The organism is Cognatishimia coralii (assembly GCF_037478305.1).
Classification (GTDB): Bacteria; Pseudomonadota; Alphaproteobacteria; order Rhodobacterales; family Rhodobacteraceae; genus Cognatishimia; species Cognatishimia coralii.
Genome location: NZ_JBBGAZ010000001.1, coordinates 504,162 through 618,042 on the forward strand (window position 1 = coordinate 504,162; position 113,881 = coordinate 618,042).

Sequence of the window (113,881 nt, forward strand, 5' to 3'; positions counted from 1 at the left end):
TACCGCCATAAATGACCGGCCCAACAATCGGGATCACGATGTAGATGATCTCGAGGAAGTCGAGCACGAAGCCCAGCACAAAGAGCACCAGCATCACGATCAAGAAGACCGTCAGCTCGTTGTCAAAGCTCTTGAGGAACTGCTGGATATAGTGCTCGCCACCAAAGGAGATCACCACCAGGTTCAAAAGCTGCGAGCCGATGAGGATGGTAAAGACCATCGAGGTCACCTTGGCCGTTTCCCGCACGATGGGGCTCAGAACCTTACCACGCAGCAGCACGTAGCAGCTGTAGAGAATGCCGAACATCGAGAAGAGATAGGCACCATAGGCTGCAAAGAAGGCCACGTAGCTTTCAAAGGCCACCTCAGGCTGGTTGATGCGCAGATCAAAGTTGATGCCAATCAGGATCATCACAATGATCGAGAAGCTCGCCCAGATGATCAGCTTGCCGGATTTTTCCTCATCCGCCAGACGGCGATAGGCCGCCAGCAGCAATGCACCCCCTGCCCCAAGCGCCGCGGCAGGTGTTGGGTTGGTGATACCACCAAGGATGGACCCTAGCACCGCCACGATCAGAACCAGCGGTGGGAACACCACGCGCAAGAGTTCGTTCTTCGACAGAAGGCCACCTGCATAGGTCATGCCATAGCCCATGATTGCAAATGGGATCACCATCAGGATCACGGTGACGCCCGCACTGGTCGTTGGCGTGATCAAGAGAAGATCAACCAAGAACATCAGCGCGCCACCGGCCAGACCGATGTAAAGCCGACGTGGATCCGCACTTGGAGCAACACCGCGTGCGGTGGTCAGAACCAGAGCAAAGAGAACAACCAGCGTCGCGATACCCGAGCCAATCGGCGCGGCCGCTTCAACGCGTTCCGCAAAGATCGCCGCGCGTTCTTCGTCGGTCAGCTTGGTAGATTCTTCCAGACCGCCTTGAGCGTCAATCGCTGCCTGTTGAGCAACAGCTTCGTCCCATGCCAACTGACCATGCAGATCAATCATCGAGGCTTTACACTCGTCAGACACGGTAGTCCGCAGAGACGCCGCTTCACCACGATCTGAGAAGCTGTCCACAACGATGGTCTGGCTGCCGATCACATTGACGGATGACAAGAGGATCGCACCGCCGATCAGGGCCGCGGGCACACCAAGGAACCAGATCAGACCTTCATTGCGGGTGATGACTTCGTTGCCGTCGTTGTCAAAGGTGACGGCTGGCGCCTTGGATGGGTTCATCAGGGCGTAGCCAAAGGCATAGGCCGCATAGAGGAAGGCCAGCATGATGCCCGGAATGAGCGCTGATTGGAACAAAGTGCCGACCGAAAGAACAGCCGGTTCTCCGAGGAAGGTCAACGCGTCCGAGCAGCCAGCGACCTGAGCACGGGTTTCCTGCGCCGCGGAATAGAGATCCCCAGCCAGTGTGCCGAGCAGAACGATAACGATGGATGGCGGAATGATCTGACCCAGCGTACCCGAGGCCGCAATCACACCCGTCGCCAACTCAGGCGAATAGTTGTTGCGCAACATTGTCGGCAAGGACAGGAGGCCCATGGTCACAACCGTCGCGCCCACAATACCGGTGGAGGCTGCAAGGAATGCGCCCACAACCACCACCGACACCGCTAGGCCTCCAGGGAGCGGCCCAAACACACGCGCCATGGTCGTCAACAGGTCGTTGGCGATCTTGGAGCGTTCCAGCGTGATGCCCATCAGAACAAACATCAGCACTGCAAGCAGGGTTTCAATCGATTGACCGGCCAGAACGCGTTCGTTCATTCGGTTGACGATAAAGGAGATGTTGCGGTCCATCGCGGTTTCCCAACCGCTTGGGAAGACCGGCGTGTCATATCTGGGCAGATCCGGATATCTGAATATCGAGATCGTGTCCGATTTGATCCCCTGTGCAATCAGATCCGCATAAGCCGCCGATCCCGTATCAATCGCCTGGTGGATCAACAGACCCGCGCTGTCCAGCGCCGCGATGATCCCGAATGAAATCACCCCCGCACCGCCGATTGCAAAGGCCACCGGGAAGCCAGATAGAATGCCTCCAAAGAGGCAGAGGAAGACGATAATCAGGCCGATTTCGACCCCATCAAGTCCGAATAACATAGTCTTGGTTCCCTATACCTCAGTGCGTGCCTTCGTAGGCTTCTTCACCTTCGCCGAGGCTGTCTCGGTCAAGGTACTTGCCTTCGCTCTCGGGGCCTTCGACGTACTCAAGATATGAGCGGTAGAAGAAGGCGATCGCATGCAGGAACACGAGGCCTGCGAATGCAACGAGCAGGATTTTGAACAGGAAGTAGGCGTTAAACCCGTTGGGCGAGAAGCCGATGGTTTCTACGTTCCACTTCAGAATGCGCGACTTGCGCATCAATAGATCGATCTGATCGGATGCCGAGACCTTCGGGGTCACAAGGTGACGCCACATAAAGTACCAGCCATACATCCAAGTGATCACAGCGGCAGGCATCATGAAAATCAGAGAGCCGACCATGTCGATGATCTTCTTGGTGCGATAGCTGACCGCGGAGTAGACAAGGTCCACTCGCACGTGCCCGCCCTGGGCAAACGTATAGGTCGCACACATCGCAACGATCATCGCATTGTAAAGCTTCAGCTCTTCGGCCCACCAGCTCACGTCTTGGCTAAAGGTGCTGCCAAAGCCGAAAGAGATCTGCGCCGCGGTAAAGATCCGCTGCATGAAGACGATGACGATCTGCTGCAGCACCATCAAAAGGCCAGCCCAGGCAAAGAACCGCCCGATCCCGTTCGCAAGGCCCTCCAGAACGCGCACGGACCGCCACATAATGGCGCGGCGCCAGAGGCCTGCTGCTGTCAGAAAAATGAATGCCGTGAAGACGACAAAGAAAAACTCTTTAGATCCGCCATAATAGACAAAGCGCATCAAGGCCTGTTTGTCCTCGGTGGTTTCCAGCCCACCGGTCCAGCTCAGCCACAAAGCCGGTTGCGTTAACGCCGCGAAGAAATCCGTGAAAGCGGACCCTAGGCTTGCGAATAACCAGACGATCGCGTCCAGCATGATCCCCAATTCCCTCAGTTTAGTGTGATTAAGTGCTGTCGCGTAAAATGTTGGGGCCCACGGGCAACACCCGAAGGCCCCCTATTACGTCAGCCGTCAGGCCTTAGCCCAGAACGCGGTCACGTTGTGCGCGGTATGCGCCAACGGAGTCGGTCAGCCAGCCAGAGGACGCTTTCATGGATGCGGTGTAGTCGTCGTAGATCTTCTTGAAGATCTCGTCGCCCATGAACTCGTCATAAACCTGCTGGGACGCGGTGCCCATTGCATCCCAAACGCTGTCTGGGAATTCCAGAACCTTAACGCCACCGGCTTTCAGACGCTCAAGCGCTGCACCGTTGTTGTTCAGGTACTGAGACAGGTTCCATACGTTCGCGTGGCCAGCAGCAACTTCAACAGCTGCCTGCTGAGACGCGCTCAGGCTTTCGAACACTTCGCGGTTCATCGCAACGGACAGACCCGCCGCTGGCTCGTGGAAGCCCGCAGTGTAGTAGAACTTGGTGATTTCCTGGAAACCAGCCTTTTCGTCCGCCCAAGGGCCGATCCACTCGGTACCGTCGATCGCGCCGGATGCCAGCGCTTGGTACACTTCAGCACCTGGAAGGTTCTGAACGGATGCGCCCATGTAACCCAGCGCTTTACCGCCGAGGCCTGGCATACGGAACTTCAGACCGTTGAAGTCTTCTGGGCCAGTGATTTCCTTACGGAACCAGCCACCCGCCTGTGTACCGGTGTTACCCGCCAGGAAGGACTTCAGACCAAAGATTTCGCCCAGCTCGTCATGCAGAGCGTGGCCGTTGCCGTGGTAGTACCAGTTGTTGAGTTCAGTCGCGGTCATGCCGAAAGGCACGCCGGTGAAGAACGCAAAACCTGGGTGTTGGTTGACGAAGTAGTAGTCCGCCGCGTGATACATGTCAGCCTGACCTGCAGTCACCGCGTCAAATACTTCGAATGCGCCAACGAGTTCGCCCGCTGCTTTCACGTCGATGGTCAGCTGACCGTCGGTGATTGCTGTGACGTTTTCCGCAGTCTTAACAGCCGCGTCAAAAACACCTGCGAGGCCACGGCCCCAAGATGTTACCATGGTCAGGGTGCGTTTGCCCTGAGCATAGGCTGGTGCCGCCAGAGTGGACGCTGCTGCTGCAGAGCCACCGAGTGCAGATGTTCTCAGAAAAGAACGACGATCCATAGAATGTACCTCCCGATTTCTATTTAGCCACGCACATAACTCCGTGCGGTGGCGGATCTCAGTGTGCCGAGCCTAGACGCAGCGGGGGTCAAGATAAAATACCAACAACTACGTAGGGACAGCCGAAAACTGCGTAGAAAAGCTGCAAATGCCCGAAATTACGCACAAAAAATATATGGAATTGACGCCGCCTAAGGGTTTCAAGCTATGGTTCGAGCGCAATTCCACCCATCGAATCGTGATGTTTCGCTTACTAAATCTCTTCCGGCTGTCTTACGGCCAACAGCTTTTCTTGCTTGCGACACTGCCGTTGATCATGGCGGTGGCGGCGATTTCTATTCTGGTGACCATTCAATCACGCGCCTTGGCGGAACAAGAGATCAAGTCGCTTGAGGTGCAGTTGATCGAGGCCAAGAAGGCCGAGCTGAAAAACTACCTCTCTATTGCACGGACCGCTTTCGGCAATATCTACGGGCCCGCCCTACCCGACAACGAGGCAGCGATGCTTGAGGTGACGCAGGTGCTGTCGGCCATGATCTACGGACAGGACGGTTATTTCTTTGTCTTTGATTATGACGGCAACAACCTTGTGAGCCCTCGTCAAACAGAGCTGATCAACAAGAACTGGGCCGGTCTACGTGATCGCAATGGGATTGAGATCACCGACCGGCTTATCGAAATCGCCCGTACAGGCGGCGGCTATCACACCTTTGACTGGCCCAAACCCAGCACCGGAGAAACCGCGACGATGGTGTCCTATTCTGTAGGCTTGCAGGATTGGCGCTGGGTTGTCGGCACCGGCATTTTTATCGACGATGTTCAAGCGACTGTCGCCGCGGCCCGTGCTGGCGTGGAGCAACGGATCCGAACGACGTTCTTCTATATTCTCGGCATTGCCCTGGCCGCCGTTCTGTTGGTCTTTGCCTCTGGTCTCACGCTCAATATCCGCGAACGTCGCCTTGCAGATGTGAAGCTCAAAGCCCTCACCCAGCGGGTCTTTGACGCCCAAGAAGAAGAGCGCGGCCGCGTGGCGCGCGAGTTGCATGACGGTATTTCCCAGATCCTTGTTGGCGTCAGATACGCCTTGGACGCAGCCCGCCGCCGCCTCGCACGCGGCGATGAAAAGGCCGGAGACTCTTTGGATACAGGCATGGAGCACCTTTCTACAGCCATTCAAGAAGTTCGTCGTATTTCCAGAGACTTACGGCCCGGAGTTCTCGATGACCTTGGACTTGGCCCCGCACTTAAAGCTTTGACTGAAGAATTTGGCGAAAGAACCGGAATTAAAACAGAATTTCACACTGTACCGTTCCGCAATCGTCTGCATGCGGACGCGAAGTTCTCCCTCTATCGTATTGCACAAGAAGCACTAACCAATATCGAGCGCCATTCCGGCGCAACCGATGTTTCCATCGACGTGCGCAGCCACAAACGTGGCGCGACTTTGCGCATCAGCGACAACGGGCGCGGCTTTACCCAGTCGCGTGACCGGTCCAAACAATCCAGCGGCTTGGGGCTGCGCAACATGCAGGAACGCATCGAACAGCTGAACGGCACGCTTCGCATTCTGTCGAGCAAATCTGGTACAGTGATCGAAGCCGAAGTCCCCCTCGCCCAGGTCCTCAACGCGGATGCCGTGGATGAGACCACTGAAAGAAAGGCCAATTGATGAGTGCAACCAACGTAGTGATTGTCGATGACCACCCGATGGTCGCGCAGGGCATTCAAGCGATCCTCGAGAGCTATGACGACATCGAGGTCTCGGCCACGCTTTCGAATGGCCGAGAGGTCATTGAGCACCTCAAAACCCATGAGGCCGATGTGGTCCTGATGGACCTAAATATGCCCGACATCGGCGGGTTGGCGGCAACGGAAATGGTCCTCGAGACCGCGCCCGATACCCGCATCCTGATCCTCTCGATGCACGACAGTCCCGAATATATCGCGACCGCCCTGCAACATGGCGCTCGGGGCTATGTCCTAAAGGACGTGCCGACCGAGGAGATCAAAACCGCCATCGACACGGTGATGCGCGGGGAACGCTACCTCTGTACCGGTGCGAAATTCTCACTCGAGCCGCAGGATGACGAGGCACGCGAACAGCTCACCAGTCGAGAACAAACGGTGCTGCTGCAGCTCTCTCAGGGTAAATCCAACAAGGAAGTCGCACTCGAACTCAACATCTCGGTGCGCACGGTCGAGACCCACCGCAAGAATATCAAATCGAAACTCGGCATCAGTTCGACCGCCGGACTGACTCGTTATGCGATGGAACATGGGCTTTTGCAGGGTCCGGGGATCGGTTATTAGCCCGAAAACCCGCCCAAAACTCACATAAATTACCACGAACTACATCATTCTTTATCAAAGTTGCGCAAATTGGCGTCGCATTGGTAATTTAATGTCCATATTTTTGCGGAAATTTCCGTTTTCTTGGTTGACGCCCCTTATCCACAGCCATAATGTCGCCCGCGAACGCAAGAAGGACCCAACGGATGCGCGACCTAGTCGTCATTGTAGGAAATAGGCGCATGGACCGGTAACGGACACCATAATGGAAACCATGCGCCCCCGAGATCCTCGGGGGCTTTTTTGTACATAACGCACGCAAAACCGACAAACGGTGTGAACGGAGAAGAAAATGGCACGTCAGATGACCGGCGCGAAAATGGTAGTTCAAGCTCTGAAAGATCAGGGCGTGGACACAGTCTTCGGATATCCCGGTGGCGCCGTCCTACCGATCTATGACGAGATCTTTCAGCAGAATGACATCAAGCACATTCTGGTGCGCCACGAGCAAGGCGCGGTTCACGCAGCCGAAGGCTATGCGCGCTCAACCGGCAAGGTCGGCGTTGCGCTGGTAACTTCTGGCCCAGGCGCGACCAATGCGGTGACCGGTCTGACCGACGCGCTCTTGGACTCGATCCCGATTGTGGTTCTGTCTGGTCAGGTGCCGACCTTCATGATCGGCTCTGACGCTTTCCAAGAAGCAGACACCGTCGGCATCACCCGCCCCTGCACGAAACACAACTGGCTGGCCAAGGAAACCGACACGCTTGCGGAAACCCTGCATCAGGCGTTCCATGTGGCGCGCTCTGGTCGTCCGGGTCCGGTTTTGGTGGACATCCCAAAAGATACGCAATTCGCGTCGGGCACCTACACCACCCGTCAGGAAACCAATACCAGCCACTATGAGCCTCAGCTCAAGGGTGACATCACCGAGATCACGGCGCTTGTCGAACTGATGGAACAGGCTGAGCGCCCTGTGTTTTACACCGGCGGCGGCGTCATCAATTCTGGCCCTGCGGCCAGCCAATTGTTGCGCGAGCTTGTGGACACCACGGGTTTCCCGATCACCTCGACCCTGATGGGTCTGGGCGCCTATCCGGGCTCTGGCAAAAACTGGATCGGCATGCTCGGCATGCACGGCCTTTATGAAGCCAATATGGCGATGCACGACTGCGACCTGATGATCAACATCGGCGCGCGGTTTGATGACCGGATCACTGGTCTGATCTCGGCCTTCTCGCCGAACTCCAAGAAAGCGCATATCGACATCGACCCAAGCTCGATCAACAAAGTCATCCGCGTCGATATCCCGATTGTCGGCGATGTGGGTCACGTGCTGGAAGATATCCTCAAAGTCTGGAAGTCCCGTGGCCGCAAGACCAACAAAGAAGCGGTTGCGAAATGGCAGGCGCAGATCGATCAGTGGCGCGCGATCAAATGTCTGGACTTCAAGCAAGAAGGCAAAACCATCAAGCCGCAGCACGCGCTTGTGCGCCTTGAAGAGCTGACCAAGAAATACGACCGCTACATCACGACCGAGGTCGGCCAACACCAGATGTGGGCCGCACAATACCTGACCTTTGACGATCCAAATCGTTGGATGACGTCTGGCGGTCTGGGCACCATGGGCTATGGCTTCCCGGCCTCTATCGGCGTGCAACTGGCGCATCCTGACGCGCTGGTGATCAACGTCGCGGGCGAGGCCTCGTGGCTCATGAACATGCAGGAAATGGGCACCGCGGTGCAGTTCCGCCTGCCGGTGAAACAGTTCATCCTGAACAACGAACGCCTGGGCATGGTGCGCCAGTGGCAGGAACTGCTGCACGGTGAGCGCTACAGCCACAGCTGGTCCGAAGCCCTGCCCGATTTCGTCAAACTCGCCGAGGCCTTTGGCGCCAAGGGTATTCTCTGCTCAGACCCCGACGATCTGGATGACGCGATCATGGAGATGATTACGCATGACGGCCCGGTTATCTTCGACTGTCTGGTGGAAAAACACGAGAACTGCTTCCCGATGATCCCGTCGGGCAAGCCGCATAATGAAATGCTTCTGGGCGAAGCCGAAACCCAGGGCGTCATCCAATCCGGCGGCGCGGTTCTAGTTTAAGGAAATTCGATTATGGCTGCTCTAAAAATCAAAAAAGGCGCTTCAAGCCACTCCGCCTATAACCTCCGCCCGACCTTCTCGGATGTCGAAGAGGTGCACACGCTGGCGGTCCTCGTGACCAACGAGCCTGGCGTGCTGGCGCGAGTCATCGGCCTCTTCTCGGGCCGTGGCTACAACATCGAAAGCCTCACAGTGGCAGAGGTCGACCACACCGGTCACACCTCGCGCATCACCATTGTCACCAAAGGCAAACCGCAGATCATCGAACAGATCAAAACCCAGCTGGGCCGCATTGTGCCTGTTCATGAGGTGCATGACCTGACAGTCGAAGGTCCATCAGTGGAACGCGAGCTGGGCCTCTTCAAAGTCGCAGGCGAAGGCGACAAGCGCGTCGAAGCCATGCGTCTGGCCGACATCTTCCGCGCCAATGTGGTGGATACGACGCTAGAAAGCTTCGTTTTCGAGCTCACCGGCGCGCCAGAAAAGATCGACGCATTCGCAGATCTCATGCGCCCACTCGGCCTTGTCGAAGTCGCGCGAACAGGCGTTGCTGCGCTCGCCCGAGGCGCACATTAACTAAGCCAAATATCCAAACAAAAATGGGCGCCTAGGCGCCCTTTTTTATGCGATACCGCATCTTTTTCTCTTGCTGAAAGTATCCCGGGGTCTGGGGCAGAGCCCCAGGGAATTAATCCTCAGCCTGCGCATCCGCCCGAGACTTACCAGACACGTTCAACGCCAATGTCGCGGCCATAAACCCATCGAGATCCCCATCCAGAACCCCTTTGGTGTCCGAGGTCTCGTGGTTCGTGCGCAAATCCTTCACCATCTGATAAGGCTGCAGAACATACGACCGGATCTGGTTACCCCAGCCCGCGTCGCCTTTGCTCTCATGCGCCTCGTTGATGGCCGCATTCCGACGATCCAGCTCTTGCTGATAGAGCCGCGATTTCAGAGCCTTCATCGCGATATCGCGGTTCTGGTGCTGAGACTTCTCAGAGCTGGTCACAACGATCCCAGTGGGGATGTGTGTGATCCGCACGGCCGAGTCCGTCGTGTTCACGTGCTGACCACCGGCACCCGAGGAGCGATAGGTGTCGATACGAATATCGGCTGGGTTCACTTCGATCTCGATATTGTCGTCGACCACCGGATAAACCCAGACAGAACTAAAGGACGTATGCCGTTTGGCAGCACTATCAAAGGGCGAAATCCGCACCAGACGATGCACGCCGCTTTCGGACTTCAGCCAGCCATAGGCGTTGTGGCCCGAGATCTTATAGGCCGCCGACTTAATCCCAGCCTCTTCGCCCGAGGTCATGGACTGTAGCTCAACAGTATAGCCGCGCTTTTCAGCCCACCGCACATACATGCGCGCCAGCATCGAAGCCCAGTCGCAGCTCTCCGTGCCACCCGCGCCTGAGTTGATCTCAAGGAAGGTGTCGTTGCTATCCGCCTCGCCATCCAGCAGAGCCTCCAGCTCTTTTTCCGCCGCCGTGATCGCCAGCGCCGCAATGGCCGCCTCGGCCTCTGCGATGACCTCGTCGTCCTCTTCTATCTCGCCCAATTCAATAAGCTCGATGTTGTCCGACAGCTCCGTCTCCAGCTGTTTCACGCCATCAATGGCATCCACCAACAACTGACGCTCGCGCATCAGTTTCTGCGCGGCCTCGGCGTCATCCCAAAGGTTCGGATCCTCAACCCGCGCGTTGAATTCCTCAAGCCGGAATTCCGCGGTCTCCCAGTTCAGCCGCTGTTTCAGCAGATCCACGGATTTCTCGATCTCCGTGACGGTGTTTTGAACCTCGGCGCGCATGGGATTGTCCTGTCTATCATTCTTAATCTGCGTGATAGACCAGAGGCCAAAGAGGGGCAAGCGCCCCTGCCCCCAATCCACCGCTGTTATAGGTTAATAAAGGCCGCCCGAACTGAGCGTGCCGAAAGAGGCGCTTGGCGTCACAACCGTGCTTTCACCCGTCGAGGTGATGACTTCGGTCACGACCTCTGTGTCGACCTCGTCAAAGAGCGGCAGGTTTGAGCCCATCGCAAAGCCGCCGTCAAAGGCCACGCCAAAGACAGGCTCTTCGCCAAGCCGGAAGTATTCCGCCACAACATTGTCTCCAGAGGCCTCAGGCGAGAGCTGTGCACCAGAGAAGCGGTCAATATTGATGAACTGACCACCCGGTGGCACGCGGAAAGCACCGCCGCCGTATTTCTCGACCGCCGCTTGCATGAATTCGTTGAACACTGGCCCACAGGTATTGCCGCCAAAGGTATTGCGCCCCAAAGGTGTCGGCGTGTCATAGCCAATGTAGCAACCCGCCACCATCGTGTTAGTAAAGCCCACGAACCAGACGTCCTTCGCTTCGTTGGTGGTGCCGGTCTTGCCCGCTGCAGGCACATCCAGGTTGATCGCCCGAGAGGCCGAGCCCCGATCCACAACGCCACGCATCATAGAGGTCAGTTGATAGGCGGTGATCGCATCCATAACCCGCTCACGATTGCTGGTGATACGAGGGCTGCTGTCAGCCGCGAGCTCTGCAAAAGCACAGTCCTCGCACGAACGCTGGTCGTGGCGATAAATCGTCTGGCCCGCGCGGTCCTGAACACGGTCCACAAGCGTCGGCTCCACGCGCTCGCCGCCATTGGCAAACATCGCGTAGGCCGCAACCATCTTGTAGAGCGTGGTTTCCTCGGACCCCAATGAGTTCGCAAGGAAGGGGTTCATATCGTCATAGACGCCAAAGCGTTCGGCGTAATCAGCGACGGTTTCCATCCCGATCTCTTTCGCGAGGCGGATGGTCATCAAGTTCCGAGAGTACTCGATCCCTGTTCGCAAAGGCGTAGGGCCATAGAATTTGTCGGACGAGTTTTTCGGCCGCCACAATCCTTCAGGTGTATCGATCTCAATCGGCGCATCGATAACAATTGTGGCCGGAGAGTAGCCACTGTCCAGCGCTGCAGCATAAACGAAAGGTTTGAAACTCGAGCCAGGCTGTCGCCGCGCCTGAGTCGCGCGGTTGAAAACCGACTGCTCGTAGCTGAAGCCACCCTGCATCGCGAGTACGCGACCGTTGTTCACGTCCATGGCCATAAAGCCACCCTGAACCTCTGACACCTGCCGCAAAGACCAGCGTTCAAAGTTGCCGTCTTCGTCTTTCACTTCGCGCACAAGCACCACTTCACCTTCGCGCAAAAGGTCGCCGGCGACCTTGGCTTGCGGGCCGAGTTCATCGTCCTCAAGCTGCTTGCGCGCCCAGGTCACATCGGTTGGGTTGATGAAGTGCCCATCGGCGTCATCTGGCACGCCTTCGATGCCGATACGCGCGTCGCGATTGCCGACAAAAAGCACCACGGCAGGGTGCCATTTTCCGTCCAAATCAATGTCGCGCGGGACTTCGACGTCGCGGAGTGCTTCGCGCCATGCGGCCTCGTCATTCAGCAGATCGGTCGAGATGGTTTTGCCGGTTCCCCGCCAAACACCTTGGTCACGGTCATACTTCTCAAGCGCGTGTCGCAAGGCCGTCGCGGCCACGTTCTGAAGCTCTGGATCAAGCGTCGCGCGTACGGCCATGCCACCGGTAAAGAACTCTTCCTCACCAAAATCGCGGCTCAGCTGGCGGCGGATTTCATCGGTGAAATAGTCTCTGGAAGGCAGCGCAGAGCGGAAGCTGTCATAGTCACCATTTTGAACTGAAAGTAATGGTTGAGCTACTTCAATTTCATAAACGTCTTCAGTGATATAGCCATTTTCCTTCATCTCCTTCAGAACGAAGTCACGCCGACTTAGTAGTCTCTCTTTACGGCGTACAGGATGGAACTGAGATGGCGCTTTTGGCATGGACGCAAGCGTCGCTGCCTCATGCGGCGCAAGCTCTGACAGTGTCTTGTTGAAATAGGTCTGTGCCGCCGCAGCCACCCCATAAGAGTTCTGTCCAAGGAAGATCTCGTTCATGTAAAGTTCGAGGATACTTTCCTTATCCAGCGTCTCTTCGATGCGGGTCGCGAGGATGATTTCTTTTATCTTCCGCTCGATCTGACGGTCGCCAGACAAAAGGAAATTCTTCATCACCTGCTGGGTGATCGTCGACGCACCGCGCACGTTTTGACCGCGGGACCGAACGGCCTCGACAAAGGCCGCCGCAATGCCGCGCGCGTCGTAGCCCGCGTGCTGATAAAAGTTCTTATCCTCGGCCGAAATGAAGGCCTGTTTCACTAGATCCGGGATCTCTTCGGCCGGGACAAAAAGACGCCGCTCTTTGGCGAATTCGTCGATGATGCGCCCTTCGCGGGAATATATCCGGCTGATCGTAGGCGGCTGATACTGCGCCAGGGATTCATGGCTCGGAAGGTCATAGCTATAGATATAGAGCACCGCGCCAATGGACAGGGCGACCACAGCGATCCCCATCGTCACGAATGTGAAGATGCCCCCGAAGAAAGAGAGTATAAATCTAATCACTTTGAACCCTGGCTTGTTGCTGGTTTTGTATAGCTGTGGATGACAAAGGGGTCAAAACACAACAAGGGGAAAAATCTGCGGTTTTTCGCGTATATCAGTCAGTTGTTCGTGAGATTGCGCGCGGTTTCATCCGCTACCACCCAGGCCTGCAGCCCGTCGCGTATGCCATTGGCCAATGCCTGCCGCCACGCGGGGTCGGTGATGTTGGCGAGGTCACGTTCAGAGGACATGAAGCCGATCTCGATCAGAACCGAGGGGATGTCGGCGGCTTTCAGCACCGAAAACCCGCCCTGACGGTAAGGGTGTTTGTTCAATTCCCCAACCGCGCCCTGCATGCCCAGAACCATCGCTTTTGCGAGCCGTTCTGACCGTGGGGCCGTTTCGCGGCGGGCGATATCCAATAGGACTTCTGCCACCTGATCTTCTGTGCCCGTCAAATCAATGCCAGAGAGCACATCTGACCGGTTGTGACGCTCGGCCAGATACTGGGACGCAGCATCGCTGGCCTCGTCAGACAGGGTATAGACGGTCGCGCCTTGTGCGTAGCCTTCCAGCACTGTGTCTGCGTGGAGCGAAATGAATATGTCAGCCGCGACTTCATGGGCGATGGCGACACGACGTTCCAAAGACACAAAGGTATCTTCGCGCCGCGTCAGAATGATCTCAAAATTGCCAGCGCGGCGTAGAGTGTCGCGCAATTCACGCGCGAACTGCAGGGTGATCTGCTTTTCCGACCATTCCCCACGCTCGGCCCCCGGATCAATACCGCCATGGCCCGGGTCCAAGACAATCACCGTCGGTGCCCAGTCAGGTTTTGCCTCTCGGTCCTCACGCGTGATCGCGGCCTCGGGCAGATCCCAGCGCGGATCATTGGGCGCGCCGGCCTTCGCGGAGAAGTCCTCAGCACTAGCCGCCTCTAAGCGCACGGACAACACAACTGGCCCCTGCCCGTCGCCGAGCTTCATCTCCGCGGTCTTGAGTACCATGGGCACGCTCAGATCTGCGACCATACGACTCCACCCCGGACGAAAAGCCCCAACGCGCACGTCCGAGATATTCTTGGCTTGATCCAATGCATCAGCGTTGACGCCCGTCCAATCGACCTCTCTGAAATCGATCACCAAACGGCGTGGCTCATCCAGAGTGAATATCCTCCAAGGCAGGCCTTGGGACAAAGACAGATCGATCTGAACGCCGCCACGGCGAGCATCAGAAATGGCGCTATTGGCCACATCCACCCGCGCCAACGCCGTGAAATCCTGCGCAGACGCAGGCGCGGCAAGGCTAGCGAGGGCACAAAGCCCAAGACAAAAAGATCGAAGTCTGCTCATGGTCCAACTCTTTGGTTGTTTCCAAAGAGACTACATCAGACAGGCGGCGCTGAGAACTTAAAGATGGCTGCGTTCACGCATAAATGTCTCAAGCCGCAACAATCCCTCAGCAATATCGGCGCTTGAACGCGCATAAGAGAAGCGCAGCGTGCTATGGCCTCGCTCTGGATCGAAATCCAGACCCGGGGTGACGGCGACTTTCGCCTTCGCAAGGATCTCGGCCGCAAACGCGCGGCTGTCGTCGGTAAAGTCACTCACGTCGACATAGACGTAAAAGGCCCCATCGGGCGGCGCGAACTTGGTGAAGCCAGCCTTTGGCAGCCCTTCCAGCATCAAACGCCGATTTTCGCGATATACAGCCATATTGGCCTCAAGCTCATCGGTGGCATCCATCGCCGCCAGTGCTGCCACCTGAGACACATGCGGCGCGCAGATGAACATGTTCTGCGCCAGACGTTCGACCGAGCGTACATGATCCTCAGGAACGACCATCCAGCCGATCCTCCAGCCGGTCATCGAGAAATACTTCGAGAAGGAATTGATCACATAGCAATCATCAGTCAGCTCAAGCGCAGTGACGGCTTTGGCCTCATATTCAATACCGTGATAAATCTCGTCACTGATAAAACTCGCGCCCTTGGCATGGGTCGCATCAATCAGCGCTTGCATCGCGGGTTTATCTAGCATCGTCCCCGTCGGATTGGCCGGAGAGGCTACCATCAAACCAGCGATATCCAGATCCGCGAAATCATCCGGCACAGGCTGCAAACGGTTTTCCGGCGCAGAGCGTAAATCCAGTGGATTGAGCGATAAGGCTTTTAGGATCTGACGATAGCTCGGATACCCCGGCGCGCCAATCGCCACAGTATCCCCCGCATCAAAAAGCGCCGTAAAGGTCAAGAGAAACGCTGCCGAGCTCCCCGAAGTCACAACAATCCGCTCAGGGTTCAGATCGACGTTATACCAGTCGCCATAAAGCTGCGCGACCCGAGCGCGCAACGCGGGCAACCCCAAGGCCACCGTGTAGCCCATGGCATCTTTCCGCATGGTCTCGGCAAGAACGCGCTGAGCGGCCTGAGGCGCGGCTGTGCCGGGCTGGCCGACCTCCATATGGATGATATGCTCGCCTGCGGCCTCTGCCTTGCGGGCGGCCTCCATGACATCCATCACAATAAAGGGATCAACGGTGCTGCGACTGGACTTACGCATGAAATTCCTCTCTGGTACGCCCATGATCTTTGAGCCTTTTCTGACCAAAGCGTCAACACGCTTGACCATCTTCGCGAGCATTTTCCTTGCGGCCTTGACCTTTGTGATGGTGACAGCCCCTGCCCGCGCAGCCACGATCATTCGTGACCCTGATATCGAGTATTCTCTGGCCCAGCTTGCCAAACCCATTCTTGCGGCGGCAGGGCTTGGCAGCAACGTGCGCGTCTTGGTGATCGACGACAACAAACTGAATGCCTTCGTAGTGGATAACCGCCACATATTCTTGCACTCAGGCCTAATCTTAAAAACCGACAACGCTGCGATGTTGCAGGCCGTGATCGCGCATGAGGCCGCCCATATCGCCAATGGACATATCACCCGTCGGATGCAGAACTTTGGCTCTGCGAGGACAGCGGCGAGCCTTGGTGGCGTGCTCGCGGCCATCGCAGGTGCAGCGGCAGGTAATCCTGAGCTGGGTGTTGGCCTCGCGCTTGGCGTAAACTCTTCTGCACAAAGGAACTTTCTGGCCCATACCCGCGCTGAAGAAGCCTCGGCCGATAAATCCGCCCTGCGCTATATGAAGACCGCGCGGGTCAATACGCAGGGCACGATTGACGTACTTGAGCTGTTTGAAGGTCAGGAACTCCTGAACACATCGCGCCAAGACCCCTATGTGCGCAGCCACCCGTTGACCCGAGACCGGATCCGCGCCGCAAAAGCTGGCGCGCAAGCTCTGGTCCATGACGGGGATGAGGACGCCACTGCACAATATTGGTTTGGTCGCGCCAAGGGCAAGCTGTCTGCCTTTGAACGCCCGCCGAAATGGACAAAGCGCACGTTGAAAACTAGCCCAAGCAAAGACGTGCGCCTGATGCGCGAGGCGATCATGTATCATCGCCAGTCGCAGAAATCCAAAGCGATCGCCGCGCTGGACCAAGCGATTGCCATGCGGCCCCGAGATCCGTTCCTCTATGAACTCAAAGGTCAGATCCTGATTGAAAGCCGCGATCAGCAAGGGGCCTTGCGAGCTTATAAACGCGCTGCGGACCTTGCCCCGAACAATTCGCTTTGCCTGGGGGGCTATGGGCGCGCGCTCTTGTCCCTTAAGCGCTATAAAGAAGCGCGTGCTGTCCTTGAAAAAGCCCGTAGCATCGATTTCCGGGATTCCCGCGTGCTGCGCGATCTGGGCGCGGCCTATGCGGCGCTGGGCAATCGAGGCATGGCGGCGGTCGCGACAGCAGAACGCTATGCCTTGCAAGGCCGTATGAAAGACGCGGGCATCCATGCCAAACGCGCTGTCGGTCTTTTACCACAAGGTTCTGCTGGCTGGCGTCGAGCGGATGATATATTGCTGGCCGCAAAGCGCGCGGCGCGAAAGAAATAACGGAGAGATACGTGAAAAACGCCCTTCTGGCCGGCCTGGCCGTTGCCACTTTGCTCTTGGCCGCTGCGGTCTATTCCACACGCGAACAGGACGCGCCGAATTTCGATCTGGCAAGCCTGTCCGCAGACGAGAAAACCGCGCTCCGCGGCGAAATTCGTGCCTATCTCTTGGACAATCCCGAAGTGATCTTCGAAGCCGTCGACATCGCGGAATCCCGTCAAGCCGAAGCGCAAGCGCAACAGGACGTGACGCTGGTGTCTGTCAACGCCGAAGACATATTTAACGACGGCTACAGCTGGATCGGCGGCAACCCAGAGGGCGACATCACGCTGGTGGAGTTTGTCGATTACCGCTGCGGCTATTGCCGCCGCGCGCATGATGATGTGGCCGAACTGGTCAAGACAGATGGCAATATCCGCTTGATTATGAAGGAATTTCCAATCCTCGGCGAAGATTCCCTGCGCAGCTCGCAATTCGCGATTGCGGTGAAACAGATCGCCGGAGACGACTCTTACAAAGCCGCCCATGATGCTCTGATCACCATGCGGTCGGCCGCCAACGAAGTCACCCTGTCCCGTCTTGCCACCACGCTTGGCCTCGACGCCACCCAAATCCTTGCGCATATGAACAGCGACGCCGTGCGCGAAGAGATCGCCACAACCCGTGCGCTAGCGCAGCGTCTTCAGATCTCGGGCACGCCAAGTTTTGTGATGCAAGACGAGCTTCTGCGCGGCTATGTGCCTTTGGAAGGTATGCAGCAGATGGTCGCTGGGAAACGCGGCTGATTACGCGTCTTCTGCCTTGGCCGCCTCAAGTTCGGCGGCCTTGGTTTCGACCTGCTCGACGATGTGATCAATCATCTTGTCGTTGTCCACCTTGTGGCTTTGCTTGCCCGCCAGATAGACCATCCCTGATCCAGCCCCGCCTCCGGTAAAGCCGACATCAGTCATCAAGGCCTCACCCGGCCCATTCACCACACAGCCGATGATCGACAGGCTCATCGGCGTTTTCACGTGCTCCAGGCGTTTTTCCAGAGCCTCAACGGTTTTGATTACGTCAAAACCTTGCCGCGCGCAGCTTGGGCAAGAGATAATATTCACGCCGCGATGGCGCAGGCCCAGCGATTTGAGGATTTCAAAGCCGACTTTCACCTCTTCGACCGGATCTGCCGAGAGGCTCACGCGAAGCGTATCGCCGATGCCCATCCACAAGAGCTGCCCCAGACCAATCGCCGATTTGATCGTACCAGACACAAAGCCCCCCGCCTCGGTGATCCCAAGGTGGATCGGCGCGTCGGTGGCATCGGCCAGCATCTGGTAGGCCGCTGAGGACATGAAGACGTCAGAGGCTTTCACCGAAATCTTGAACTCGTGAAAATCGTTATCTTGCAGGATCTTAATGTGATCGAGGCCGGATTCCAGCATCGCATCAGGGCAAGGCTCGCCGTATTTATCCAGAAGGTGTTTTTCGAGTGACCCACCATTCACGCCAATACGGATCGAGCAGTTATGATCCCGCGCAGCCTTAATGACTTCTTTGACGCGTTTCTCATCGCCGATATTGCCCGGGTTGATCCGCAGACAAGCGGCACCTGCCTCAGCAGCCTCAATCCCGCGTTTGTAGTGGAAATGGATGTCGGCCACGATGGGCACCGGGCTCTCGCGGCAGATCTCTTTCAGCGCTTTGGAGCTGTCCACATCCGGCACCGAGACCCGCACGATATCGGCCCCTGCGTCAGCCGCCGCCAATACCTGTTTGATTGTGGCCGAGGCATCCGAGGTGATCGTGTTCGTCATGGTCTGAACCGCGATCGGAGCGTCTCCGCCGACAGGCACATTGCCCACCATGATCTTACGGGATTTTCGACGCTCAATCGTGCGCCAGGGACGGATGTGGTTCAGGGACATGGGTCAATCACTCAACGCTGTGCTCGTTGACGCATATGTAGTCTTGCGCGCACAAAGGAGCAATGCGCGCGAGTGTGAATTTACAAAGCTTGCGTGGATTTGTCCCGTTACTCGGAAACGGTCAGTTCGCCCGGAGGTGTGATCAGCGAGGCAACACGCGCCAGTTCAGGATCCGCTGTCAAATCGGCGATCTGATAGCTCTGCGTGATTGCGTCCACATCCAACGCCACATCACGTTCGACGGTCGAGCCCTGACCCACAGGACCATAGATCTCTCCGTCGACACGGATATAGACATAGCCCGACATCCCCGCGACCTTCAAAACCGGTGCGGTTTCAGACGCTGGCAAAAGCACTTCACCGCCAGAATTCAGTGTGTTTTCAAAGACAACCGAACCATCGGCGGCTTTGATGCTAAGCCAAGATGGGCGCACTGCAAAGAGCACCACCTCAGGCGGGGTGTCCTCGACAACCTGCGGGACGGCAGGCACTTCTGGCTGATAAAGGTCTGCAGTCGCCAAAACGGTCGCTTCTGGCGTGAACGCGCCGACCGATTGCGGATTCAGCGTGGAAATCGGCGCGTCGCGCGCGACCAAAACCGGCACATCCAAGGCTTGCGGACGATAGAGACGGTCCAGATCCTGCGCAGGTGGGTTAAACACGCCAGAGGCCTCTGCCATCGAGAAGCTTTCTTCTTCGCGCGCCGAGGTCAGTGGATCCAGATCGGACAGCACCACAGGTGTTTGCTCTACTGGAACAATGCGCACTTGTTGGATTTCATTCACAACACTCACGCCGCCATAGCCAACACCCGCGATCAAGGCGAGCAACACGAGGCTCGAGGCAATCGCACGCGGCTCAAGATTGGCCAACATACTTTCTTTTTCGGGCAGATACGGGCCTTTAGACCCTTTAAACGGATCAGGATTGGCCTGAGAGATCACGGTCGCCTCAGACTTTCGCATGGTCGAGGCCTCAGCCGCCATACCATGAGCTGTTTGGAAGCCGCTTTCCTGGCAGAATTTGTCGAAGGTCTCTTCCGGGTTCATACCCAGATACCGTGCGTAGGACCGCACATAACCTGCAATGAAGCCCGGCGTCTCGAACGCCGAGGGATCCGCATTTTCGATGGCTGATATATAGGATGCACGAATTCGCAATTCGCGCTGCACATCCAATAGCGACTTGCCCAAGGTCGCCCGTTCTCCGCGCATCAGATCCCCAAGACTGACGTCATAGTCGTCAAAGCCTTTTGGGCCTGTGTCTACTTCAACGGTTTTGCGCTTTTTGCGCCCGATCATACCCTTACGTGCCTCACTGCCAAAACGGGCTCGAATTTGTTACCCCGATTCGAGCTGCCCCCATTCATTGTGCCTAAGGTAACACAGTGCAACAATATTTGCGAGTTTTGTGAGTTTTAGCCCGCGAGCTCGGCACGATTCAGCGCACAATGCGACCAAAGTTCGTCCATTGCGTGTACAAGCGCGTTAATCTCGCCCGGACCATGTACCGGAGACGGCGTAAAGCGCAGGCGCTCGGTGCCGCGCGGAACAGTCGGGAAGTTGATCGGCTGAACGTAGATCCCATGATCCTCTAGCAGTTTGTCGCTGAGAACCTTTGTGTGGACCGGATTGCCGACCATCACAGGAACAATATGGGTGCCATGATCGATGATCGGCAGGCCCAATCCTTTAAGACGTAGCTTCAGAACTTTGGCAGCCGCTTGGTGACGGTCGCGCAGGTCTTGATCATTCTTCAGATGCGCAACCGAGGCCGCTGCGCCAGCGGCGACCACAGGTGGCAGGCTTGTCGTAAAGATAAAGCCCGGTGCATAAGAGCGCACAGCGTCACACATCTTGGCGCTGGCCGCGATATAACCGCCTTGCACACCGAAAGCTTTGCCCAAAGTGCCGTTAATGATGTCCAGACGATTGGTCAGTTGATCCCGCTCGCTGATACCGCCGCCACGCGGACCATAGAGTCCAACAGCGTGGACCTCATCCAGATAGGTCAGCGCACCGAATTCATCGGCCACATCACACAGCGCCTCAATCGGGCCGATGTCGCCGTCCATGGAATAGACCGACTCAAAGGCCACCAGTTTCGGCGCTTTGGGATCGTCCGCGGCCATCAGCTCGCGCAGATGCTCTGGGTCATTGTGACGGAACACACGCTTGGCGCCACCGTTGCGGCGGATGCCTTCAATCATAGAGGCGTGGTTCAGGTTGTCCGAATAAATAATCAGCCCTGGAAAGAGCTTAGGCAGCGTTGAAAGCGTCGCATCATTGGCGATATAGGCGCTGGTAAAGAGCAACGCGTCTTCTTTTTGGTGAAGATCCGCCAGCTCGGCCTCAAGCCGCTTATGGTAGACAGTCGTGCCGGAGATATTGCGTGTGCCACCAGAGCCCGCGCCTGTGGCATCCAGCGCCTCATGCATCGCCTCAAGCACAACCGGATGCTGCCCCATACCCAGATAGTCATTGCCACACCAAACAGTGATTTCCTGCTTGGTGCCATCTGGTTTGTTCCAGATCGCCTTAGGGAAATGACCCTTGGTACGTTCGATATCGATAAAGGTACGATACCGGCCTTCGTCATGAAGGTTTGTCAGGGCTTGGTCGAGCGCAGCGGAAAAATCCACGGGCTATCCTCCGATATGCTGGCTATGCAGCTTGCGTTTCCAAGGACTTCTACGCGAAACCCGAGGCATTTTAAATAGGCATTCGTTATATAGGTATATAACTTACCAATTAATTTATACGTTCCATGGGCTTTGTCTATGCGACACATTGTTATGCCACAGGCGTATTTGGCTAGACAGCAAGTCTTGCCTTGCTAGGGTGACGCAAACTCCAATTTTTCAAAGGTTTCGAGACATGGATCTTCAACCCGTCCTGAATAGAATTGATGCGGATATCGATGCTGCGACTGACCGCCTGCTCGATTTATTGCGCATTCCGTCAATTTCAACCGACCCGGCTTTTGCCCAGGACTGTCAAAATGCCGCGGATTGGTTGGTCAAAGATCTGACCTCTTTGGGAATCGATGCGACCAAACGGGACACCCCCGGTCACCCTATGGTCGTCGGCCATATCGACGGCGCGGGCCCGCATGTTCTGTTCTATGGACACTATGATGTTCAGCCGGTCGATCCATTAGAACTCTGGGATTCGCCACCCTTTGAGCCAGCCATCGAGGACGCGGATGGTGTGAAACTCATCCGCGGCCGTGGAGCGTCCGATGACAAAGGGCAGTTGATGACCTTTGTCGAGGCCTGCCGCGCGTGGAAGGCCGAGCATGGCGCCCTGCCCTGCAAGATCACCTTCTTCTTTGAGGGCGAAGAGGAAAGCGGATCGCCGTCGCTGGTGCCCTTCATCAAAGACAACGCCGAGGAGCTGAAGTCCGACATCGCTCTGATCTGCGATACGGGACTGTTCCAAAGCAAGACGCCTGCGATCATCACCACTTTGCGCGGTCTCTTGGGTGAAGAGCTGACCATCAAGGCGGCCGACAAGGACCTGCATTCCGGCATGTATGGCGGTCTCGCGCGCAACCCGATTGCAGTTCTTTCTAAAATCATCGCAGGCCTGCACGATGAGAACGGTCGCGTGACAGTGCCGGGCTTTTATGACGGGGTGCCGGAGCTGACCGACGAGATCAAAGCCCAATGGGAGGCCCTGAACTTTGATCACGGCGCTTTCCTGGGCGATGTGGATCTGTCTGAGCCCGCCGGCGAAGCTGGCCGCACGCCGCTTGAAAAACTCTGGTCGCAACCGACCTGTGAACCCAACGGCATTCTCGGCGGTTACACGGGCGATGGCTTTAAGACCGTCCTCCCCGCGCAAGCCTCCGCCAAAATTAGCTTCCGCCTTGTTGGCACTCAAGACCCGCTGAAAATCCGCGAGAACTTTCGTGCCTACGTGCAATCCATGCTACCAAGCGACTGCACCGTGGAGTTCACAGGTCATGGGGCATCCAAAGCGTCGGCCATGTCCACGGACCACCCGGCCTTTGAACAGGCCCGCGCAGCGCTCAGCGATGAATGGCCAGAGGCGGCGGCATTTGCCGGATGCGGCGGCTCTATCCCGATTGCCGGGCATTTCAAAACGATTCTGGGCACCGATGCGATGTTGATTGGCTTTGCAAAGGACGACGACCAAATCCACTCGCCCAACGAAAAATACGATGTCGAGAGCTTCCACAAAGGCATCCGCAGCTGGGCGCGCATCTTGCACGCCATGACCAAAGACGCCTAAGCCCTGATTTTTCAGGCGAATTCGCTGATCAAACCGCAGGGGCAAAAAACTTTTCATTCCGAGTGTTTTGCCCCTTGCACCCCCTGACCGCTTTTGGCTAAACAGCGCCTCACGGAGAGGTGGCCGAGTGGTCGAAGGCGCACGCCTGGAAAGTGTGTAGGCGGGAAACCGTCTCCAGGGTTCGAATCCCTGTCTCTCCGCCATTACCCCACAGATATAGTGAAGAAGCCTTCCGGCTCTCTGTGCTATTTCACCAGCACGATATCGGCCTTAAGCCCGCCAAGATCCTGACTGTCCCCCAGCATCAAACGCCCGCCGTGCGCACGGGCAACATCGGCTGAAATCGAAAGACCTAGACCGACACCACTGACTTTGTTCTGGTTGCGCGCCGCGTCCAGCCGGGCAAAGGGTTTCACGGCCTCTTCACGAAGATCCTCTGGAATGCCCGGGCCATCATCTTCGACACGGATCTTGATCTGTTTCTCGCCTTCAATCAGACTCACCCGCGCCCGCGTACCATAGCGTACAGCATTGTTGATTAGGTTCTCCACCGCGCGCTGGATCGCAACGCGTCTGATCGACAGCCGCATTTCATCTGAAACGGGCTCCAAAGACACATCAGCCCCGTGGGTCGCTGCGAGTTCGACGATGGTGCGCACGAACGGTCCCAAGTCGGTCGATTCCGCATCCCCTTCGGCTGCGTCTTTGGCAAAGGTTAGAAATTCATCCAACATCCGCTGCATGTCTTCAACGTCGCGCTCAAGCGGTTCGCGTTCATCGTCCTCCAGCATACTCAGCCCCAGGCGCAACCGCGTTAGCGGCGTGCGTAGGTCGTGACTGACGCCAGAAAGCATCAAGGTGCGCTGCTCTAGATGGCGTTCAATCCGCGCCCGCATATCGAGAAAAGTCTGTCCAGCCGCACGAATTTCAGAGGCACCTTCTGGTTTGTAGCTTAACTTTCGCCCTCGGCCGAAAGCCTCTGCTGCCGTCGCAAGCCGAGTGATCGGACGCAATTGATTTCTCAGATAGATAAATGAAATCAATGTCATAAGTCCGCCGAAGAAGACCATATTAACCAACAGCTGGTGCGGATTAGAGGCCGACACTCGTCCGCGTGCAAAGTCAAATCGAAGGATGCCCAGTGACGTTTCAATCAAAACCCTCACAAAGCGATCATCCGGCAACTGAACCGCATACACACCCGGAACTCGGTTCTTCAATTCACGCGTCACGATGATACCCGAGAAATCAAACCACCGCCGCAAAGACCCGCTGATAGCACCAGCATCAAAGGCAACATTCAGATCCAACCCCTGCGTGAGTTCTCGCGTCCCAACCAAGGCTGCTGTCGGCGTGTCATAGGCGTTCATCTCATCCAAAACGAGGTTCAATTCGCGCACCAGATTGCCGGTAAGCTGCTCCGTCACCCCTTCGAAGTGACGTTGGATAAACACAACCGAGACCACCAATTGCAGCGTCACCACGGGCAAAATCAGAATTAACGCTGCGCGCCCATAGATCCCGCGGGGCATGTATCGTTTGAGCCAATCGAAATTCATGTCTAGAACCATGCACATAGACGTGCCGAAAGGAAAGAGATGACTGACGCCAAAGCCCCGGAAGTCGGGATCGCCCAAGAGCTGGACCCCGGCCTGCGCAGAATTCTGGCGCCGAACCCCTCGCCGATGACATATTGGGGCACGAATACCTATCTTCTGGGACACTCAGAGATCACCATCATAGACCCCGGCCCTGCCGATCCTCGCCATTTGGATGCGATTTTGGCGGCATTGGAGGCTGGGCAGAAAGTCGCGAAGATTGTCGTGACCCACTCACATCTGGATCACTCGCCCCTGGCCTCGATGCTGTCAGATCGCACCGGTGCGCCGATCTATGCCTTTGGGGATCATCTGGCAGGCCGCAGCAAAATTATGCAGAAACTCTCGGCTCAGGGATTTCTGGGCGGCGGCGAAGGCGTCGATGCCGCGTTCAAGCCTGATGTGTTGGTCGCCAACGGCGATCAGATCGGCATCGAAGACGGCCAACTCGAGGTCCTCCATACCCCCGGCCATTTCGGCAATCACATCAGCCTTGCTTGGGGAGACATCTGTTTCACCGGAGACCACGTCATGGGCTGGGCCTCCTCACTGGTATCGCCCCCAGACGGAGACCTCACCGACTTTATGGCCTCCTGCGATCTCTTGGCCGCGCGCCAATGGCGCCGGTTTCACGCAGGCCATGGCGCGCCGATTGAGGATCCCAATGGACGCCTGACCTGGTTGATCACGCACCGACGGGGTCGTGAAAAAGAGATCCTGGACACCCTATCCAAAGCCTCCGACACCGCCGAAGGACTGGCGCTCAAGATCTATACCGATGTGAACCCGGCGCTCTTGTCAGCCGCCGCCCGAAATGTCTTTGCACACCTCGTTGACCTAACAGGACGTGGCTTGGCAAAACCGACCCAAGATATTGAATTTACGTCACCTTTCGAGATCATTTAAAAAATCTGAGGCAAAAACGAAAAAAATGTAACACCCCCTCTGGACGCCGGAAAATCTTATAGCTATACGGTCCCACATGTTCCGGCGTAGCTCAGCGGTAGAGCAGTTGACTGTTAATCAATTGGTCGTAGGTTCGATCCCTACCGCCGGAGCCAAAAATTCCTAGTTTGGCAAAGTAATCCAAGACTTTAATGGACCATGTTTTGCACTGGGTTCGTCAGTGTGAACTCAAGTTGGTAAAGGGGTCGCAGTCGACAACGACAGCGATCCACGGTCCTTTAAAATTTTAAGCGGTTCATTTCACTTGGTCGTATTCTACTAGTAGCCCCAAAGATGTTGGAGTGAGGTCGCTCCTTTAGAGTTCCATTGCAGCAAGTTTGCCGTGAAGTCGATTTCCGTAGACCTCACCCTCAATGCAGCAATATCGGACCCGAATTTGCTTTTCGAAAATTCAAAGCTCAGGCATTTCTTGTCGCTGACATCCAAATTCAAACTATCGATCTCGTCACCATGTCTGTCGAAAACATTGACGACGACTTGGCCATTCACGTTGCCAAAATTGGTCGGTTTCATAGCTTGAAGGTACAAGATCCCTTCGTCGAACAAATTAAAGTTCACAACACCAGTCAGCCTCGAACTCGGCTTCATGGCTTTGAAGTTGCCAAGCCAATGCGGAAAAACTTTACTTTCAAAGCCCTGATTACGCCAACAACTTTGAAACTCCGTAAAATCTTGATCGTTTGACGTCTTGTTTCTGCAGACCAGCATGGGCTGATTAAGGTCATAGGGATCCGAAGAGGTTTCCGGGTATTTTTGCCAGACAACCAAGTCATCGCCGTCGGTTGTCAGCTCATTTCTATAAACAACCTTGTCTTTCCCAGAGAGTTCCACCTCTTTGATTTCGGAGGTTTCATCCGCCACATAATTCAGAGCCACGCTGTCTGCGTGTGTCGGCCACCACAAACCAAACTCTACTTCGTCATTGTCACTGGGCAAAATAAAGGGGTTAAGAGTAATCCCTTCGGACTTGAATTTTTTTAGCTCTTTGAATTGTTTGCTCTTTAGTTTCTTGCCGGGCTTTTTTGCCGTAATTATGTGGTTCCCGGACAATTGGCCCGAGCTGTTCACTAAGAAGTTGAAGGCATTGCCATTTGTCAAATTAAACTGCTGACCCTCCGACTGCACTTCTTCAACGCCTCGGCACATGGCAATATTTGCAAAAGCTTCTGTGTCGGCGCTGCCTTCGACAACCAAAAGATCGCTGGTTTCGTCTTTGCCTTGCAGATCACAGTAGATATTTTGTGTCTGCCTCCATGAGTGGCAAGCGTGGTTGGTCACAGCAGTTGTGCCGTCAGCGTTGAAAATATCAAATTGCGCACGCCACCGAGAATGCCGCCCCCAGCAAAGCTTTGGGCCAAAGGTAAAATACGTCACAACTTGAGGACTGTCGGATTTGGAAAAGGTTGTTCTAAAAACTTCATAGTCCTTTAGAACTTTTGTGTGACGTTGCGGTGGGTTCTTCCCTACGGCATGGAACAAAAACATCGGAATTTTGTAATCAACCTGAAAATACTCTTTGAAATGATTGTACAAGTTGATGTCACAGTTCAAATCGCTAGGGACAGTCAGAGTCCCTCCGGCAAATTCCAATACGCTGGAGAGTCCTGCTTCTAGGTCATCAATCACCTTCTCTAATGACCCGCCAATCTCCTGTTTGTTTTCCAGAAGAAAATCCCAAATGAACGCGTTCTTTTTCAGTTCAGAAGCATCAAACTCGATGAGCTCCTTTGACTTCCGCTTTAATTTGAGTGCCTTTGCAAACGAGCCAAACATTTAGATCTCCTTAAAGATTAGGAAATGTGCGTTTAATCCACGGGTGTGTTCTATTGAACATTGGGGACACAGGGATCCTGAAAGTTCTAAGGATTTTAGATAGAACCTTTGCCATACGCGTGCGGAATTTTCCCTTTTGAGCCATATCAATCAAGTTTGAATAGAACTCACTGTTTTCGATGTCTGACCGAAATTTGGACTTGGAAATAATTAAGAAAGCCCTGTCAAAACAGTTGTAGGAACAGAGGCATTTCAAATGATGGATTTGATTTTCAACATCCATTTCCAAAACATCAGATAGATTTTTCACATACACGGCGTCGCCTGCATAGACTTGGGGCGTCCAGTTGGTGTTTTGAGCCGCTCCGGTGAACGTCTTCAAAAAGAAGTTTGGTGTTTTCCCGTCTGACATAAACGTCTTTGACAAATGCAAGTCTTGCAAATGGAAGCCAGCCTCAGTCAGGAAAGAATGAAGCTCAACAAAGGTTGGCTGATCCTTATAAACTTGGATGAACTCAACTTCTAGCTCCAGCACATTTACAGTATTAAGATACTCGCCCATCCCCTTCAAAGCACCCAACTCCGCTCCTTGAATGTCCATCTTGATGATGTCTGCGGGAGGAATTTTTTTGTTCTCAATCAAGTTGCTTAAAGTGGCCGTTTCAACCTGAACAATCTTGTCGAGAACATGATACTTTTCACTGTGTAGGTAACTGTAATCCTCGTTGAACTGAAAAATTGAGGATCCCGAATGCCGCACGGGAACATAAAAATTCGTGACACCTTCAGTGTCCGAAATGATTTTGTCAATTAGCGTCAAGTTTTCGCGCTTTTGATCTCCGGACAACTTAGTTTCGTCCAAATCAAAGGCGACGAGCTCTAATTCAGGGAAAAGCAATTTAAAATGCTTGGTGTCCCACCTTTTTGGAATCCCTCCCTCTGCACCGAGATCGTAGAGCACTGCCATTTACGTCAACTTTCCTATTCTTTCTTTTGAGGACACAAAAACGTGTGCCTTGCGAGCCGGTTTGTAGCTAAAAAACCTTCAATCAACAGACTGCTACGCGAATAGTAACAATGTGGCAACCCAAGTGTATGATTGTACTTCCTACCCCAATCGCTACCTTTCTTGAGCGAATGTTTTCGTGTCTTTTTGTGTTTTGAAAAAATCGTGGCTCGCTTAGGCGATGCATTACCGTCCTTTAAACAATCCCCCCAAAAGCCCGCGCACAATGCGTCGCCCCGTGGTGCCGGTCAGTTCCTTGACTACCATGCGTTTCATCTCATAACCAATGTCGATGTCTTTGCGGCTGCGTACCCGGCGCGAGGTGGAACGCCCGACGCGACCGCCGGAAAAACGTCGCGCAGTGGAAAACTCGCGTTCCGCAACTGACATGTCTTCTTCGCGCGCTTCCTCCGCTTCGGCAGCTTTTGCGGCGGTTTCGGCGCGAGCCTGAAGGATCTCATAGGCAGACTTGCGATCCAGCGTCGTTTGATATTTCGCGGCCAGATCAGAGCCAGCAATCAGCGCTTTGCGCGTCGCTTTGTCCAATGGACCCAATTTGGAAGACGGAGGCCGGATCAACGTCCGCTCCACCACGCCCGGCACGCCCTTTTTCATCAGCATCGAGGTCACGGCCTCGCCAACGCCCACTTCTTTAATAGCCTCTTCCGTCGAAAACCGAGGATTGTCCCGATAAGTCTCTGCCGCCAGTCGCAGGTTCTTGCGATCGCGCGCGGTAAAGGCACGCAGGGCGTGCTGCACGCGGTTGCCGAGCTGACCGAGGATGTCCTCAGGGACGTCCGCAGGGTTCTGGGTGATAAAATAGACGCCAACGCCTTTAGAGCGGATCAGCCGCGCCACCTGCTCGACCTTATCCACCAAGGCTTTGGGCGCGTCTTCAAAGAGCAAATGCGCCTCATCAAAGAAGAACACGAGCTTTGGTTTGTCCGGATCGCCCACCTCGGGCAGCTCTTCGAAGAGTTCAGACAACAGCCACAATAGGAAGGTCGCGTAGAGCCGCGGTGACGCCATAAGTTTGTCGGCAGCCAGAATGTTGATCATCCCTTTGCCGTCTGCATCCGTCCGCATGATGTCAGACAACTCAAGCGCAGGTTCGCCAAAGAACTGCGTCGCCCCCTGGTTTTCCAACACCATCAAGCGGCGCTGGATGGCTCCAATCGACTGAACCGAGATATTGCCGTAGCGCAGCGCTAAGTCTGCACGGTTTTCACCGACCCAGACCAGCAAGGCCTGCAGATCCTTTAGATCCAAAAGCGGCAGGCCCTCTTCATCTGCCAGACGGAAGGCAATGTTCAGGATACCTTCTTGCGCCTCAGAGAGTTCCAAAAGGCGACTAACCAACAAAGGGCCCATTTCAGCAACAGTTGTGCGGACAGGATGGCCCTGATCACCAAAGAGATCCCAGAACGTCACCGGACAGGCGTGGTAGCTGTAATCGTCAAACCCAATCGTCTCTGCCCGCGATGTAAAGGCCTCGTGCAACTTGAAGCCCTCACTGCCTGCTTGGGCCAATCCGGACAGATCGCCTTTTACATCCGACAGAAAGACAGGCACACCTGCGTTGGAGAATCCTTCGGCCAGGATCTGCAGTGTTACGGTCTTACCTGTCCCTGTGGCTCCGGCAATCAGGCCGTGTCTGTTGGCATATTTCAGGGTCAAAAACTGCTTTTCGCCATAGCCCTCGCCACCGCCGCCAATAAAGATACCTTTGTCCACGAAACACCCTCGCCAAATACCGCTTCTAAACCCTAGGCTATCTCCATAAAATCGCAACGCTCTGGCCAAATACATTGGGAATTTTTGTGCGAGCGCGGCAATTTACGATATATTCAGCTTAATGAATAAAGACCGTTCACTTTTTCCAGAGAGCCTGTTGACGTGCGAGAAAATACAACGTAGCGTCCAGCCCATAAATAAGTCGGCCAGTCCGACGGGGAGTGTACGAATTGAAGGGGGCTTGCGGGCCCCCTTCTTCTTTTTTACGCATTGTTTCAGCGAGTTAACCATTGGCAGGATGCCGCTTGGGATTGTTCTCAAACTGGAATTCAACCCTGACAGGAGACGCGCATCGTGCTATGCCCGCTGAAGACAAAACATCTTAGGATAATAACGTGAAAAAGCTATTCTCCTTAACGGCGAGCGCCCTTGTTGCCCTGTCAACTTCTGCGTTTGCACAGGAAACCACAGGTGATCAGGGGTTGAGCCTTGGCACACCGGCAGCCCCGACTGTCACGCAAGAGGTGATTGGGGATTGGACCCTCAACTGCCGCTCTAACGGCGAGCGCGAATCCTGCGAATTGTTCCAATTGCTGACACAGGCGGATGGTGCTCCGGCGGTTGCTGTGACGCTTTTCCCGGTCGCAGGACAGGGTCAGGCGGTGGCGGGTGCCAATATGATTGCGCCGTTGGAAACGCTTTTGACCGCGCAGCTCTCCATTGCTGTGGATGAGAACCTGCCCCGCGTTTACCCCTTCGCGTTTTGTAACGCGAATGGCTGCCTTTCACGGGTCGGCCTCACCCAAGAAGACGTCGACAGCTATAAAGCTGGCGGAGCAGCCACGATTTCTATCGTTCCCGCCGCCCAGCCTGACCGTTTGGTACAGGTGCAGATGTCTTTGAAAGGCTTCACGAAGGCCTTCGACACCGCAGCGTCAAAGCTGCAGTAAACTTAGACTGAACGCAGCGCCAAAACTGCGTTCAGACCGCCAAAAGCGAAGGCATTGGAAAGCGCCACATCGACCTTCGCCTCACGCGCCTCATTGGGCACGACATCCAACGCACATTCGGGATCTGGCTCTTCGTAGTTGATGGTGGGCGCAATGACGCCGTCTTTCAGAGCCATGATACAAGCCAATAGCTCGACCGCTCCGGTGCCGCCGATCAGGTGGCCATGCATGGATTTTGTCGAGCTGATCATCAGATTATTGGCGTGCTGGCCAAACACATCGGCCACAGCCGCGCATTCCGTTTTGTCGTTCGCCGCCGTACCGGTGCCATGAGCGTTAATATAACCCACGGTGTCCGGTGCAATCTTAGCGTCCGCCATCGCGCCCGAAATCGCCCGCGCCGCACCGCGTTTAGAGGGCATCACGATGTCGCTCGCGTCTGACGTCATGGCAAAACCGGCGACTTCGGCCAAGATCTCAGCCCCGCGCGCTTTGGCGTGCTCATATTCCTCGAATACGAAAATCCCCGCGCCCTCGCCCTGCACCATGCCATTGCGGTTGGCGGAAAACGGGCGACAGGCGTCTTTGGACATGACGCGCAGGCCTTCCCAGGCCTTGACGCCTCCGAAGCAGAGCATCGATTCCGAGCCTCCGGTGATCATCACAGGCGCAAGACCGCCGTGCACCATCTGAAAGGCCGTGCTCATCGCGTGGTTCGAGCTGGCACAAGCCGACGCGACGGTGAAACTTGGCCCCTTGAGGTTAAATTCCATGCTCACGTGGCTTGCCGCCGCATTGTTCATGAGCTTTGGCACGACGAACGGATGCACCCGGTTTTTACCATCCTCATAGACGGTGCGATAATTGTCATCGAGCGTGGTCATGCCGCCGCCCGAATTGCCCAGAACCACACCCGAGCGTGCCGAGAGTTCATCGCTAAACTCAAGCCCCGCTTGGGCAATCGCCTCACGCGCTGCAATCAGAGTGAACTGTGTGAAGCGGTCAAACAGGGACATCTGCTGACGATTGAACAGACCCTCAGGATCAAACCCTTTCACCTGAGCGCCGATCTTGACCGCCAGACGGTCCACGTCCCGCATCTCTAGCGCGCCAATCCCGCAGCGCCCTTCCCGCATCGCTTCCAGAGTTTGTGCAACATTGTGGCCAAGGGCGTTGATCGTCCCTGCCCCGGTAATAACGACGCGTTTCATTGTGGGTCTTTCACTTCGTTTCGTCGGCCTTAGGCCTGTTCTGACACCAGTTTTTCGATACCAGAAATAATAGAGGCGACGTTTGAAATATCAAAATCGCTCTCGCTTGGCTCATTCGCATTAAATGGGACCGAGATATCGAAAGCCTCTTCAATGGCAAAAATGCTCTCAACCAGGCCAAGGCTGTCGATGCCCAAATCCTCTAGCGTGCTGTCAGGCGTGACATCGGAAACCTCCAGAACCGCTTGTTCTGCGATGATTTCGATTACCTTGTCCTTGACGCTCATGCCAAATCCTCTCTCTTGCCTGAGCAGTGATCTAGTCACTGTCCGCAGGTTTTGAAACCGCTTTCTTCAAATTCGCGACGTCAGCAAACAGGCGTGGCAGGCGGCGGAGCCCCTTATAGGCTTCGACCTGGCTTTCCATTTTCATAGCGGGATATCCCAGCATAAAGCGCCCCTTTGGCACATTCGCCAGAACCATCGTCCCTGCCCCCGTGATCACTGCGTCTCCGATCGTCAGGTTATCCCCGACGCCTGTCTGACCTCCTAGGACCACATTGTTACCGATCTGTGACGATCCGGCGATTCCGACCATGCCACAGAGCAAACAATCGTCGCCAACGACCACATTATGGCCGACCTGCACGAGGTTATCGAGCTTGGTGCCACTGCCAATGACCGTGTCCCGAATGGTGCCGCGGTCGATACATGTGTTCGCGCCGACTTCGACATCATCGCCAATGGTGACCGACCCAATCGAATGGATACGCGCCCAGGACTGACTGCTTTCGACCGAGGATTGCCCCAAGACCTCGCGCGCATCTTCGACCTGATTTTTCTCGGGCGTGACAAAGGAGAAGCCGTCGCCACCGATCCGTGCGCCGGGTTGGCAGATGAAATTCGCGCCAATCTTTACCCGCGCCGCAATGGTCACGTGGTCTCGCAGGAAGGCATTCGCTCCAATCTGCGCATCCATACCGATATAGCACTGAGGCCCGATGACCGAGCCATCGCCGATCGCAGCACCGGCCTCGATAACCGTTAAAGGCCCAACAGAAACATCCGCACCGAGTTGCGCCTCAGGGCTGACCACCGCACTGGGGTGAATACCTTGATGAAAGCCATGCCCCAGATCATACATCTCGGTCACTGACGCCATGGCGAACCGTCCACGATCCGGCAGGATCGCAGCCTCAAGCCCAAGGGCCTGCCAATCCGCATTAGGCCAAAGCATTGCCACTTTGGCCGCTCCTTCGCTCAGGTTTTCCGCAAATTTCGGCTTCATCGCGAGCGCCAGATCTTGCGCGCCCGCGTCCTTAGGCTCAGCCACCCCGGTCACTACCAGATCAACAGCCCCAACCGCCTCTGCACCGATGGCAGCTGCAATGTCTTTCACGCTCAAAGATGTCATGAGGCCCCCAGATCTTCTGGGGCAGGTTTAGCCGCGAACCGCTGGCAAAGCCACCCCTTCATTGGCCAAAGCGCGCCAGATCTTAGCGTCTCGACCATAGATGTCGCGGCGGTACTGCATATGACCCTTCGCCTCGGTGAAGGCCGTACGGTACATGATATGTACAGGCACCTGCTTGATCAGATCAATCTGCGTTTCCTTGCCAGTATCCAGCGTGCTGTGGAACAGACCCTTTGGGTTCTCGCTCTGTTTGGCCAGCAGCGTATAGGCGAACTCAAACGGCTTCTGCAGACGGATACAACCATGGCTATAGGCGCGCACTTCGCGATAGAAGAGGCTTTTGGCCGGCGTGTCGTGCAGATAGATATTGTGGCGGTTCGGGAACATAAACTTGACTAGCCCCAGCGCGTTGCTGTTGCTTGGTGCCTGTTTGATGTCAAACGGGAAGGTCCGCGCAGAATATTGCGAGAAGTTCACGGCCCCCCTATTCACAACCTGCCCACGCGCATCATAGAGCGTCAGGTGGCTGACCGCATATGGGTTGGATTGCAGCATCGGCAGATACTCTTTGGTCGCAATCGAGCGCGGTACGTTCCAGGTCGGATTGATGACCATATGTTCCATAATATCTGAAAACTCAGGGCTTCGACGATCGCTATCGCGGTGTCCGACCACTGTAACCGTTTCAAATGTGATTTTCCCGTTGTCGATAATTTTGGCCGTGAAATCGGCCAAATTCACCATGACATGGCGCTCGCCCTTGGGCATATTTGTCCAGCGTTCACGTTCCATAGCAACCATGATCGATTTCAGACGTTCTTGTACGGGCACGTTAAGTTCTGCAATCGTCGACTGGCCGGCAACACCGTCTGGGGTTAGGCCATGCGCTTCTTGGAACTCCTGCACGGCTTTCTGCATTTCGGCATCAAACTTTGTTGACACTCGACGAGACAGATAGCCCATACGGATCAAACGGTCGCGCAGTTGAACAACAGCAGCCCCCTTATCGCCCGGTTCCAGCTTCTTCGCACGGATCGGCGCGCCCCAGCCACCACGGCCGAGTTGACGCTCAAGCAGGAGCTTTTCTTTGCGCAGACGGGCGTATTCCGGCGTTTTCGGCGCGAGGGCCTTCAGGAATTTTTCGGGATCGCTTTGCTCGAAATTCGCGAGATAGGCCTCACGGTTGCGATACGGGACTTTGCGCACCAGCCCGTCATCAATCCGAGAAGGGATGAGAATTCCGGTCTGAAGGTCGCGCGCATAGTCCAAAAACGTCTCTGAGATCTTAACTTCGACCAAGCCAAGGTCACGTTTTGTGCGCGCGCTGCGAATTTCCGCTTTCAGGCCGGAAATATCGTAATGCGCCGGGACCAGCCCGTGCTCGGCCGAGCGTTCCAACGCATCAAACAAAGCGCTGCGGCGTTGGCGGAACTCTTGACCCTTGCCCGTCCAGAGCGGTTGGAATTCGACGCTTCGATAATAGGCGGCCATGTCTTCATCCGCAGATGCTGCCTCGGCAACAGCCTGCATAAACGCCGTAACTTGTGTGTCACTTTTCGCGAAAACACTAGATGTGGACAAACCCCAGACCAAAACCACGGTCATCGTTTTTGACAGAAGACGTAAGAAAGACATCGCTACCCACCCAAAGACATACACATGTGTTGCCTAATTTTGTGAGACCGTCAGAGGGAATTGTCCATTCACATTTACCTCATCTTGACATTCTCAAAGTGATTTCGCCTCAAAGGGCACAATGTGTGACCCGAAAGCGGCAACTGTTAACCCAGCAGAAACAATAGCGCCTTATTGGGCAAATTTTCGCCCAACTCACGGGGATCACACTCTTTTTCCAAAATGAAACCTTGGTAAACGAATCAAGTTGTGTCATAACTACGGCGCATCTGGGGATAATTTTAATGATCGCGCGGCGGCGCGAGTTAAGAAAGCGACGGGACAGGCGCGAAATATGTTGACCGATAGCTCTCAGAGCATGACACGGCGCGGACTACTGCGCGCCTTCGCAGCGACGACGGTTGCAGCAGCACCGACTTTCACAAATGCATCCGGATTTCTGCGCGGCGCGGGCGATATCCGTAGATTGAAAATGTACTCCGGCCGCACCGGTGAAAGCATTGACACAATCTATTGGATCGAAGGCAAATACATCAAAGACGCCGTCGATGAGATCAACAAATTCATGCGCGACTGGCGCACGAATGGCGTGATCAAGATCGACACGCGCACCGTCGACATCATGGCAGCTTCCCTGCGCCTGACCGACACCAACGAACCCTTTATGTTGCTCTCGGGCTATCGCAGCCCTCAGACCAACGCCATGTTGCGCCGCAACTCGCGCGGCGTTGCTAAGAATTCTCTACACATGAAAGGCCAAGCCGCCGACCTGCGCCTTGCAGATCGCTCTGTAAGCCAATTGGCCCGAGCCGCAGCCGCTTGCCGCGCGGGTGGTGTTGGCCGGTATTCCGGGTCCAACTTTGTGCATGTGGATTGCGGACCGCTCCGCACATGGGGCCGCTAAGGTTTCAGACAAAGGTAAAGAAAAAGAAAACGCTCCCGAGGGAGCGTTTTTTTGTTGGGCGCTTAGCGTCCTGCGAAAATCGCCTCAGCAATCTCGCGACAGGGTGCAGCGGATTTCTGCGGGTCGAATAAATCATCCCAATCCAGATCCTGTTCACACAACTCAGGTAAAGACACGCGCAGAGGCTTACCCGTCTTTGACGCCGCCTTCACCAAAGCCTGCGCCTCGGGACGTGGCATATGCTCGGCCAACATAAAACTGATCTGCTCTGCCATCACGCCATCATTGGCCGCTAGGATCGCGTTAATCTGATCCTCATTCGCCGTCAGCGTCTCGGCCAACACCTGAGCATGCGCCAAGGACGCTCCAACTGCGATAAAGATCTGAGGCAAGAGCGCCCATTCGATCGGCCATTGTCCCCCATCGCGATCCTCGGCTGGATCGGCAGCATCAGCCAAACCCGCATGGGCCGCTTTCGCAAGACTCGCGAGGGTGCGAATGGTCTCGGGACCAACGGGGTTGGATTTCTGTGGCATCGTAGAGGACCCACCCCCAGCGCCTGCGCTGACTTCGCGGATCTCGGACCGCATATGCAAGATCAGGTCTCCGGCAAATTTCGACAGGGCAACCGAGATCTGCAACAGCCAGGACGCGAGGTTCACCAATCCCGTGCGATCCACATGCCATGGCGCAGCTGCGGACAGCCCAAGCGCCTTTGCCAAGCCTTCGCCAATCTGAGGCCCGTAAGGTGCCGTGGCCGTATTACCTCCAGAGGCGCCACCGAATTGCACCAAAAGGATACGCCCACGTATGTCCGCCAGAGATTTTTCTAGCGCGATCAAGGGCTGGGCCCATTTGGCGATCCGTAGTCCCAGAGTGATCGGCGTTGCGATCTGACCGCGCGTACGACCAGCAACCACCAAGGTTTCATAGGTCTCTGCCTTGGCGGCCAATGCATCAATCAACTGGCGCAACCGATCTTCGACCACATCCAGAGCCTCGGCAACGGCCAAAGTCATGGCCGTATCAACTACATCCTGACTGGTTGCGCCCCAGTGCAGATATTGCCCGTGTTCAGGGTCTAATTGGCCGCGCAATTCCGACACCAAAGCCGGAACCGCGACACCCGAGGACAGCACGCCTTTGGACAAAGCCGCCAGATCCACCGAAGCATCAGTCAGGCCATCAAAGATCGCCTGCCCCGAAGCATTAGGGATTACGCCCAGTTCACCTTCGACCTGCGCCAGCACCCGTTCGAACCGCACCATGCGCGCAGCCTCTGCGCGATCGCTGAAAATCTCGGACAGTTCGGCATCGCCAAACTGCGCCTCATAGATCGCGCTTTGAAAGAGTGAAACGGCCATGTGATCCCTGCCCTTTTGCGCCTTAGGCGGCGTGTTTCGCCAAGCCTAGCATCTCGCGCGCTTGTTCAAAAGTCGCTACAGGACGCTCGTATTTCTCGCAAAGCGCAACGGTCTTTTGAACCAAAGCCGCGTTGGAAGGTGCGAGGGTGTTTTTGTCCAGACGGATGTTGTCCTCAAGACCTGTGCGTGTGTGGCCACCCGCCGCGATGCACCACTCGTTCAGCGTGATCTGGTGACGCCCGATGCCGGCAGCGCACCACTCAGACTCTGGGCTCAGACGTTTGAGGGTCTGGACGTAAAAATCAAAGACCTCTTTGTCCACCGGCATCGCGTTTTTCACGCCCATGACGAATTGCACATAAGGGGTGCGCGGCAGACGACCGTCTTTATGCATCGCAACTGCCTGAAAGATGTGGCTGAGGTCGAAGGCTTCGATCTCTGGTACCACGTTGTAGGTTTTCATTTCAGACGCGAGCCAATCCACCAGATCCGGGCTGTTTTCATAAACGCGGGTCGGGAAGTTGTTGGAGCCCACGGTCAAGGACGCCATGTCAGGCGCCAGAGGCAGCATGCCACCCCGTTCGGTGCCTGCACCAGACCGACCACCGGTCGAGAACTGAACGATCATGCCGGGGCAATGTTTTTCCAGACCTTCTTTGAGGGCTGCGAATTTCTCTGGATCAGAAGACGTGGTTTCATCGGCATTGCGTACGTGGCAATGGGCGATGGTCGCGCCGGCCTCGAACGCTTCCTGAGTGCTTTCGACCTGTTCTGCGATGGAAATCGGAACGGCGGGGTTGTCGGCCTTTTTCGGCAAAGAGCCGGTGATGGCGACGCAGATAATGCAAGGTTTGGTCATCGGTGTTTTCCTGATGTGGGTAAAGGGGCGACTTAGGCCACCCCGTATTGACTTGGATTTAGCGACCTTAGATGTCGAAGAAGACGGTCTCGTCTTCGCCCTGAATTTTGACGTCAAAGCGATAAACCACCTGACCGTCGCGTTCCGAACGTTTCGCAATCAGCGTGGCGCGGCGTTTTTCCCATTCGATCAGATTGATCACCGGGTCATTCGCGTTGGCGTCAACTTCATCGTCGAAATAGATGCGCGTGTTCAGACCAATGTTGATCCCGCGCGCCACGATCCACAGGTTGATATGCGGTGCCATCATGCGGCCATTGCGGCCCATCGTGGCTCCCGGCTTCACGGTGTCAAAGCCCCATTCACCAGTTTCAAAATCGGTGATGACACGACCCCAGCCACGGAACCCCTCTTCGACGTCGCCTTCGCATTCGGGATGCGCATATACACCTTCGCTATTGGCCTGCCAGGCCTCAAGCAGCACGTCTTTGATCGGAGAGCCGATGCCGTCGACAACCACGCCCTCAACACGAATGCGCTCACCTTTGGCATTTGGGCCTGCGATGTCCCAACCTAGCTCTTGCTTATAGATATCAAAACCAGCGGCCCCCGGGGCCAGTCCGATATGAACGTAAGGACCCGCCGTTTGGGATGGGGTTTCCTTCAGATACTCAGGAGTGTTCGAGGTCATATCAATTGCCCTCCAGACGGTTTTCAAACAGGGTCGAGCGACGACCGCGCAGCACAATGTCAAAGCGATAACATTGCGTATCCAGCGGGATGGTCGCGTTTTCGTCAAGCTTCGCCACCAGCATATCGACCGCGCGCTCGTCAGGGATGGTTTTGACGATTGGGCAGCGGCTGATCCAAGGATCGCCTTCGAAATAACACTGGGTGATCAGGCGTTGTGCAAAGGCCGTGCCAAAGATCGAGAAGTGAATATGCGCCGGACGCCAGCCATTCACATAGTTGCGCCATGGGTAGGCACCGGGCTTCACCGTTCGGAAGAAATAATAACCGTCCTCATCTGTCAGCGTCCGACCACAGCCGCCAAAGTTCGGATCGATCGGCGCAAGATAGGTGTCCTTCTTGTGACGATAGCGCCCGCCTGCATTGGCCTGCCAAGCTTCGACCAGCGTGTTAGGCACACCACGGCCGTTTTCATCCACCACGCGACCATGCACGATCAGACGCGGGCCGATGGGGTTTTCACCGGGCTTGGCGTAGTTGTTCAGAAGGTCATTATCCAGCGGATCAATGTCATTGTGCCCAAAGACCGGACCTGTGATCTCGCTTGCGGAGTTCTGCAGGGAAATCAGCGAATACTGCGGCGAGCGCGACACAGACGTTTTATAATGCGGTGTCAGCGCGGGCGGATGCCATTCGCGGTCACGTTGGTAGAATTCGGCTGGTGTGTACATCTTGCTAAGTCTCCTCCTTTAGAGGGTAATTTCCGAACGCCTCTCGGTCTAGGCGTCGTTTTCCATTTCGGCATAGGTCGCTTTGGCCAGCTTCAGCGCATGGTTCGCACGCGGAACGCCTGCGTAGATGGCCACATGTTGAAAGGCCTCAAGCACGTCTTGCTTGCTTGCGCCGGTGCGCGCTGTGGCGCGAATATGCATCGGGATTTCTTCGAAATTCCCGGTCGCCGCCAAGAGCGCCAGAGTGATCATCGAGCGTTCTCGTTTGCTGATGCCATCAGAGGCCCAAACAGTGCCCCAGGCCCCTTCGGTGATCATATCCTGGAATGGCACGTCAAATGGCGTCTTTTGCGCCTCGGCGCGGTCGACATGGGCGTCACCCAGCACAGACCGGCGTACCTTCATGCCCTGTTCATAACGATCAGACAAAACCGCTCTCCTTTAGAAACTTTGTGATAAGTGCCGCATAGTCTTGCGGTTTCTCGACACAGGGCAGATGGCCCGTGCCGTCAATGATATGGAACTGAGATCCTTCGATCAGATCCAAGGTGGATTTCGTAAGCTCTGGCGGCGTCGCCCCATCGTCTGAACCGCAGATCCCATAGGTCGGTAGGGTCAGGCTCGCGGTCTCTTCGCGCAGATCCGCATCGGCGATGGCCGCGCAGCAGGAAACATACCCCTGCGTATGGGTTCGCTCGAGCATGTGCTTCCAAGCCAGACAGTCCGGCGTCGCGCGGAATTCTGGCGCGAACCAGCGTTCCATGGTTGGCTCTGAAATCACTTCGATGCCGCCCTTATTGATCGCATCAATGCGGGTGTTCCAAAGGTCCGGCGTGCCGATCTTGGCCGCCGTGTTGGACAACACCATTGAGTGACACAGATCCGGCCGCGTGTAGGCCAGCTTCTGCGCAATCAAACCGCCAATCGATAGACCAACAAAGAAAACATCTTTGACGTCCAACCGGTCCAGCAACTGCGCAACATCGCCCGCCAGATCGTCAATCGAATAAGGACCGTCAGGGACCGATGAGAGCCCATGACCGCGTTTGTCCATCCGGATATAGCGCAGTGATGTCGGCAGCAGCGGCAGCACCGCATCCCAAAGGCGAAAGTCGGTGCCAAGTGAGTTTGCGAATACCACCGGACGACCTTCGGGATTTCCATCTTGCTGCCAATTGAGTGCCAGGTTGTCAAATTGTGCGATCTGCATCGTCCATCCCTACCAATGCTGGCCCGTGAGCCTTGTGTTAAATGCAGATTGCACTTACAAAAACAGAAAGTAAAATGAGTTTTTCCGCAACTTACTTTCCAAAAAAAGAAACTATGATCGACCGACGCATCAAATTTCGCCACATCCAATGTTTTGTGGAAATCGCCCAATCCGGCAGCTTTAAACGCGCCGCGGAAACGCTGTTTCTGACGCAACCCGCGATATCCAAGACACTCAAAGAACTTGAAGACATACTGGGATGTAACCTGATGGAACGTAGCCGTGCCGGCGTCAGCCTTACCACCGACGGAGCGCGCTTCCTGCAATATGCACAAATGGCCCTGGCCAGTTTGCAACAGGGCCTTCAGGATCTTGGCAATGACAAAGACACGCAAACCGAGACCCTCGCTATAGGGGCGTTGCCTTCGGTGACGGCTAAACTCTTACCCGCGGTCTCTAAACGCCTGTCGCAGGACCCCCACCCTTTCACCCTGCGCATTCTGGATGGCCCGCATAAATTTCTTTTGGACAAGCTGGTGACGGGTGAAATCGACATGCTCTTGGGGCGCATGGGGGATCACCGCGATATGGTGGGGCTCAATTTCTCGCTGCTTTATCGAGAAAAGATCAGCTTCATCGTGCGAAAAGGACATCCGCTTTTAAAGGACGCGAGCCTGGAAGGCTTAAAAGACTGGCCCATCATCTATCCCGACCGCAACGCCGCGATCAGGCCTAGCGTGGACAGGTTCATGGTCGAACGCGGGATCTCGGATCTCTACCGCCGTGTGGAAACCGTATCCGGCGCGTTCGGGCGGCGTTATGTGGCGGAAAGCGATGCGATCTGGATTATTTCAGACGGCGTGGCCGCCAGCGAAGTGGACGCGGGCCGACTGGAACGCCTGCCCTTTGACACTGACACCACTTTGGGCCCCATCGGCATCGTGACCCGCGAAGATTGGGACCTCAGCCACCCTGCCCGCATCTTCAGACGCGCGCTGCGCGAAACAGTCGAGGATCTTGGATTGTAAGAAAATGGCGCACCCAAAAGGATTCGAACCTTTGACCTCTGCCTTCGGAGGGCAGCGCTCTATCCAGCTGAGCTATGGGTGCCTGAGGCTCGTTATACCGTGGTCGAAATCTTCTGCAAGCGGGAAAGCGGGGCGGATCGCAGTAAACCCACCCTTTTCAAAACCTTAAGCCAAGAGCTCGTTGGCCAGCTCCAGAGCATCAACCAGAGTGTCGACCTCGTCCTTGGTATTATACATGCCAAAGCTCGCGCGACAGGTCGCGGTCACACCCAGACGTTCCATCAAGGGGCCCGCGCAATGATGACCGGCCCGCACGGCCACGCCGCGTTTATCGAGGATGGTCGAGATATCATGCGCATGCGCCGCGCCATCCAGCGTCAGGCTGAAAATCGCGGCTTTGCCCGGCGCCTGACCCTGAACATTGAGCCAATTCAATGTCTTGAACCGTTCCAGCGCATAGTCGCGCAGGTCGTTCTCATGACGCGCGACATTCTCCATGCCGATCTCCATGAGGTACTCGAGCGCCACGCCCAGACCGATGGTCTGCACGATGCCCGGCGTGCCTGCCTCAAACTTCATCGGAGGATCGTTGTAGATCACGGCATCCTGCGTGACTTCTTTGATCATGTCGCCACCGCCTATGAATGGACGCATTTCCTTCATGCGGTCTCGTTTGATATAGATCGCGCCGGACCCCGAAGGCCCATAGAGCTTGTGCCCCGTGATCGCATAGAAATCACAGCCCAGATCTTCGACATCGACCGGCATATGGACCGCGCCCTGCGAGCCATCCACCAGCACTGGCACGCCACGCGCATGGGCCTCGGTCGTGATGGTTTTCACATCCACCACGGTACCAAGAACGTTGGAACACTGCGTGATCGCCACCAGCTTGGTCTTGTCCGAGATTACGTCGACCACGCGCTGCGGATCCAGACTGCCGTCATCGGCAATATCGACCCATTTCAACACAACGCCCATACGTTCACGCAGGAAATGCCAGGGCACGATATTGGCATGGTGCTCCATTACGGACAGAACGATCTCGTCGCCCGCGCTCAGATGCTCCATCGCCCAGCCATAGGCCACGAGGTTGATGCCCTCTGTGGTGCCAGAGTTCAGAACGATCTCGTCTGGGTCTTTGACATTGAGGAATTTGGCAATGGTGCCGCGCACGGCCTCATACTTTTCGGTCGCGAGGTTGGACAGATAGTGCAGCCCGCGGTGCACATTGGCGTATTCCTCGGCATAACCACGGGTGACCGCATCAATCACCACCTGCGGCTTCTGCGCAGAGGCGCCATTGTCCAGATAGGTCAGCGGTTTCCCGTTCACCTCGCGCGCGAGGATCGGAAAGTCTTGGCGGATTTTGTTGATGTCAAACATGCGTCTGTCCAGTTAAACGCTGATAAAGGGGGCCACGAGCAGTGAGATCACCATCACGAGGCCAACGAAGGTCAGAACAAGGCTGCCGAGGGCGCGACCAATTGAGTCAAACTCATGCGCGCCCTTTTGGAACTGAAGGATAATCCAGATCCCATAGAGCCCCGCCAGATTGATCGCCAAAACGGCGAGACTGAAAGAGGCGAAAGACACGATCAGCCCAGCCCCTTCGACGACGGCGCGCATGATCTGCAGCCAAGCGACATAAGTCAGCACAGTGGCAAATGTGCCCTGTCCGCCCAATTGCCGTCCCGCAAAGGTCAAAAGCGCCGCCGAGGTGGCCGCGACAATGGTCATGGTCACAAAAAGGCCGAAGGGTGTGACCACATCGAGGAACATGACACCGGGAAAGATCTCGACCGGGAAAATCAGAACCCGTGCGAAAATCGCGACCGTCGAGAGCATTACACCCAGAACGAGCAGCGCCCAAGACACGCGCACCGGCAGATGCATCGCTTTGATCTGCTCTATTGCCTCTGCGGGTCGCAGGACGGTCAGGATCACGAGGTCTCGGAATTGTTGCATCATGAGGGTGTCGCCATGTTGCTGCGCAGCCCTGACATCCAGAACCATGTGAACATCAGGATCGCAATCAGACCGACGCTGTCATAGACCACGCCCGGACCGATGAAGCCGCCGACAAGGCCGCGGAACAGCGAAATCGGTGCAATCGCCAACAGTGCCCAAAACAGCGCAAAGCGGCTGGTAAACCCGTCAACCTTGCGGCCGAAGATCCGCAAAACGGTCTGAACGAGGATGGCCAGCACATAAAAGGCCAGCGGCATGATGAAGATCCAGACCAAGAGCTGACCACCCAGAAGCATATTCAGCTCTAGCCCTTGCAAATGCGCCTCGCGCGCCAGACGCGGCCATTGCGCGATAAAGATCGTCACGCAAGCCGCCATCAGGATCGCAAGACCTCGGTCTTCACGTACCCCCATAGCGAGGCGGCGGGACACAACCTGCCCCGGCCCCCTATAGGTTGCCAGAATATCACGCGTGACAGACATTAGCCGCGACGACGCTCCAGCCAAAGTTCAAGACGCGCGAGGATTGACGTGCGCAGAGCTTCGTCTTCGATCTCATCAACTGCTTCGGCAAGGAAGGCCAATGTCATGAGGTCGGTTGCGATGTCCTTTGGAACGCCGCGTGCGCGCAGATAGAAAAGACCTTCTTCGTCAATCGCACCAGAGGTCGAGCCATGCGAGCAGGCCACATCATCGGCATAGATCTCGAGTTCCGGTTTCGCGAGGAACTGGCTGTCGTCATCCAGCAGCAGAGACTGGCTGATCTGATAACCATCAGTCTTTTGCGCGCCAGGCTGCACAAGGATCTTGCCTTGGAACACGCCTGTCGCACCATTGCGCAGAACCTTTTTGAACACCTGACGGCTTTCGCAATTCACCGCGTCATGGGTCACGAACACAGTGTCATCATGGTGGAAATCACCATCGCCCACGCAGGCTCCGGCAACATGGGCCACCGCGTCATCGCCGGTCAGCTCGATCACACATTCATTGCGCGTCAGGATACCATTCGCCGTAACGGTGAAGGATTTGAACACACTTTCCGTGCCAAGCCGCGCGAACGTATGCGTGACGGCACGACGCTCATGGTCGCGTCCTTGCGAACGGATGTGGTGGAATTCAGCCTTATCGGCCACATCGACTTCGATCATCTTGTTGAACCGCGCCGCCGCCGGGCCGTTTTCCAAAACGGTCAGCTTGGCCTCTGCGTCAAGTTTAATCACGTGGTGCAAAATCGCATCCGACGTGGTCGACTCGTGCTTATAGATCAAACTCACCGGCTTGCTGACCTGACCAGTTACATGGATCGCAACCCCATCCGTCGCCAGCGCTGTATTCAGCGCCGCCAGAGGGCGTTCGACCGGATCCTGACCTTTGATTTCGAGCGTACCGTAAAGATCCTTCGCCCAGTGGATATCGGCTTGCCCAATGTCCGCGAGGCGTTCAATCGTCAGGCCTTCGCCTGCGAAATCATCGGAGGCCTCTGCATCATAGACGCCATCCACAAAGACGATCTTAAGGCGGTCGATCTCGTGAAACATTGGCTCTTCGTCATTAACAAATAGCGCAGCTTCAACTGGTTCCGCGGAGGTCAAAGTGTCCGGGCGGGTGTACTTCCAATATTCATCACGGGCATGAGGCAGCCCCATGGCTTTCACGCGCGACAGAGCGTCTTCGCGTGCTGCCGACAACCACGCGCCGCTTTCTGGAAGGGCAACGTCCTCCAATTGGGCGGCGGTGGCCTCTTGTTTCAATTGAGCCAAACGCATCAGGCGACCTCCGCCAGAATGTCAGCGTAACCGTTCTCTTCGACCTCAAGCGCCAGCTCCGGGCCGCCGGTTTTCACGATGCGGCCGTCTGCCATAATGTGCACGACGTCTGGTTTGATGTGGTCGAGCAGACGCTGATAGTGGGTGATCACGAGGAAACCACGACCCTCAGAGCGCAGCGCGTTGACACCTTCGGACACCAGTTTCATCGCGTCCACGTCCAGACCAGAGTCAGTCTCATCAAGGATGCACATCTTTGGCTCGAGCATCGCCATCTGCAGGATCTCGTTGCGTTTTTTCTCACCGCCAGAGAAGCCCATGTTCACAGGACGCTTCAGCATATCCGCATCGATCTTGAGAGTCTTTGCCTTGGCACGAATGTCCTTCAGGAAGTCCGCCGCAGAGAGCTCTTCTTCATCACGCGCCTTGCGCTGAGCGTTCACCGCGGTGCGCAGGAAGGTCATGTTGCTGACACCCGGGATCTCGACCGGATATTGGAACGCCAGAAACAGGCCCTCGGCCGCGCGCTCTTCTGGTTCCATCTCAAGCAGGTCTTCGCCATCCAAAGACGCAGCGCCCTCGGTGACTTCATAGCCATCACGGCCAGACAGAACATAAGAGAGCGTCGATTTACCAGAGCCGTTGGGCCCCATGATCGCATGCACTTTGCCCGCTTCAACCGTCAGGTCTACACCCTTCAGGATCTGCTTGTCTTCGTCTTCCAGTTTGACCTTCAGGCCTTTGATTTCCAACATGTTCTTTTCCTCATCCGCCCGCACATCAGGCGGTTCATTTCCGTATTACAAAATGGGCCACCAAGGACCCGAAAAACCCGCTGACGAAACTCACCGCCAGCACTTGCGTGGCCCCAAGCATCGGCGCGATGCTGCTGACCACCAAAGCGAAAACCGCGCAGAATGCCCCTGTCGTGCAGGCCGGCAAAAGCGCGCTTCGCCACATTATTTCAGCACCACAGCGGTGCCCGAGGCCGAGACCATCAACATGGATTGCCCAATGACCTCATAATCCAGATCCACGCCCACGACCGCATTCGCGCCTTTGGCCATGGCCCGCTCTTCCAGCTCGCGCAGTGCCGTGTCCCGCGCATCCTGCAGCTTGCTTTCATAGGCACCAGACCGGCCACCCACGATATCAGTGATGCTCGCAAAGACATCGCGGACAACATTCGCGCCCATGATGGCCTCGCCCACGACGATGCCGCGATAGTCGACGATCTGATGACCCTCGATTGTATTGGTTGTGCTGACGATCATAGCGATCCTCCAATCCAAGTGATCAGCATCATGACAGCCAGACAGACAAAGCCGATGACGCCCGATGTGACGATGACAGAGCCGCCAATCAGCCCCTCGGTATTGCCGCGTTGTTTGCGGATCCCGAGGCCGATGAGGCTGCCGACCATCATGCCGACACCCACGCCGAGGCTCTGTTGCATAAGGGCCTGAATGGTTTCCATCAGCCCACGGACCCTTCAAGCGAAATCGCCACAAGCTGTTGAGCTTCCATGGCAAATTCCATTGGCAGCGCCTGCAGAACCTCTTTGGCAAAGCCGTTGACGATCAGCGCAACCGCCTCTTCTTCGTCCATGCCCCGCTGGCGGCAATAGAACATTTGCTCGTCGTCCACCTTGGATGTGGTCGCCTCGTGCTCAACACGCGATGAGTTGTTCTTCACCTCGATATACGGCACCGTATGGGCCCCGCATTTGTCGCCGATGAGCAGACTGTCACACTGCGTGTAGTTCCGCGAATTTTTGGCCTTCGGGTGCATCGAGACCTGACCGCGATAAGTGTTCTGCGCCACGCCCGCCGAGATGCCTTTGGACACGATCCGGGACTTGGTGTTCTTGCCCAGATGGATCATTTTTGTGCCGGTATCGGCCTGCTGGTGGTTGTTGGCAATCGCGATGGAATAGAACTCGCCCTGGCTCTCCTCGCCACGCAGGATGCAGGACGGGTATTTCCAGGTGACGGCCGAGCCGGTTTCCACCTGCGTCCACATCATCTTGGCCCGATCACCCCGGCAGTCCGCGCGTTTGGTCACAAAGTTATAGATGCCGCCCTTGCCGTTCTCATCCCCTGGGAACCAGTTCTGAACGGTGGAGTATTTCACCTCGGCGTCTTCTTCGATGATGATCTCAACCACAGCGGCGTGCAACTGCGCGGTGTCGCGTTGCGGCGCGGTACAGCCTTCGAGGTAGGACACATAGCTGCCCTTGTCGGCAATGATCAGCGTGCGTTCAAACTGACCGGTGTTTTCCGCATTGATGCGGAAATAGGTGGACAGTTCCATCGGGCAGCGCACGCCCGGTGGGATGTAAACGAAAGAGCCATCGGAAAACACCGCAGAGTTCAGCGTTGCATAGAAGTTGTCCTGCACAGGCACCACAGAGCCGAGGTATTTCTTAACCAGCTCAGGATGCTCTTTGATCGCCTCAGAGATCGAGCAGAAAATCACGCCCGCTTTCTTGAGTTCCGCCTGGAAGGTCGTGCCAACAGAGACCGAGTCAAAAACCGCATCGACCGCGACCTTACGGCCCTCGGCTGGCGCATCCTCAGCGCCTTCAACGCCTGCCAAAATCATCTGTTCTTTCAGAGGAATGCCGAGCTTTTGATATGTTTCCAATAGCTTAGGATCCACGTCATCCAAAGACTTCGGCTTTTCTTCCATGCTCTTTGGACGCGCGTAGTAGTATTGATCCTGAAAATCGATCTCTGGATAGCTGACCATCGCCCAGTCAGGCTCTTCGCGAGACAGCCAACGCTGATAGGCCTCAAGACGCCATTCGGTCATCCACTCTGGTTCGTCATTCTTTTCAGAAATCAGACGCACGATATCTTCGGAAAGGCCCTTCGGGGCGTATTCCATTTCGATTTCGGTTTCCCAACCGTATTTATAGGCGCCGCCGACCTCGCGTACCGCATCCACGGTCTCCTGATCGACACCTTCTTTTACGTCTTGGTCCAAAATGGCCATCTGCGTCTCCTTCAATCACGCCGCGCGGGCGCGGAATTTCTGCCATTGAGCCAGCCAAGCTTTGGCAAACCCCATGACCTCTTGTTCTGTTGTCTGCGGACCAAGGCTGACCCTGATCGCACTTGACGCTGTGGTTGCGTCATATCCCATGGCTTGCAGCACGGCGCTGGCCTTGACCTTGCCCGACGAACAGGCCGAGCCTGCCGAAATCGCATAGCCCGCCAGATCCATCTGCATCACCTGTGTCTCGCCCTTCCAGCCGGGCACGGCGAAACAACTTGTGTTGGGAAGGCGGTTCGCACCCTTCCCAACAAAAATTGTCTCATTTGCTGCGCTTTCAATGGTTTCTTCCAACAAATCGCGCAATTTTTCGATGTCAGACCAAATGCCGCGCTCAATATCGCGCTGTGCGGCCTCGGCTGCGGCGGCAAAACCCACCGCACCGATGATATTCTCGGTGCCTGCGCGGCGTCCCATCTCTTGACCGCCGCCTTTCAAGCGCGCCTCAAGGTCAATGCCCCGTTTCATCACCAATGCGCCGATACCTTTCGGGCCGCCCAGCTTATGCGCCGATACAATCGCCATATCCGCGCCCAGCCAGTTGAAGGCAACTGGCAGTTTGCCAAAGGCTTGCGTGGCGTCCGTAACCGACAGGCCCTGCGGTAATGACTGGATCACGCCGGTCTCGGAGTTCGCAAGTTGCAAGGTCGACGATCTCGGATCGATAACCGTGACGGCTCCGGTGCTATCCACTGCATGGGAATGCACATCCGCAACCCAGGCGCGCACTGCGTCATGTTCTACATCACAGCCCAGAATATCCCGCCCCTGCAGCGCCAAGGACGCCGCTTCTGTGGCACTCGAGGTAAAAACAACCTCCGCCCCATCCGCGCCAAAAGCCGAAGCCACCGTCTGCCGCGCCTTTTCCAAGGCGGATTTCGCCGCGCGACCTTCGGAATGGACCGAAGAGGGATTGCCGATGAGGGACATCGACCCAATCATAGCCTCCCGCGCCTCAGGACGCAGCGGCGTCGTCGCGTTATGGTCTAAATACGCGCGCATCAGTCCTCATCCACCACCGCAAACAAGGACGGCACAGCCGGACAGGGCGCAAGGCCGTTTTCAACGATATCAGAAAGCCGTGTTTGATGCAGGAACACATAAACATGGGCCGACAGCCCTTCCCACAAGCGGTTCGCCATAGACTGCGCCCGCGAGCCCGATTGCCCACCAGAGGCCCCCGCCCCCGTATGCAGCGCCGACACGGTCTCATCCACCGCCGCCAGCACATCCACGATCCGAATCTCAGCAGTTGGACGTGCCAAACGATAGCCACCGCCGGGCCCGCGCACAGAGTCCACCAATTCAGCACGGCGCAATTTGAGGAAAAGCTGCTCGAGATAGGCCAGTGAAATATCCTGACGTTCGGAAATCTCGGACAAAGTCACCAGTTTTTCAGTGGGTTGCAACGCAATATCCGCAAGGGCGACGACCGCGTAGCGTCCCTTCGTCGAGAGTTTCATAGCCCCAATTCCTCGCGCGAATTCGTTGACCTCCGTCGCCGCATTGCGTAGACCGCTTTAAACGCCAAACGAAGCAGGCCGCAGCGGCCTGTAGTTAGAATAGTTCTAAAGTGCCCGAGGGATTTCGTCAAGAAACCTTTACACTTTATTGAAGGAGGCAGGCAGACATATGCCCGAGGTCATTTTCCCTGGTCCAGAAGGACGTCTTGAAGGCCGCTATCACCCGCAAAAAGATCGCGACGCGCCGATTGCCATCGTGCTGCATCCGCATCCGCAATTCGGCGGGACGATGAACAACAAAGTGGTCTACAACCTGCATTACGCCTTTTACAACATGGGCTTCACCGTTCTGCGGTTTAACTTCCGTGGCGTGGGCCGCTCTCAGGGCGAATATGACCAAGGTGTTGGTGAACTGTCTGATGCGGCTTCGGCACTGGACTACCTGCAGTCCATGAACACCAATTCCAAGCACTGCTGGGTCGCTGGCTTTAGCTTCGGTGCCTGGATCGGTATGCAGCTTTTGATGCGTCGTCCAGAAATCACCGGTTTCATCAGCGTGTCGCCACCTGCAAATATGTATGATTTCAGCTTCTTGGCGCCATGCCCGTCCTCTGGCCTGATCATTAACGGCACTGGCGACCGGGTTGCACCTCCTGCGGACACCACCAATCTGGTGAACAAGCTGCACGAGCAAAAAGGCATCACGATCACACACACCGAAATCGAAGGCGCGGATCACTTCTTTAAAGAACCGCATATGGATCACATGATCGGTGACGTCACCGACTATGTGAAACGCCGCCTCACCGAGAACACGCGGTAATCCATGAGCTACGTTGAAAACCTGGGCGAAAAGCTCGCACGCGATGTTCTGAAGGCCCAAAAGGAAACGGGCGATCTGAATATGGTGCAGACCATCGGCCAGGTTCTTGAGGCCTCGTCCTCGACCCTACACGAAGCCTATATGACCGCCGTGCGCGTCTATGACGCCGAAGAACGCGCGCGCAAAACACTTGCCCAAATGCTCGGGAGCCAGCCGCCACGATGACCACGACGCTCGACCAACAGATTGATTTTCTGAATGAAATCGACAAGTTGAAGAGCGTCATCCGGTCAAGCTACATCGTGGATGGTTCGCGATTTGAGAATTCAGCCGAACATAGCTGGCATCTGGCGCTCTATGCTTTGATCTTTGCGCCTCATGCTGGCGAGGACGTCGACATCCTGCGCGTCATTCAGATGCTGTTGCTGCATGACATCGTCGAGATTGATGTGGGCGATCACCCGATTGATCTCCCCACCGATTGGGAGGCCGTTGCCGTCGCAGAGCAAGCCGCCGCAGCGCGCATTTTTGGTATGTTGCCGGCCGCTCAGAGCACGGTTTTGCGGGAGATCTGGCGAGAGTTTGAAGCCGCGCAAACCCCAAGCGCGCGGTTTGCCAAAGCGCTGGATGCCTGCCAACCGATCTTTCAAACCCTTAACAACGCAAGGGAAATCCCAGATCACGTCGAGATCGTTCAGGACAACCTCAAAACCGGACGCGCCCGTATGTTGGTCGACCGCTTCCCCGAAGCCCATGCCTATGCGTCTCAGGAACTTGGATGGACAAAGGAAAGCCCCTCACAGGACTTTTTGAAACGTCTCGCGTTCCTTATCGAAGTCGACCGCCTGAAAACCGTCACCCGCGCCACGAAACTCTGCGACAACTCGCGTCGTGAAACCAGTGGCGAACACTCGTGGCACATCGCCATGTATGCATGGGTCCTGGCTGAACATGCTCATGCCCGCATTGATATCGCTCGCGTGCTCAAAATGCTGCTGATCCACGATCTGGTGGAAATCGACGTCGGCGACGCCCCGATCCACGGCAATCACAATATCGCCGAGATAGAAGCCAAAGAAGCCGCCGCAGCAGGCCGCATCTTTGGCCTTTTGCCCGACGCACAGGGCCAAGAGCTGCGCGCCCTCTGGGACGAATTTGAATCCGCAGAAAGCGATGACGCGGTTTTTGCGAAATCCGTGGACCGCGTGCAGCCCGTCAACGCCAACCTCGAAACCGGCGGCGGCAGCTGGGTGGAATACAAGGTCTCTCGCCAGCAACTCGAAGACCGCGTCGGCTGGAAAGTCGCCAAAGGCGCGCCGGACCTATGGGATCACCTGCAGGTGCGCATTGGGGCTTGGTTTGAGGTCAATGCTGAAAAGCTAGAGGCCTAGGCCGCGACCTCGACACGGTTTGGATTAAAGTCCATTTCGCGAAGCCCCTCAGATGTAACCGAAATCATCTTCCCCGGAGCCAGCTCGATCCAACCGTCCTCATTGGTTTCCAACGGTTCTGACACCACCGCCCAGCCTCTACGCGTTTCGCTATAGCGATAGTAAACCGACGGCGCGATATGGTCGCTTGAATACCGCGCAGCATAGAGCGTTTGCCCATCTGAAAAAGCTGCCGAAAGCCGCATATGTGGCGACTCTCCGGTTTCGCGGCTCTGGTTTTCCAACCAGGCCACAGACTGCTCAAGCGCAGCGCAGGGGTCGCGATTCAACCCATATCCCAACGCCAAGAGAAACAGAACTTCGCTGTCCGTGCCACCCAAGCGTTTGCCATAGAGGTCGTCTGGAACAGCCATATCGGCGGCCTTGCGAAACTGCTCAAACCCGCCGACCTGACCGTTGTGCATGAAGGTCCAATTCCGCGCGGCAAAGGGGTGGCAATTGTTGCGCGAGGTGCTGGCGCCAGTCGACGCGCGCACATGGGACAGGAACAGCCGCGATTTCACCTGATGTGCCAAAGACCGCAGGTTTGGATCCGACCACGCGGGATAAACATCCCGATAAAGTCCCGGTTCTGGGCGCTCATTATACCAGGCAATCCCAAAGCCATCCGCATTTGTGGTCGTCTTGCATTCCGTCGCCTCAACACTCTGCGCCACTAGCGAATGGTCTGGGCGCGTGATGATATCTTCCAGGTAAATCGGTTCTCCGATATAGGCGGCCCAACGGCACATGATCTGACCCTCGCTTTGTGAATGGCCGAGGGTATAGCCACCGCAGCGCGCGCCCGTCTACGCCTCGGGATGCACAAGCGCGATGTCAGATCTGCACAGTCGCCATCACATAGCGCCTATGCACGCAAGAGGGCTGGTGTTTTCTGCACTGCCGCGTTAAGGGCTGCGCGAACATATCAAGGGCAGACTCATGGATCTCCGCAATATCGCGATCATCGCACACGTTGACCACGGCAAGACCACGCTGGTGGACGAGCTTCTCAAGCAATCTGGCGCGTTTCGCGAGAACCAGGAAGTGGCCGAACGCGCCATGGATTCCAACGAGTTGGAAAAGGAACGCGGCATCACCATCTTCGCGAAACCGACCTCGGTGGAGTGGAAAGGCACGCGGATCAATATCGTGGACACTCCGGGTCACGCGGACTTCGGCGGCGAGGTTGAGCGGATCCTGTCCATGGTCGACGGCGTTGTTCTGCTGGTCGATGCGGCCGAAGGCCCGATGCCTCAAACGAAATTCGTGACCTCCAAAGCCCTCGCGCTGGGTCTGCGCCCAATCGTGGTTCTGAACAAAGTCGACAAACCCGATGCCGAGCCTGACCGCGCGTTGGACGAGTGTTTTGACCTCTTCGCGTCTTTGGATGCAGACGAAGACCAGCTTGATTTCCCGCATCTCTACGCCTCTGGTCGTTCCGGCTGGGCGGATGCGGATCTGGATGGCCCACGCAAAGACCTGCACGCGTTGTTTAACCTTGTGGTCAACCACGTCCCTGCCCCGCGCCAGATCGCGAAACAGGACGATGATTTCCGCATGCTGGCCACCACGCTGGGTTCTGACCCCTTCGTGGGCCGTATCCTGACCGGCCGTGTTGAAAGCGGCAAACTTAAGGTCGGCGCAACCGTTCAGGCGATTTCCCGCATCGGTCAAAAGATCGAGCAATTCCGGGTCACCAAAATCCAAGCCTTCCGTGGTCTGGCCCAGCAAGACATCGAAGAAGCCACTGCAGGCGACATCGTCTCGCTCGCGGGCATGTCCAAAGCGACCGTGGCCGACACGATCTGTGCTTTGGCGGTCGATGAACCGCTAGAAGCGCAACCAATTGATCCACCCACCATCACCGTAACCTTCGGTATCAACGATAGCCCTCTGGCGGGTCGTGACGGCAAAAAGGTCCAATCACGCGTGATCCGTGACCGCCTGATGAAAGAGGCCGAGTCCAACGTCGCGATCAAAATCACCGACACGCCGGGTGGTGAAGCCTTTGAGGTTGCGGGACGCGGCGAACTCCAGATGGGCGTTCTGATTGAAAACATGCGCCGCGAAGGGTTCGAACTGTCAATCTCGCGCCCTCAGGTTCTGATGCGTGAAGAAGACGGTCAGAAAATGGAGCCGATCGAAGAAGTCACCATCGACGTTGATGACGAATATTCCGGTGCGGTGATTGAGAAACTGACCGGTGCGCGCAAGGGCGATCTGGCCGAGATGAAACCGGCTGGCGCAGGCAAAACCCGCATTATCGCGCATGTGCCGTCCCGCGGTCTGATTGGTTATCACGGAGAATTCCTGACCGACACCCGTGGCACAGGCGTTCTGAACCGTGTATTCCATTCCTGGGCCCCTTACAAAGGCGCGATCCCGGGCCGTCGCGCGGGCGTTCTGATCTCGATGGAAAACGGCGTGTCTGTGGCTTATGCTCTCTGGAACCTCGAAGAGCGCGGCAAGATGATGATCGGCGCGCAGGAACAGGTGTATCAGGGCATGATCATTGGTGAGCATAGCCGTGACAATGACCTCGAAGTGAACCCGCTGAAGGGTAAGAAACTGACCAACGTTCGGGCCTCTGGGTCTGATGACGCGGTGCGTTTGACCACGCCGATGAGCCTGTCTTTGGAAGAGGCGATTGCCTATATCAACGACGACGAGCTGGTCGAAGTGACACCGAATGAGGTGCGTCTGCGCAAACGTTATCTGGATCCGCATGAACGCAAGCGGATGTCCAAACAGGTTTAAAGATATGTGGGGGCCAGCCCCCACGCCCCCGGGATATTTCCAGCAAGAGAAAGACTTACGCGTCAGGTTTTCCAACGTGTTGGTCAAATAGGATGGTATTTCCATCGGGGTCGGTCAGCATGAAGCTGGCCGGTCCTGTACCGTTTGCATCAGCGGGCGTTGGGATGTCGATCCCTGCGGCTTGGAGGCGATTTTGAATGTCGCGCACGTCTTCGAAGGTGCCATCCACAGCAGTCGCGTCCTGCCTCCATCCCGGATTGATCGTTAGAATGTTGCCCGCAAACATGCCTTGAAACAGGCCGATCACTGCATCGCCGCTTTTGAGGATCGCATAGTTGTGCTCGCTGCCGTCATGAAAGCTTTCAAAACCGAGTGTTTCGTAGAATTTGATTGAGGCCGCGAGGTCTTTGACCGCGAGGCTGATGGAAAATGCGCCGAGTGACATATCACTGGTCCCCCTTAATTTTCATACTAAGGGGAGCCTATCAGGCGATTTCTGATCTCCTAAGGAGAAAGCGCTGCGTGAGGTTACTCAGACGTTTCCACGACCATGAGTTCGCGTTCAGACGCACCGCGCGCATGGCTCAATGCCTCTTGGTACTCTGGGCTGTGGTAACAGGCGACGGCCGTGTCGACGTCCGGGAATTTAGCGACCACATTGCGCGGGCGTTCTTTGCCCTCAAGCTGCACAAAACGACCCGCGCGGGCGATGAAATGGCCGCCATGTTTGGCAATTGCCGGACCTGCGAGCTCGGCGTATTTGCCGTAGGCCTCAGGGTCAGTAACGGTCACATGAGCAATCCAGAGCGCGGGCATTATTCGTATCCTTCTACAATTACAACGGTGCGGTTCGAGCTACGCAGAGCAATCGGCAGGATCGCCTGATATTCGTCAGATTGGTACCAGGTTTCAGCGACTTCGCGGCTAGGGAACTCGATGATCACATGGCGATCAGGTGCTGGACCTTCGACAACGGATTGAAGCCCGCCTTTGGCCAGAAACCTGCCGCCAACCTTCTTGGCGCTGGCGACAGTTTGTTCGGCGTAGGTCCGGTAATCCTCGCGGTTGGTGACCTCAATCCCTGCGATTACATATGCCACCATCCGAGAATTCCTTTTCGTTAAAGCAGCGCTTCGGCAGCTTTGATCGCGGCCTCAGCATTGCTGGTGTCTTTGGCGCCACCCTGGGCCATGTCCGGACGACCACCGCCGCCTTTGCCACCCAATTCAGCCACCGCAGCCCGTACGATGTCAACGGCGTTCAGATCTTCCGTTAGGTCCTTTGTGACACCTGCTGCAACGGCCGCTTTGCCGTCGGCATCCGCGATCAAAAGAACCGCACCGGATTCGATCCGCGCTTTGTGTTCGTCAATCAGCGCAGGCAGGTCACGACCCGAGACGCCTTGCAACACCTGAGCGATGAATTTCTTGCCATTGATCTCTTTGACCTCCGGACCAGAGCCCTGCCCAGCACCACCTGCCATCGCCAGTTCGCGACGCAGTTGCGCAACTTCGTTTTGCAGGGCCTTGCGTTCATCCATCAGAGATTTCACGCGATCCAAGGCATCTGTTGGCTGCGCCTTGAGCAGACCAAGAATGTCGCCAAGGCTGGCGGCTTCAGCCTGCGAATGCGCTACAGCCGCAGCGCCTGTCAGTGCCTCGATCCGACGGACGCCCGCAGAGGATGCGCTGTCGCCCAGGATCACCAATGCCCCTATGTCACCGGTCTGTTTGACGTGCGTGCCGCCGCAAAGCTCCAAGGAATATGTGTTTCCGTCCAGACCTTTACCCGTATCGGCGCGACCCATGGACACGACGCGCACTTCGTCGCCATACTTCTCACCAAAGAGCGCCTGTGCGCCAATTTCACGAGCGTCATCCGGGGTCATGATGCGGGTTTCAACTGGCGTGTTTTGGCGAATATAGGCATTCACTTCATCGGCCACTTGGGTCAGCTCAGCCGCGGACAGTGCCTTTGTATGGCTAAAGTCAAACCGCAGACGATCTTCGGCATTCAAGGAGCCACGCTGCGCCACATGTTCACCAAGCGCATTGCGCAGAGCCTCGTGCAACAGGTGCGTAGCCGAGTGGTTTGCGCGGATTGCGGTGCGGCGCGCGTGATCCACTTCAAGCTCAACTGGATCTCCTTTGGTCACAGTGCCTTTTTCAACCAAAACTTTGTGGGCATAGACCTTACCGTCCGCAAATTTGCGCGTGTCTTGCACCAAGGAAACATAATCGCGGTTGTCCAGACGACGGATCACACCAGTGTCACCAACCTGACCACCGGATTCCCCATAAAACGGCGTCTGGTTCACAATCACCCAGCCGATTTGATCCGCTTGCAGCGCATCAACGACATTGCCGTCTTGCACCAGAGCCACAACCTGCCCCTCGGCCTTTTCGGTATCATAGCCAAGGAAATCCGTCGCGCCTGCTGTATCCAGCACGTCAAACCAGACCGTATTGTCCGCAGCCTCGCCAGAACCTGCCCAAGCGGCACGGGCCTTGGCTTTCTGCTCTTCCATCGCGGCGTCAAAGCCATCGGTATCAACCTCACGACCCTTCTCGCGCAACGCATCCTGCGTCAGATCGAGCGGGAAGCCATAGGTGTCATAGAGCTTGAAAGCAGCGTCGCCGGACAGTGGCGCGCCCTCTTCCAGGCCATCCAACTCGTCATCAAGCAGCTTGAGGCCGCGATCCAAAGTCTGCTTGAAACGGGTTTCTTCCAGTTTCAGCGTTTCTTCGATCAGCGCTTGCGCCTGAGTGAGCTCGGGGTAAGCCGCGCCCATCTGCTGCACCAAAGCTGGCACCAAACGGTGCATCACAGGATCCTTTGCCCCGAGCAAATGCGCGTGGCGCATCGCGCGACGCATAATGCGGCGCAGGACATAGCCGCGACCATCGTTGGACGGCATCACACCGTCCGAAATCAGGAAGGACGTGGAGCGCAGGTGGTCTGCAATCACGCGGTGATGCACGTTCTTGTCGCCATATGGATCAACTGATGTGGCATCCGCCGACGCTTCGATCAACGACTTCATCAGATCGGTGTCATAGTTGTCATGGCTGCCCTGCAGCAGCGCGCCGATCCGTTCCAGCCCCATGCCGGTATCGATAGACTGCATGTCCAGCGCCTTCATCGAGCCGTCTTCGAACTGTTCGTTCTGCATGAAAACTACGTTCCAGATCTCGATGAAACGATCACCGTCCTCTTCCGGGCTACCGGGAGGGCCTCCCCAGATGTGATCCCCATGATCGTAGAAAATCTCAGTACACGGACCACACGGACCAGTCGGCCCCATCTGCCAGAAGTTATCCGAGGTCGCGATACGGATGATCCGATCCTCTGGCACGCCAACTTTCCTCCAGATTTCAAAGGCTTCGTCGTCGGTGTGGTAAATCGTGGTATAGAGTTTGTCCTTCGGGATATCGAACTCTTTGGTGATCAATTCCCAGGCAAACGGGATCGCGTCATCCTTGAAGTAATCACCGAAAGAGAAGTTCCCGAGCATCTCGAAAAACGTATGGTGCCGCGCGGTGTAGCCGACGTTGTCCAGATCGTTGTGCTTACCACCTGCGCGCACGCATTTCTGCGAGGTCGTCGCGCGTTGATAGTCGCGGGTTTCCACACCAGTAAACAGGTTCTTAAACTGAACCATGCCCGAATTTGTGAACATCAAAGTCGGGTCGTTTCTGGGCACCAATGGGCTTGAGGGCACGATCTCGTGGCCCTGTTTGGCGAAATAGTTCAGAAAGGTCGACCGGATGTCGTTCAAGCTTGGCATGGGTAGGCTCTTTTAAGGTGTTTCACACGTCAAAAGTGGGTTTATCCTTAGCCAAACAAGGTGTCCACAGGCGAGTGGACTGTTTTGCGCATCAAGTATTTATGCGGTGAGTTTTTTCACGATATCTCCGTTACGAATGACACCGTTGCTTTCAATCGAACAGAGAATGCCGCGAAGGCGATATTTCACGTTTTCAGGATCATTGATCCAATCAAAACTCTCGCGCCCATAGCGAACTTTCCACTTTGCGCAGCCGGTATTGAACTCCTCGGACACCTTAAGGACCACATCGCCGACCTGTAGACGTTGCCCGACAGGCAGGTTTTCATAACTTAGGTCCATATCCAGAATGAACGTATCGCCCGGATGCGCAACATTCTCGCGATCGCGCCACACGGCATCCAATACACGGCTGTTCAGAATGCAGACCTGAATCTGAGGGTCCGGACTACCATCTGGTAGCTTCAACCAAGGCTGCGTTGCCCAACGCTCGCCTGGAATGCCATTTTCTCTGGTGAATTTCATCTGTTCCGGAAAGGCACGTTGATTTCGACCAGGCCGGGAACACAACATAGAAACGGCCGCCCCATCTTTTGGAGCGGCCAAAATCTCAGGCAAGAGGTCATCAAGCTCTGATCGGGTGATATGCACTTGGGCTATCCTTCAAGCAACTCGTCGTCACCTTTTTCACCCTCAGGCATATCAAAATCAAGCCCATGTGCAGCTCGGATCTTATCTTCGATCTCAAGCGCGATCTTTGGGTTTTCCTTTAGGAAGGTCTTCGCGTTCTCGCGCCCCTGCCCGATCCGCTCGTCTCCATAGCTGAACCAACTGCCAGACTTCGCGACCACGCCAGCTTTGTTACCCAGATCTAGCAGCTCGCCCATCTTGGAAATGCCTTCGCCATACATGATGTCGAATTCTACCTGCTTGAACGGAGGCGCAACCTTGTTCTTCACAACTTTCACGCGCGTCGCGTTTCCGACGACCTCATCACGGTCTTTCAGGGCGCCGATGCGGCGGATGTCCAAACGCACCGAACTATAGAATTTCAGCGCGTTACCTCCGGTGGTCGTCTCTGGGCTGCCAAACATGACGCCAATCTTCATGCGGATCTGGTTAATAAAGATCACCATGCAGTTTGACCGCGCGATCGAACCCGTCAGCTTCCGCATCGCCTGGCTCATCAGACGCGCCTGGACACCCACGCTGCTGTCGCCCATGTCGCCCTCAAGCTCGGACTTAGGTGTCAGGGCCGCAACAGAGTCTACGACGACCATATTCACGGCACCAGACCGCACCAAAGTGTCTGTGATTTCAAGCGCCTGCTCACCGGTATCTGGCTGAGAAATCAGCAATTCATCGAGGTCCACACCCAGCTTGCGGGCATATTGTGGATCCAACGCGTGTTCGGCGTCCACAAAGGCACAAACGCCGCCTTTTTTCTGTTCCTCAGCAATACAATGCAGGGTTAGCGTCGTCTTACCCGAGCTTTCAGGACCATAGATCTCAATGATCCGACCCTTAGGCAGGCCGCCAATGCCCAAAGCGATATCAAGGCCCAAGGAACCGGTCGAGGTCGCCTCAATCTCTTGGATCGCATTGCCCTCGCCGAGCTTCATAATCGAGCCCTTGCCGAATTGGCGTTCAATCTGCGCCAAAGCGCTGTCCAGCGCCTTTTGCTTGTCGTTGGAAGTCTTGCTGCTCATGTTCAGTAAATCTGCCGTTGCCATTGGTTCACTTCCTTATTCCACACCCAGACTTGGGCGGCAATGATTGCCTGTGTTCTCTTCTTGTTCTCGCCTTTATGAGATCAAAACAAGAACATTTCAAGAAAATAATTTCAATTCTACTTTTTATGATCTGGGTTAAGGGTTAGTTTACAGGATAGATAAAACACTCGAAATCGAGGCATGAGACGAGTAAATGCTTGTTTTCTGGAAAGAAAAACTGGTGATCCTAGCGGTCCCCAAGACCGGCACGACGGCATTGGCCAAGGCTTTGGGGTCGTCTGCCGACATCATCATCAATGATCCTCCGGAACTCAAGCACGCGCCGCTCTATCGTTACAATCGGTTTTTCAGGCCGATGTTTGAGAAAGCATGCAAACAAGAGCACATGGATGTGATGGCGATCATGCGCGAGCCCGTCAGTTGGTTGGGAAGTTGGTATCGCTATCGGCAGAGAGATTTTCTGGACGGGAAACCCACCTCTACTCGTGGGATCAGTTTCGACGAATTTGTTCAGGCTTATCTTTCCGACGACCGCCCGCCTTTTGCCAACGTCGGAAGCCAAGCCAAGTTTCTGGAGCCTCGTCCCAATGGAACGCAAGTTTCCCATCTTTTTCGATATGAAGATCCCGCTCGGATGTTGGCTTTTCTCAGCGAGCGTTTAGGTCGCGAAATTTCTTTGGATCAGGTGAATGTGTCTTCACAGGCCGACCTGACGCTTTCGGCAGAGACACGAACCAGACTTCAAACCGTTCTTTCCGCAGATTTTTCGCTATACGAGTCCCTCAACGACCCGATTTAACTGTTTGTCAACAGTGGCCGTCAGCTGCGCCAGTGAAAACGGCTTTGGCAGAAAGGTCGAATTTTCGATACTCAGCCTGTTTTCACTGAATTTCCCATCTGCGTAGCCTGAGACAAAAATGACCGGCGTGTCTGACCGTTCGGCGCGCGCCTTTTTCACCCAGCTTGGACCGTCCAATCCAGGCATAATGACATCCGTCACGATAAGGTCGATCCTTAATTCCTTGTCTTCAAGAATCTTCAACGCCTCTGTCGCGGCCCCTGCTTCAAGAACAGTAAGCCCCTTGATCCGAAGTGCGCGCGCCGCAAAAGCCCGCACCGGTGCCTCGTCTTCGACCAAGAGAACGGTGCCCGCAACGGCAGGCGACAATGCGAGTGGTAGCTCTGTGGCCTCCTCGGTTGTGAGTTGCACCTCCGGGGATACGGCGGGGAACAAGAGCCTGAAAGTGGTTCCTTCGCCGACAACACTATCGACAAAAATAAATCCCCCGGACTGTTTTACGATTCCATAGACCGTTGAAAGGCCAAGGCCCGTGCCCTCACCAACTGGCTTCGAGGTGTAGAAGGGCTCAAACACCTGTTGAAGCTTGTGCTCTGGGATCCCTACACCTGTGTCACGCACCTCGACACTGACATATTCTCCGACTGGTACGGTTGCGCGATCCCGAACAAGTGCACTATCCAGATTGAGATTTTCGGTTTCGATAGTGATGACCCCGCCCCCTTCCATCGCATCGCGTGCGTTGACCACGAGGTTCATGATCACCTGTTCAAACTGCTGTCGATCCACACGGATAGCGTTCAAGCCATCGCCAATCACGACGTCCAGCCGATAGTTGTCCCCCACCAACCGGTTCAAAAGGTGGGTCAAATCGGCCAGAGTCTGTTCCAGATGGCTAACCTCAGGCTGCAATGTTTGTTTGCGCGAAAATGCCAGCAATTGACCAACGAGGCTGGCCGCCCGGTTCGCGTTCTGAGATATTTGTGTCAGATCCGCGAATGCCTCGTCACCCTTGTCGTGACGCAAAAGCAAAAGATCGCAATGCCCCGTTATGGCTGTCAAAAGATTATTGAAGTCATGCGCAACACCGCCCGCAAGCTGTCCAATTGCCTGCATTTTCTGACTTTGTACGAATTGCGCCTCAAGCGTCTTTAGTTCGGTCGCATCATTGAGAACAGCATAAAGAGCCCCTCCGTCGCTATCTGTCATTTGGCCAAGCGTAACCTGCAGGAAGGCTTCAAGCGTCTCTGTCTTTAAGCGTAAGAATTCGGTGGACGTATCCGACCTGCCTTCAGACACTTCTTTAAGCCAATCCTCGAGTGGCCGGCCCAAACCTTCAAACAGGTCCCGAATTCCTGTGCCCTCTAGGGTATCCACATTTATCAAACCACGGGCAGCGCGATTGGCCTGCAGGATCTCTCCGTCGCAGTTGAGTTTTAGCGTCGCGACCGGAAGATCTTCGAACGTCAACGAAATGTAGCCTTTGGCAGCTTCATGTGCGGGCAAGATGCAGATCTCTTTCCGCACGCGCGTGTCACCAATTGTCTGAAGAAAACACGGCAGAAGACCGCTCTTGGTTCGCAACGTGTTAATGCTGCCGAAATAGGGTGCGTCATCCACAAGTATCTCGGACAATTGCGCAAGCCGATCACCGAACAAACCTCGCGCGGCCGAGTTCATAAACAAAATCGATCCATTCCGCCCCACCGTGATTAGCGGCACAGAATGGTCCTCTGGGACAGCAGGAGTAGCGACGCTGCGTCCGGTCACTTCCCACAAAAAGAGGTTCTTTTCGATGTGCGTAACACAGAGATCGGTCATCCCCTTTCGCGTGACCAATGTTTCCGTGGCGTGTTGCTTTAAGCGTGCGGCGTCATGCAGCCGGCTCAGCGTGTCTTGCGCATCCACGATAAAGACGCTCAGCACCTTGATCAGATTGGATTCGATAAGGCCATCGACCCGTGCGGCGTCGTTGCGATAGAAAACCTCCCCATCCGAGGACACCAAAAATTTCTTTTCTGAATCTTTGGCGATGACCGCTTGCATGCGCTGCGCAAGCCCTTTCGCAGTGTTGCGCTTTAATCTGGCGTATCCCCATAGAACGACCGGCAAGGCCAAAAGACCGGCCGCGATGCTGACGGCGAAGACCTTCAAAACCAAGACCTCGACGAAAAAACTAGATAGTGCCGCGATGAGCGCAAGTGACAGTATCACTTTGGTCCACGGCTGCGACCGGTCAGCCCCCTGTCCCGGCGGTGCAATGTTTTGTAAAATCAATACGAAGCCCTGCATTCATCTGCTTTCTCATCATGAAATTGCCGCAGAAATTCTTTACGAAGCCTTAAGCGCCTCGATTAAAATCGATCAATTGCTACAGAAAAAGGTAAAGCTCTGAGAAATCAGAGTTTTTGTAATACAGCCGCAAAAAAACCGTCACAGTTTTGGAGCGGTGTCCACTGGGTCTGAGCTTGAATGCTCCATTCGGGATGTGTTCTCAAAAAGGCTGCTACCTGTTCTGTATTTTCTGAGTGGCACATAGAACACGTGGCATACACCAGCGTTCCATCAGACGTGACCAAGTGGCTCGCCTGATCCAGAATCTCAGCCTGGAGCTTTAAAAGCTCTTCAAAGTCTTGGCGCGTCATCCGCCATTTTCCATCCGGATCACGGCGCCAGGACCCGCTACCAGAACAGGGCACGTCGCAAAAAACAAGATCGAAGGGCTTTGCGGAATTTAGGTCATCAGAGGCTAATATATGCGCTTTATGCCCTGCACGTTTGGCGCGGACGGGCAGATCCTGCATCCGAAGCGGGATCGCATCATGGGCGCAAAACGTTCCTTCAACGCGCGCGGCCATCGCCAAGAGTTTACCCCCACCGCCGGCGCAATAATCAAGCACGCGCATACCATTGCGCAGAGGCAAAGCCTCGATGGCGGCCTGACTGGAGGCATCCTGCAATTCGACAAGTCCACTTTGGTAAGCAGCGGATTGTGCAATCTGGCGCGCGCCTTTTACGACGGTCAATGCAGTGTCGCTGGCCGGGTGGGGTTCTGTTTCGATGCTTTGTTGCCTTAGGGTCTCAATGGCCGTTGGGCGATCCGTTTTACGCAGGTTACAGCGCAAGATAACAGGTGCACGCTCTTTGAGTTTGGCCTCAACCAACTCAAAATCTTCGCCCAACGTTTGACGCAACTCTGGTATCGCCCACTCTGGAAGATCATTCCCCACGACAGCTTTGTCACTCGGTCGCTCTGCAGGTTGCAGCTTGTCAGGTCCATAGCCGTCGCCTGCAAAAAGCGCATCCAGATCCTGATCTTGCAACGTTAGTAGCCCGATCATCAGAGATCGCCCGGTCAGCCCTTTTCCGACCTGCGCACAGCTATTGCGACGGCGCAGAACATCATAGACATGATCCCGAATGGCCGCACGGTCCTTGGATCCGGCAAACCGAGATCGGCGCGCCCAAGCGGTTAAGGCGCGCTCGGCTGGCGCGCCCTCAAGGATCTCATCAAGGATCTCAATTGCTGCCTGAACGCGGGCCGCCGGACGCATCAGCCGATCCGGTAGTTCGGGCTCTCGCGGGTGATCTGCACGTCGTGCACGTGGCTTTCCTTGAGCCCCGCACCGGTGATCTTCACGAAGTTGCAGTTCTTGCGCATCTCTTCGACGGTCGCGTTGCCCGTATAGCCCATTGCTGCGCGCAAGCCACCCACGAGTTGGTGGATCACAGCACCTGCAGAGCCCTTATAGGGCACCTGCCCTTCGATGCCTTCCGGCACCAGCTTGTCGCTTGCGGCATCTTTCTGGAAATAGCGATCAGCCGAGCCGCGCGCCATGGCGCCGAGGCTGCCCATACCGCGATAGGATTTGAACGACCGCCCATTATAAAGGATCACTTCGCCCGGAGATTCATCCGTGCCCGCAATCATTGAGCCAACCATGGCACATGACGCCCCTGCCGCGATGGCTTTGGCGAAATCACCCGAGAATTTGATGCCGCCGTCAGCGATCACAGGCGTGTCGCCCGCCGCCCGGGCACAATCCATAACGGCTGAAAGCTGAGGCACACCCACGCCTGCCACCATCCGCGTGGTACAGATCGAGCCCGGTCCGATGCCAACTTTCACCGCATCAGCCCCCGCATCGATCAGTGCACGGGTCGCGTCATAGGTCGCGACATTACCTGCGATCACCTGCACTTGGTTGCTCTCGCGCTTGATGCGCTGCACAGCTTCGATCACGCCCGCAGAATGGCCATGCGCCGTATCCACGACCACAATGTCCACTCCGGCATCAATCAGCTGCTCAGACCGCGCGAAGCCACTGTCGCCAACCGACGAAGCAGCTGCCACGCGGAGACGTCCGAGATCGTCCTTACAGGCCGTTGGGTTCAGAACTGCCTGTTCTGTGTCTTTCAGTGTGAGCAAGCCGGTCAGCTTGCCAGCCCCATCTACCACCAAGAGTTTCTCGATCCGACGCGCCTTCATGAGGCTCTTGGCTTCTTCGAGATCCGCAGGTTCCTGCAACATCGCCAGATTGTCCGAGGTCATCATGACGGATACTGGCGTGTCATCCGAAGTTGCGAAACGCATATCGCGGTTGGTCACGATGCCGACCACCTTGCCCGCATCATCCACGACAGGGAACCCAGTAACACGATAGCGCTCTTGCAGGGCTTTCGCGTCCGCCAGCGTTTGATCGGCCTTTAGCGTGATCGGGTTATACACGATCCCCGATTCAAAGCGTTTCACCCGGCGGACCTGTTTGGATTGCTCTTCCACATCAAGGTTCTTGTGTATAACCCCCATGCCGCCTGCCTGCGCCATAGCAATCGCCATTTTCGCCTCGGTGACCGTGTCCATGGCAGAACTCAGCAGCGGGATATTCAGAGCGATGGATTTCGTCACCCAAGTGCGTGTGTCCGCCGTTGTCGGCAGCACCTCAGAGGCGCCGGGGACCAGCAAAACATCGTCAAAGGTAAGGGCCTCACGAATCTCCATCACACATCTCCTTGGGTGGGGTCGTTTGGCGCTTCTCTATTTCACTTATCGGTCAAAGAGGAAACCCCAAATCCGCCACTTATGCAGGGGTTTGACGCGATTTCAGCAGGGAATAAATTGGCTCAAGCGCCCCGGCGGCTGTGATCACCACGACACCGAGTGCTTCACGCAGGCCAAAAGGCTCTCCGGCCCAGATCGCGGCGGTGATCGCGCCAACGCTGACTTCGGTCATAAAGAGGATGCCAATGAGGCCCGGGCTGATCACGCTTGCCCCCCACATCAGCGCAAAGGCGGGTGGGATAATCAGGACGACGGCGACCGGGATCATCCAATAGAGCACCGAGACGATTGCGGTTATCGATGGCGCCGCGCCTGCGCCCTCCAGAGGCAGCAGTGTCATGGCCAAGGCCACAAAACTGCTCATCACAAAGAAGGTTAGCGCGAAATCCACGCCCTTTCCCCGCCCCGCAGCTTTAATGCGCACGGCCGCAAAGGCCCAGATGATACCCGACGCCAAGCCCATCCAATCGCCGACATTCATGCGGATCTGGAAGTTCTCTTCAAAGCGGATGATCAAACAGAGGCCCATCAACGCGAGCACAATCGTCAAAAGGCGCACCTTTGTGATCGGTTCGTTTTGGGTGAAACGCGCCAGCAACGTGCTCCAGAGCGGCGTCAGATAGAACAACAACAAAGCGCGCACCACATCGGTGAAGATCAGCGCGCCGGAGTAAAGCACCAAAGAGACCCCGGCCAAAGCGCCTCCGATCGCAAGAGACATGCCGCCGTTCAAGATCGAGCGCGCCCGGTAAAGAATAAGGGGCAGCAACAACGCCGTGGGCAAGACTTGGAACACAACCACCGCCCAAACACCCGAAATCCCAACGTGCTCAAGCGCACGCAGCGGGATCCAAAACACGCCCCACAACACACCCGAGATGGCGATTGCGATCATGGCAATGGTCTCGGCGCGATGTGAGGTCATGACGGGCGGCTCTAGACTGTTGTAGATTCGTTTCTCTGGAAACATCGCAAACCGGACAAATTTTGGGACTCACAATCCGCCCGAGATCCGTTTGGATGCGACATTAGCCGCAATTTCTACGTAGTTTCGCGCCTCCGCGCTAAAATTATGCATTTTATATGCCAATTAACGCCGCTCTATGTCGCGAAAATGGCGTTTGTCGCCTTTCCCTTTGCGACAATCCTCCTATTGTTGCCTCACGACTTAGACTGACAGGTATCCTCATGAGCTCTGACCCACTCGTCATCTTCACCCCTTCGGGTAAACGCGGCAACTTCCCTGTAGGCACTCCGGTCCTTACGGCAGCGCGCCAATTGGGCGTCGATCTGGACTCGGTCTGCGGCGGCCGCGGGATCTGTTCGAAATGTCAGGTGACGCCCTCGGTCGGAGAATTCCCGAAACACGGGGTGACCGTCTCTGAAGACGCGCTGAGCGAATGGAACGCGGTTGAAGAACGCTACAAGAGCAAACGCGGATTGATCGATGGCCGTCGCCTGGGCTGTCAGGCGACCGTGCAAGGCGACGTGGTCATCGATGTGCCGCCGGAAAGTCAGGTCCACAAACAGGTGGTGCGCAAACGTGCCGAGGCGCGGGATATCACCATGAACCCGTCGACCCGACTTTACTATGTCGAGGTTGAAGAACCCGACATGCACAAGCCCTCGGGAGATCTGCAACGCCTCTATGAAGCTCTGAAAAATCAATGGGATGTGGACGTTCAACGGGTTGAGATGAACATCCTGCAGGACGTGCAGAAAGTGCTGCGCCAAGGGCAATGGAAAGTGACCGTGGCCGTGCATCTGGGCGACCATCTACGCCGTCCCAAGATCATGCATGTCTGGCCCGGCTTCTATGAGGGCACGATCTATGGCCTCGCGGTCGACCTTGGCTCCACCACCATTGCCGCGCACCTCTGTGATCTGAAATCCGGCGAGGTCATCGCCTCCTCGGGCCTGATGAACCCGCAAATCCGCTTCGGCGAAGACCTCATGAGCCGCGTCAGCTATTCCATGATGAACGAAGGCGGAGATCTGGAAATGACCCGCGCGGTCCGCGAGGGAATGAACGCGCTGTTTGTTCAGCTGGCGGCAGAGGCTGGTGTCGACAAGGCGCTGATCGTGGATGCGGTCTTTGTTTGCAACCCGGTCATGCACCACCTCTTCCTCGGTATCGACCCGTTCGAGCTTGGCCAAGCGCCCTTTGCGCTGGCGACCAATGAGAGCATTTCCTTGTCTGCCCATGAGCTGGACCTGAATATTCACCCCTCGGCGCGTATTTACCTCTTGCCCTGTATCGCAGGTCACGTCGGCGCGGATGCGGCAGCGGTCGCCCTTTCTGAGGCCCCCGACAAGTCCGAAGAGCTGGTGCTTGTCGTCGACGTGGGCACCAACGCCGAAATCCTCTTGGGCAATACAGACAAGGTCCTCGCCTGCTCGTCCCCAACGGGCCCAGCTTTTGAAGGCGCGCAGATTTCCTCAGGCCAACGCGCGGCCCCCGGTGCCATCGAAAAGGTCGAAATCAACCCCGAGACCAAGGAACCCCGTTTCCGCGTCATCGGCTCTGAGATCTGGTCGGATGAAGACGGCTTCTCTGAGGCGATCGCGACCACCGGCATCACCGGCATCTGCGGCTCTGGCATCATCGAAGTCATCGCCGAAATGCGCATCGCGGGCATTTTGGATGCGTCAGGCCTCATCGGGTCGGCCGAACAAACCGGATCCGCCCGCTGCATCGCCGATGGGCGCACCAACGCTTACCTCCTGTGGGATGGCTCTGCTGACGGAGGCCCAACCATCACGGTCACCAACCCCGACATCCGCGCGATCCAGATGGCGAAGGCTGCGCTTTACTCCGGTGCGCGCCTCTTGATGGACAAATTCGGCGTCGACACCGTAGACCGCGTGACCCTCGCCGGGGCCTTCGGCGCCCATATCTCGGCCAAACACGCGATGGTTCTGGGCATGATCCCCGATTGCACCATCGACAAGGTCACAAGCGCCGGCAACGCCGCAGGCACAGGCGCACGCATCGCCTTGCTGAACACCGACGCGCGCCGCGAAATCGAAGAAACCGTCCGCAAGATCGAGAAGATCGAAACCGCTGTAGAGCCCCGTTTCCAAGAGCATTTTGTCAATGCTTCAGCGATCCCCAACAGCGTAGAGCCCTTCCCGATCCTTGAGAGCATCGTCGACCTGCCTGCCGTCAGCTTCAACACCGGTGGCGACAAAGAAGCCGCTGGCGGACGCCGTCGCCGTCGTCGCGGATAGCGCACCAGATCCGCTTGACGCCCCGCGCGTCAGGCGGTACCCCCGAAGATATCGAGCGGGTATGGTGAAAAGGTATCACACGAGCTTCCCAAGCTCTGGTTACGGGTTCGATTCCCGTTACCCGCTCCAAGCCTGCAGAAATCTGATCTCAGCGCGCAATTCCACCCACAGATGCCAATGGTTTGCGCTTACAAAAATCGTAGGTGGCGATATAGCTCTCGTTTCGACGACTATAGGCAATCCCTGCGTCGCACCCCATTGACCCGTCAAAGTAGCGTGTCACACCCGCAGCCCCCGCAATCGCACCAGTTTGTTTGGACGACAAGACTCGCAGGCTAAGACCTGCGCGCGATTGCGCGTCAGACGATCCTCCGGAACTTACCGGACCGATCACCCAGGACACACCTGCAAAGAACGTGGGATCGAAATCGTCCGCCAAGCGGAGCCCCTGGGCCTGCGACGTCCCTGCGGACAAAATAAGACAAGAAATGACAGCAAGTTTTCTCATGACAAACTCACGTAAAAAGATGCGCCCACACTGGCAAATCCTGCGCGAGATCATGGAACTTTCGAGTAACGTAGGGGCAATTGTTAAAGGTCTGTTGCCTGCCAGCACCTACGAAATCAACATTAAAAACATGGGATTAAGATTGTACAAACTTTGGCAACAATACTTGGGCGCATCACAGGAGATGAGACCCGTGTCACACGATAACTTGCCTTGTTTCAAACAACAGAGAGACCGTGCTAAAGGTATATTTCGATTTAATCGGGGGAAAAGTGGCGCGGTTGACGGGGCTCGAACCCGCGACCCCCGGCGTGACAGGCCGGTACTCTAACCAACTGAGCTACAACCGCGCGTGACCTTTCGGTCTATGTCGCCCTACCTGGGCCAGGTTTCAGAGTGGCGCGGTTGACGGGGCTCGAACCCGCGACCCCCGGCGTGACAGGCCGGTACTCTAACCAACTGAGCTACAACCGCTCTCTGAAAAACCGCTTGTGCCGTGGCCGTCGCGGTGAGCTGTGGTTTATGCGTCCGCGCTTGCAGCGTCAAGCGAATTAGATGCGCCTTTGACGATTTTTTTGCACGTTTTTCATTCCGTGTTTTGCGCCGGGTTTGAGGGCGCAAAAAAAATCAAAAAACATATTTTTTGCTCTTGTCCTCCCCCCAGATAACAGATTAGAACCCACGCCACGGCGGGTCGTTAGCTCAGTTGGTAGAGCGCTTCGTTTACACCGAAGATGTCGGGAGTTCGAGCCTCTCACGACCCACCATTTACCCCCTTAGCTCTATCGACACTTGCGCAGTTGCTGCCGCAATTGATCATGCTTTGCGCGCAGAGTCGGCGCAATGCTGCCCCATTATCTGATCATTAAGCCTCTTGTGACATACGGCATAAGAGGACCTCTGCCATGATGATGAACCCCAAGGCGTTTCTGCCCGCCTTTAAACAAACGCGCCACGGGCGGCTGTTCGAGCTGATCAAACAAGCCGAGTGGGTCAGTGCGACGCACCACCAAAAAGAGACCTCGCAAGAGGCCGAGATGCTGGCGTTTCGCGACATGGCGGCGGGGTCTTTGTTTCGCTAATTGATCACTCGGCTGGTTACTTTTCACCCTCACGAAAAGCCGCAGGATCAAGCCGCGCTTGCCAGTGATAATAGGTCTCGATGCCATGAGCATTGCCAAAGGCAATCAATTCAGTCCCGATCTTGCCCGGCTCGGCAAACCTCCCCACAATATAGACCATCGGTTTCAGCGGTGGGTCGTGAGGGATATTGCGTGACGCCACCCAAGCCTGCACAAAGCTGTCTCGAGAACTGGCTTTGTCCAATCCGAACTCAATCGCGTGAGTCGCTGTCACACAGTCGATGACGTTATAACTGTCTCCATAATCATAACGGATCTCTTGCTCGCCCCCAAGGGACGCACACAAAAGAGCTGATGCCATGGCTTCGCTGATATCCATGAAAACATGGTATCGTTAACCAAGGTTAACGCAATTGGGCCTGGAACCTCTTTGGGTTAGGAAACCCAGGTAATTTGCATAGGGTCAGCCGCGAAATCCGGTTGCCACAACGAATTTTTCCGACGAATCCGCGCGGGAACTCGGTGGTTTCATATTCACGACTTTGTTGAACTTCTGCTTGAGCAGTTTTTGCAACTCGCCTTCAGCCCCACCGGCGAGAACTTTAGCAACAAAGGTGCCGCCCTCGTCCAGAACATCAAAGGCCAGATAGGCCGCAGCCTCGCAAAGCGCGATGATCCGAAGGTGATCGGTCTGTTTATGCCCCGAGGATGAGGCGGCCATGTCAGACATCACAACGTCAGCTTTGCCGCCCAGCCAGTCTTTGACCTTTTCATCCGCGTCGTCTTCCATGAAATCGAGCTGATGGATCTCGGCCCCCGGCAAGGGATCGACCTCTTGCAGGTCAATGCCCAAAACCGTTCCGATTTTCTTGCCGGCTTTCTCACCCAAAGCGTTCACACGCGGCACGGCAACTTGCATCCAGCCTCCAGGCGCGCAGCCAAGGTCCACGACCCGTGCTCCGGGCACAAGAAATCGAAATTTATCGTCCAGCTCCAAAATCTTAAACGCCGCACGCCCGCGATAGCCTTCGGCCTGTGCGCGCTTCACGTAAGGGTCGTTCAATTGCCGCTGCAACCAACGGGTCGAGCTCAGGCTACGGCCGCGAGCAGTCTTCACCTTTACCGTCAGATCCCGTTGTCCACGACCGGATGTATTTTTCTTTTTGACCATAAGTCCGCCTCAGCAAAGAGCGCCCAAAGGGAGCGATGCGCGCCCTATAGCGCTAATAGACACCGTCTTCCAGCACCCCATCCGCGCTCATCTGCGCATAAAGCAGCCCTTCACGCAGGCCACGGTCCGCCACAGACAACCGATCCGTCGGCCAAGCGCGCAACAAAGCCTGCAAAATCGCCGACCCAGACATAATCAACGCATGCCGATCCTGCCCAATCCGAGGATCCGCCCGCCGACCGGCAGGCCCAAGGCGCAGGTAATCGTTAATGACCGCATCGATTTGCTCCGAGGACATCCGCAAACCATCCACCTTGGTACGGTCATACCGGCGCAATCCCAGATGACTCGCGGCCACCGTCGTCACAGTCCCTGAGGTGCCAACGATCTGAAACCCTTCGCGCGATTGTTCGTCCGCATAGGGTGCGAAATCCGCCAGCTTCTCTTCAAAGAACCAGCTCATCAACGCAAAGCGCGCGGAATCATCGTCCACGTCATTGAATTGATCCCTCAGCGTCGCGACGCCCAGAGGCACAGAGATCCAATCCACCACCCGCGCCGCTGGAAACGGCGTTTCAAGCTTATTGAACCCCGAATGCATCCGCATAATGGCCTTGGGCCGATCCACCGGCGCCACATTGCTCAGATCAATCCACACAAGTTCCGTAGAACCGCCGCCAATATCCACCACCAAGAGCTGTTCCGTCTTGGTGCTAACCAAAGGCGCGCAGCTGATCACCGCCAGACGCGCTTCTTCCTCGGGCTTGATGATTTCAAGCGTCAGCCCGGTCTCGCGGCGCACCTGTTTGACGAAATCTTTTGAATTGCGCGCGCGCCGACAGGCCTCGGTCGCCACCAAACGCATGCGCTTCACGCCATGACGCTTCAGTTTCTGCTGACAGATCCGCATCGCCTGAATCGTGCGCCGCATGGACCCGCGGGACAGACGGCCGGTGGTCTCTAGCCCTGCCCCAAGCTGCACGGATTTAGAAAAGCTGTCGACCACATGAAACTGACTGCCCTTAGGTTGAGCAATCAGCATGCGACAGCTGTTGGTTCCCAGATCCAAAGCGGCGTAAAGCTCGCTGGGATCGGGTCGGTTCGGCGCGGGGCTCTCTACCGGTTTTGGGAACGCGCCCGCACCTTTGGGACGCTTTGGCGCCATAGTTCACGCCTTCCATATCGAGTTAGTCTCAGCCTAGACCCGATATTGACTTCCCGCAATCCCGCAGATTTCCAATTCAAGAAGATCATTAAGATTTTTCATGGGCCTCACTGTGGAGCGACCGCAACAAACCGTCTATGACACAAGAGGTCGCAGCTTGCGTCCCATAAGTCGAAAACGAACATAGAGAACTCCCCCCCTGTGATTACCTATGGATCACCGTTTAGGAGGTAGAATCAGATCATGCATGATGTCACGATTGTTTATTGGCGCGATATCCCAGCCCAGGTGATTGTGGGCAAAGGGCGTCGTGGTGCGAAAAAACAGCTCGCAGAGCGGTTTGAGCAGGCAATCGACCGTGCGGCGATGAAAGTCGGCGCGGCGGACACTGATGCGTATCTGGCCGAATGGCGCAAAGCCGCGCCCTACCAAATGGACGGCACCCCAGCCGAAATCGTCGAGGCCGAAGCGGCTCGACTTGAGGCAGAGTTTGATCAGGAGAAAATCAAAGCCCTGATCGCGAATGAAGGATGGGAATGACCCGCGTGCGGGGCAATCAGCTTTGGGAGGCCGTCATGGCGCTTTTGAACTTTAAAAAGAAAACCGAGTCCGGCACCGTTGTGACGCCGGAGGTTGAGGCCTTTCTGGATGGCTATTCCATCGAGGTCATGCCGCGCACTGCAGAGAAGGTCGAGGATTTTCGCGATCTGCTGCCCCAAGGCACCCGTGTCTATATCGCCCATATCGAAGGCACGCCGATTGAGGACATGGTGAAGACCGCCGCGCGTATCGCGGGCGAAGGCTATAACGTCATGCCGCATTTCCCAGCGCGCATCATCAAGGACAAAGCCACACTGGAAAACTGGATCGCCATGTATCAAGGCGAAGCCGGCGTGAAACAGGCGCTTTTGCTGGCCGGTGGTGTGACCACGCCGCATGGCGAATTTGACAGCTCTATGCAGCTTTTGGAGACCGGTCTCTTTGATAAAGCGGGTTTCACCAATCTGCATGTTGCAGGCCACCCAGAGGGCAACAAAGACATCGACCCAGATGGGTCCACCAAGAACGTCGACGACGCGCTGCGCTGGAAAAACAAATTCAACGAGACCACCGATGCCTCTATGGCGCTGGCAACCCAGTTCGCCTTTGACGCAAAGCCGATCATTGCCTGGGCCGATGGTCTGAAAGAAGCCGGTATCGACCTGCCGATCCACATCGGCATCGCCGGCCCTGCGAAACTGCAGACCCTGATCAAATTCGCCATCGCCTGCGGCGTCGGTCCTTCTCTGAAGGTTCTGCAGAAACGCGCGATGGATGTGACGAAACTCTTGCTGCCCTATGAGCCAACCGATGTGATCGCCGAGCTCGCCGCCCACAAAGCTGCGAACCCGGATTTCAACATCGAGAAGGTGCACTTCTTCCCACTGGGCGGCATTAAAACAAACGCAAAATGGGCCATCGAAAACGGCGGTTCCTCTACGAAACCTGTGAACGGATAAGGAAAAAGAATGACCCGTACCGTTGTAGAATCCGGCTCTCAGACCGCCATTATCGGTTTTGATCAGCCTTTCGCCGTGATTGGCGAGCGCATCAACCCGACAGGCCGTAAGATCCTGAATGCCGAGCTGGAAGCAGGCAATTTTGAGCGCGTCAAAGCCGACGCGATTGCTCAGGTCGAGGCTGGCGCGACCATTCTGGACATCAACTCTGGTGCTGTGTTCAGCAATAAGATGGCCGAAGACGTGCGCTATGCGGACAACAACTTTGTCGAGCCAGAGCTGATGCGCCAACTGGTCGAAGTTGTGCAAAGCGTCACCGACATCCCGCTTTGTATCGACAGCTCTGTGCCCGGTGCTCTGGAAGCTGGTCTTGAAGCCGCAAAAGGCCGTCCCCTGCTGAACTCTGTGACTGGCGAAGAAGAGCGTCTGGAACTCGTGCTTCCTCTGGTCAAAAAATACAACGTGCCTGTGGTTGCGATTTCCAACGACGACACCGGGATCTCTGAGGATCCAGAAGTGCGCTTTGCGGTTGCGAAAAAGATCGTGGAGCGTGCGGCGGATTTCGGCATTCCAGCCCATGACATCGTGGTCGACCCTCTCGTGATGCCAATCGGCGCGATGGGCACCGCTGGCCTGCAGGTGTTTGAACTGAACCGCCGTCTGCGCAATGAGCTGGGTGTGAACACCACCTGTGGCGCGTCCAACATCTCCTTCGGTCTGCCAAACCGCCACGGCATCAACAACGCCTTCCTGCCAATGGCAATGGCGACAGGCATGACCTCTGCGATTATGAACCCAGTGGCGCTGCCTGTGGGTCCAAAGAAGATCGCTGAAAAGAAAGCAGAGCTGGAAACAGCGGGTATCGTGATCCCTGCAGATATGGATGATGAGACCTTTGTGACCATGTTCGGGATGGGCTCGACTAAGCCACGTCCTGGGAAAGAAATGGAAGCGATCCGCGCGGCCAACTTCCTGACCAACAATGACGATGGGGGTGCCGCTTGGATCAAGTTCAACGCTGCCCCTGCGAAAGAAGGCGGCCGCGGTCGCCGTGGCGGTGGACGTCGTCGTCGCGCCTAAGCGCCAAGTCAAAACAACAAAAGCCCCGCCAATGCGGGGCTTTTTTGTGTCCGATTTCTTTTAAAGAAATCGAAATCGGAAACCTTAAAAGTATCCGCATCACTTTTAAAGTTCAACGCAGAGCATTGATTTTACTGATGATTGCAGATGTCGCCGGATGCACTTCACTTAGGTCAGCGTCTACTTCTACAGCAGGCAGCAATTTGTTTGCCAGTTCCTTGCCAAGCTCGACACCCCATTGGTCATAAGAGTTGATCCCGAGGATCACCCCCTCGACAAAGACCCGATGCTCATACAGCGCCACGATCTGTCCCAAAACAAAGGGCGTCAGCTTCTGATACACCAAAGTCGTCGACGGTCGATTGCCTGCAAAGACCCGCTGCATCGCATGGGCCTCCAGAGCCTCGCCTTCATGACCCGCAGCCGCCATCCGCTCTTTGGCAACCTCATAGCTGCGCCCCAAGAGCAAGGCCTCTGACTGCGCTAAGCAATTGGCAAGAATGGCTTTGTGGTGGTGCGCAAGCTCAGGTTCATGCCCCTCAGCCCCCACCATAAACTCGCATGGCACAACTTGTTTGCCCTGATGGATCAGCTGATAAAAGGCGTGCTGGCCGTTCGTGCCGGGCTCTCCCCAGACGATTGGACCAACAGTCTGAGAAACCTCTTTGCCATCGCGGGTCACGCTTTTGCCGTTACTCTCCATCTCCATCTGTTGCAGATAGGCCGGAAAGCGCAGAAGGCGCTGCTCATAGGGCAAGACCGCACGGGTCGCATGCCCATGGATCTGATGATGCCAAATCCCAACCAATGCCAAGGCAATCGGCATGTTTTGCGACAGATCAGCCGTCACAAAATGCTGATCCATTGCTTGAGCACCACGCAGGAAGTCATTGAAATCATTTGTGCCAATAGCCAACATGATCGACAGACCAATCGGGCCCCACATGGAGTAGCGCCCTCCGACCCAATCCTCGAACCCAAAGACCCGTTCCGCCGGAATACCAAATGCCGCCGTGGCCTCAAGGTTCGTTGAGATCGCCGCAAACTGCGCCGCCGGATCAGACACAGACTTTGCCATCCAATCCCGCACAGAGGTTGCATTCATCATGGTTTCCTGCGTCGTAAATGTCTTGGACGCCACCAGAACCAAGGTCGTCGCAGGGTCCAAACCATCGAGCGTATCAGCCAGATCCGCGCCATCCACGTTCGAGATGAAATGCGTGCGTGGCCCGTCGGCGTAAGGTTTTAAAGCAATCGTCGCCATCACGGGCCCAAGATCAGACCCGCCGATCCCGATATTCACGACATCGGTGATCTTGCCGCCCTGCCCTTTGAATTCACCAGACCGCACGGCCTCGGCAAAATCACCCATCTTGGCCAAAACCTCTTTGACTCCCGGCATGACGTCTTCGCCGTCGACCTCAACAGGTCCACCGTCCAGATTGCGCAGCGCGGTGTGCAGAACCGCGCGATCCTCGGTGACGTTGATCTTTTCGCCCGCAAACATAGAATCGCGCCATTTCGCGACCTCGGCTTGCTCTGCCAACCTAACCAGATCTTCCCAGCAGGCTTCTGTTATGTCCGTCTTTGCGTAGTCAAAATAGAGACCATCTGCGGTGATCGAAAACGCCTCAGACCGTCCCCCATCTTCAAATAAATCAACAATACGAGGCGCCTGCGCCTGATGAGCTTTCAACACGTCCCACATAGGGTTACTCCGTCCAATGAACTGTTGCGCCGTCCAAAACGGCGGCGATGGGGGCCTCGACATGCGGCAAAGTCCGCGCCTTTTGCAGCGCGTCCATCTTGTCCTGCCCTTTGAAAACAACGTGTTTGGCCAGCGCGCCATTGAGAGCCCGCGCTGACAGCGTGATCCGCGCCTCGGGCTGACTTTCAGGCCGTACCGGCAACAAAATCGGCGCGTGCGCGTCCAAAGCCGCCGCGATGTAGGGGCTATCGGGGAACAAAGACGCCGTATGCATATCCGCTCCCATGCCCAAGACCGCCACGGCGATGGGCAGATCGGCCTCGATGGCCTCCATTAGCCCCGCGAGTGACTCCTCTGGTTCCGGCGTTTCCGCGTAAAGCGGCACCATCCGCGCCGAAGCCGCGCGATTGACCAAGAGCCGCTCGCGCACCAACCGTGTATTTGAGCGCGGATGATCCCCCGGCACCCAACGTTCGTCGGTCAGCACCACATCAACACGCGACCAATCCAAGTCCGCCGCACACAAATCGTCAAAAATCGGCCCCGGCGTGGTCCCCCCCGGCACCGCGAGCATCGCGCGATCCGCGTTGTGCAGCGCAACCGTCAAATCCCCCGCGATTCTTTGCGCGACCTCAATCGCCATCATGTCAAAATCGCTGTATTTCTCGATCTTCATCGACCAATTTCCCGCCAATTGCGCCCGTCGCGTTCGATCAGCAAATCCGCGTCAGTTGGGCCGTTAGAAAAGCTCTCATAGGGCTTTGGGACATCGTGACGCGCCTCCCAGCCCTGAATGATCGGGTCGGTCCAAGCCCAGGCGGCCTCGACCTCGTCGTCACGCATGAACAGCGTCTGATTGCCCCGGATCACGTCCATAATCAGCCGCTCATAGGCGTCAGGTGTGTCGGCGTCCTCGCCCAAAGCCTCAGCAAAGCTCATGTCCAGAGGCACATCCATCAGACGCATCCCCCCGGGGCCCGGCTCTTTGATGGTCACGCGCAGGTTAATGCCTTCGTCGGGCTGCAGCTGAATGCGCAGTTCGTTGTGGTGTTCGCCCGCCTCGGGGCCAAAAATCGAATGCGGGGTCTGCTTAAAGACCACATTGATCTCGCTATCGCGCGCCTTCAGCCGTTTGCCCGTACGCAGATAAAACGGCGTGCCCGCCCACCGCCAATTGCTGACGTGACACTTCAAAGCAATGTAGCTTTCCGTCCGCGACCGCGGATCGCCCACGTCCTCGCGATAGGTCACCTCGTCAGAACTGTCGGTATATTGGCCTCGCACAATGTGATGCGGCTCAACCGGAGTCAGCGCGCGAATGACCTTGAGTTTTTCGTCCCGCACGGCGTCGGGTTCAAAGAAAGACGGCGGCTCCATGGCGGTCAGACACAAGAGCTGCATCAGGTGGTTCTGCACCATATCCCGCATGGCACCCGACTTGTCGTAATAGGCACCACGCCCCCCAACGCCCACGTCCTCGGCGACAGAAATCTGTATGTGATCAATGTATTGGCTGTTCCAGAGCGGCTCAAAGAGCATATTGCCGAAGCGTACCGCCATCAGGTTCTGTACTGTTTCTTTGCCGAGGTAATGATCGATCCGGTAAATCTGGCTCTCGTCAAAATGGCGTCGCAGAGTGGCGTTCAGGGCCTTAGCACTCTCTTGATCGCGGCCAAATGGTTTTTCGACGACGATCCGCGTTTCCGTATCCACCAACCCATGTTTGTGAAGCCGCTCGGCGAGCGCTTCAAACAAGCTCGGGCCAACCGAGAAGTAAAACGCGCGGACCTTATCAAAGGCAGGCAGTTTTGCTGCCAAATCCGCCCAGCCCTCTTCGCCCAAAGCGTCGATGGTCACATAGTCCAGCGTGTCGACAAAGCCCGAGATCTGATCGGCATCCGGCGTGCCAAGCGCATCCTCGACCGCCTCAACCACGAAATCCTGAAACCCAGACAGATCCAACTCGGACCGCGCTGCAGCGATAATTCGCGACCCAACCGGCATCTGCCCATCGCAAAACCGTTTAAACAACCCCGGCAGGATTTTGCGGCGCGCCAGATCGCCTGTGCCCCCAAAAATCACCAGATCGAATGTTTCAACCGGAATAATACGCGAAACCATGCTACCCTCTGCTCTCTCACCCAACTGCCCGAGCGACTGTTAGCGCAAACACCGCTTAACAATTGACCGTCCGTTAAGCAAGTCTACTTCACATCTCTGTCAGTATATCTGTAACGACTTTCCCTCATAGGCATATTTTCATAAGCAAGATCGACCAAAAGAAAGACAGGCATATGAAAGACGCGGTAAATTTCGGCAAGTTTCAGGATCCCTTTGTGACCGCAAAGGGTGATACCCGCGCGCAAGTGCCACTAAGCGATCCGCAGACGCTGTGGTTCAACACGGGCACGCTGTGCAATATCGAATGCGAAAACTGCTATATTCTGAGCTCTCCGACCAATGACGCGCTGGTCTATCTGACGGCGGATGAGATCACCGACTATCTGGATCAGCTTGAAGACCGCAATTGGGGCGTACGCGAAATCGCCTTTACGGGCGGTGAGCCTTACATGAACCCCGAGATGAACGAGATGACCCGCCGTTGTCTGGAACGCGGTTATGACGTCTTGGTTCTGACCAACGCCATGATGCCGATGCAGCGCAAGAAGGTGAAAGAAGGCCTTTTGGAGCTGAACGCCGCCTACCCCGGCAAGCTGACCATGCGCATTTCGGTCGACCATTGGTCCGAAGAGCTGCACGACAAAGAGCGTGGCAAAGGCAGTTTTGACAAAACCATCACTGGCATGGAATGGCTGAGCGAAAATGGGTTCACTATGGCCGTCGCTGGGCGCACCGTTTGGGGCGAGACCGATGCGGACTCCCGTCAGGGCTATGCGGATCTTTATGCAAAACACGGCTTTGACATTGACGCGAACAATCCGGGCATGACCGTGCTTTTCCCTGAAATGGACGAAACCGTCGAAGTCCCCGAGATCACCACCGACTGCTGGGGCATTCTGAACAAACAACCAACCGAGGTCATGTGTTCAAACTCTCGCATGGTGGTCAAACACAAGGGGGCCGACGCCCCCAGCGTAATTGCCTGCACATTGCTGCCCTATGAGAAAGAATTCGACATGGGCCGCACGTTGGAAGAGGCCGAGAAATCGGTGCAACTTAACCACCCACATTGCGCGAAATTCTGCGTTTTGGGCGGGGCGAGCTGCTCGGCGTAAACCACCCCTAATTTCGGCGAATTCTCCACAATGGCGATGCAGCCATTGCACCCCATATGCTGCCTCTGTTATAAAAGCTTCAACTAAATATTGAGCCCAAGACAGAAGCGAGCTAAGACTTGAGCGACACGCCTGAAACCCCTGAAAACGAAGAAGAAAACATCGTAGAGCGCATGCATCACGATGGTCCAACTGTGACCATCGAAGAAGAGATGCAGACCTCATATCTCGATTACGCGATGAGTGTAATCGTGAGTCGTGCGATTCCTGACCTTCGGGACGGTCTGAAACCGGTCCACCGCCGCATTCTTTATGCGATGCACGAGACCGGAAACAGCCACGAGAAAGCCTATCGTAAATCGGCCCGTCCGGTTGGCGATGTCATGGGTAAATACCACCCGCATGGCGACGGCGCGATCTATGACGCGCTGGTTCGGATGGCGCAGGATTTCTCGATGTCACTGCCGCTTTTGGACGGTCAGGGCAACTTTGGCTCCATGGACGGCGATAACCCCGCCGCCATGCGCTACACCGAGGTGCGCATGGACAAGCCGGCGGCCTTCATGCTGGCGGATATCGAAAAAGACACGGTCGATTTTCAAGACAACTACGACGGCAAAGACCAAGAGCCGACGGTTTTGCCCAGCCGTTTCCCCAATATGCTGGTCAATGGCGCGGGCGGTATTGCGGTGGGTATGGCCACAAACATCCCGCCCCATAACCTGGGCGAGGTCTGCGATGCCACTTTGGCCCTGATCGAGAACCCGGATCTCAGCTCCGAAGACCTGATCGAATATGTCCCCGGCCCTGATTTCCCAACAGGCGGCATTATGCTGGGCCGTTCTGGTGCGCGCAAAGCCTATCTTGAGGGCCGTGGCTCGGTCATCATCCGTGCCAAGACTCGCGTCGAAGAGATCCGCAAGGACCGCTACGCCATCGTCATCGACGAGATCCCCTATCAAGTCAACAAAGCGTCGATGATCGAGAAGATCGCAGAACAGGTCCGCGAGAAGAAGATCGAAGGCGTGGCCCATGTGCAGGATGAATCAGACCGCAACGGCGTCCGCGTCGTGGTCGAACTGAAACGCGACGCGACGGCTGAGGTCGTGCTGAACCAGCTCTTCCGCTTCACGCCGATGCAGACCTCCTTTGGCTGTAACATGCTGGCGCTGAATGGTGGACGTCCTGAACAGCTGACGCTGCGGGCGTTTTTGACCTCTTTCATCGACTTCCGCGAAGAAGTCGTCGCGCGCCGCACCGCGTATGAGCTGCGCAAAGCACGCGAACGCAGCCATATCCTCTGTGGTTTGGCTGTGGCTGTTTCCAATGTCGACGAAATTGTCGCCACGATCCGCGCGTCTGCCGATGCGGCGGAAGCGCGTGAGAAACTGATGACCCGTCGTTGGCCTGCCGCTGACATTGCGGGCTATATCCAGCTGATCGACGATCCGACCCATACGATGAATGACGACGGTACCTACAACCTGTCTGAAACTCAGGCCCGTGCGATCCTTGAGTTGCGCCTGCAACGCCTGACCCAGATCGGCGTCAAAGAGGTCACCGACGAGCTCGAAGAGCTGGCAGGCAAGATCAAGGAATACCTCGAGATCCTCAGCTCTCGTGAACGCATCATGGGTCTGATTTCCACCGAACTCGTGGAAGTCAAAGAGAAATTCGCCGTCGACCGCCGCACCGAAATCGTGGATTGGTCGGGCGACATGGACGACGAAGACCTGATTGAGCGCGAAGATATGGTCGTGACGGTGACGTCTGGCGGCTACATCAAACGCACCGCTCTGGCCGACTTCCGCGCGCAGAAACGCGGCGGTAAGGGTATTTCGGGCATGCAGACCAAAGAAGAGGATGTGGTCACGACCCTCTTTGTGGCCAATACGCACACGCAGCTCTTGTTCTTTACGACCGACGGTATGGTTTACAAGCTGAAAACCTGGCGTCTGCCGCTGGGCGGACGGACCGCCAAAGGCAAAGCGATTGTGAACATCCTGCCGATCCCGACGGGCGTCTCGATCGCGGCGATCATGCCGGTCGACCGCGACGAGAAGGAATGGGACGACCTGCAGGTGGTCTTTGCCACCGACCGCGGCACTGTTCGGCGCAACAAGCTGTCTGACTTCACGAATGTGAAGTCCAACGGCAAAATTGCGATGAAATTTGAAGGCGATAGCGAAGATTGGTCAATGATCGACGCGCGCATTGCGTCTAACGATGACGACGTGATGCTGGTCACAAAATCCGGCCGCGCCATTCGCTTTCCGGCTACCGATGTGCGAGTCTTTAACTCGCGCGCGTCAACCGGTGTGCGGGGCGTGAAACTGGGCGACGATGACCGCGTGGTCTCGATGTCGATCATCCGCCACTTTGACGCGACATCGGACGAACGTGCCGCCTACCTCAAAATGCGCCGCGCTGTTGCGGGCGCTGTCGATGATGAGGCCGCAAGCGACGAAGAGGCCAATGAAAACGCGACCATCAGCCAGGAACGCTATGCAGAGATGTCGGCGGCCGAGAACCTGATCCTGACGATCACAACGGGTGGCGCGGGCAAACTGTCCAGTTCCCATGATTATCCGGTGCGTGGACGTGGCGGCATGGGCGTCGCGGCCATGGACAAAGCCATGCGCGGCGGCGCGCTGGTCGCCTCCTTCCCGGTTGAGATGGGCGATCAGATCATGCTCGCGACCTCTAAAGGTCAGTCGATCCGTGTGCCCGTGGATGGGATCTCTTTCCGGTCACGGTCCGCTGGAGGCGTGCGCGTGTTTAACACTGGTAAAGGTGAAGAAGTCGTATCCGTCGCTTGGATCGCAGAACAGAATGAGGAGGAAGAGGGTTCCGAGGAATAACCCCTCTCTACGTCACGAAAAACAAAAGCCCCGAGGATCTCCCCGGGGCTTTTTCAATTCTATATCAGCGCATTACAGGCCGTATATCTCACCGAACTTAAACTCAAGATAGTCAAGTAATGGCTCAGGCGACACCTCTGATCCGGTTGCATGCATGATCGTATCAACGGGTTTGCGCAATCCACCATGCCGCTGCAGGTTCTCACCCAGCCACCCTGTTGCAGCCGAGGTATCCCCCCGCGCCAACTGCTGATCCAGATCCGGCACGGCAGCCCGCATCGCCGCATTCAAACAGCCCGCGTAGACATTGCCCAGGGAATAGGTCGGGAAATACCCAAAGAGCCCCACCGACCAATGCACATCCTGCAACACACCGTTAGACGGCGTATCGACCGCATAGCCAAAGTCGCTCTCAAAGCGATCATTCCAAGCAGCCTCTAGATCAGCCACCTGCAGATCCCCCGCCATCAACGCGCGCTCCAGCCCAAAGCGCAACATGACATGCAGGTTATACTGCACCTCATCCGCCTCGGTCCGAATATAACCCTGCTTCACACGGTTGACCGAGCGATAGAACTCCTCGGCCGAGGTAATCCCAAAGTCTCCAAACGCGGCTTGCATCTGCTCAAATAGCCACCCGGTAAAGGCGCGCCCTCGCCCGATCTGGTTCTCATAAATCCGGCTCTGGCTTTCGTGCACTCCCATCGACACGCCACGCCCCAATGGCGTCAGCAGATAGTCCTGAGAGATATTTTGTTCATAACAGGCATGCCCGACTTCGTGAATTGTCGAGTAAAAACAATTGAATGGGTCGGCCTCATCCACCCTCGTTGTGATCCGCACATCAATGCCCGATCCCGAGCTGAACGGATGCACGGCTTTGTCGATACGCCCTTTGTCAAACCTATAGCCAAAGGCCGCCGCCAACTCGTGGCTCAGTTTCAACTGCGCGGCTTCGGGGAAATGTCCAGTCAAGGCCGCAGGTGCTTCAGCCTCTAAACACGCGCCTCGCAAAGCTACCAGTCGCGGTCGCATCGCGTCAAAGATCGCAGCGATTTCTGAAGCCTGAGTATAGGGCTCATAGTCTTCCAAAAGCGCATCATAGGGATCACCACCCGCTGCCAGTGCCTCGGCTTCTTGACGACGCAAATTCACCACTTCCTCAAGGATCGGCAGGAAGGCTGCCACATCCTCGTCCGCCCGCGCCTGTGCCCAGATACCTTGCGCCTTAGACGTCACCCGCGCGAGCTGGCTTGCCAGCTCCACGGGCACTTTCTGCGTCCGCTCATAGCTGCGCGTCACTTCGCGCAACTGAGCTTGCCCTGTTTCGTCCAGGTCTGATGCATCAATCGAGGAAATCCACTCCGCCACCCGAGGATCGATCCGGCGCGCATGTAAAACCGTCTCCATCGCGGCCATTTCCTCAGCCCGTTGCGGCGCAGACCCACGGGGCATCATGGTTTCCTGATCCCAACCCAAACGCCCAGCCACTTGACCCAGTGCTTGAGTTTCGCGCTGGAACGCCATCAAATCATTGTAAGAACTCATTTACGCCTCACGAATAGAAGTAGAGATCGGATAGAAAGATAGGAAGCGCGCCCGCAGGATCAGCACCCAGACCAGAACCGCCATCAACTGATGCACAATCGCCAACTGCCAAGGCGCGACATAGAGAACCGTCGCGATGCCCAACACGATCTGCACCGCCAATGCCGCCATCACCGCATTAAACGCAAACCGCGTCGCCCCATGCGCAGATCCTCGCGCGCGACGCCAGACAACAACCGCAAAGATCACCAAGAGGTAGCCCCACATGCGGTGAATGAACTGCACAAGCCCGGGGTTCTCAAAGAAGTTGCTCCACCATGGCGTCAAACCAAAGGCGTCCGGCGGAAAGACCCCGCCCGCCATCAGCGGCCAATCGGTGAACGTACGCCCCGCATCAATGCCCGCAACCAACGCGCCCAAAAGGATCTGCACAAAGCATGCATGCAAGAGCCCGGTGGACAGAGAATAGAGCTTGGCTTCCTTGCCGCGTCGCGCCTGCATCAAGTCTTTCTCAGGCCGCGACAGCAACAGAATGTACCACGCCAACACGCCCAAAATCACAAAGGCCAGCCCCAGATGGGTCGCCAGCCGATAGGAGGCCACATCCAAGCGGTCTCCAGACAGGCCCGAGGACACCATCCACCAGCCAATCGCACCTTGTAGACCGCCCAGGAGCCCCACAGTCCACAAACGACGCGCCCAACCCGTCGGAATGTTGCGCGTCACTGCGAAACCCAGGAAACCCAGAGCCCAAACAAGCCCCACAGTACGCCCAAGCTGCCGGTGTCCCCATTCCCACCAGTAGATAACTTTGAACTCGGCCAGGCTCATGCCCTTGTTTTGCAACTGATATTCGGGGATCTCGCGATATTTGTCGAATTCGACCTGCCAGGCTTCAGCCGACATGGGAGGCACAGCCCCGGTCACAGGCTTCCACTCGGTAATCGACAGACCGGAATCCGTCAGCCGTGTCAGCCCCCCCACGGCGATCATCATGACCACCATCACAAACAGAATGCCCAGCCAAATCCGGATCCCGCGCCGCGCGCCTTTTGGCGCCTGATCGATCACGCCCCCTGCCGGCACCGCCACATCGGCCTTTTCGCCAACCTCTTCAAAGATGCTGCGCTTCTCGCTCATCGCTGGATCCTCAACTGATCTTATTTCGCCAGAGAGTAGGTCGCTGAGCGTAGGGCTTCAAGTGCGCTCAATCGTCTTTGCGGTCTTTCCAGCGCACCATTTGCCGCATCATCCCATGCAGCATCTGGATATCGGCGCGGGTCATGGGAAAGCGCGACCACATATTGCGCAGATTGATCTTCATACCTTCGGCTTTGGGTTCCGGGAAAAAGAACCCCGCCTCGTCCAACCGATCCTCAAAATGCCGTGCCAAAGCGTCCACGTCGCCCTGACTGGCCCAATCGCTGCCGGCCATCGACATGCGTTCCGGCGCAACGTCCGCCGCACCACGCATCCACTCATAGGCCGTCAACAAAACGCATTGCGCGAGGTTCAGCGAGGCATATTCCGGGTTCACAGGCACATTGATGACCGCATTTGCCAAAGCGATATCGTCATTCTCAAGCCCCGCCCGTTCTGGCCCATAAAGAACCGCAACCTTCTGACCTGCCGCGATTTTCTCGCGCGCGACAGTCATCGCGTGCTCTGGTGTCATCACCGGCACCGTCAAATCCCGAGACCGCGCCGTCGTGGCAAAGACATAGGTGCAATCCGCAACCGCCTCAGCCGTCGAGGCACAGATCTGCGCCTCATCCAGCAACCGCCCAGCCCCCGAGGACATGGCAATCGCCTTCTGGTTCGGCCACCCGTCGCGCGGATTGACGATCCGCATCCGGTCCAACCCGAAATTCCACATCGCCCGCGCGGCCCCGCCGATGTTTTCCCCCATCTGCGGGCGCACCAAAACCATGACCGGTTGCGGGGTTTCACTTGGCATCAGGCTCTCCTGTCAAAATCCGCTCGCTCTTAGCGTGGCCAAAGGGTGCAAACAACCCACGCCCTTTTCATCTTGCCAAAAATACTCAAAACTCAGGCTTAGCCATAGGCGCAGACAAAGGAGATATCATGGCAGTCGATGAAGGCCTCGTAGAGATTCTGCGCGAAGATCTGGCCCACACGGTCAATATCTCCGAAAAGCGCATGTTTGGCGGGCTTTGCTTTATGCTGAACGGCAATATGCTCTGCGGCGTTCACAAAAACGGTGGCATGTTCCGAGTCGGCAAAGAGCTGGAGGCCGAGGCGCTCGCCATCGAAGGCGCGCGGCCTATGGATTTCACAGGCCGTCCCATGGCGGGATTTATCGATGTCGAAGACGACCTTCTTGGCGACGATGCGCGCCGCCACAAGATGCTTGCGCTCGCGCAGGCCTACGTCGGGGCCATGCCCGCGAAATAGTGCTGGATAGCCAAGCCGCAAAATCCGCGCTATAGAGCGCGAAACAGAACGGAAAGACGCGTCATGGCCGAGCAAGACCTCCCGCAGATCTATGTGATCACCCCGCCAGAGTTTGAACTGAGCACTTACCCCAATCAACTCGCCAAAGTCTTGGATTCCCACGAGATTGCTTGCGTGCGCGTCGCACTGGCCACCCGAGACGAAGACCGCCTCAGCCGCGCTGCCGATGCAATCCGCGAGGTCTGTTATCCCCGCGATATCGCTCTGGTCATGAGCGAGCACGTATTGCTGGCTCAACGTCTTGGCCTGGACGGCGTGCATTTGTTGGACGGCGCGCGCAGCATTCGCAAAATCCGCAAGGATCTGGGCGATGACGCGATTGTCGGATCCTTCTGCGGGGCCTCACGCCACGACGGTATGTCCGCCGGAGAAAGCGGCGCGGACTACGTTGCCTTCGGACCTGTGGGGTCGGCCCCTCTGGGCGATGGCAGCATCGCCGAGCCAGAGTTATTCGCATGGTGGTCAGAGATGATCGAAGTGCCGGTTGTGGCCGAAGGCGACCTTAATTCCGAGATCATTCGCACGCTCGCACCGATCACGGACTTCTTCGGGATCGGAGAAGAAATCTGGCGCGCCGAGGATCCGGCGGCGCAGTTGCAGGCCTTTATCGAGCGCATGAAGTAAGGGAGTTTATCCCCTTACTTCAAACTCTTACAACTAGACTTGAAAGTCGCACTCAAAGCAGAGTGCGTTCAATCACCCAATAGATCCCGATCGCCGAAATTACCATGGAGGCAGGCACTGCGATCATGGTGCGGTACCATGATTTTTGGCCAAACCAGAGCCCCACAGCTAGGAACGCCAGAGCGATCACGGTCAGCTGACCGACTTCTACGCCGATATTGAACCCGATCAAGGCGGGGATGAACTGTCCTGCTGGTAAGCCAAACTCGCCCAGCACCGAGGCAAACCCCAGCCCGTGCAGCAGGCCAAAGACAAAGATCACAATCGGCCGCCATTTGGTCAGTTCTGTGGTCCTCACATTCTCGATCCCCACATAGACAATCGAGGCCGCAATGATCGGCTCGACAATACTGCCGGGCACAACCACCCAGCCCAACGCCCCAAGCGCCAGTGTGACGGTATGCGCAGCCGTAAAGGCCGTGACCTGCCACAGCAGCGGCCCCATACGCAGGCTAAAGAAGAACAGACCCAAGACGAACAGAATATGATCGAGCCCCTTTGGCAGAATGTGATCAAACCCAACGGGAATATAGGCGACAAAAGTCTGCCACCCGCTCAGCTCTTGGCCGCCTCCAATCTGGATCGGCTCGGAGGTCTGCCCGCCTTCGAGTAGCCCCGTGAAGGGGGCTTCAACGCCTTGTTGGCGCAGAACGAGGTCTCCGTAGGTTTCGCCCCAAGTCACTGTGATCGCTTGGGTATTCGCAGGGATTGCGCCACTCAGAACAGCAAGCCCCAACCGAGCGACCTCAGGAACGGCCTCGGCGCTGACTTGGATGTCACTCAAACTTAAAGCAACAGGTGCACCGTCAGCCGCAACCGTGACGCCAGACAGAAACGCAGCGCTTCCGGCGCGAAACATCTCCGCGATCTCAGAACCTGGCAAGGCTTGCAATGCGTCATAATCCGCAGCCTGTGCCGCCTCATCTGTGTCTGACACAGAGGACAAATCGATCCCCGCCAAAAACGCCTCGGCATTCAGGCGCAGCTCTAGGGTCAAAGCAGTTCCCTCCACCGAAAGATCCGCAATCGTTGGATTGGTTTCATGCGCTTGCGCAAAGGTGATCGCCATCAGCATTGACAATACCGCCAATAGCTTCAGCTTAATTAGAGAAGTAAAAGAGTTAGATTTCATGCGTATTGCTGCCCTGTTGATCTGTCAGTCTGTGTTGTTCGCCGCCCCGGCGGCCTTTGCACATGAGTTTTGGATTGCTCCGGAAAAATATCAAGTAGAAGTTGGGGAAAATATCCAAGCGGATTTTGTAAATGGGCAGGAATTTCGTGGCGGCACGCTCGCGTGGTTTGACAAACGCGTCGACCGCGCCGAAGCGAAGATCAGCGATATGATTTTTCCCATCGAGGGTCGACTGGGCGATGTCCCGGCGATCACGCAAACTGCGGTCGAGGACGGGCTGATGGTTTTGATCACCGAGGCCGCGCCCTCTACTGTCAATTATCGGGAACCTGAAAAGTTCGCGGATTTCGTGAACCACAAGGATCTGCCTGTGGATCTTGCCACGATGGAATACCCGTTCAAAGAAGCCTACAGCCGCCACGCGAAGGCTCTGGTCGCGATTGGATCGGGAGCGGGGCAGGATCAACCCATGGGAATGGCGACCGAATTTGTGGCGCTTGAGAACCCCTATACCGATGACGTCTCGGATGGTTTGAACGTCCAGTTGCTCTATCAGGGCGGGCCGCGAGCGGATGCTCAGATAGAGGTCTTTCAAATGGACCCTGAAGGCCAGGTGACGATAACGCTTTTGCGCAGTGATCAAGACGGCAAGGTCACAATCCCAGTTCTTGCAGGTCACCGCTATCTCATTGATTCCGTTGTGCTTCGTGCGCCTGCTCAGAAAACGCTCGACCGCGTCGCCGCGCCTAAGACGGTCAAATGGGAAACGCTTTGGGCCGCTTTGACATTCGCAGTGCCGCAGTAGGCTCTTGCACCGGCTCGCGTTTCTCGCGACAAGCAGCATATGAACAGTTCACACGACATTCTTTGTATCGGCTCGGTCCTTTGGGACATCATTGGCCGCGCGCCCGTGCATATGCGTCAAGGCTCTGACGTGGCCGGCCGCATCACCCGCCTGCCCGGAGGCGTTGCGATGAATATCGCCATGACCCTCAGCCGTTTTGGCATGAGACCGGCCCTGCTGACCTCTATTGGCCGCGACGCTGAGGGTGAGGAACTTTTGCAGGCCTGTAAGGAGCTCGGTACCGGCACGGATTATGTTTATCTCTCAGATGACCTGCCGACCGACAGCTATATGGCGGTCGAAGGCGCGAATGGCTTGATCGCAGCCATTGCAGACGCGCATTCTTTAGAAGCGGCGGGAGATAAGATTCTTCGCCCGCTGATGGACGGCACCCTTGGCAGCGATGAAGCGCCCTATGACGGCTACATCGCGCTGGATGGCAACCTGACCCAACGCCTGCTTGAAAACATCGCCGTCAGCCCTGCTTTTGCCAAAGCCGACCTGCGTGTCGCCCCCGCAAGCCCCGGCAAGGCCGAGCGCCTTGTGCCTTTCCTCAACCACACCCGCGCAACGCTTTATGTGAACCTCGAAGAAGCCGGGCTGCTCTGTCAGCAAGAGTTCGAGTCCAGTCGCGACGCCGCCGCAGCGCTCCTGTCGCGCGGTGCGAAACGCGCACTTGTAACCGATGGCGGCAAGGATTGCAGCGACGGCACCGCCGACGGCATCCTCAGCCAAACCCCGCCCGAAGTCCTTGTGACTCGTGTCACCGGCGCAGGCGATACCTTTATGGCGGCGCATATTGCTGCCGAAAAAACCGGAGCGTCCCGCGAAGACGCCCTGTCTCGCGCGCTTCAATCCGCGGCGATTTATGTCTCTGGAGGCAACCCCTAAATGACCCTATTCACCCTGTCTGAGGACGTCGCAGCCGCCAAGGCCGCGGGCCAACCGATTGTGGCGCTTGAAAGCACGATCATCACCCACGGCATGCCTTATCCGCAAAACGTCGAGGTCGCGCGGAAGGTCGAGGCAACCGTGCGTGCCGAGGGGGCTATCCCTGCGACCATCGCAATTTTGGACGGAGAGCTCTTGATTGGCCTCACAGACGCCCAACTGGAACAATTGGCGCAAGCCAAAGACGTCATGAAGGTCTCTCGCGCGGATATGCCCGTCTGTATGGCCGCTGGCCACAATGGCGCGACAACCGTTGCCGCGACCATGATCGCAGCACATCTTGCGGGCATTTCCGTTTTCGCAACAGGCGGCATCGGCGGCGTCCACAAAGGCGCAGACCAGAGCTTTGATATATCGGCCGACCTCATGGAACTCGCGCAAACACCTGTTTCTGTGGTGGCGGCAGGGGCGAAAGCCATTCTCGACATTCCCAAAACGCTGGAAGTTCTGGAAACCCAGGGGGTGCCGGTCATCGCTATTGGCCAAGACGACTTTCCCGCCTTCTGGTCGCGCTCATCCGGCCTTCCAGCCCCTCTTCGCTTGGATTCGCCTGCCGAGATCGCCAAAGCCTATGTGATGCGCGCAGAAATGGGCCTGCCCGGAGGCCAGTTGATTGCGAACCCCATCCCCGCGGCCGACGAAATCGCCGCAGACGCCCTCGCCCCAATCATCAAAGAGGCCACCGAGGCCGCAGACGCGCAGGGCATCGCAGGCAAGGATGTCACGCCTTTCCTTTTGTCACGAATCTTTGACACGACCGAGGGTAAATCCCTGACCGCCAATATCGCGCTTGTCCTGAACAACGCCCGCATCGCGGCCCAGATCGCCACCGAAATCAGCAGCCTATCGGCGGAATAAGCACGATCCGGGACCAAGTGACCCAGCGTTATTGAAGCCCCTTAAGATTCTGCCTATTTAGCGCTAAAGCTTAAGAAAGCCCCACGAGCGATCCGCATGACCACGCCTTTTGACGACCCAAACCAACCTAAGCGCCCCGGCTTGATCGGCGGCTTGCGGTCGTCGTTCCTGACGGGCCTAGTTGTGATCATGCCTGTCGGCTTTACGATCTGGCTCTTTTGGACGTTCATAGGCTGGGTCGACAGTTTTGTTCTGCCCTTTGTGCCGGATTTCTACCAACCAGATAACCTCGTGCGCTGGGTCATTGGCGATGAGATGTATAATCGCTGGATCGGCGAAGATGTCCGCATCAATATTCGCGGTGTCGGTGTGGTTATTTTCCTGCTGTTCACCGTTCTGGTGGGCTGGATCGCCAAGGGCCTGATTGGCCGCTCGCTGATCAGCTATGCGGAAAATCTGGTTCTGCGGATGCCGGTGGTGCGCTCGATCTATTCGGGCGTCAAACAGATCGCCGAAACCGTTTTCGCGCAGTCAGACCGCAGCTTTGAAGAGGCCTGCCTCATCGAATACCCGCGAAAAGGCATCTGGGCGATTGGTTTTGTCTCGACGTCGGCCAAAGGCGAAATCAACAAGCGCGCCGCGGGCGAAGACGACCAGCTCTTGTCCGTCTTTGTGCCCACAACGCCGAACCCGACCTCAGGCTTTCTGCTGTTTTTCCCAGAAAAAGACGTGATCAAACTGGATATGTCGGTTGAAGATGCGGCGAAACTCGTGATCTCGGCAGGCCTCGTCTATCCCAACGGCGCAGACCCAACCCAGCTGCCGTCAGATCAGCCGTAAATAGCCCGCAGATCGACCGAGCTGGTTTTGCCCAGCTTGTCGAAATTCTCATCCAAAAACGCAATCGCCGCGCGCTGACCGGCCTCTTTCAACCGCGAAAGGATCGACGGGATCGGCACCATCTTGGTCGCGGCACTCAGATCGTTCATCAGTTCATCATCCGCGATCATATGGACATTCACGTCCTTCATCTGCCCGTGTTGCAGCGTACCCTCGGAGAGCATCCGTTTCACAAAGGCAATCGCGCGCAACTCGGCCAAAAGCGAACTGTTAAAGCTGATCTCATTCATCCGCGATTGGATCTGAGCGGGTGTTTTCGGGGTCTCACCCCGTTCAATCGGATTGATATTCACGATCACGATGTCGTCCGGCAGATCCTTGCGAAACAAAGGCCACAGCGCCGGATTGCCGGTATAGCCCCCATCCCAATAGGCATCCGTGACGCCACTCTCAGGATCTGTGATCTCAACCGCTTGAAACGCGGTCGGCAAACAAGCCGAGGCGAGGATCGCGTCAATCGACACATCGCCGCCCGTGAAAACCTTTGCCTTCCCAGTGCGCACATTTGTGGCGCAGACAAACAGATCCGGGCCTGCCTCGCCACAAATCCGGTCATAGTGAAAGGACTCAATCAACGGCTTCAACGGATGGCTGTAAAACGGCCCATAGGCATAGGGCGAGAAAAACCGCGAGGCCAGATCGCTCATCACATAGCCCGGTGAATACTCCAGACCCTGCGCAATCGTATCCGCCTCAAAGCCCGCCAACCAATCCGTGAACCCGCCGCCTGACAAAGCGCCCATCTTGGACCAGAGCCACTCCAGATTGTCCAAAGCCGCCGCGCGGCTGCCAAGCGCCAACCCAGATTTCAGCGCAGCACCATTCAGCGCCCCTGCAGACGTGCCACTAACCGAAGCAATTTCTACCTCAGGCACCTGCAACAGCACATCCAGCACGCCCCAGCTAAAGGCGCCATGTGCCCCGCCACCTTGCAATGCCAGATTTATGCGCACCACGGCCCAGTCTTTCTCTTGCCAAAAATATCCAAAAACCGCGCTTTAAAGCGCGGTCCAGCCACCATCCACAGAGATCGTCGTGCCCGTAATCTGTGCTGCGGCGTCAGAACAGAGGAAAACCGTCGTGCCACCCAACTGCTCCACCGTCGCAAACTCTTTGGACGGCTGACGCGTAAGCATGACGTTCTTCACCACATCCTCGCGGCTCATATTGTATTCCTTCATCGTGTCAGGAATCTGCGCCTCTACCAGCGGGGTCAGCACATAGCCCGGGCAGATCGCATTACAGGTGATCGGCTCCTGCGCGGTTTCAAGCGCCACGGTTTTGGACATGCCCACCACGCCGTGCTTGGCCGCAATATAGGCCGCTTTAAACGGCGAGGCCGTCAAACCATGGGCCGAGGCAATATTCACAATCCGGCCCCAGCCTGCCGCGCGCATCAAAGGCAAAGCCGCGGCCGTTGTGTGAAAGGCAGAGTTCATATTGATCGCAATAATCGCGTCCCATTTTTCTACCGGAAATTGATCAATCGGCGCGACGTGCTGGATGCCAGCGTTGTTCACAAGGATATCGCATTTGCCTGCATCGGCGATCAGCTGGCGGCATTCATCGCCCTTGGACATATCGGCCTTGATGTAGCGCGCAGTCACGCCGAACTCTTTGCCAATCTCTGCTGCAAGCGCATGATCTTCGTCGCGGTCGGTGAAAGAGTTTAGCACCACATCTGCACCCGCCCGCGCCAGCTCTCGTGCAACGCCCAAGCCGATGCCTGAATTGGACCCTGTAATTACAGCCGTTTTTCCGTTCAAGCTCATGGCAGCTCTCCTCATACCCAAGTCATTCACGATTTCGCAGATGCAACATAGCACTTTGCACGCGCAACATAAGTCGCAATTTCGCGACCGGGTAGTCCTACGGGAAAATGACGCTGCCAGACCTCAAGACCAAAAAAAACGCCCGCACGAAGCGGGCGTAAAGTTATTGAGGCAGGTTTCATACAGGCAAGAAACCTATCGAGCAGTGCCCTCTTTATAAGCAATCTCTGGCTGAGAGTCCAAGCTAAAAGTTTGATATGACTGGAATCCCATGTAGGCTGGCATCAATCATAAAAGGCAAACAGGGATTGTTTAACCAATGCGACCAGTGAAAATCAGCGCGTTCCTTAAGAAAGCAACGGCGATCGCCTTTGTTTTAATGGCTCCGAGCGCATTTGCAGAGCCAAAACATGGGATTGCCATGTATGGCGAGCCTGCAATGGGTCCGGACTTCGTCTCACTCCCCTATGTGAACCCCGATGCGCCCAAAGGTGGCCGAATCGTCACAGCCAATACCGGGGGATTCGATTCGCTTAATCCGTACATTCGCAAAGGCTCAGTCCCGTGGCAGTTGCGTTTCTTTGCGGTCGAAAGCCTGATGGGCCGCAACCGCGACGAGCCATTTGCGCTTTATGGCCTGCTTGCCGAGACCATCGAAACCGGCCCGAACCGCGAATGGGTCGAATTCACTCTGCGCCCTGAGGCCAAGTTCTCAGACGGCAGCCCTGTGACAGTCGAGGACGTCATCTGGTCTTTTGAAACGCTGGGCACCGTCGGCCACCCACGCTATCGCGGGTTTTGGGGCAAGATTGGCTCCATCGAGCAAACCGGAGACCGCTCTGTCCGTCTCACCTTCAACGTGGACGACCGAGAGCTTGCCCTGATCGCCGGCCTGCGCCCGATCCTGCAAAAGGCACAATGGGACGGCCGCGACATCAATGACTCCACGCTTGAAGATATTCCCATCACAAGTTCTCCATATGTGGTGACAGATTTCGAGGCGGGCCGCTATGTGACCCTGACCCGCAATCCAGATTACTGGGGCAAGGATCTGCCCCTGCGGCGCGGCACAAACAACTTCGACACGATCCAGATCGAACACTACGGCGATGGCGACGTGCTGTTTGAGGCCTTCAAGGCAGGCGAAGTTTCCTTTGTGCGCGAGTTCAACGCCGAGAACTGGGCGAGCCGCTACAATTTCCCCCGTGCTGAGGCGGGCGATGTGGTGAAATCTGAAATCACTCATGAAAAGCCATCCGGGATTACTGGCTTCGTCATGAACACCCGCCGCGCACCCTTTGACGATATCCGCGTGCGCGATGCCTTGATGCATGCGTTCAACTTTGAATTCGTCAACGACGCGATGACCAAAAGCCGCCAGCCGCGCATCACCAGCTACTTCAGCAACTCGGTCCTGTCCAAACAGGACGGAGCAGCCACCGGCCGCGTCGCCGACTACCTCGCGCCCTATGCCGATAGTGTGCCAGCAGGCACCATCGAGGGCTACACCCTGCCCGTCTCTGACGGCTCCGAGCGCAACCGCGCCAATGTGGCCAAAGCGATGGATCTCTTGATGTCCGCAGGCTTCACCGTCGAAAACGGCGTCATGACCCAGCCAAACGGCGAGCCGTTTGAATTTGAAATCCTGATGAAGCAATCGGGCAGCGGTTTCCAGGACGCAGGCGCAGTCGCAGACATCTACGCCAAAGCTCTGGAACGTCTGGGTATCAAAGCCACCGTCGTCACCGTCGACAACGCGCAATACAAAGAGCGCGAGACCGCTTTTGACTTTGACATGACCTACTACCGCCGGTCCCTATCCCTGTCGCCAGGCAACGAACAAAACCTCTACTGGGGCTCAGCCGCCGCGGACACCGAAGGGTCGCGCAACTGGATGGGTGTGAAATCCGAAGCCATCGATGGTCTGATCAACGAGATGCTGACAGCCCGCACGCAAGACGACTTCGTCGCCGCCACGCGCGCGCTGGATCGCGTGCTCACCGCAGGCCGCTATGTGATCCCCTTCTGGAACTTCACCGTGGGCCGCATTGCGCATGACAAGACAATGAAGTTCTCCACCGACTTCCCGATCTATGGCGATGGCGTCGACTGGATGCCCGTCACTTGGTGGTACGAAGAGTAAACCAATCCAGCGCGGCTCTTAACGGGGCCGCGCTTTTCTCTTGCCCAAGTATCCTGGGTGAATTTGCCAAAGGCAAAGAGTGCAAAGCCCTCAGCGTGGCTGCAGCTTTAGCCAAATCCCATCCTTACTCCGCACCGTCAGATGCGCCACAGGCTCTGGATCACGCCCTTCAACCCGCGTAATCCGAAAATGCTTGAGGATCATCGACAGCATCAAGACCCCTTCAACCATGGCAAAACCAGCCCCCGTGCAGACACGCGGCCCGCTGGAAAACGGCATATAAGCCTCGCGCATGCATTGCTTGCCATTTTCCGTGCCCCAACGGGTCGGATCAAACCCATCAGAGTTCTCCCACAGCCTTTCATGGCGATGCAGGTGCCAGGGGCTAAGAACCATCTGACTGCCGCGCTTGATGTCCCGCTCTCGGAAGGTCTCAAGGCAGGTATTCTGTCGCACCATCATCGGCACGGGTGGATAGAGCCTGAGGGACTCACGGAAGACATCACGTGACAGCTTCAGCCTACTGATCTGGCCGAACTCCGTCCCGTCCAAAGCCTGCGCTTCCCCAGCCACTTTCTCCTGCCACTCCGGATACAGCGCCATCAGATAGAGCGTCCAGGCCAGCGCAGACGCTGACGTCTCATGCCCCGCCAGAAAAAAGATCGCGACCTGATCGACCATTTCTTGCGGGCTGAATGTCTCGCCCGTCTCAGGATCCATGGTGGTCATAATCTTGGTTGCAAGATCATCCGGTGCGGTGCCTCGTTCGATCTCTACCGATCTCTCCTCGGTTAACTGCGTGATCAAGCGACGGATTTCGCGCGCCGTGGATTTGGTCGAGCGCCCAAAGAACCGCGGCATCCAACGCGGCAAGGGCACAAAGGCCGCAATGTTAAGGATCGGTTGGCTGCGTTGATAGTCGCGAAATTGGGTGAAGACCTGCGTCGCAATGTCGTTTTCAATCGGGATCGAAAACAGCGTGCGAAAAATGATGTCCGCCGCCGCGTGGCTAGTCTCTTCTTCGATCTCAATCGGCTCTCCGACCCGCGCTTTAAGCCGCGCAACCGAAGCCTCAGCAGCGTCGTACATCGCCGGATATATCTCGCGCAGTCGCCCGCCTTCAAAGGCCGGATCAATAATGCGGCGCTGGCGCTTCCATGTCTCGCCATTGGTCAGAAACACAGAGTCCCCGAGCAAAGGCCGCAGCCCTTCGGCAACACGGCCAGACTTGGGAAAGTCATCCGGCCGGTCTTTGAGGACGGTTTTCACCAGATCGGGCTGGTTCAACAGGTAGGACCGAAAGAACGGCGTACGAAACTCGGCCATCCATGCCCGATAGAGCCGCGCGGGTTGGGCCGACAAAAGATCCTTTTTAAACAGCCGCATATACTGGATCAAAGACACGCGATCAGGCCGCGCCGGAGGTTTGGGAGGCAGTTCCATCACCCCATCTCCGTGAATTTATTGACCGGGTCTTCGATGCGAGACCGCGAGGCTTTGCGCCCCTCAAACCGCCCGCGCAGGCTCTTGGGGCCTGCCGTGATCTGAAAATAATCATAGTCTTTGGGCCGATCAAAAGCGCAGAGATACTGGAAATGCAGCCGAAAAAACCGCCACCGCAGCGCCTTCCAGCGCGCGGGGCTGAGCGTTTGGGTGAAAGCCGCCGAAATCACAATCGGCCAGCGTTTGCCTTCGGGGGCAACGCCAGTCACCGACACCGGATCGCAAAGCGCAAAGGCGCAGCCATCACCGGGGGCCGTGACATCCAGCCAAAAGACTTCCTCACGCGCCGCCAGATAGTTTAAATCCATACGCAGGCGTTTGGCATCTGGCAGAAAACTCACCATCGGCACGACCTGCCCCAGCGAGAGAAAAGACAATACGGGACCGTCTGGTTTGACCTGCCCTGCCCGCAAAAGATCCGAAATCACCGAGACCGCCAGATGTGCGCCGGAGCTGTGGCCGATGACCAGAACCTCATCCACATCGCCTGCCAAAGCCTCAGCGATATGATCCACAAACTCCGCCATGCGCGCCTCAAGCTCGGGCGGATTGCTGCCTTTCGTCGAGGCCGAATAGGCATAGTCATGCATGAGGTAATAGGCAAAAAACTTATTGTCCCGCGCTTTGAACCAGTTGAGCAAAAGCGGCACGATGGCAAACCCCGCGAGCCCCACCCACCACGGCGCGAACATCCCGATCAGACGAAACAGCCCATAGCCTGCCAGTAGCGCGAGCTGTAGTTGCACAAGCAAAAACACCACCGGATAAAGCGCAGCAATCACCGGCCCCTTGCGCAGTCGCATCAGGCGAAACAGGGCTCCGGTCGCGATATAGGTCCAGGCCGTGCGGATCAGCAGCCCATAGGTCGCCAGAATCCCCTGATCCATGCTGACCCGCACGATGTCGGACCAGACCAGCACTTCGAAATCCGTCTGTGTTTCAACGTCGTCAATCTGGCTGTCCACCCGCCACCCATAAGGCCCATCGGTGGTTTTCGGCGCAAGCGCGACCGTATACCCAGATATCTCGCCCTGCGCTTTACTCTCTTTTCGATAAAGCTCGCGGTAGCGACGCGGGTGAATAGGATCATAGCCCGGGATGTAAAACACCCGGCGCGTTTTGATCGGTTCAGAGGTCTGATCACCCATTTTCTGCTCTCTTGCGCCTATTTGGCTGCGCCTTGAGATCAGACTACATGCTTAGCCCACAAGCGCCAAGGCCGGGAATGCTTCGAGCAACCAATAGGAGAAGGCCGAGAAGCCACCCGTCAGCATCAAAAGGCCGATGGTCCAAAGCAAGAGCCCCATGACGCGCTCGATCTGCTCCATATGGCGTTTCATCCAGCTCATAAGACCCGTCAGGCGTGGCAAATACGCGGCGACCAGCAGAAACGGAATGCCCAGCCCCATCGCATAGACCGCAAGCAGCAGCGTGCCGCGCGTCACCGAGGCTTCGGACGCGGCAATTGAAAGGATCGCGCCCAGTTGCGGGCCGATACACGGCGTCCAGCCGAAGGCAAAAGCGAGGCCGAGGATATAGGCGCCGAATGAACTGCCTCCACGGTCGCCCACATCAATACGCGCTTCGCGGTCAAGGAAACCGATGCGATAGATGCCAATGAAATGCGCGCCAAAGATCATCACGAGGATGCCCGCCAGCGTGTTGAACCAGCCCTGATATTGCAAAAACAGCGAGCCAATGGCCGAGGCTGTGAACCCAAGGAACAAAAACACCGTCGACAGCCCCATCACAAAGAAAAGCGCTGGCATGAGTGCCGTGTTCTTGGCCTTTCCCTCTGACAGATCCGTCACCGAAACCCCGCTCATATAGGCCAGATAGGGCGGCACAATGGGCAGCACGCAGGGGCTTAGGAAAGACATGACGCCGGCCAAAAGCGCGACGATCATGGCGGGCAGCAGGGCTGCGTCTATGATTTCGATTCCGAACATAGTCCCGACATAGGCGATCTATGCGCCAAGGTCACCTGACAAGCTGTCACAAGCCTGTGGACGCTTTGAAACATCTGAGCTAAGGCGGTGTCATGTCTGACGATATTTTTGAAATCGATGCCATTGGGCTGTTGTGTCCCCTGCCCGTTCTACGCCTGCGCAAACGGATGCAGCCGCTAGCGGTTGGCACGCGCATTCGCCTATTGGCGGATGATCCGGCCGCAATCGTCGATGTGCCGCACTTCTGTAGTGAAAACGGACATGAGCTGGCGGCGCAATCAGAAGCCGACGGCGTTCTAAGTTTTGACGTCATCAAACGCTAGCACAGCTTGCAAGACATACGCCTACTGAGGCACAGTTCGCTCTGATCCGCCACGCGGAAGGGAGCCCTAAGATGCTTGATCTCATCGCATTTCGACATGACTTGCACCGTCACCCGGAAACGGGGTTCGATCTGACGCGCACGCCGGAAAAGATCGCAGAACAACTGGAAAAGGCCGGGTTAGAGGTCGCTCGAGGCGTCGGCAAATCCGGTCTTGTTGCAACCTTGCGACGCGGCCCTGACGAGACCGCCATCGGCTTTCGCGCTGACATGGACGCTCTGCCCATTCATGAAGCGACGAACCTTTCCTATCGCTCTGAAACGCAAGGGAAGTTCCACGGTTGTGGTCATGACGGCCATAGCACGATGCTTTTGGGCGCAGCGCTGGAACTGGCGCAGGATCCAGCCCTCAACCGCACGGTCCATTTCATCTTTCAACCGGATGAAGAGAACGGCAATGGCGCCGCCGCGATGATCGCAGATGGCCTGTTTGACCGATTTCCCATGGCCGAGATCTATGGGCTCCACAATATGCCCGGCATGGCGCTTGGGCATTTCGCCACGCAACCTGGTCCTTTCTGCGCCTTTGAAGACAACTTCGAGATCCGCATTCAAGGCCAAGGCGGCCATGCATCTATGCCGGAAAAAGGTGTGGATCCCATCGTGGTTGGCGCAGCGATCGTGCAGCAACTTCAAACCATAGTGTCGCGCGCGATTTCGGCCAAAGACCATGGCGTTGTTTCAGTCACCGAGTTCATCACCGACGGCGCGCGCAATATCCTAGCGAGCAACGTTTCGCTGCGAGGAGATTGCCGCGGGTTCCACCAAGAGGTGTCAGACCTTATTGAGTCCCGCATGCGCGCCATCGCGACCGGTGTGAGCGTCGCCTATGGGGCCTCTGCAGAGGTCGACTATTCCACGTCATTCCGTCCTTTGGTGAATGACGCTCAGGCTACTGAAACCCTGTCAGCCGCCGCCCGCAAGACCGGCGCGCTAAATGACGCCTATGGGCGGGTCGGATTTTCAGAGGATTTCGCGGAATTCCTCACCCATCGCCCCGGCGCTTTTGTGTTGATGGGCAATGGCACAGAGGGCGCGAATGCGATGCCGCTCCACAATCCATCCTACGATTTCAACGATGCGGCGATCCCGCATGGCATCGCATTCTGGTGTCGGCTGGCACGGCAATGCATGTAACAAAAACGCCGGGTGCGATACCCGGCGTTTCTGAATTTCCTTAGCGGCCCATCGACCACCAGCCGCGCCGTTTCGGCTTGGCGGGTTCATCTGGTGCGGGCTCTGCCGCTGGGGCCTCAGCCACCTCTGCGACTGGCTCTGGTTCAGCAACCGGCACAGGCTCTTCGGCAACAGGCTCTTCCGCAACCACGTCTTCCGCGGGCGCTTCGACTTCTGCTTGGACAACCGGTTCACTCGGTTCCTCGGCAGGAGCTTCCACCTCTGTTTCGGCAGATGCTTCCGCAGTATTTTCCGCAGCAGCAGGTTCTTCTTTCTTCTTACGGCTGCGCGAGCTGCGCCGTTTCGGCTTAGGCGCTTCTTCGTCCTTTGCCTCTTCCGCGGGTGCTGCATCGTCGCCTCCAGCCGGCGTCTCGTCGCTAGCCTCAGTCGCCTCATCTGCGCCATTTTCGTCAGATCCGTTTTCGTCTGACGCACCATCAGAGCCCTCGCCTTTAGGCTTCCGGCGACGACGACGACGGCGGCGCTTCTTAGGCTTGGCCTCTTCGTCCTCTTGGGTCTCTTCGACGATTTCCGCGTCTTCGATATCCTCGTCGATCGCATCCATCAAAGACGCATCGGCAGAGACCACGGACTCCGTCGGCTCTGGCACCACCCGGGTGGCGGTTTTCAGCTTCTCCAGCGTGAAATCAGGTGAAATCAGTGCAGGATCCGCTTCAATCCGCACCGACAGCCCATAGCGCGCTTCGATCTGCGCCACATGCTCGCGCTTCTGGTTCATGATGTAGTTCACGATACCAACCGGCGCTTTGACCAGAACCTCACGAGAGCGACGACGGGTACCTTCCTCTTCGATCTGACGCAGGATGGTCAGCGCAAGGTTGTCATCCGAGCGAATAAGACCCGTGCCATGACAATGCGGACAAGGCTGAGTGGTCGCTTCGATCATGCCCGGACGCAGGCGCTGACGCGACATTTCCAAGAGGCCAAAGCCCGAAATCCGGCCCACCTGAATGCGCGCGCGATCCGTTTTCAGCTTATCTTTCAGACGCTTCTCAACCGCGTTGTTGTTCTTGCGTTCGTCCATATCGATGAAATCGATGACGATCAGACCAGCCAAGTCGCGCAGTCGCAGCTGGCGGGCGACCTCTTCGGCGGCCTCAAGGTTGGTCTTAAGCGCGGTTTCTTCAATCGAGCCTTCTTTGGTGGCGCGACCCGAGTTCACGTCGACCGCAACAAGCGCCTCAGTCACACCGATCACGATATAGCCGCCAGATTTCAGCTGAACCGTCGGGTTGAACATGCCCGACAGGTAGCTTTCCACCTGATAGCGCGCGAAAAGCGGCAGGCTGTCCTGGTATTGCTTCACGTTTTTCGCATGCGACGGCATGATCATTTTCATGAAGTCCTTGGCGATGCGATAGCCGCGTTCGCCCTCGACCATGACTTCATCGATCTCTCGGCTATACAGATCGCGGATCGAGCGTTTGATCAGATCGCCCTCTTCATAGATCTTGGCTGGCGCGATGGATTTCAGCGTCAGCTCGCGGATCTGCTCCCACATGCGCTGCAGGTATTCATAGTCACGCTTGACCTCGGACTTGGTGCGCTGCGCGCCAGCGGTCCGAATGATCAGCCCCGCACCCTGAGGCACGTCGATCTCTTGCGCGATTTCCTTGAGTTTCTTGCGATCCGCCACATTTGTGATCTTGCGGCTGATCCCGCCGCCACGCGCGGTGTTTGGCATCAAAACGCAATAGCGACCCGCAAGGCTTAGGTATGTGGTCAGAGCCGCGCCTTTGTTGCCGCGCTCTTCTTTGACCACCTGCACTAGCAGGATCTGACGGACCTTGATGACTTCTTGGATTTTATAGCGACGCGGGCGCGGTTTGCGCGGGGGACGAATGTCGTCCTGATCGTCGTCATCTGCCACATCCTCGATTGAGGAGTCCTTTTCCGAGGCTTTCGCCCGCTTGCGACGGCTGCGCGACCGAGAGCTGCGTTTCTTGCCGCCTTCTTCTTCCTCTTCATCAGAAGAGTCATCCTGAGCGTCAGTTTCTTCGGCTTCTTTGTCCTCAGAAACATCGTCAGAGGCGTCCGAAGTGTCCGGTTCCGCAGTGTCTTCTTCGGTCTCTTCGCCGGTTTCGACGTCTTTGGTCGCAACCGCATCGCCATCATTGTCTGCCGACATCGCCATGGTCTTGTCTTCACCATCGCTGTCGTCGGATTTCACGTCCTCGGCAGGTGCTTCGGCCACGTCTTGAACAGGCGCCTCTGTAGCGTCTGCGCTCGCCTCTTCAGAAGCGGGCGCATCACCTTCAGCCGGTGCCTCGGCAGCTTCTTCAGCCTTCACATCCTCTTTTTTCTTACGAGGACGACGGGCGCGCGTTTTCTTTGGCTTTGGAGCCTCTTCTTCAACAACCTCGGGGGACTCTTCGGCTTCAACCGTGTCGTCACCCAGATCGATAGTCTCCATACCAGAGATCTCGTCAGTCGCGACCGCGTCACTCTCGGCCGCCTCTTCCGCAGGCTTATCCGCAGCTTTCGCCTTGGACCGGCGGCTTCGTTTTGGCTTGGGCTTTTCGTCTTCTTCGTCACGCGCGCGCATCGCTTCGGCATAGGCGCGCTCTTCTTCCATCAGAGCCTCGCGATCGGCCACCGGGATCTGATAATAATCCGGGTGGATTTCCGAGAAGGCCAAAAACCCGTGGCGATTGCCACCGTAATCCACAAAGGCCGCCTGCAAAGACGGCTCAACCCGTGTTACTTTTGCGAGATAGATGTTGCCAGCAAGCTGGCGTTTATTTTCGGATTCAAAGTCGAACTCCTCGACCTTGTTTCCGTCGACCACCACGACGCGGGTTTCCTCCGCGTGGGTGGCATCGATGAGCATTTTCTTAGCCATGTTTTCCGTGTGCACCCGGGATCACGCAAACCTGCGCCCGGATTTATTCCAGGCGGCGCAGAGCGTGTTGCGGGGTGTCTTGTAATGGCGATGGGTCTCGCGTCGCGCAGCACATCACCAAGGGGGCCGCGTGCGGCCACTGCTCGGGATCTCATATCTGTCGCGCGCTTCATCGCGGTTCTTCTCCGACACCAACATTGCGTCGGTGCCAATTACAGGCCCAGAGCTTTTGATCATCCGGGCAGTTCTTTTGCCCCAAAGGGCATATTCAAACTGAAGGAAAACGCGGCGTATCTGTCGCCCCTGCGTTTTCGGTCAGAGAAACTCTCAGTCGACCTCGCCAAAAAACGGAGGCCACCACGTCTACTTAAGACGAGGGTTCGCGGAATTACAATGCCAAATGCGACAAATGGCCCGTTAAACCGTGGTTTCGGCAATCAACCCTAGGTCTTTCAGCGCCGCGCGCAGGTTTGGCCGCACCTTTTGGCCCAAGTCAGGCAGCGCTTTGCCAGCGGGTCGCAGATCAGGAATTTGAAAGGTAAGGCACCCCGCAGCCACCGCCGCCTGCGTCCCAAGATCGCTATCCTCAAAGGCCACACAGTCTTTGGGATCCACACCCAGAGCCTCAGCCGCCTCACGATAGGGCGCAGGGTCCGGCTTGTTGGCAGAGACCTCATCCCCGGCTTTCACCTGCTCAAAATACTCAAAAATCCCCGCGTGCTGCAGGTGATGCCGTGCCGGTTCTCCGTAGGTCGACGTCACAACGGCCATACGCGCCTTTTGATCAGCAAGACTGTCCAGTACATTTTTGACATAGGGTTTTAAAGGCGCACCTTTAGAAACATTTTGGGCATGCATGTCGCGCCACTTGGTCTCAAAGGCACGCGGTTCAACGCTCTGGGGCAACAGTTCAGCCAACCGAATTGACGTCGTTTTAGAACTGGTGCCAACCAGCGTCATAAAGAACGGCTCAGCAACTGTGTTCGGGATGCCAATTTGCGCCGTCAATTTCAGAAACGACTGCAGGAACAACCGCTCGGTATCCAAGAGCAACCCATCCATATCAAACAAAAAAGCGGCGGGTTTAGTCATCGGATCGTCCTGTCTGCCTTTGAGAGATGCGCCTTGCCAGACTTATGTAACAGCGCAAAGACAGTCTTCACGGTTCTTGTGGATTTTTACAGGTAATCCGCCCGCGCCAAGCCGTATTTCGCCATCTTTTCGTTCAACGTCCGGCGCGGCAGGCAAAGCTCTTCCATGACAGAGGCGATCGAGCCGCGATGACGCCGCATGGTGTTGTCGATCAACATGCGTTCAAAGGCCTCGACATATTCCTTCAACGGTTTGCCCTCGGTGGTCATCACCGGCTGCATTTCCTCGTGGTCGTTCATCAACAGAGAGGCAATAGTGCCCCCTCCCCGACGCGATTGCAGCACCGCGCGTTCCGCCAGATTGATCAGTTGGCGCACATTGCCGGGCCAAGGCGCTTGCAACAGTTGCGCGGCCTCTTGTGCGGATACTTTCGGCGTCTCACAGCCGTATTCTTCGGCAAATTGCTCGGACTGGCGTGTGAAGAGCGTCAGGATATCTTCGCCCCGCTGCCTAAGTGGAGGCACCGTGATCCGCAGAGCCGCCAACCGATAGAAAAGATCCCGACGAAGCGCGTCCTCACAGGTGCGGTTTTGCTCCTGTAGGTTGCAGATCGCAATGATCCGCGTCTCCGCCGGGGTCCCCTGCTCGTTGATCGCGCTCAGTAAGCGCGCCTGCAGCGTGTCCGACAGCGCTTCGATATCTTCCAAAACCAGCGTCCCGCCCCGCGCTTCCTCGATCGCGGGCAGTTGGCTATCCTCAGGCAACATAGGTCCAAAAAGGCGTTTGGTCAGCGCGTCTTCTTCCAGCGCGGAACAGCTCACCAAAACGAATTTCTTACCGGCGCGCGACCCAACCGCATGCAACGCATGCGCCACCAGCGTTTTACCCGTGCCGGTCTCGCCATCAATCAGCACATGCCCATCAGCCTGACCCAGATCGAGGATATCTTCCTTAAGCCGTGTCATCACTGGCGAGGAGCCAACGAGCTTTTTGATCAGTTGCGCGCCGTCAGAGAGTTCCTTGCGCAAGGCACGGTTGTCCAGCACCAGCCGCCGGGCATTCGACGCCTTTTTCGCAAGCTGGCTCATACGATCCGGATTGAAGGGCTTTTCCAGAAAATCAAACGCGCCCACGCGCATCGCTTCAACCGCCATAGGCACATCGCCATGCCCCGTGATCATAATCACTGGCAAAGCACTGTCCGACCCCATCAGCTTTTTCAGGAACTGCATGCCGTCCATACCCGGCATCTTGATGTCAGAAATCACAATCCCTGGATATTCCGGCCCCAGCGTTTTCAGCGCGTCCTCGGCACTCGCAAAGGTCTCGGTGTCATAGCCCGACAGCGCCAACCATTGGCTGATGGACTGACGCATATCCCGTTCGTCATCCACAATCGCGATCTTCATTGCCTGAGCCATATTTCGTCTAAGCCTATTCTGCTGCTTCGATGTCTTGGTTTAAGATAGGGATCTGCATTTCAAATACAGCCCCCCCGTCTTGGCCGTTTCTTGCCATCAACCGTCCCCCAAGGTCGTTCACGATGCCCGAGGAAATGGCAAGACCCAGCCCAACACCGTCACCGGGCTTCTTGGTGGTGTAGAAGGGTTCAAACAGATCGTTGAGGTTCTCAATTCCCGGCCCGTTGTCGCGCACCATGAGGCTCGCGGTTTCACCCTTGGCCAGGATCACCTCGATCTCGGGATCATCGCTGGATTGGGTCGCGTCCAGAGCATTCCTCAAAAGGTTGATCATCACCTGCTCAATCCGCATCCGATCCCCCAGCACATTGACCGGCTCATCAGGCAGCACACGGCGAATTTTTATTTGTCTTTGGCGCAGTTGCGGCTCCATCAGGGCCAGCGCAGAAGCCAGTGCTTCGCCCAATTCCACTGGGGTAAACTCGTCGCCAGCCTTGCGCGCATAGCTCTTGAGCTGCTTAGTGATTGCCCCCATGCGTTCGATCAAATCATCGATGCGTTTGAAACTGGACAGCGCCTCTTCGGGGCGGTTCCGATTAACCAACAATCGCGCCCCCGCCAGATAGGTTTTCATCGCCGCCAATGGCTGGTTCAACTCGTGCGATACGGCCGCTGACATCTCGCCCAAGGCGGCCAGTTTCGAGCTCTGCGCCAGCGATTGTTCGGCCACTTCAAGGCTCTGTTGCATGCGTTCACGCTCGGCGATTTCCCGCTGCAGGCGGTGGTTCAATGCGCGAAGGCTCGCCGATTCACGCTGGAACAGGGCGACTTTCTGAAACGAGCGCCGGCTCAGCAAATAGAAGGCCGCCGCCATCAGGATCGCGAATCCCATGATCTCAAGCGCCAGAACGCCGTTAACCCGCTCGCGCACGCCGGCATAGGTGGTGAAGCTGGCAATCTGCCAGCCGCGGAATGGAATGCGCGCGTCCTTGCGCAACACGGCCTCACCCTGAACGTAAGCGTCCGCAGGCAAAGCCGTCCAATCCGAGGTTGCCTGAATGGCGCGCTGAATCGCGCCTTGTGGCGGCTGACGCTGCAACGCCGCCTCTTCCGTCAAACCGCGCCAGCGCGGCTCGGTTGCCAGCAAGATCGTGCCTTCGGAATCTGTGACCAAAACCGCATCCGAAATCCCCGCCCAAGCGCGCTCGAATTTCTGCAGATCGACCTCAACGACGATGACGCCAAGCACCGCATTCTGCATCTCGACGCGCCGTGAATAGGCAAAATAATAGCCAGCCGCCTCGCGAGGCTCGACTGTAAACACCGTCACATTGCTGCGCATCGCGTCCACATAGGTCTGCGTCGGCTTGAGGTTCTCGCCCAGCCGATTGCGATCCGTGGCTGCCACGATCCGCCCATCCGCATCCAGCATCAGCAAAGACGCGGCCCCAATCTCCTCGACAAAGGAAATCAGCCGCGCGGTGGTCTGGGAATAGTCATCACCCTGTAGTGCCGAAATCAACGCCGGATCGCGCGCCAGCAACTGAGGCACAATGGCGCTGCGGCGCAACTCGGCCAAAAGGTTGCCCGAATAAAGCGCCAGCCGCACCTCAGCGCGGTTGCGTGTGGTTTCCGTAAAACGGTCCGTAAGATAGGCGTTTGTCACCCAAATGGTCGTAATCGCCACAGTCGCTAGGGCCAAAAGCAAAACACGCACACGCCAACTCAGCGTGCGCATGCCGCGCATTTTACCCAAGGCTGTCTCACTCCCGCTCATGGCTGCCAAGCTACGCCGCAGCCACGCCAAGCTCAAGTCAAGCAGAGACCACTTGCTCCATCAATGCGCTGAACATTGCCGATCCGTCGGTGCCGCCATGGCCCGCATCTGCGGCACGTTCCGGGTGCGGCATCATGCCAAGCACGCGTTTATTGGCCGAAAGCACGCCTGCGATATCGGCAACAGAGCCGTTCGGATTGTCGGTATAGGTAAAGGCCACACGACCCTCGCCCTGCAGACGCGCCAGCGTTTCATCGTCGGCAAAGTAATTGCCGTCATGGTGCGCGATTGGGATCTGGATCTCGTCGCCCTCGGTATAACCCGCGGTGAACGCCGTATCAGACGTCTCGACCTTCAGGCCCACCGTGCGGCAGATGTACTTAAGCCCCGCATTGCGACGCAGAGCGCCCGGCAAAAGGCCCGTCTCGGTCAGGATCTGAAACCCATTACAGACACCGAACACAAAGCCACCGGCCTCAGCATGTTTCACAACCGCCTGACAGATCGGCGAATTCGCGGCAATCGCACCGCAGCGCAGATAGTCGCCATAGGAAAACCCGCCCGGCACACCGACAAAATCGAGCCCCTCAGGCAAGGCCGTTTCCTTGTGCCAAACCATCGAGACATCCGCTCCCGCGCGCTCCAAAGCCACCGCCAGATCGCGGTCACAGTTAGAGCCAGGGAAAACCAGAACCGCCGCTTTCATCAGAGGATCTCCACGCGGTAGCTTTCGATAACCGTGTTCGCCAAGAGCTTTTCACACATCTCGTTGATCGTGTCCTCGGTGCTGCCGTCAGCCAGATCCAGCTCGATGACTTTGCCCTGACGCACGCCTTCAACGCCATCAAAGCCCAAAGACCCCAGCGCGTGTTTCACGGCCTCACCCTGCGGGTCCAAAACGCCGTTCTTCAGCATCACATAGACACGTGCTTTCATCTTTTTGGTCTCCAGCTCTTTCATCTTGCCAAAAATACTCAAAAGCCCCGGTCTCGCCGGGGCCTTCGCTTAGTTGATCAGGGTCGGCTTGCTCACAGGTGCCGATTTCGGCAGCACACCCAAACGGCGCGCGACCTCGGTATAGGCATCGGTCAGATTGCCCAGATCCTGACGGAACACATCCTTGTCCAGCTTCTGCCCGCTCTCGATATCCCAGAGGCGGCAGCTGTCAGGGCTGATCTCATCGGCCACAACCAGACGCTGGAAGTCGCCCTCATAGACCCGGCCGATCTCGATTTTAAAATCGATCAGCTTGATGCCAACGCCATACATAACACCCGAGAGGAAATCATTCACCCGCAGAGCGATGCTGACGATGTCGTCCATATCTTGCTGGCTCGCCCAGCCAAAGGCCGCGATATATTCTTCGGGCACAAGCGGATCGCCAAGGCTGTCGTCTTTGTAGCTATACTCGACAATAGGTCGCGGCAGTTGGGTGCCCTCTTCGATCCCCATGCGTTTGGACATGGAGCCAGCCGCAAAATTGCGCACGATCACCTCAAGCGGCACGATCTCGCAAGAGCGCACCAGTTGCTCGCGCATGTTCAGACGCTTCAGGAAATGGGTCGGCACGCCGATCTGACCCAGACCCACCATGAAATACTCGCTCAGGCGGTTGTTCAGCACGCCTTTGCCGTCAATCACGTCTTTCTTTTCGGCATTAAACGCGGTCGCATCGTCCTTGAAATATTGCACGATGGTGCCTGGCTCTGGGCCTTCATAAAGAACCTTCGCCTTGCCTTCATAGATCTTCTTGCCACGTGCCATTGAACGACTTTCCCGGGAATAGAAATGAATATGGGGCGCGCGAGTCCCCAAACTTGCGGCCCTCTTAAGCCATGGGCGAAAATCTCGCAAGCAGATGCGCCCATCTGTTGCGTGATTGCGTTTTTCGCCTATCTAATAGGCACAGGACAATTTTAACGAGGAGACCCTGAATGAGCACTTTTGACGATCGCGAAACCGCCTTTGAAGCCAAATTCGCCCATGACGAAGAAATGCAGTTCAAAGCCGAAGCGCGCGCCAACAAGCTGCTTGGTCTCTGGGCTGCGGACCTGCTTGGCAAGTCCGGCGATGAGGCTGAGGCCTATGCCAAAACCGTCGTGGTTGCTGATTTCGAAGAGGCTGGCAATGAGGACGTGATCCGAAAAGTCGCCGGAGATCTGGGCGATAAATCCAGCGCTGACGAAGTGCGCGCCAAGCTCGCCGAGACGCTCAAAGTCGCGAAAGACCAACTGCTTTCTGAAAGTTAATGGGTTAACCCACTCGCCCAAAAGGTTAACAACCCCGCCTGTTTTCCAGGCGGGGTTTTTCACATCAATGATCCCAGATGCGTTTATAGCCGCCGTTTGCGCCATATAAACAAGGCCCTTCGGTACTGAAAAACACCGAAATCGTCACACCTCAACCGCGGGGTGAACACATTCTGACCACTTTCTCCGCGTTAATTCTGGTTAAGGCGCAGAAGCGCTAGGCAACCAAAAATAAAATTCGGTCCGGTCAACGGACACGAGCTAAGGCGAAGGGTCAGAAGATGAAACAGGCGATGAAAAACGCCCCTAAGTTTGCGCGGCACATTGTGCCACTGGGCATCGGCGCAGCGTGCCTCTGGGCACTGAACAATCAACTCAGCGATATTGACTTCGGCACGCTTTGGGCGGCCTTGAAATCTGTGAGCCTCTGGCAATGGGCGCTTGCGATGGTCTTTACCGCGATCAGCTTTTTCGCCATTGCGCGCTATGACGTTGTCGCGCATCGGCATTTCCAAACAGGTATCTCCGGCCGTCGCGCCACCATCACAGGCGGTTCCGCCGTGGCCTTGGGTCAGACGCTGGGCATGGGCGCAGTTGTTGGCGGCTTCGTGCGCTGGCGCATGCTGTCAGGCCTTGGCGTTGTCAAAGCCGCCAAGATCACAGCCTTTGTCACCCTCTGCTTTATGTCTGCATGGGCGATCGTAACCTCTGCAGCCATCGTGGTTGCGCCAATGGCAGACATTCCCCTGTCCGTTCCAATGTGCGCGCTGATGCTGGCTGCAGGCCTCATGGCGCTGTCCTTCTTCAAGCCAAGCATCCGCGTCAAAGGCAAACGCGTAGAGCTGCCGACCGTGAAAGCCATGGTCGCAATGCTGGTGCTGTGCCTGATCGACACGCTTTTCGCGGCCGCAACCCTGTGGGTTCTGCTGCCTGCGGGCGTCATTGATCTGACCGTGGCGCAGCTTTTCCCGATCTATATGCTGGCTCTGGGCGCGGCCCTCTTGTCCGGCACTCCGGGCGGTGTTGGCCCGTTTGAACTCACTCTGCTGGCTCTTCTGCCATTCGCACCAGAAGCCGAGCTGATGGCAGCGGTTCTGGCCTTCCGTGTGGTCTACTACGCAATCCCAGCGGTTGTTGCAGGTGTCACCCTGCTGCGTCCAATGGCAATGGGCACCGAGGCCTTTGACCGTGAAGTCTCTTGCCTCGACACAACCCTGACCAAAGACACAGCACGTGCAGAACTGGGTGTTGTCCGTCAAAACGGCGGCGCGATTGTCAGCCTGAAAAGCGGCACCTGCGGTGTTGTGCGCACAGGTCAAACCCTGACCTCGATCTTTGATCCGGTCCACAACGGCGAAGATTTCGCGAAACATCTGCGTGCCTTTGCTCGCGAACAGAACCGCATCGTGTGCAAATACAAAATCACCGCACCGCACGCGATCAAAGCCCGCAAATCTGGCTGGGCCGTGCTGCGTGTCTCTGACGAAGCGATGGTGGATCCAGCCGGTCACACGATGGAAGGCTCTGCCTATCGTCAATTGCGTCGCAAGCTGAAGAAGGCTGAAAAAGAGGGTGTTCAGGTTGTTGAACAATCCACAGGCCTGCCTTTCGCCGAGATGAAGCGCGTCTCTGAAGCATGGGAATCCCGCAACGGCGGCGCCAAGGGCCTGTCCATGGGTCAATTCGAAGAAGACTATATACAGCGTCAGCGCACC

103 protein-coding genes and 7 tRNA genes (2 of these 110 only partly in view) are annotated in these 113,881 nt (G+C 56.5%); 39 read left to right on the top strand and 71 right to left on the bottom strand.

Annotated features, from left to right (window positions below):
• The 3 genes from WG622_RS02645 to WG622_RS02655 all read right to left on the bottom strand — a co-directional run.
• Positions 1 to 2,119 carry the 5' portion of a TRAP transporter large permease gene (locus WG622_RS02645; RefSeq protein ID WP_339402165.1) on the bottom strand. The gene continues 236 nt to the left of window position 1, outside the view, so the window shows 2,119 of its 2,355 coding nt (coding positions 1–2,119); the start codon lies at positions 2,117 to 2,119; its stop codon lies beyond the left edge, outside the window.
• A 19-nt stretch (positions 2,120 to 2,138) separates the two neighbouring features.
• Positions 2,139 to 3,050: a TRAP transporter small permease subunit gene (locus tag WG622_RS02650; protein ID WP_339402166.1), complete on the bottom strand. Its 912-nt coding sequence runs from the start codon at positions 3,048 to 3,050 to the stop codon at positions 2,139 to 2,141.
• 103 nt (positions 3,051 to 3,153) lie between these two features.
• Positions 3,154 to 4,236 (bottom strand): TRAP transporter substrate-binding protein, encoded by a 1,083-nt coding sequence (locus tag WG622_RS02655; RefSeq protein WP_209356354.1) that lies wholly within the window; start codon positions 4,234 to 4,236, stop codon positions 3,154 to 3,156.
• A 241-nt stretch (positions 4,237 to 4,477) separates the two neighbouring features.
• Here WG622_RS02655 and WG622_RS02660 point away from each other — a divergent pair, with 241 nt between their 5' ends.
• From WG622_RS02660 to ilvN, 4 genes are all read left to right on the top strand, one after another.
• Positions 4,478 to 5,905, top strand: a complete 1,428-nt coding sequence (locus tag WG622_RS02660; RefSeq protein ID WP_339402167.1) for a cache domain-containing protein — start codon at positions 4,478 to 4,480, stop codon at positions 5,903 to 5,905.
• Positions 5,905 to 6,546 carry a response regulator transcription factor gene (locus WG622_RS02665; protein ID WP_209356356.1) on the top strand — a complete coding sequence of 214 codons (642 nt, stop codon included), beginning with the start codon at positions 5,905 to 5,907 and terminating at the stop codon, positions 6,544 to 6,546. The genes WG622_RS02660 and WG622_RS02665 overlap by 1 nt, the downstream gene beginning before the upstream one ends.
• A gap of 331 nt (positions 6,547 to 6,877) precedes the next feature.
• On the top strand, positions 6,878 to 8,632 hold the full coding sequence (locus WG622_RS02670) for an acetolactate synthase 3 large subunit (RefSeq protein ID WP_339402168.1): 1,755 nt from the start codon (positions 6,878 to 6,880) through the stop codon (positions 8,630 to 8,632).
• A gap of 12 nt (positions 8,633 to 8,644) precedes the next feature.
• On the top strand, positions 8,645 to 9,208 hold the full coding sequence (ilvN, locus tag WG622_RS02675) for an acetolactate synthase small subunit (protein WP_209356358.1): 564 nt from the start codon (positions 8,645 to 8,647) through the stop codon (positions 9,206 to 9,208).
• A gap of 112 nt (positions 9,209 to 9,320) precedes the next feature.
• Here ilvN and prfB read toward each other — a convergent pair whose 3' ends face one another.
• From prfB to WG622_RS02695, 4 genes are all read right to left on the bottom strand, one after another.
• Entirely contained in the window at positions 9,321 to 10,448 is a 1,128-nt protein-coding gene (gene prfB / locus WG622_RS02680; protein ID WP_339402169.1) for a peptide chain release factor 2, read from the bottom strand.
• 93 nt (positions 10,449 to 10,541) lie between these two features.
• Complete coding sequence (locus tag WG622_RS02685; RefSeq protein ID WP_339402170.1) at positions 10,542 to 13,094, bottom strand: penicillin-binding protein 1A; 2,553 nt, start codon at positions 13,092 to 13,094, stop codon at positions 10,542 to 10,544.
• Between the two features lie 98 nt (positions 13,095 to 13,192).
• Positions 13,193 to 14,425 carry an N-acetylmuramoyl-L-alanine amidase gene (locus WG622_RS02690; RefSeq protein WP_339402171.1) on the bottom strand — a complete coding sequence of 411 codons (1,233 nt, stop codon included), beginning with the start codon at positions 14,423 to 14,425 and terminating at the stop codon, positions 13,193 to 13,195.
• Between the two features lie 57 nt (positions 14,426 to 14,482).
• Positions 14,483 to 15,634, bottom strand: a complete 1,152-nt coding sequence (locus WG622_RS02695; RefSeq protein WP_339402172.1) for a pyridoxal phosphate-dependent aminotransferase — start codon at positions 15,632 to 15,634, stop codon at positions 14,483 to 14,485.
• Here WG622_RS02695 and WG622_RS02700 point away from each other — a divergent pair.
• Positions 15,633 to 17,018 (top strand): M48 family metalloprotease, encoded by a 1,386-nt coding sequence (locus WG622_RS02700; RefSeq protein WP_339402173.1) that lies wholly within the window; start codon positions 15,633 to 15,635, stop codon positions 17,016 to 17,018. The two genes, WG622_RS02695 and WG622_RS02700, sit on opposite strands and share 2 nt — an antisense overlap.
• 11 nt (positions 17,019 to 17,029) lie before the next feature.
• Complete coding sequence (locus tag WG622_RS02705; RefSeq protein WP_339402174.1) at positions 17,030 to 17,803, top strand: DsbA family protein; 774 nt, start codon at positions 17,030 to 17,032, stop codon at positions 17,801 to 17,803.
• Here the strand turns inward: WG622_RS02705 and ispG are convergent, their stop codons facing one another.
• The 3 genes from ispG to hemA form a co-directional block, all read right to left on the bottom strand.
• Positions 17,804 to 18,925, bottom strand: coding sequence for a flavodoxin-dependent (E)-4-hydroxy-3-methylbut-2-enyl-diphosphate synthase (gene ispG, locus WG622_RS02710; protein ID WP_339402175.1), 1,122 nt, complete (start codon positions 18,923 to 18,925; stop codon positions 17,804 to 17,806).
• Positions 18,926 to 19,032: 107 nt separating this feature from the next.
• Complete coding sequence (locus WG622_RS02715; RefSeq protein WP_339402176.1) at positions 19,033 to 20,226, bottom strand: helix-turn-helix domain-containing protein; 1,194 nt, start codon at positions 20,224 to 20,226, stop codon at positions 19,033 to 19,035.
• 116 nt (positions 20,227 to 20,342) lie between these two features.
• Positions 20,343 to 21,566, bottom strand: a complete 1,224-nt coding sequence (hemA, locus tag WG622_RS02720) for a 5-aminolevulinate synthase (protein ID WP_339402177.1) — start codon at positions 21,564 to 21,566, stop codon at positions 20,343 to 20,345.
• Between the two features lie 235 nt (positions 21,567 to 21,801).
• On the opposite strand from hemA, the gene WG622_RS02725 reads away from it, so the two are divergent.
• Both WG622_RS02725 and WG622_RS02730 read left to right on the top strand, forming a co-directional pair.
• A complete protein-coding gene (locus WG622_RS02725; protein ID WP_339402178.1) occupies positions 21,802 to 23,181 on the top strand; it encodes a M20/M25/M40 family metallo-hydrolase in 1,380 nt (459 codons plus the stop codon).
• Between the two features lie 113 nt (positions 23,182 to 23,294).
• Positions 23,295 to 23,384, top strand: a tRNA-Ser gene (locus WG622_RS02730).
• 42 nt (positions 23,385 to 23,426) lie between these two features.
• Here the strand turns inward: WG622_RS02730 and WG622_RS02735 are convergent.
• The gene (locus WG622_RS02735; RefSeq protein WP_339402179.1) at positions 23,427 to 24,740 is read right to left on the bottom strand and encodes an ATP-binding protein; all 1,314 of its coding nucleotides are present in this window, start codon (positions 24,738 to 24,740) and stop codon (positions 23,427 to 23,429) included.
• A 39-nt stretch (positions 24,741 to 24,779) separates the two neighbouring features.
• On the opposite strand from WG622_RS02735, the gene WG622_RS02740 reads away from it, so the two are divergent.
• Together WG622_RS02740 and WG622_RS02745 are read left to right on the top strand one after the other, a co-directional pair.
• Entirely contained in the window at positions 24,780 to 25,685 is a 906-nt protein-coding gene (locus tag WG622_RS02740) for an MBL fold metallo-hydrolase (RefSeq protein WP_339402180.1), read from the top strand.
• An 80-nt stretch (positions 25,686 to 25,765) separates the two neighbouring features.
• Positions 25,766 to 25,840: transfer RNA gene (locus WG622_RS02745), tRNA-Asn, on the top strand.
• Positions 25,841 to 26,003: 163 nt separating this feature from the next.
• Here the strand turns inward: WG622_RS02745 and WG622_RS02750 are convergent.
• From WG622_RS02750 to WG622_RS02760, 3 genes are all read right to left on the bottom strand, one after another.
• A complete protein-coding gene (locus WG622_RS02750) occupies positions 26,004 to 27,518 on the bottom strand; it encodes a hypothetical protein (protein ID WP_339402182.1) in 1,515 nt (504 codons plus the stop codon).
• Between the two features lie 10 nt (positions 27,519 to 27,528).
• Positions 27,529 to 28,485, bottom strand: a complete 957-nt coding sequence (locus WG622_RS02755; protein WP_339402183.1) for an FkbM family methyltransferase — start codon at positions 28,483 to 28,485, stop codon at positions 27,529 to 27,531.
• 225 nt (positions 28,486 to 28,710) lie between these two features.
• Complete coding sequence (locus WG622_RS02760; RefSeq protein WP_339402184.1) at positions 28,711 to 30,258, bottom strand: helicase HerA-like domain-containing protein; 1,548 nt, start codon at positions 30,256 to 30,258, stop codon at positions 28,711 to 28,713.
• 395 nt (positions 30,259 to 30,653) lie between these two features.
• Here WG622_RS02760 and WG622_RS02765 point away from each other — a divergent pair, with 395 nt between their 5' ends.
• Positions 30,654 to 31,208: an invasion associated locus B family protein gene (locus WG622_RS02765; protein WP_339402185.1), complete on the top strand. Its 555-nt coding sequence runs from the start codon at positions 30,654 to 30,656 to the stop codon at positions 31,206 to 31,208.
• Positions 31,209 to 31,210: 2 nt separating this feature from the next.
• Here WG622_RS02765 and WG622_RS02770 read toward each other — a convergent pair whose 3' ends face one another.
• The 4 genes from WG622_RS02770 to WG622_RS02785 are packed head-to-tail and all read right to left on the bottom strand — an operon-like array spanning position 31,211 to position 35,467.
• Complete coding sequence (locus tag WG622_RS02770; protein ID WP_339402186.1) at positions 31,211 to 32,419, bottom strand: beta-ketoacyl-[acyl-carrier-protein] synthase family protein; 1,209 nt, start codon at positions 32,417 to 32,419, stop codon at positions 31,211 to 31,213.
• Positions 32,420 to 32,448: 29 nt separating this feature from the next.
• Positions 32,449 to 32,706 (bottom strand): acyl carrier protein, encoded by a 258-nt coding sequence (locus WG622_RS02775; RefSeq protein ID WP_339402187.1) that lies wholly within the window; start codon positions 32,704 to 32,706, stop codon positions 32,449 to 32,451.
• 31 nt (positions 32,707 to 32,737) lie between these two features.
• Complete coding sequence (lpxD, locus tag WG622_RS02780) at positions 32,738 to 33,832, bottom strand: UDP-3-O-(3-hydroxymyristoyl)glucosamine N-acyltransferase (RefSeq protein ID WP_339402188.1); 1,095 nt, start codon at positions 33,830 to 33,832, stop codon at positions 32,738 to 32,740.
• 27 nt (positions 33,833 to 33,859) lie between these two features.
• The gene (locus tag WG622_RS02785) at positions 33,860 to 35,467 is read right to left on the bottom strand and encodes a L,D-transpeptidase family protein (RefSeq protein WP_339402189.1); all 1,608 of its coding nucleotides are present in this window, start codon (positions 35,465 to 35,467) and stop codon (positions 33,860 to 33,862) included.
• Positions 35,468 to 35,825: 358 nt separating this feature from the next.
• Here WG622_RS02785 and mepK point away from each other — a divergent pair, with 358 nt between their 5' ends.
• Positions 35,826 to 36,371 carry a peptidoglycan L,D-endopeptidase MepK gene (gene mepK / locus WG622_RS02790; protein WP_209358282.1) on the top strand — a complete coding sequence of 182 codons (546 nt, stop codon included), beginning with the start codon at positions 35,826 to 35,828 and terminating at the stop codon, positions 36,369 to 36,371.
• 62 nt (positions 36,372 to 36,433) lie between these two features.
• On the opposite strand, the gene WG622_RS02795 is transcribed toward mepK, so the two are convergent.
• The 6 genes from WG622_RS02795 to pcaD form a co-directional block, all read right to left on the bottom strand.
• Positions 36,434 to 37,735, bottom strand: a complete 1,302-nt coding sequence (locus WG622_RS02795; RefSeq protein WP_339402191.1) for a lyase family protein — start codon at positions 37,733 to 37,735, stop codon at positions 36,434 to 36,436.
• Between the two features lie 22 nt (positions 37,736 to 37,757).
• Entirely contained in the window at positions 37,758 to 38,594 is an 837-nt protein-coding gene (locus WG622_RS02800) for a 3-oxoadipate:acetyl-CoA acetyltransferase (protein ID WP_339402192.1), read from the bottom strand.
• 67 nt (positions 38,595 to 38,661) lie between these two features.
• Positions 38,662 to 39,285, bottom strand: coding sequence for a protocatechuate 3,4-dioxygenase subunit alpha (gene pcaG / locus WG622_RS02805; RefSeq protein ID WP_339402193.1), 624 nt, complete (start codon positions 39,283 to 39,285; stop codon positions 38,662 to 38,664).
• A 1-nt stretch (position 39,286) separates the two neighbouring features.
• Positions 39,287 to 40,015, bottom strand: a complete 729-nt coding sequence (gene pcaH / locus WG622_RS02810; protein ID WP_339402194.1) for a protocatechuate 3,4-dioxygenase subunit beta — start codon at positions 40,013 to 40,015, stop codon at positions 39,287 to 39,289.
• A gap of 48 nt (positions 40,016 to 40,063) precedes the next feature.
• Positions 40,064 to 40,444: a 4-carboxymuconolactone decarboxylase gene (pcaC, locus tag WG622_RS02815; protein WP_339402195.1), complete on the bottom strand. Its 381-nt coding sequence runs from the start codon at positions 40,442 to 40,444 to the stop codon at positions 40,064 to 40,066.
• Positions 40,437 to 41,225 carry a 3-oxoadipate enol-lactonase gene (pcaD, locus tag WG622_RS02820; protein ID WP_339402196.1) on the bottom strand — a complete coding sequence of 263 codons (789 nt, stop codon included), beginning with the start codon at positions 41,223 to 41,225 and terminating at the stop codon, positions 40,437 to 40,439. Before pcaD ends, pcaC begins: the two co-directional genes overlap by 8 nt.
• 113 nt (positions 41,226 to 41,338) lie before the next feature.
• Between pcaD and pcaQ the strand changes: the two genes are divergently transcribed.
• Positions 41,339 to 42,253, top strand: a complete 915-nt coding sequence (pcaQ, locus tag WG622_RS02825) for a pca operon transcription factor PcaQ (RefSeq protein ID WP_339402197.1) — start codon at positions 41,339 to 41,341, stop codon at positions 42,251 to 42,253.
• A gap of 5 nt (positions 42,254 to 42,258) precedes the next feature.
• On the opposite strand, the gene WG622_RS02830 is transcribed toward pcaQ, so the two are convergent.
• From WG622_RS02830 to iscR, 11 genes are all read right to left on the bottom strand, one after another.
• Positions 42,259 to 42,335, bottom strand: a tRNA-Arg gene (locus WG622_RS02830).
• An 83-nt stretch (positions 42,336 to 42,418) separates the two neighbouring features.
• Positions 42,419 to 43,639: a cysteine desulfurase gene (locus tag WG622_RS02835; protein WP_339402199.1), complete on the bottom strand. Its 1,221-nt coding sequence runs from the start codon at positions 43,637 to 43,639 to the stop codon at positions 42,419 to 42,421.
• 12 nt (positions 43,640 to 43,651) lie between these two features.
• Complete coding sequence (locus WG622_RS02840; RefSeq protein WP_339402200.1) at positions 43,652 to 44,224, bottom strand: YIP1 family protein; 573 nt, start codon at positions 44,222 to 44,224, stop codon at positions 43,652 to 43,654.
• The gene (locus WG622_RS02845; RefSeq protein ID WP_339402201.1) at positions 44,221 to 44,706 is read right to left on the bottom strand and encodes a YIP1 family protein; all 486 of its coding nucleotides are present in this window, start codon (positions 44,704 to 44,706) and stop codon (positions 44,221 to 44,223) included. The genes WG622_RS02840 and WG622_RS02845 overlap by 4 nt, the downstream gene beginning before the upstream one ends.
• A complete protein-coding gene (locus WG622_RS02850) occupies positions 44,706 to 45,992 on the bottom strand; it encodes a SufB/SufD family protein (RefSeq protein ID WP_339402202.1) in 1,287 nt (428 codons plus the stop codon). Before WG622_RS02850 ends, WG622_RS02845 begins: the two co-directional genes overlap by 1 nt.
• A complete protein-coding gene (sufC, locus tag WG622_RS02855; protein WP_339402203.1) occupies positions 45,992 to 46,747 on the bottom strand; it encodes a Fe-S cluster assembly ATPase SufC in 756 nt (251 codons plus the stop codon). Before sufC ends, WG622_RS02850 begins: the two co-directional genes overlap by 1 nt.
• A 204-nt stretch (positions 46,748 to 46,951) precedes the next feature.
• On the bottom strand, positions 46,952 to 47,266 hold the full coding sequence (locus WG622_RS02860) for a heavy metal-binding domain-containing protein (RefSeq protein ID WP_209356386.1): 315 nt from the start codon (positions 47,264 to 47,266) through the stop codon (positions 46,952 to 46,954).
• Positions 47,263 to 47,469, bottom strand: coding sequence for a hypothetical protein (locus WG622_RS02865; RefSeq protein ID WP_209356387.1), 207 nt, complete (start codon positions 47,467 to 47,469; stop codon positions 47,263 to 47,265). Before WG622_RS02865 ends, WG622_RS02860 begins: the two co-directional genes overlap by 4 nt.
• Positions 47,469 to 48,989: a Fe-S cluster assembly protein SufB gene (sufB, locus tag WG622_RS02870; protein ID WP_209356388.1), complete on the bottom strand. Its 1,521-nt coding sequence runs from the start codon at positions 48,987 to 48,989 to the stop codon at positions 47,469 to 47,471. The genes WG622_RS02865 and sufB overlap by 1 nt, the downstream gene beginning before the upstream one ends.
• 15 nt (positions 48,990 to 49,004) lie before the next feature.
• Positions 49,005 to 50,054: a cysteine desulfurase family protein gene (locus WG622_RS02875; RefSeq protein ID WP_339402683.1), complete on the bottom strand. Its 1,050-nt coding sequence runs from the start codon at positions 50,052 to 50,054 to the stop codon at positions 49,005 to 49,007.
• A complete protein-coding gene (iscR, locus tag WG622_RS02880; RefSeq protein ID WP_209356389.1) occupies positions 50,051 to 50,512 on the bottom strand; it encodes a Fe-S cluster assembly transcriptional regulator IscR in 462 nt (153 codons plus the stop codon). Before iscR ends, WG622_RS02875 begins: the two co-directional genes overlap by 4 nt.
• Positions 50,513 to 50,681: 169 nt before the next feature.
• Between iscR and WG622_RS02885 the strand changes: the two genes are divergently transcribed.
• From WG622_RS02885 to WG622_RS02895, 3 genes are read left to right on the top strand one after another with little or no spacing between them, the layout of a single operon-like run.
• Positions 50,682 to 51,335, top strand: coding sequence for an alpha/beta hydrolase (locus WG622_RS02885; protein ID WP_209356390.1), 654 nt, complete (start codon positions 50,682 to 50,684; stop codon positions 51,333 to 51,335).
• A 3-nt stretch (positions 51,336 to 51,338) separates the two neighbouring features.
• Positions 51,339 to 51,560, top strand: coding sequence for a hypothetical protein (locus WG622_RS02890; protein ID WP_209356391.1), 222 nt, complete (start codon positions 51,339 to 51,341; stop codon positions 51,558 to 51,560).
• Complete coding sequence (locus tag WG622_RS02895) at positions 51,557 to 52,726, top strand: HD domain-containing protein (protein WP_339402204.1); 1,170 nt, start codon at positions 51,557 to 51,559, stop codon at positions 52,724 to 52,726. Before WG622_RS02890 ends, WG622_RS02895 begins: the two co-directional genes overlap by 4 nt.
• Here the strand turns inward: WG622_RS02895 and WG622_RS02900 are convergent.
• Positions 52,723 to 53,517 carry a class II glutamine amidotransferase gene (locus WG622_RS02900; protein WP_339402205.1) on the bottom strand — a complete coding sequence of 265 codons (795 nt, stop codon included), beginning with the start codon at positions 53,515 to 53,517 and terminating at the stop codon, positions 52,723 to 52,725. The two genes, WG622_RS02895 and WG622_RS02900, sit on opposite strands and share 4 nt — an antisense overlap.
• 190 nt (positions 53,518 to 53,707) lie before the next feature.
• Between WG622_RS02900 and typA the strand changes: the two genes are divergently transcribed.
• Entirely contained in the window at positions 53,708 to 55,525 is a 1,818-nt protein-coding gene (gene typA, locus WG622_RS02905; protein ID WP_339402206.1) for a translational GTPase TypA, read from the top strand.
• 55 nt (positions 55,526 to 55,580) lie between these two features.
• Here the strand turns inward: typA and WG622_RS02910 are convergent, their stop codons facing one another.
• The 6 genes from WG622_RS02910 to recA all read right to left on the bottom strand — a co-directional run bounded on the left by WG622_RS02910 (position 55,581) and on the right by recA (position 61,045).
• Positions 55,581 to 55,970 (bottom strand): VOC family protein, encoded by a 390-nt coding sequence (locus tag WG622_RS02910; protein ID WP_339402207.1) that lies wholly within the window; start codon positions 55,968 to 55,970, stop codon positions 55,581 to 55,583.
• Between the two features lie 83 nt (positions 55,971 to 56,053).
• Positions 56,054 to 56,341 (bottom strand): DUF1330 domain-containing protein, encoded by a 288-nt coding sequence (locus WG622_RS02915; protein WP_339402208.1) that lies wholly within the window; start codon positions 56,339 to 56,341, stop codon positions 56,054 to 56,056.
• Complete coding sequence (locus WG622_RS02920) at positions 56,341 to 56,628, bottom strand: DUF1330 domain-containing protein (protein ID WP_339402209.1); 288 nt, start codon at positions 56,626 to 56,628, stop codon at positions 56,341 to 56,343. Before WG622_RS02920 ends, WG622_RS02915 begins: the two co-directional genes overlap by 1 nt.
• Positions 56,629 to 56,645: 17 nt before the next feature.
• Positions 56,646 to 59,312 (bottom strand): alanine--tRNA ligase, encoded by a 2,667-nt coding sequence (gene alaS / locus WG622_RS02925; protein WP_339402210.1) that lies wholly within the window; start codon positions 59,310 to 59,312, stop codon positions 56,646 to 56,648.
• 99 nt (positions 59,313 to 59,411) lie between these two features.
• The gene (locus tag WG622_RS02930) at positions 59,412 to 59,963 is read right to left on the bottom strand and encodes an MOSC domain-containing protein (RefSeq protein ID WP_339402211.1); all 552 of its coding nucleotides are present in this window, start codon (positions 59,961 to 59,963) and stop codon (positions 59,412 to 59,414) included.
• Positions 59,964 to 59,968: 5 nt separating this feature from the next.
• Positions 59,969 to 61,045 carry a recombinase RecA gene (gene recA, locus WG622_RS02935; RefSeq protein ID WP_339402212.1) on the bottom strand — a complete coding sequence of 359 codons (1,077 nt, stop codon included), beginning with the start codon at positions 61,043 to 61,045 and terminating at the stop codon, positions 59,969 to 59,971.
• 193 nt (positions 61,046 to 61,238) lie between these two features.
• Here recA and WG622_RS02940 point away from each other — a divergent pair, with 193 nt between their 5' ends.
• Positions 61,239 to 61,844 (top strand): gamma-glutamyl kinase, encoded by a 606-nt coding sequence (locus tag WG622_RS02940; protein WP_339402213.1) that lies wholly within the window; start codon positions 61,239 to 61,241, stop codon positions 61,842 to 61,844.
• Here WG622_RS02940 and WG622_RS02945 read toward each other — a convergent pair.
• A complete protein-coding gene (locus tag WG622_RS02945) occupies positions 61,815 to 63,890 on the bottom strand; it encodes an ATP-binding protein (protein ID WP_339402214.1) in 2,076 nt (691 codons plus the stop codon). The two genes, WG622_RS02940 and WG622_RS02945, sit on opposite strands and share 30 nt — an antisense overlap.
• Between WG622_RS02945 and WG622_RS02950 the strand changes: the two genes are divergently transcribed.
• Positions 63,889 to 64,239 (top strand): hypothetical protein, encoded by a 351-nt coding sequence (locus WG622_RS02950; RefSeq protein WP_339402215.1) that lies wholly within the window; start codon positions 63,889 to 63,891, stop codon positions 64,237 to 64,239. The two genes, WG622_RS02945 and WG622_RS02950, sit on opposite strands and share 2 nt — an antisense overlap.
• Before the next feature lie 4 nt (positions 64,240 to 64,243).
• Here WG622_RS02950 and WG622_RS02955 read toward each other — a convergent pair whose 3' ends face one another.
• From WG622_RS02955 to WG622_RS02965, 3 genes are all read right to left on the bottom strand, one after another.
• Positions 64,244 to 65,398 carry an RsmB/NOP family class I SAM-dependent RNA methyltransferase gene (locus WG622_RS02955; RefSeq protein ID WP_339402216.1) on the bottom strand — a complete coding sequence of 385 codons (1,155 nt, stop codon included), beginning with the start codon at positions 65,396 to 65,398 and terminating at the stop codon, positions 64,244 to 64,246.
• The gene (guaB, locus tag WG622_RS02960) at positions 65,398 to 66,846 is read right to left on the bottom strand and encodes an IMP dehydrogenase (protein ID WP_339402217.1); all 1,449 of its coding nucleotides are present in this window, start codon (positions 66,844 to 66,846) and stop codon (positions 65,398 to 65,400) included. Before guaB ends, WG622_RS02955 begins: the two co-directional genes overlap by 1 nt.
• A gap of 79 nt (positions 66,847 to 66,925) precedes the next feature.
• The gene (locus WG622_RS02965) at positions 66,926 to 67,831 is read right to left on the bottom strand and encodes a DMT family transporter (RefSeq protein WP_339402218.1); all 906 of its coding nucleotides are present in this window, start codon (positions 67,829 to 67,831) and stop codon (positions 66,926 to 66,928) included.
• Positions 67,832 to 68,094: 263 nt separating this feature from the next.
• Between WG622_RS02965 and WG622_RS02970 the strand changes: the two genes are divergently transcribed.
• Positions 68,095 to 70,137: an ASKHA domain-containing protein gene (locus tag WG622_RS02970; RefSeq protein ID WP_339402219.1), complete on the top strand. Its 2,043-nt coding sequence runs from the start codon at positions 68,095 to 68,097 to the stop codon at positions 70,135 to 70,137.
• Between the two features lie 55 nt (positions 70,138 to 70,192).
• Positions 70,193 to 70,266, top strand: a tRNA-Gly gene (locus WG622_RS02975).
• A gap of 19 nt (positions 70,267 to 70,285) precedes the next feature.
• Here the strand turns inward: WG622_RS02975 and WG622_RS02980 are convergent.
• The 3 genes from WG622_RS02980 to WG622_RS02990 form a co-directional block, all read right to left on the bottom strand.
• Complete coding sequence (locus WG622_RS02980) at positions 70,286 to 70,576, bottom strand: hypothetical protein (RefSeq protein ID WP_339402220.1); 291 nt, start codon at positions 70,574 to 70,576, stop codon at positions 70,286 to 70,288.
• A gap of 342 nt (positions 70,577 to 70,918) precedes the next feature.
• Positions 70,919 to 70,995: transfer RNA gene (locus tag WG622_RS02985), tRNA-Asp, on the bottom strand.
• Positions 70,996 to 71,042: 47 nt separating this feature from the next.
• Positions 71,043 to 71,119: transfer RNA gene (locus WG622_RS02990), tRNA-Asp, on the bottom strand.
• Positions 71,120 to 71,336: 217 nt separating this feature from the next.
• On the opposite strand from WG622_RS02990, the gene WG622_RS02995 reads away from it, so the two are divergent.
• Together WG622_RS02995 and WG622_RS03000 are read left to right on the top strand one after the other, a co-directional pair.
• Positions 71,337 to 71,412 (top strand) — tRNA-Val (locus WG622_RS02995).
• Between the two features lie 138 nt (positions 71,413 to 71,550).
• Positions 71,551 to 71,727, top strand: a complete 177-nt coding sequence (locus WG622_RS03000) for a hypothetical protein (RefSeq protein ID WP_339402221.1) — start codon at positions 71,551 to 71,553, stop codon at positions 71,725 to 71,727.
• A gap of 16 nt (positions 71,728 to 71,743) precedes the next feature.
• Here WG622_RS03000 and WG622_RS03005 read toward each other — a convergent pair whose 3' ends face one another.
• The 3 genes from WG622_RS03005 to WG622_RS03015 form a co-directional block, all read right to left on the bottom strand.
• The gene (locus tag WG622_RS03005; protein ID WP_339402222.1) at positions 71,744 to 72,106 is read right to left on the bottom strand and encodes a hypothetical protein; all 363 of its coding nucleotides are present in this window, start codon (positions 72,104 to 72,106) and stop codon (positions 71,744 to 71,746) included.
• A gap of 84 nt (positions 72,107 to 72,190) precedes the next feature.
• A complete protein-coding gene (locus WG622_RS03010) occupies positions 72,191 to 72,898 on the bottom strand; it encodes an RlmE family RNA methyltransferase (RefSeq protein ID WP_339402223.1) in 708 nt (235 codons plus the stop codon).
• Positions 72,899 to 72,950: 52 nt separating this feature from the next.
• Positions 72,951 to 74,063, bottom strand: coding sequence for a Ppx/GppA phosphatase family protein (locus WG622_RS03015; protein ID WP_209356411.1), 1,113 nt, complete (start codon positions 74,061 to 74,063; stop codon positions 72,951 to 72,953).
• Positions 74,064 to 74,306: 243 nt separating this feature from the next.
• On the opposite strand from WG622_RS03015, the gene WG622_RS03020 reads away from it, so the two are divergent.
• Genes WG622_RS03020 through WG622_RS03030 form a run of 3 tightly spaced genes read left to right on the top strand, consistent with a single transcriptional unit; the run spans position 74,307 to position 76,642 of the window.
• The gene (locus WG622_RS03020) at positions 74,307 to 74,603 is read left to right on the top strand and encodes a virulence factor (RefSeq protein WP_209356412.1); all 297 of its coding nucleotides are present in this window, start codon (positions 74,307 to 74,309) and stop codon (positions 74,601 to 74,603) included.
• Between the two features lie 35 nt (positions 74,604 to 74,638).
• Positions 74,639 to 75,562, top strand: coding sequence for a methylenetetrahydrofolate reductase (locus WG622_RS03025; protein ID WP_339402684.1), 924 nt, complete (start codon positions 74,639 to 74,641; stop codon positions 75,560 to 75,562).
• Between the two features lie 9 nt (positions 75,563 to 75,571).
• A complete protein-coding gene (locus WG622_RS03030; protein WP_339402224.1) occupies positions 75,572 to 76,642 on the top strand; it encodes a methyltetrahydrofolate cobalamin methyltransferase in 1,071 nt (356 codons plus the stop codon).
• A 112-nt stretch (positions 76,643 to 76,754) separates the two neighbouring features.
• Here WG622_RS03030 and pgi read toward each other — a convergent pair whose 3' ends face one another.
• From pgi to zwf, 3 genes are read right to left on the bottom strand one after another with little or no spacing between them, the layout of a single operon-like run.
• Complete coding sequence (pgi, locus tag WG622_RS03035; protein WP_339402225.1) at positions 76,755 to 78,350, bottom strand: glucose-6-phosphate isomerase; 1,596 nt, start codon at positions 78,348 to 78,350, stop codon at positions 76,755 to 76,757.
• 4 nt (positions 78,351 to 78,354) lie between these two features.
• Positions 78,355 to 79,026, bottom strand: a complete 672-nt coding sequence (gene pgl, locus WG622_RS03040) for a 6-phosphogluconolactonase (protein WP_339402226.1) — start codon at positions 79,024 to 79,026, stop codon at positions 78,355 to 78,357.
• Positions 79,023 to 80,471, bottom strand: a complete 1,449-nt coding sequence (zwf, locus tag WG622_RS03045; protein WP_339402227.1) for a glucose-6-phosphate dehydrogenase — start codon at positions 80,469 to 80,471, stop codon at positions 79,023 to 79,025. Before zwf ends, pgl begins: the two co-directional genes overlap by 4 nt.
• Before the next feature lie 173 nt (positions 80,472 to 80,644).
• On the opposite strand from zwf, the gene WG622_RS03050 reads away from it, so the two are divergent.
• Complete coding sequence (locus WG622_RS03050; RefSeq protein WP_339402228.1) at positions 80,645 to 81,586, top strand: radical SAM protein; 942 nt, start codon at positions 80,645 to 80,647, stop codon at positions 81,584 to 81,586.
• A 119-nt stretch (positions 81,587 to 81,705) separates the two neighbouring features.
• Complete coding sequence (gene gyrA / locus WG622_RS03055) at positions 81,706 to 84,447, top strand: DNA gyrase subunit A (RefSeq protein WP_339402229.1); 2,742 nt, start codon at positions 81,706 to 81,708, stop codon at positions 84,445 to 84,447.
• Between the two features lie 72 nt (positions 84,448 to 84,519).
• Here the strand turns inward: gyrA and WG622_RS03060 are convergent, their stop codons facing one another.
• The 3 genes from WG622_RS03060 to WG622_RS03070 form a co-directional block, all read right to left on the bottom strand.
• Positions 84,520 to 85,995: a carboxypeptidase M32 gene (locus tag WG622_RS03060; protein ID WP_339402230.1), complete on the bottom strand. Its 1,476-nt coding sequence runs from the start codon at positions 85,993 to 85,995 to the stop codon at positions 84,520 to 84,522.
• Positions 85,996 to 87,135 carry a heme A synthase gene (gene ctaA, locus WG622_RS03065; protein WP_339402231.1) on the bottom strand — a complete coding sequence of 380 codons (1,140 nt, stop codon included), beginning with the start codon at positions 87,133 to 87,135 and terminating at the stop codon, positions 85,996 to 85,998.
• Positions 87,136 to 87,202: 67 nt separating this feature from the next.
• Positions 87,203 to 87,952 (bottom strand): RNA methyltransferase, encoded by a 750-nt coding sequence (locus tag WG622_RS03070; RefSeq protein WP_339402232.1) that lies wholly within the window; start codon positions 87,950 to 87,952, stop codon positions 87,203 to 87,205.
• Between the two features lie 128 nt (positions 87,953 to 88,080).
• On the opposite strand from WG622_RS03070, the gene WG622_RS03075 reads away from it, so the two are divergent.
• A complete protein-coding gene (locus WG622_RS03075; RefSeq protein ID WP_339402233.1) occupies positions 88,081 to 88,410 on the top strand; it encodes a TfoX/Sxy family protein in 330 nt (109 codons plus the stop codon).
• Between the two features lie 63 nt (positions 88,411 to 88,473).
• Entirely contained in the window at positions 88,474 to 89,094 is a 621-nt protein-coding gene (locus WG622_RS03080) for a thiamine phosphate synthase (protein WP_339402234.1), read from the top strand.
• Positions 89,095 to 89,146: 52 nt separating this feature from the next.
• On the opposite strand, the gene WG622_RS03085 is transcribed toward WG622_RS03080, so the two are convergent.
• Complete coding sequence (locus WG622_RS03085) at positions 89,147 to 90,286, bottom strand: HupE/UreJ family protein (RefSeq protein WP_339402235.1); 1,140 nt, start codon at positions 90,284 to 90,286, stop codon at positions 89,147 to 89,149.
• Here WG622_RS03085 and WG622_RS03090 point away from each other — a divergent pair.
• From WG622_RS03090 to WG622_RS03105, 4 genes are all read left to right on the top strand, one after another.
• Complete coding sequence (locus WG622_RS03090; RefSeq protein WP_339402236.1) at positions 90,285 to 91,091, top strand: DUF4198 domain-containing protein; 807 nt, start codon at positions 90,285 to 90,287, stop codon at positions 91,089 to 91,091. The genes WG622_RS03085 and WG622_RS03090 overlap by 2 nt on opposite strands.
• 39 nt (positions 91,092 to 91,130) lie before the next feature.
• Entirely contained in the window at positions 91,131 to 92,021 is an 891-nt protein-coding gene (locus tag WG622_RS03095; protein WP_339402237.1) for a PfkB family carbohydrate kinase, read from the top strand.
• The gene (locus WG622_RS03100; protein WP_339402238.1) at positions 92,022 to 92,939 is read left to right on the top strand and encodes a pseudouridine-5'-phosphate glycosidase; all 918 of its coding nucleotides are present in this window, start codon (positions 92,022 to 92,024) and stop codon (positions 92,937 to 92,939) included.
• A gap of 96 nt (positions 92,940 to 93,035) precedes the next feature.
• Positions 93,036 to 93,779, top strand: a complete 744-nt coding sequence (locus tag WG622_RS03105) for a DUF502 domain-containing protein (protein WP_339402239.1) — start codon at positions 93,036 to 93,038, stop codon at positions 93,777 to 93,779.
• Here the strand turns inward: WG622_RS03105 and WG622_RS03110 are convergent.
• Both WG622_RS03110 and WG622_RS03115 read right to left on the bottom strand, forming a co-directional pair.
• The gene (locus WG622_RS03110) at positions 93,770 to 94,795 is read right to left on the bottom strand and encodes a patatin-like phospholipase family protein (protein WP_339402240.1); all 1,026 of its coding nucleotides are present in this window, start codon (positions 94,793 to 94,795) and stop codon (positions 93,770 to 93,772) included. The genes WG622_RS03105 and WG622_RS03110 overlap by 10 nt on opposite strands.
• A 42-nt stretch (positions 94,796 to 94,837) precedes the next feature.
• Entirely contained in the window at positions 94,838 to 95,611 is a 774-nt protein-coding gene (locus tag WG622_RS03115) for a 3-hydroxybutyrate dehydrogenase (RefSeq protein ID WP_339402241.1), read from the bottom strand.
• Positions 95,612 to 95,930: 319 nt separating this feature from the next.
• Here WG622_RS03115 and WG622_RS03120 point away from each other — a divergent pair, with 319 nt between their 5' ends.
• Complete coding sequence (locus WG622_RS03120) at positions 95,931 to 97,754, top strand: extracellular solute-binding protein (protein WP_339402242.1); 1,824 nt, start codon at positions 95,931 to 95,933, stop codon at positions 97,752 to 97,754.
• A 90-nt stretch (positions 97,755 to 97,844) separates the two neighbouring features.
• On the opposite strand, the gene WG622_RS03125 is transcribed toward WG622_RS03120, so the two are convergent.
• Genes WG622_RS03125 through WG622_RS03135 form a run of 3 tightly spaced genes read right to left on the bottom strand, consistent with a single transcriptional unit; the run spans position 97,845 to position 101,206 of the window.
• Entirely contained in the window at positions 97,845 to 99,197 is a 1,353-nt protein-coding gene (locus tag WG622_RS03125) for a cytochrome P450 (protein WP_339402243.1), read from the bottom strand.
• Complete coding sequence (locus tag WG622_RS03130) at positions 99,197 to 100,405, bottom strand: hypothetical protein (protein WP_339402244.1); 1,209 nt, start codon at positions 100,403 to 100,405, stop codon at positions 99,197 to 99,199. Before WG622_RS03130 ends, WG622_RS03125 begins: the two co-directional genes overlap by 1 nt.
• 51 nt (positions 100,406 to 100,456) lie before the next feature.
• A complete protein-coding gene (locus WG622_RS03135) occupies positions 100,457 to 101,206 on the bottom strand; it encodes a cytochrome c biogenesis CcdA family protein (protein ID WP_209356434.1) in 750 nt (249 codons plus the stop codon).
• A gap of 92 nt (positions 101,207 to 101,298) precedes the next feature.
• Between WG622_RS03135 and WG622_RS03140 the strand changes: the two genes are divergently transcribed.
• Together WG622_RS03140 and WG622_RS03145 are read left to right on the top strand one after the other, a co-directional pair.
• Positions 101,299 to 101,529, top strand: coding sequence for a sulfurtransferase TusA family protein (locus WG622_RS03140; protein ID WP_339402245.1), 231 nt, complete (start codon positions 101,299 to 101,301; stop codon positions 101,527 to 101,529).
• Positions 101,530 to 101,600: 71 nt separating this feature from the next.
• Entirely contained in the window at positions 101,601 to 102,725 is a 1,125-nt protein-coding gene (locus WG622_RS03145) for a M20 aminoacylase family protein (protein WP_339402246.1), read from the top strand.
• Positions 102,726 to 102,765: 40 nt separating this feature from the next.
• Here the strand turns inward: WG622_RS03145 and WG622_RS03150 are convergent, their stop codons facing one another.
• The 7 genes from WG622_RS03150 to purC all read right to left on the bottom strand — a co-directional run bounded on the left by WG622_RS03150 (position 102,766) and on the right by purC (position 111,681).
• Entirely contained in the window at positions 102,766 to 105,627 is a 2,862-nt protein-coding gene (locus WG622_RS03150) for an Rne/Rng family ribonuclease (protein ID WP_339402247.1), read from the bottom strand.
• 417 nt (positions 105,628 to 106,044) lie between these two features.
• Positions 106,045 to 106,719: an HAD family hydrolase gene (locus WG622_RS03155; RefSeq protein WP_339402248.1), complete on the bottom strand. Its 675-nt coding sequence runs from the start codon at positions 106,717 to 106,719 to the stop codon at positions 106,045 to 106,047.
• Between the two features lie 86 nt (positions 106,720 to 106,805).
• Positions 106,806 to 108,140: a sigma-54-dependent transcriptional regulator gene (locus WG622_RS03160; RefSeq protein WP_209356438.1), complete on the bottom strand. Its 1,335-nt coding sequence runs from the start codon at positions 108,138 to 108,140 to the stop codon at positions 106,806 to 106,808.
• A gap of 13 nt (positions 108,141 to 108,153) precedes the next feature.
• A complete protein-coding gene (locus WG622_RS03165) occupies positions 108,154 to 109,917 on the bottom strand; it encodes a sensor histidine kinase (protein ID WP_339402249.1) in 1,764 nt (587 codons plus the stop codon).
• A gap of 37 nt (positions 109,918 to 109,954) precedes the next feature.
• On the bottom strand, positions 109,955 to 110,623 hold the full coding sequence (purQ, locus tag WG622_RS03170; protein ID WP_339402250.1) for a phosphoribosylformylglycinamidine synthase subunit PurQ: 669 nt from the start codon (positions 110,621 to 110,623) through the stop codon (positions 109,955 to 109,957).
• Entirely contained in the window at positions 110,623 to 110,853 is a 231-nt protein-coding gene (gene purS, locus WG622_RS03175) for a phosphoribosylformylglycinamidine synthase subunit PurS (protein ID WP_339402251.1), read from the bottom strand. Before purS ends, purQ begins: the two co-directional genes overlap by 1 nt.
• A gap of 69 nt (positions 110,854 to 110,922) precedes the next feature.
• Entirely contained in the window at positions 110,923 to 111,681 is a 759-nt protein-coding gene (gene purC / locus WG622_RS03180) for a phosphoribosylaminoimidazolesuccinocarboxamide synthase (RefSeq protein ID WP_339402252.1), read from the bottom strand.
• 170 nt (positions 111,682 to 111,851) lie between these two features.
• Here purC and WG622_RS03185 point away from each other — a divergent pair, with 170 nt between their 5' ends.
• Complete coding sequence (locus tag WG622_RS03185) at positions 111,852 to 112,166, top strand: DUF1476 domain-containing protein (protein ID WP_339402253.1); 315 nt, start codon at positions 111,852 to 111,854, stop codon at positions 112,164 to 112,166.
• Between the two features lie 281 nt (positions 112,167 to 112,447).
• A protein-coding gene (locus WG622_RS03190) for a bifunctional lysylphosphatidylglycerol flippase/synthetase MprF (RefSeq protein WP_339402254.1) crosses the window boundary here: on the top strand, positions 112,448 to 113,881 show its 5' portion. 429 nt of this gene lie beyond the right edge of the window; the window shows 1,434 of its 1,863 coding nt (coding positions 1–1,434); the start codon lies at positions 112,448 to 112,450; its stop codon lies beyond the right edge, outside the window.

What these genes read in the sequence shown, in the direction of transcription:
- WG622_RS03120 (WP_339402242.1), top strand. Translation starts at nt 95,931, where the DNA reads ATGCGACCAGTGAAAATCAGCGCGTTCCTTAAGAAAGCAACGGCGATC.
- purC (WP_339402252.1), bottom strand. Translation starts at nt 111,681, where the DNA reads ATGGCACGTGGCAAGAAGATCTATGAAGGCAAGGCGAAGGTTCTTTAT.
- WG622_RS02860 (WP_209356386.1), bottom strand. Translation starts at nt 47,266, where the DNA reads ATGATCGTCAGCACAACCAATACAATCGAGGGTCATCAGATCGTCGAC.
- WG622_RS02755 (WP_339402183.1), bottom strand. Translation starts at nt 28,485, where the DNA reads ATGGCAGTGCTCTACGATCTCGGTGCAGAGGGAGGGATTCCAAAAAGG.
- sufB (WP_209356388.1), bottom strand. Translation starts at nt 48,989, where the DNA reads ATGGCCATTTTGGACCAAGACGTAAAAGAAGGTGTCGATCAGGAGACC.
- WG622_RS03090 (WP_339402236.1), top strand. Translation starts at nt 90,285, where the DNA reads ATGCGTATTGCTGCCCTGTTGATCTGTCAGTCTGTGTTGTTCGCCGCC.
- WG622_RS02775 (WP_339402187.1), bottom strand. Translation starts at nt 32,706, where the DNA reads ATGAGCGTCAAGGACAAGGTAATCGAAATCATCGCAGAACAAGCGGTT.
- WG622_RS02650 (WP_339402166.1), bottom strand. Translation starts at nt 3,050, where the DNA reads ATGCTGGACGCGATCGTCTGGTTATTCGCAAGCCTAGGGTCCGCTTTC.
- WG622_RS02890 (WP_209356391.1), top strand. Translation starts at nt 51,339, where the DNA reads ATGAGCTACGTTGAAAACCTGGGCGAAAAGCTCGCACGCGATGTTCTG.
- WG622_RS03005 (WP_339402222.1), bottom strand. Translation starts at nt 72,106, where the DNA reads ATGGATATCAGCGAAGCCATGGCATCAGCTCTTTTGTGTGCGTCCCTT.
- WG622_RS02910 (WP_339402207.1), bottom strand. Translation starts at nt 55,970, where the DNA reads ATGTCACTCGGCGCATTTTCCATCAGCCTCGCGGTCAAAGACCTCGCG.
- WG622_RS02920 (WP_339402209.1), bottom strand. Translation starts at nt 56,628, where the DNA reads ATGGTGGCATATGTAATCGCAGGGATTGAGGTCACCAACCGCGAGGAT.
- WG622_RS02785 (WP_339402189.1), bottom strand. Translation starts at nt 35,467, where the DNA reads ATGTCTTTCTTACGTCTTCTGTCAAAAACGATGACCGTGGTTTTGGTC.
- WG622_RS02750 (WP_339402182.1), bottom strand. Translation starts at nt 27,518, where the DNA reads ATGTTTGGCTCGTTTGCAAAGGCACTCAAATTAAAGCGGAAGTCAAAG.
- WG622_RS02850 (WP_339402202.1), bottom strand. Translation starts at nt 45,992, where the DNA reads ATGCGTTTGGCTCAATTGAAACAAGAGGCCACCGCCGCCCAATTGGAG.
- guaB (WP_339402217.1), bottom strand. Translation starts at nt 66,846, where the DNA reads ATGGAGATTCGTGAGGCCCTTACCTTTGACGATGTTTTGCTGGTCCCC.
- lpxD (WP_339402188.1), bottom strand. Translation starts at nt 33,832, where the DNA reads ATGACATCTTTGAGCGTGAAAGACATTGCAGCTGCCATCGGTGCAGAG.
- WG622_RS02885 (WP_209356390.1), top strand. Translation starts at nt 50,682, where the DNA reads ATGCCCGAGGTCATTTTCCCTGGTCCAGAAGGACGTCTTGAAGGCCGC.
- ilvN (WP_209356358.1), top strand. Translation starts at nt 8,645, where the DNA reads ATGGCTGCTCTAAAAATCAAAAAAGGCGCTTCAAGCCACTCCGCCTAT.
- WG622_RS02735 (WP_339402179.1), bottom strand. Translation starts at nt 24,740, where the DNA reads ATGAATTTCGATTGGCTCAAACGATACATGCCCCGCGGGATCTATGGG.
- WG622_RS03085 (WP_339402235.1), bottom strand. Translation starts at nt 90,286, where the DNA reads ATGAAATCTAACTCTTTTACTTCTCTAATTAAGCTGAAGCTATTGGCG.
- WG622_RS03015 (WP_209356411.1), bottom strand. Translation starts at nt 74,063, where the DNA reads ATGGCGCCAAAGCGTCCCAAAGGTGCGGGCGCGTTCCCAAAACCGGTA.
- WG622_RS02700 (WP_339402173.1), top strand. Translation starts at nt 15,633, where the DNA reads ATGAAATTCCTCTCTGGTACGCCCATGATCTTTGAGCCTTTTCTGACC.
- WG622_RS03130 (WP_339402244.1), bottom strand. Translation starts at nt 100,405, where the DNA reads ATGGGTGATCAGACCTCTGAACCGATCAAAACGCGCCGGGTGTTTTAC.
- WG622_RS02950 (WP_339402215.1), top strand. Translation starts at nt 63,889, where the DNA reads ATGCGCTGCGCAAGCCCTTTCGCAGTGTTGCGCTTTAATCTGGCGTAT.
- WG622_RS03070 (WP_339402232.1), bottom strand. Translation starts at nt 87,952, where the DNA reads ATGCCAAGTGAAACCCCGCAACCGGTCATGGTTTTGGTGCGCCCGCAG.
- WG622_RS02840 (WP_339402200.1), bottom strand. Translation starts at nt 44,224, where the DNA reads ATGATGCAACAATTCCGAGACCTCGTGATCCTGACCGTCCTGCGACCC.
- WG622_RS03020 (WP_209356412.1), top strand. Translation starts at nt 74,307, where the DNA reads ATGCATGATGTCACGATTGTTTATTGGCGCGATATCCCAGCCCAGGTG.
- WG622_RS02655 (WP_209356354.1), bottom strand. Translation starts at nt 4,236, where the DNA reads ATGGATCGTCGTTCTTTTCTGAGAACATCTGCACTCGGTGGCTCTGCA.
- WG622_RS03030 (WP_339402224.1), top strand. Translation starts at nt 75,572, where the DNA reads ATGACCCGTACCGTTGTAGAATCCGGCTCTCAGACCGCCATTATCGGT.
- WG622_RS03095 (WP_339402237.1), top strand. Translation starts at nt 91,131, where the DNA reads ATGAACAGTTCACACGACATTCTTTGTATCGGCTCGGTCCTTTGGGAC.
- pgi (WP_339402225.1), bottom strand. Translation starts at nt 78,350, where the DNA reads ATGTGGGACGTGTTGAAAGCTCATCAGGCGCAGGCGCCTCGTATTGTT.
- purQ (WP_339402250.1), bottom strand. Translation starts at nt 110,623, where the DNA reads ATGAAAGCGGCGGTTCTGGTTTTCCCTGGCTCTAACTGTGACCGCGAT.
- ispG (WP_339402175.1), bottom strand. Translation starts at nt 18,925, where the DNA reads ATGTCCCTGAACCACATCCGTCCCTGGCGCACGATTGAGCGTCGAAAA.
- WG622_RS02725 (WP_339402178.1), top strand. Translation starts at nt 21,802, where the DNA reads ATGGATCTTCAACCCGTCCTGAATAGAATTGATGCGGATATCGATGCT.
- WG622_RS03115 (WP_339402241.1), bottom strand. Translation starts at nt 95,611, where the DNA reads ATGAGCTTGAACGGAAAAACGGCTGTAATTACAGGGTCCAATTCAGGC.
- WG622_RS02940 (WP_339402213.1), top strand. Translation starts at nt 61,239, where the DNA reads ATGCTTGTTTTCTGGAAAGAAAAACTGGTGATCCTAGCGGTCCCCAAG.
- sufC (WP_339402203.1), bottom strand. Translation starts at nt 46,747, where the DNA reads ATGTTGGAAATCAAAGGCCTGAAGGTCAAACTGGAAGACGAAGACAAG.
- WG622_RS02970 (WP_339402219.1), top strand. Translation starts at nt 68,095, where the DNA reads ATGAGCTCTGACCCACTCGTCATCTTCACCCCTTCGGGTAAACGCGGC.
- WG622_RS03150 (WP_339402247.1), bottom strand. Translation starts at nt 105,627, where the DNA reads ATGGCTAAGAAAATGCTCATCGATGCCACCCACGCGGAGGAAACCCGC.
- WG622_RS02770 (WP_339402186.1), bottom strand. Translation starts at nt 32,419, where the DNA reads ATGAAACGCGTCGTTATTACCGGGGCAGGGACGATCAACGCCCTTGGC.
- pcaQ (WP_339402197.1), top strand. Translation starts at nt 41,339, where the DNA reads ATGATCGACCGACGCATCAAATTTCGCCACATCCAATGTTTTGTGGAA.
- pcaG (WP_339402193.1), bottom strand. Translation starts at nt 39,285, where the DNA reads ATGACCTCGAACACTCCTGAGTATCTGAAGGAAACCCCATCCCAAACG.
- WG622_RS03125 (WP_339402243.1), bottom strand. Translation starts at nt 99,197, where the DNA reads ATGGAACTGCCTCCCAAACCTCCGGCGCGGCCTGATCGCGTGTCTTTG.
- WG622_RS03080 (WP_339402234.1), top strand. Translation starts at nt 88,474, where the DNA reads ATGGCCGAGCAAGACCTCCCGCAGATCTATGTGATCACCCCGCCAGAG.
- WG622_RS03060 (WP_339402230.1), bottom strand. Translation starts at nt 85,995, where the DNA reads ATGAGTTCTTACAATGATTTGATGGCGTTCCAGCGCGAAACTCAAGCA.
- WG622_RS02665 (WP_209356356.1), top strand. Translation starts at nt 5,905, where the DNA reads ATGAGTGCAACCAACGTAGTGATTGTCGATGACCACCCGATGGTCGCG.
- prfB (WP_339402169.1), bottom strand. Translation starts at nt 10,448, where the DNA reads ATGCGCGCCGAGGTTCAAAACACCGTCACGGAGATCGAGAAATCCGTG.
- WG622_RS02965 (WP_339402218.1), bottom strand. Translation starts at nt 67,831, where the DNA reads ATGACCTCACATCGCGCCGAGACCATTGCCATGATCGCAATCGCCATC.
- purS (WP_339402251.1), bottom strand. Translation starts at nt 110,853, where the DNA reads ATGAAAGCACGTGTCTATGTGATGCTGAAGAACGGCGTTTTGGACCCG.
- ctaA (WP_339402231.1), bottom strand. Translation starts at nt 87,135, where the DNA reads ATGAGCGAGAAGCGCAGCATCTTTGAAGAGGTTGGCGAAAAGGCCGAT.
- WG622_RS02715 (WP_339402176.1), bottom strand. Translation starts at nt 20,226, where the DNA reads ATGATCGGGCGCAAAAAGCGCAAAACCGTTGAAGTAGACACAGGCCCA.
- WG622_RS03160 (WP_209356438.1), bottom strand. Translation starts at nt 108,140, where the DNA reads ATGGCTCAGGCAATGAAGATCGCGATTGTGGATGACGAACGGGATATG.
- WG622_RS02795 (WP_339402191.1), bottom strand. Translation starts at nt 37,735, where the DNA reads ATGGCCGTTTCACTCTTTCAAAGCGCGATCTATGAGGCGCAGTTTGGC.
- WG622_RS03075 (WP_339402233.1), top strand. Translation starts at nt 88,081, where the DNA reads ATGGCAGTCGATGAAGGCCTCGTAGAGATTCTGCGCGAAGATCTGGCC.
- WG622_RS02900 (WP_339402205.1), bottom strand. Translation starts at nt 53,517, where the DNA reads ATGTGCCGTTGGGCCGCCTATATCGGAGAACCGATTTACCTGGAAGAT.
- WG622_RS03185 (WP_339402253.1), top strand. Translation starts at nt 111,852, where the DNA reads ATGAGCACTTTTGACGATCGCGAAACCGCCTTTGAAGCCAAATTCGCC.
- WG622_RS02695 (WP_339402172.1), bottom strand. Translation starts at nt 15,634, where the DNA reads ATGCGTAAGTCCAGTCGCAGCACCGTTGATCCCTTTATTGTGATGGAT.
- WG622_RS02660 (WP_339402167.1), top strand. Translation starts at nt 4,478, where the DNA reads ATGTTTCGCTTACTAAATCTCTTCCGGCTGTCTTACGGCCAACAGCTT.
- recA (WP_339402212.1), bottom strand. Translation starts at nt 61,045, where the DNA reads ATGGCAACGGCAGATTTACTGAACATGAGCAGCAAGACTTCCAACGAC.
- WG622_RS03010 (WP_339402223.1), bottom strand. Translation starts at nt 72,898, where the DNA reads ATGGTCAAAAAGAAAAATACATCCGGTCGTGGACAACGGGATCTGACG.
- WG622_RS03000 (WP_339402221.1), top strand. Translation starts at nt 71,551, where the DNA reads ATGATGATGAACCCCAAGGCGTTTCTGCCCGCCTTTAAACAAACGCGC.
- pcaD (WP_339402196.1), bottom strand. Translation starts at nt 41,225, where the DNA reads ATGCAGATCGCACAATTTGACAACCTGGCACTCAATTGGCAGCAAGAT.
- WG622_RS03105 (WP_339402239.1), top strand. Translation starts at nt 93,036, where the DNA reads ATGACCACGCCTTTTGACGACCCAAACCAACCTAAGCGCCCCGGCTTG.
- WG622_RS02915 (WP_339402208.1), bottom strand. Translation starts at nt 56,341, where the DNA reads ATGCCCGCGCTCTGGATTGCTCATGTGACCGTTACTGACCCTGAGGCC.
- WG622_RS02955 (WP_339402216.1), bottom strand. Translation starts at nt 65,398, where the DNA reads ATGCGTCCGGCGGCCCGCGTTCAGGCAGCAATTGAGATCCTTGATGAG.
- WG622_RS02670 (WP_339402168.1), top strand. Translation starts at nt 6,878, where the DNA reads ATGGCACGTCAGATGACCGGCGCGAAAATGGTAGTTCAAGCTCTGAAA.
- WG622_RS02800 (WP_339402192.1), bottom strand. Translation starts at nt 38,594, where the DNA reads ATGACCAAACCTTGCATTATCTGCGTCGCCATCACCGGCTCTTTGCCG.
- pgl (WP_339402226.1), bottom strand. Translation starts at nt 79,026, where the DNA reads ATGAAGATCGAGAAATACAGCGATTTTGACATGATGGCGATTGAGGTC.
- WG622_RS03165 (WP_339402249.1), bottom strand. Translation starts at nt 109,917, where the DNA reads ATGAGCGGGAGTGAGACAGCCTTGGGTAAAATGCGCGGCATGCGCACG.
- WG622_RS03025 (WP_339402684.1), top strand. Translation starts at nt 74,639, where the DNA reads ATGGCGCTTTTGAACTTTAAAAAGAAAACCGAGTCCGGCACCGTTGTG.
- WG622_RS02690 (WP_339402171.1), bottom strand. Translation starts at nt 14,425, where the DNA reads ATGAGCAGACTTCGATCTTTTTGTCTTGGGCTTTGTGCCCTCGCTAGC.
- WG622_RS02845 (WP_339402201.1), bottom strand. Translation starts at nt 44,706, where the DNA reads ATGTCTGTCACGCGTGATATTCTGGCAACCTATAGGGGGCCGGGGCAG.
- alaS (WP_339402210.1), bottom strand. Translation starts at nt 59,312, where the DNA reads ATGCCAAGCTTGAACGACATCCGGTCGACCTTTCTGAACTATTTCGCC.
- WG622_RS03155 (WP_339402248.1), bottom strand. Translation starts at nt 106,719, where the DNA reads ATGACTAAACCCGCCGCTTTTTTGTTTGATATGGATGGGTTGCTCTTG.
- WG622_RS03050 (WP_339402228.1), top strand. Translation starts at nt 80,645, where the DNA reads ATGAAAGACGCGGTAAATTTCGGCAAGTTTCAGGATCCCTTTGTGACC.
- WG622_RS02865 (WP_209356387.1), bottom strand. Translation starts at nt 47,469, where the DNA reads ATGGAAACCATTCAGGCCCTTATGCAACAGAGCCTCGGCGTGGGTGTC.
- zwf (WP_339402227.1), bottom strand. Translation starts at nt 80,471, where the DNA reads ATGGTTTCGCGTATTATTCCGGTTGAAACATTCGATCTGGTGATTTTT.
- WG622_RS03135 (WP_209356434.1), bottom strand. Translation starts at nt 101,206, where the DNA reads ATGTTCGGAATCGAAATCATAGACGCAGCCCTGCTGCCCGCCATGATC.
- mepK (WP_209358282.1), top strand. Translation starts at nt 35,826, where the DNA reads ATGACACGGCGCGGACTACTGCGCGCCTTCGCAGCGACGACGGTTGCA.
- iscR (WP_209356389.1), bottom strand. Translation starts at nt 50,512, where the DNA reads ATGAAACTCTCGACGAAGGGACGCTACGCGGTCGTCGCCCTTGCGGAT.
- WG622_RS02835 (WP_339402199.1), bottom strand. Translation starts at nt 43,639, where the DNA reads ATGTTTGACATCAACAAAATCCGCCAAGACTTTCCGATCCTCGCGCGC.
- WG622_RS03140 (WP_339402245.1), top strand. Translation starts at nt 101,299, where the DNA reads ATGTCTGACGATATTTTTGAAATCGATGCCATTGGGCTGTTGTGTCCC.
- WG622_RS03100 (WP_339402238.1), top strand. Translation starts at nt 92,022, where the DNA reads ATGACCCTATTCACCCTGTCTGAGGACGTCGCAGCCGCCAAGGCCGCG.
- WG622_RS02945 (WP_339402214.1), bottom strand. Translation starts at nt 63,890, where the DNA reads ATGCAAGCGGTCATCGCCAAAGATTCAGAAAAGAAATTTTTGGTGTCC.
- WG622_RS02895 (WP_339402204.1), top strand. Translation starts at nt 51,557, where the DNA reads ATGACCACGACGCTCGACCAACAGATTGATTTTCTGAATGAAATCGAC.
- WG622_RS02740 (WP_339402180.1), top strand. Translation starts at nt 24,780, where the DNA reads ATGACTGACGCCAAAGCCCCGGAAGTCGGGATCGCCCAAGAGCTGGAC.
- WG622_RS03145 (WP_339402246.1), top strand. Translation starts at nt 101,601, where the DNA reads ATGCTTGATCTCATCGCATTTCGACATGACTTGCACCGTCACCCGGAA.
- pcaH (WP_339402194.1), bottom strand. Translation starts at nt 40,015, where the DNA reads ATGTACACACCAGCCGAATTCTACCAACGTGACCGCGAATGGCATCCG.
- typA (WP_339402206.1), top strand. Translation starts at nt 53,708, where the DNA reads ATGGATCTCCGCAATATCGCGATCATCGCACACGTTGACCACGGCAAG.